The 115343-nt window shown below is 60.1% G+C and carries 112 protein-coding genes and 6 tRNA genes (2 of these 118 only partly in view); 55 read left to right on the top strand and 63 right to left on the bottom strand.

Features of this window, described 5'->3' with window-relative positions; genetic code table 11:
• Both RVY79_RS08500 and mtnN read left to right on the top strand, forming a co-directional pair.
• Positions 1-51: the 3' portion of an S-ribosylhomocysteine lyase gene (locus tag RVY79_RS08500; RefSeq protein WP_317463692.1), read on the top strand. Its footprint begins 417 nt before the window's first position; 51 of the gene's 468 nt are visible here — the last part of the coding sequence; its start codon lies beyond the left edge, outside the window; the stop codon is at positions 49-51.
• A gap of 27 nt (positions 52-78) precedes the next feature.
• Positions 79-786, top strand: a complete 708-nt coding sequence (mtnN, locus tag RVY79_RS08495) for a 5'-methylthioadenosine/S-adenosylhomocysteine nucleosidase (RefSeq protein ID WP_317463691.1) — start codon at positions 79-81, stop codon at positions 784-786.
• Positions 787-888: 102 nt separating this feature from the next.
• Here the strand turns inward: mtnN and cysS are convergent, their stop codons facing one another.
• Positions 889-2274, bottom strand: a complete 1386-nt coding sequence (cysS, locus tag RVY79_RS08490) for a cysteine--tRNA ligase (RefSeq protein ID WP_317463689.1) — start codon at positions 2272-2274, stop codon at positions 889-891.
• Positions 2275-2287: 13 nt separating this feature from the next.
• On the bottom strand, positions 2288-3967 hold the full coding sequence (locus RVY79_RS08485) for a glutamine--tRNA ligase/YqeY domain fusion protein (RefSeq protein WP_317463687.1): 1680 nt from the start codon (positions 3965-3967) through the stop codon (positions 2288-2290).
• 167 nt (positions 3968-4134) lie between these two features.
• Between RVY79_RS08485 and RVY79_RS08480 the strand changes: the two genes are divergently transcribed.
• Both RVY79_RS08480 and RVY79_RS08475 read left to right on the top strand, forming a co-directional pair.
• Positions 4135-4629, top strand: coding sequence for a peptidylprolyl isomerase (locus RVY79_RS08480; protein WP_317463685.1), 495 nt, complete (start codon positions 4135-4137; stop codon positions 4627-4629).
• 84 nt (positions 4630-4713) lie between these two features.
• On the top strand, positions 4714-5442 hold the full coding sequence (locus RVY79_RS08475; protein WP_317463683.1) for a UDP-2,3-diacylglucosamine diphosphatase: 729 nt from the start codon (positions 4714-4716) through the stop codon (positions 5440-5442).
• Positions 5443-5458: 16 nt separating this feature from the next.
• Here RVY79_RS08475 and RVY79_RS08470 read toward each other — a convergent pair whose 3' ends face one another.
• The 3 genes from RVY79_RS08470 to RVY79_RS08460 are packed head-to-tail and all read right to left on the bottom strand — an operon-like array spanning position 5459 to position 10505.
• Positions 5459-9334, bottom strand: coding sequence for an AAA family ATPase (locus RVY79_RS08470; protein ID WP_317463682.1), 3876 nt, complete (start codon positions 9332-9334; stop codon positions 5459-5461).
• Positions 9335-9377: 43 nt separating this feature from the next.
• Positions 9378-10004, bottom strand: coding sequence for a tRNA-(ms[2]io[6]A)-hydroxylase (locus RVY79_RS08465; protein ID WP_246897861.1), 627 nt, complete (start codon positions 10002-10004; stop codon positions 9378-9380).
• Positions 10005-10037: 33 nt separating this feature from the next.
• Positions 10038-10505, bottom strand: a complete 468-nt coding sequence (locus tag RVY79_RS08460; protein WP_317463681.1) for a DUF1289 domain-containing protein — start codon at positions 10503-10505, stop codon at positions 10038-10040.
• Positions 10506-10771: 266 nt separating this feature from the next.
• Between RVY79_RS08460 and acnB the strand changes: the two genes are divergently transcribed.
• The 4 genes from acnB to RVY79_RS08440 all read left to right on the top strand — a co-directional run bounded on the left by acnB (position 10772) and on the right by RVY79_RS08440 (position 16808).
• The gene (gene acnB, locus RVY79_RS08455) at positions 10772-13375 is read left to right on the top strand and encodes a bifunctional aconitate hydratase 2/2-methylisocitrate dehydratase (protein ID WP_317463680.1); all 2604 of its coding nucleotides are present in this window, start codon (positions 10772-10774) and stop codon (positions 13373-13375) included.
• Between the two features lie 297 nt (positions 13376-13672).
• Entirely contained in the window at positions 13673-14269 is a 597-nt protein-coding gene (locus RVY79_RS08450; protein WP_317463679.1) for a porin family protein, read from the top strand.
• Positions 14270-14430: 161 nt separating this feature from the next.
• Positions 14431-14919 (top strand): ribonuclease E activity regulator RraA, encoded by a 489-nt coding sequence (rraA, locus tag RVY79_RS08445; protein WP_317463678.1) that lies wholly within the window; start codon positions 14431-14433, stop codon positions 14917-14919.
• Positions 14920-14993: 74 nt separating this feature from the next.
• Positions 14994-16808, top strand: a complete 1815-nt coding sequence (locus tag RVY79_RS08440; protein WP_317463676.1) for a glycerophosphodiester phosphodiesterase — start codon at positions 14994-14996, stop codon at positions 16806-16808.
• Positions 16809-16886: 78 nt separating this feature from the next.
• Here the strand turns inward: RVY79_RS08440 and ppsA are convergent, their stop codons facing one another.
• Positions 16887-19277: a phosphoenolpyruvate synthase gene (ppsA, locus tag RVY79_RS08435; protein WP_317463675.1), complete on the bottom strand. Its 2391-nt coding sequence runs from the start codon at positions 19275-19277 to the stop codon at positions 16887-16889.
• A 265-nt stretch (positions 19278-19542) separates the two neighbouring features.
• Here ppsA and RVY79_RS08430 point away from each other — a divergent pair, with 265 nt between their 5' ends.
• Entirely contained in the window at positions 19543-20376 is an 834-nt protein-coding gene (locus RVY79_RS08430; protein ID WP_317463674.1) for a pyruvate, water dikinase regulatory protein, read from the top strand.
• A gap of 6 nt (positions 20377-20382) precedes the next feature.
• Here RVY79_RS08430 and RVY79_RS08425 read toward each other — a convergent pair whose 3' ends face one another.
• The 6 genes from RVY79_RS08425 to RVY79_RS08400 form a co-directional block, all read right to left on the bottom strand.
• The gene (locus RVY79_RS08425; RefSeq protein ID WP_317463673.1) at positions 20383-21489 is read right to left on the bottom strand and encodes an enoyl-CoA hydratase/isomerase family protein; all 1107 of its coding nucleotides are present in this window, start codon (positions 21487-21489) and stop codon (positions 20383-20385) included.
• Positions 21490-21565: 76 nt separating this feature from the next.
• Positions 21566-22147, bottom strand: coding sequence for a hypoxanthine-guanine phosphoribosyltransferase (locus RVY79_RS08420; protein WP_317463672.1), 582 nt, complete (start codon positions 22145-22147; stop codon positions 21566-21568).
• A complete protein-coding gene (locus RVY79_RS08415; RefSeq protein WP_317463671.1) occupies positions 22140-23453 on the bottom strand; it encodes a mechanosensitive ion channel family protein in 1314 nt (437 codons plus the stop codon). Before RVY79_RS08415 ends, RVY79_RS08420 begins: the two co-directional genes overlap by 8 nt.
• Positions 23454-23510: 57 nt before the next feature.
• On the bottom strand, positions 23511-24533 hold the full coding sequence (gene nagZ / locus RVY79_RS08410; protein WP_317463670.1) for a beta-N-acetylhexosaminidase: 1023 nt from the start codon (positions 24531-24533) through the stop codon (positions 23511-23513).
• A gap of 83 nt (positions 24534-24616) precedes the next feature.
• Positions 24617-25135: a L,D-transpeptidase gene (locus RVY79_RS08405; protein ID WP_317463909.1), complete on the bottom strand. Its 519-nt coding sequence runs from the start codon at positions 25133-25135 to the stop codon at positions 24617-24619.
• A complete protein-coding gene (locus RVY79_RS08400) occupies positions 25135-25794 on the bottom strand; it encodes a TetR/AcrR family transcriptional regulator (protein ID WP_317463669.1) in 660 nt (219 codons plus the stop codon). The genes RVY79_RS08405 and RVY79_RS08400 overlap by 1 nt, the downstream gene beginning before the upstream one ends.
• A gap of 194 nt (positions 25795-25988) precedes the next feature.
• Here RVY79_RS08400 and lexA point away from each other — a divergent pair, with 194 nt between their 5' ends.
• Together lexA and dinB are read left to right on the top strand one after the other, a co-directional pair.
• Positions 25989-26627, top strand: a complete 639-nt coding sequence (gene lexA, locus RVY79_RS08395; RefSeq protein ID WP_317463668.1) for a transcriptional repressor LexA — start codon at positions 25989-25991, stop codon at positions 26625-26627.
• A 19-nt stretch (positions 26628-26646) separates the two neighbouring features.
• Positions 26647-27693, top strand: coding sequence for a DNA polymerase IV (dinB, locus tag RVY79_RS08390; protein ID WP_317463667.1), 1047 nt, complete (start codon positions 26647-26649; stop codon positions 27691-27693).
• A gap of 6 nt (positions 27694-27699) precedes the next feature.
• Here dinB and purU read toward each other — a convergent pair whose 3' ends face one another.
• A complete protein-coding gene (gene purU, locus RVY79_RS08385) occupies positions 27700-28554 on the bottom strand; it encodes a formyltetrahydrofolate deformylase (RefSeq protein WP_317463666.1) in 855 nt (284 codons plus the stop codon).
• Positions 28555-28725: 171 nt separating this feature from the next.
• Between purU and RVY79_RS08380 the strand changes: the two genes are divergently transcribed.
• Positions 28726-30408 carry a ribonuclease J gene (locus RVY79_RS08380; RefSeq protein ID WP_411161711.1) on the top strand — a complete coding sequence of 561 codons (1683 nt, stop codon included), beginning with the start codon at positions 28726-28728 and terminating at the stop codon, positions 30406-30408.
• Positions 30409-30462: 54 nt separating this feature from the next.
• On the opposite strand, the gene RVY79_RS08375 is transcribed toward RVY79_RS08380, so the two are convergent.
• The 10 genes from RVY79_RS08375 to RVY79_RS08330 form a co-directional block, all read right to left on the bottom strand.
• Positions 30463-30759, bottom strand: a complete 297-nt coding sequence (locus RVY79_RS08375) for a hypothetical protein (protein WP_317463665.1) — start codon at positions 30757-30759, stop codon at positions 30463-30465.
• A gap of 177 nt (positions 30760-30936) precedes the next feature.
• Positions 30937-31926 carry a GTP 3',8-cyclase MoaA gene (moaA, locus tag RVY79_RS08370; RefSeq protein WP_317463664.1) on the bottom strand — a complete coding sequence of 330 codons (990 nt, stop codon included), beginning with the start codon at positions 31924-31926 and terminating at the stop codon, positions 30937-30939.
• Complete coding sequence (gene moaE / locus RVY79_RS08365; protein WP_317463663.1) at positions 31923-32381, bottom strand: molybdopterin synthase catalytic subunit MoaE; 459 nt, start codon at positions 32379-32381, stop codon at positions 31923-31925. Before moaE ends, moaA begins: the two co-directional genes overlap by 4 nt.
• Before the next feature lie 10 nt (positions 32382-32391).
• Complete coding sequence (gene moaC, locus RVY79_RS08360; RefSeq protein ID WP_317463661.1) at positions 32392-33171, bottom strand: cyclic pyranopterin monophosphate synthase MoaC; 780 nt, start codon at positions 33169-33171, stop codon at positions 32392-32394.
• Complete coding sequence (gene glp / locus RVY79_RS08355; protein ID WP_317463660.1) at positions 33168-34439, bottom strand: gephyrin-like molybdotransferase Glp; 1272 nt, start codon at positions 34437-34439, stop codon at positions 33168-33170. The genes moaC and glp overlap by 4 nt, the downstream gene beginning before the upstream one ends.
• Positions 34436-35002, bottom strand: coding sequence for a molybdopterin-guanine dinucleotide biosynthesis protein B (gene mobB, locus RVY79_RS08350; RefSeq protein WP_317463659.1), 567 nt, complete (start codon positions 35000-35002; stop codon positions 34436-34438). The genes glp and mobB overlap by 4 nt, the downstream gene beginning before the upstream one ends.
• Before the next feature lie 145 nt (positions 35003-35147).
• Positions 35148-35747 carry a molybdenum cofactor guanylyltransferase MobA gene (mobA, locus tag RVY79_RS08345; RefSeq protein ID WP_317463658.1) on the bottom strand — a complete coding sequence of 200 codons (600 nt, stop codon included), beginning with the start codon at positions 35745-35747 and terminating at the stop codon, positions 35148-35150.
• 96 nt (positions 35748-35843) lie between these two features.
• A complete protein-coding gene (locus RVY79_RS08340; RefSeq protein WP_317463657.1) occupies positions 35844-36512 on the bottom strand; it encodes an ATP-binding cassette domain-containing protein in 669 nt (222 codons plus the stop codon).
• 28 nt (positions 36513-36540) lie between these two features.
• Complete coding sequence (locus tag RVY79_RS08335; RefSeq protein WP_317463656.1) at positions 36541-37248, bottom strand: ABC transporter permease; 708 nt, start codon at positions 37246-37248, stop codon at positions 36541-36543.
• Between the two features lie 15 nt (positions 37249-37263).
• Positions 37264-38112, bottom strand: a complete 849-nt coding sequence (locus tag RVY79_RS08330; RefSeq protein WP_317463655.1) for a substrate-binding domain-containing protein — start codon at positions 38110-38112, stop codon at positions 37264-37266.
• A gap of 205 nt (positions 38113-38317) precedes the next feature.
• Between RVY79_RS08330 and RVY79_RS08325 the strand changes: the two genes are divergently transcribed.
• The 3 genes from RVY79_RS08325 to RVY79_RS08315 are packed head-to-tail and all read left to right on the top strand — an operon-like array spanning position 38318 to position 42417.
• Complete coding sequence (locus RVY79_RS08325) at positions 38318-39679, top strand: sigma-54 dependent transcriptional regulator (protein WP_317463653.1); 1362 nt, start codon at positions 38318-38320, stop codon at positions 39677-39679.
• Positions 39676-41772, top strand: a complete 2097-nt coding sequence (locus RVY79_RS08320; RefSeq protein ID WP_317463652.1) for a cache domain-containing protein — start codon at positions 39676-39678, stop codon at positions 41770-41772. The genes RVY79_RS08325 and RVY79_RS08320 overlap by 4 nt, the downstream gene beginning before the upstream one ends.
• A 57-nt stretch (positions 41773-41829) precedes the next feature.
• Positions 41830-42417: a cupin domain-containing protein gene (locus RVY79_RS08315; RefSeq protein ID WP_317463651.1), complete on the top strand. Its 588-nt coding sequence runs from the start codon at positions 41830-41832 to the stop codon at positions 42415-42417.
• A 28-nt stretch (positions 42418-42445) separates the two neighbouring features.
• On the opposite strand, the gene RVY79_RS08310 is transcribed toward RVY79_RS08315, so the two are convergent.
• The 12 genes from RVY79_RS08310 to RVY79_RS08255 all read right to left on the bottom strand — a co-directional run bounded on the left by RVY79_RS08310 (position 42446) and on the right by RVY79_RS08255 (position 53558).
• The gene (locus RVY79_RS08310; RefSeq protein WP_317463649.1) at positions 42446-43687 is read right to left on the bottom strand and encodes a uracil-xanthine permease family protein; all 1242 of its coding nucleotides are present in this window, start codon (positions 43685-43687) and stop codon (positions 42446-42448) included.
• A 217-nt stretch (positions 43688-43904) separates the two neighbouring features.
• Positions 43905-45647 carry an ABC transporter substrate-binding protein gene (locus tag RVY79_RS08305; RefSeq protein WP_317463647.1) on the bottom strand — a complete coding sequence of 581 codons (1743 nt, stop codon included), beginning with the start codon at positions 45645-45647 and terminating at the stop codon, positions 43905-43907.
• A 55-nt stretch (positions 45648-45702) separates the two neighbouring features.
• The gene (locus tag RVY79_RS08300; protein ID WP_317463646.1) at positions 45703-45975 is read right to left on the bottom strand and encodes a DUF2160 domain-containing protein; all 273 of its coding nucleotides are present in this window, start codon (positions 45973-45975) and stop codon (positions 45703-45705) included.
• 12 nt (positions 45976-45987) lie between these two features.
• On the bottom strand, positions 45988-46881 hold the full coding sequence (locus RVY79_RS08295; RefSeq protein WP_317463645.1) for a carbohydrate ABC transporter permease: 894 nt from the start codon (positions 46879-46881) through the stop codon (positions 45988-45990).
• Position 46882: 1 nt separating this feature from the next.
• Positions 46883-47764, bottom strand: coding sequence for a sugar ABC transporter permease (locus RVY79_RS08290; RefSeq protein WP_317463644.1), 882 nt, complete (start codon positions 47762-47764; stop codon positions 46883-46885).
• Positions 47757-48857, bottom strand: coding sequence for an ABC transporter ATP-binding protein (locus RVY79_RS08285; protein WP_317463643.1), 1101 nt, complete (start codon positions 48855-48857; stop codon positions 47757-47759). Before RVY79_RS08285 ends, RVY79_RS08290 begins: the two co-directional genes overlap by 8 nt.
• 1 nt (position 48858) lies before the next feature.
• Positions 48859-49947 (bottom strand): ABC transporter ATP-binding protein, encoded by a 1089-nt coding sequence (locus tag RVY79_RS08280; RefSeq protein ID WP_317463642.1) that lies wholly within the window; start codon positions 49945-49947, stop codon positions 48859-48861.
• A gap of 278 nt (positions 49948-50225) precedes the next feature.
• Positions 50226-50855 carry a uracil phosphoribosyltransferase gene (gene upp, locus RVY79_RS08275; protein ID WP_317463641.1) on the bottom strand — a complete coding sequence of 210 codons (630 nt, stop codon included), beginning with the start codon at positions 50853-50855 and terminating at the stop codon, positions 50226-50228.
• Positions 50856-50982: 127 nt separating this feature from the next.
• Entirely contained in the window at positions 50983-51684 is a 702-nt protein-coding gene (ung, locus tag RVY79_RS08270) for a uracil-DNA glycosylase (protein WP_317463640.1), read from the bottom strand.
• Between the two features lie 37 nt (positions 51685-51721).
• Positions 51722-52210 carry a xanthine phosphoribosyltransferase gene (gene gpt / locus RVY79_RS08265; RefSeq protein ID WP_317463639.1) on the bottom strand — a complete coding sequence of 163 codons (489 nt, stop codon included), beginning with the start codon at positions 52208-52210 and terminating at the stop codon, positions 51722-51724.
• Between the two features lie 64 nt (positions 52211-52274).
• Positions 52275-52820 carry an adenine phosphoribosyltransferase gene (locus RVY79_RS08260; RefSeq protein WP_246970583.1) on the bottom strand — a complete coding sequence of 182 codons (546 nt, stop codon included), beginning with the start codon at positions 52818-52820 and terminating at the stop codon, positions 52275-52277.
• Between the two features lie 123 nt (positions 52821-52943).
• Positions 52944-53558, bottom strand: a complete 615-nt coding sequence (locus RVY79_RS08255) for a riboflavin synthase subunit alpha (RefSeq protein WP_317463637.1) — start codon at positions 53556-53558, stop codon at positions 52944-52946.
• 469 nt (positions 53559-54027) lie between these two features.
• Between RVY79_RS08255 and RVY79_RS08250 the strand changes: the two genes are divergently transcribed.
• The 4 genes from RVY79_RS08250 to RVY79_RS08235 all read left to right on the top strand — a co-directional run bounded on the left by RVY79_RS08250 (position 54028) and on the right by RVY79_RS08235 (position 57218).
• Complete coding sequence (locus RVY79_RS08250; RefSeq protein ID WP_317463636.1) at positions 54028-55071, top strand: methionine ABC transporter ATP-binding protein; 1044 nt, start codon at positions 54028-54030, stop codon at positions 55069-55071.
• Entirely contained in the window at positions 55052-55705 is a 654-nt protein-coding gene (locus RVY79_RS08245; RefSeq protein ID WP_317463635.1) for a methionine ABC transporter permease, read from the top strand. The genes RVY79_RS08250 and RVY79_RS08245 overlap by 20 nt, the downstream gene beginning before the upstream one ends.
• Before the next feature lie 123 nt (positions 55706-55828).
• Positions 55829-56656 (top strand): MetQ/NlpA family ABC transporter substrate-binding protein, encoded by an 828-nt coding sequence (locus RVY79_RS08240; RefSeq protein ID WP_317463633.1) that lies wholly within the window; start codon positions 55829-55831, stop codon positions 56654-56656.
• An 88-nt stretch (positions 56657-56744) separates the two neighbouring features.
• Positions 56745-57218, top strand: coding sequence for a GAF domain-containing protein (locus tag RVY79_RS08235; protein WP_317463632.1), 474 nt, complete (start codon positions 56745-56747; stop codon positions 57216-57218).
• A 66-nt stretch (positions 57219-57284) separates the two neighbouring features.
• On the opposite strand, the gene RVY79_RS08230 is transcribed toward RVY79_RS08235, so the two are convergent.
• Positions 57285-57361, bottom strand: a tRNA-Val gene (locus tag RVY79_RS08230).
• Between the two features lie 103 nt (positions 57362-57464).
• Positions 57465-57541, bottom strand: a tRNA-Val gene (locus tag RVY79_RS08225).
• 359 nt (positions 57542-57900) lie between these two features.
• Here RVY79_RS08225 and RVY79_RS08220 point away from each other — a divergent pair.
• The 3 genes from RVY79_RS08220 to RVY79_RS08210 all read left to right on the top strand — a co-directional run bounded on the left by RVY79_RS08220 (position 57901) and on the right by RVY79_RS08210 (position 61531).
• Positions 57901-58665, top strand: coding sequence for a DeoR/GlpR family transcriptional regulator (locus RVY79_RS08220; RefSeq protein WP_317463630.1), 765 nt, complete (start codon positions 57901-57903; stop codon positions 58663-58665).
• A gap of 126 nt (positions 58666-58791) precedes the next feature.
• Positions 58792-60297 carry a glycerol-3-phosphate dehydrogenase gene (gene glpD, locus RVY79_RS08215; RefSeq protein WP_317463629.1) on the top strand — a complete coding sequence of 502 codons (1506 nt, stop codon included), beginning with the start codon at positions 58792-58794 and terminating at the stop codon, positions 60295-60297.
• Between the two features lie 130 nt (positions 60298-60427).
• Positions 60428-61531 (top strand): endonuclease/exonuclease/phosphatase family protein, encoded by a 1104-nt coding sequence (locus RVY79_RS08210; protein ID WP_317463628.1) that lies wholly within the window; start codon positions 60428-60430, stop codon positions 61529-61531.
• An 81-nt stretch (positions 61532-61612) separates the two neighbouring features.
• On the opposite strand, the gene RVY79_RS08205 is transcribed toward RVY79_RS08210, so the two are convergent.
• Complete coding sequence (locus tag RVY79_RS08205) at positions 61613-62992, bottom strand: class II fumarate hydratase (protein ID WP_317463626.1); 1380 nt, start codon at positions 62990-62992, stop codon at positions 61613-61615.
• 180 nt (positions 62993-63172) lie between these two features.
• Between RVY79_RS08205 and RVY79_RS08200 the strand changes: the two genes are divergently transcribed.
• Positions 63173-63598, top strand: a complete 426-nt coding sequence (locus tag RVY79_RS08200) for a secondary thiamine-phosphate synthase enzyme YjbQ (RefSeq protein WP_317463625.1) — start codon at positions 63173-63175, stop codon at positions 63596-63598.
• 9 nt (positions 63599-63607) lie between these two features.
• On the opposite strand, the gene hda is transcribed toward RVY79_RS08200, so the two are convergent.
• Together hda and RVY79_RS08190 are read right to left on the bottom strand one after the other, a co-directional pair.
• The gene (gene hda / locus RVY79_RS08195) at positions 63608-64306 is read right to left on the bottom strand and encodes a DnaA regulatory inactivator Hda (protein WP_317463624.1); all 699 of its coding nucleotides are present in this window, start codon (positions 64304-64306) and stop codon (positions 63608-63610) included.
• Complete coding sequence (locus tag RVY79_RS08190; protein ID WP_317463622.1) at positions 64303-65391, bottom strand: AI-2E family transporter; 1089 nt, start codon at positions 65389-65391, stop codon at positions 64303-64305. The genes hda and RVY79_RS08190 overlap by 4 nt, the downstream gene beginning before the upstream one ends.
• 180 nt (positions 65392-65571) lie before the next feature.
• Here RVY79_RS08190 and purM point away from each other — a divergent pair, with 180 nt between their 5' ends.
• Both purM and purN read left to right on the top strand, forming a co-directional pair.
• Positions 65572-66648: a phosphoribosylformylglycinamidine cyclo-ligase gene (gene purM, locus RVY79_RS08185; protein WP_317463621.1), complete on the top strand. Its 1077-nt coding sequence runs from the start codon at positions 65572-65574 to the stop codon at positions 66646-66648.
• Positions 66648-67391, top strand: coding sequence for a phosphoribosylglycinamide formyltransferase (gene purN / locus RVY79_RS08180; protein WP_317463620.1), 744 nt, complete (start codon positions 66648-66650; stop codon positions 67389-67391). The genes purM and purN overlap by 1 nt, the downstream gene beginning before the upstream one ends.
• 81 nt (positions 67392-67472) lie before the next feature.
• Here the strand turns inward: purN and dcd are convergent, their stop codons facing one another.
• From dcd to RVY79_RS08160, 4 genes are all read right to left on the bottom strand, one after another.
• A complete protein-coding gene (gene dcd, locus RVY79_RS08175) occupies positions 67473-68039 on the bottom strand; it encodes a dCTP deaminase (protein WP_040241625.1) in 567 nt (188 codons plus the stop codon).
• 157 nt (positions 68040-68196) lie between these two features.
• On the bottom strand, positions 68197-68997 hold the full coding sequence (apbC, locus tag RVY79_RS08170; protein ID WP_317463907.1) for an iron-sulfur cluster carrier protein ApbC: 801 nt from the start codon (positions 68995-68997) through the stop codon (positions 68197-68199).
• A gap of 168 nt (positions 68998-69165) precedes the next feature.
• Complete coding sequence (locus RVY79_RS08165; protein WP_317463906.1) at positions 69166-69582, bottom strand: TerB family tellurite resistance protein; 417 nt, start codon at positions 69580-69582, stop codon at positions 69166-69168.
• Between the two features lie 106 nt (positions 69583-69688).
• Complete coding sequence (locus RVY79_RS08160; protein ID WP_317463619.1) at positions 69689-70402, bottom strand: DUF3581 family protein; 714 nt, start codon at positions 70400-70402, stop codon at positions 69689-69691.
• 380 nt (positions 70403-70782) lie between these two features.
• Here RVY79_RS08160 and thiI point away from each other — a divergent pair, with 380 nt between their 5' ends.
• The 6 genes from thiI to nth all read left to right on the top strand — a co-directional run bounded on the left by thiI (position 70783) and on the right by nth (position 78154).
• Entirely contained in the window at positions 70783-72273 is a 1491-nt protein-coding gene (gene thiI, locus RVY79_RS08155) for a tRNA uracil 4-sulfurtransferase ThiI (protein ID WP_317463618.1), read from the top strand.
• Between the two features lie 29 nt (positions 72274-72302).
• Positions 72303-72695, top strand: coding sequence for a gamma-glutamylcyclotransferase family protein (locus tag RVY79_RS08150; protein ID WP_317463617.1), 393 nt, complete (start codon positions 72303-72305; stop codon positions 72693-72695).
• A 149-nt stretch (positions 72696-72844) separates the two neighbouring features.
• Positions 72845-74890 (top strand): methionine--tRNA ligase, encoded by a 2046-nt coding sequence (gene metG / locus RVY79_RS08145; RefSeq protein ID WP_317463615.1) that lies wholly within the window; start codon positions 72845-72847, stop codon positions 74888-74890.
• 487 nt (positions 74891-75377) lie between these two features.
• Complete coding sequence (locus tag RVY79_RS08140) at positions 75378-76319, top strand: siderophore-interacting protein (protein ID WP_317463613.1); 942 nt, start codon at positions 75378-75380, stop codon at positions 76317-76319.
• Between the two features lie 163 nt (positions 76320-76482).
• Complete coding sequence (rsxB, locus tag RVY79_RS08135) at positions 76483-77508, top strand: electron transport complex subunit RsxB (protein ID WP_317463612.1); 1026 nt, start codon at positions 76483-76485, stop codon at positions 77506-77508.
• A 7-nt stretch (positions 77509-77515) separates the two neighbouring features.
• Positions 77516-78154 (top strand): endonuclease III, encoded by a 639-nt coding sequence (gene nth, locus RVY79_RS08130; protein WP_317463611.1) that lies wholly within the window; start codon positions 77516-77518, stop codon positions 78152-78154.
• A 22-nt stretch (positions 78155-78176) separates the two neighbouring features.
• Here the strand turns inward: nth and RVY79_RS08125 are convergent, their stop codons facing one another.
• The 5 genes from RVY79_RS08125 to RVY79_RS08105 form a co-directional block, all read right to left on the bottom strand.
• The gene (locus RVY79_RS08125; RefSeq protein ID WP_317463609.1) at positions 78177-79229 is read right to left on the bottom strand and encodes a DUF3524 domain-containing protein; all 1053 of its coding nucleotides are present in this window, start codon (positions 79227-79229) and stop codon (positions 78177-78179) included.
• 87 nt (positions 79230-79316) lie between these two features.
• Complete coding sequence (locus tag RVY79_RS08120) at positions 79317-79736, bottom strand: DUF1161 domain-containing protein (RefSeq protein ID WP_317463608.1); 420 nt, start codon at positions 79734-79736, stop codon at positions 79317-79319.
• Positions 79737-79747: 11 nt separating this feature from the next.
• The gene (locus tag RVY79_RS08115) at positions 79748-80422 is read right to left on the bottom strand and encodes a glutathione S-transferase (RefSeq protein WP_317463607.1); all 675 of its coding nucleotides are present in this window, start codon (positions 80420-80422) and stop codon (positions 79748-79750) included.
• A gap of 199 nt (positions 80423-80621) precedes the next feature.
• A complete protein-coding gene (locus tag RVY79_RS08110; protein WP_317463606.1) occupies positions 80622-80912 on the bottom strand; it encodes an HlyU family transcriptional regulator in 291 nt (96 codons plus the stop codon).
• Positions 80913-80984: 72 nt separating this feature from the next.
• A complete protein-coding gene (locus tag RVY79_RS08105) occupies positions 80985-82205 on the bottom strand; it encodes an argininosuccinate synthase (RefSeq protein ID WP_246894185.1) in 1221 nt (406 codons plus the stop codon).
• A 210-nt stretch (positions 82206-82415) separates the two neighbouring features.
• Here RVY79_RS08105 and rnt point away from each other — a divergent pair, with 210 nt between their 5' ends.
• Entirely contained in the window at positions 82416-83081 is a 666-nt protein-coding gene (gene rnt, locus RVY79_RS08100) for a ribonuclease T (RefSeq protein ID WP_317463604.1), read from the top strand.
• Between the two features lie 114 nt (positions 83082-83195).
• Here the strand turns inward: rnt and grxD are convergent, their stop codons facing one another.
• Complete coding sequence (gene grxD / locus RVY79_RS08095; RefSeq protein WP_317463602.1) at positions 83196-83534, bottom strand: Grx4 family monothiol glutaredoxin; 339 nt, start codon at positions 83532-83534, stop codon at positions 83196-83198.
• Between the two features lie 336 nt (positions 83535-83870).
• Here grxD and argF point away from each other — a divergent pair, with 336 nt between their 5' ends.
• Together argF and RVY79_RS08085 are read left to right on the top strand one after the other, a co-directional pair.
• Positions 83871-84791 carry an ornithine carbamoyltransferase gene (argF, locus tag RVY79_RS08090; RefSeq protein WP_317463601.1) on the top strand — a complete coding sequence of 307 codons (921 nt, stop codon included), beginning with the start codon at positions 83871-83873 and terminating at the stop codon, positions 84789-84791.
• 370 nt (positions 84792-85161) lie between these two features.
• On the top strand, positions 85162-85335 hold the full coding sequence (locus RVY79_RS08085) for a hypothetical protein (RefSeq protein WP_317463600.1): 174 nt from the start codon (positions 85162-85164) through the stop codon (positions 85333-85335).
• A gap of 90 nt (positions 85336-85425) precedes the next feature.
• On the opposite strand, the gene RVY79_RS08080 is transcribed toward RVY79_RS08085, so the two are convergent.
• Positions 85426-85501: transfer RNA gene (locus RVY79_RS08080), tRNA-Ala, on the bottom strand.
• Positions 85502-85818: 317 nt separating this feature from the next.
• On the opposite strand from RVY79_RS08080, the gene uvrY reads away from it, so the two are divergent.
• From uvrY to RVY79_RS08050, 6 genes are all read left to right on the top strand, one after another.
• Positions 85819-86463, top strand: coding sequence for a UvrY/SirA/GacA family response regulator transcription factor (gene uvrY, locus RVY79_RS08075; protein ID WP_317463599.1), 645 nt, complete (start codon positions 85819-85821; stop codon positions 86461-86463).
• Between the two features lie 98 nt (positions 86464-86561).
• Positions 86562-88376: an excinuclease ABC subunit UvrC gene (gene uvrC / locus RVY79_RS08070; protein ID WP_317463598.1), complete on the top strand. Its 1815-nt coding sequence runs from the start codon at positions 86562-86564 to the stop codon at positions 88374-88376.
• 64 nt (positions 88377-88440) lie between these two features.
• Complete coding sequence (pgsA, locus tag RVY79_RS08065) at positions 88441-88989, top strand: CDP-diacylglycerol--glycerol-3-phosphate 3-phosphatidyltransferase (protein ID WP_317463597.1); 549 nt, start codon at positions 88441-88443, stop codon at positions 88987-88989.
• Positions 88990-89065: 76 nt separating this feature from the next.
• Positions 89066-89140: transfer RNA gene (locus tag RVY79_RS08060), tRNA-Gly, on the top strand.
• A gap of 115 nt (positions 89141-89255) precedes the next feature.
• Positions 89256-89329, top strand: a tRNA-Cys gene (locus RVY79_RS08055).
• Between the two features lie 34 nt (positions 89330-89363).
• Positions 89364-89450: transfer RNA gene (locus tag RVY79_RS08050), tRNA-Leu, on the top strand.
• Between the two features lie 91 nt (positions 89451-89541).
• On the opposite strand, the gene RVY79_RS08045 is transcribed toward RVY79_RS08050, so the two are convergent.
• Positions 89542-90357, bottom strand: coding sequence for a helix-turn-helix domain-containing protein (locus tag RVY79_RS08045; protein WP_317463596.1), 816 nt, complete (start codon positions 90355-90357; stop codon positions 89542-89544).
• 185 nt (positions 90358-90542) lie between these two features.
• Positions 90543-90998, bottom strand: coding sequence for a hypothetical protein (locus tag RVY79_RS08040; protein WP_317463595.1), 456 nt, complete (start codon positions 90996-90998; stop codon positions 90543-90545).
• Positions 90999-91266: 268 nt separating this feature from the next.
• Between RVY79_RS08040 and RVY79_RS08035 the strand changes: the two genes are divergently transcribed.
• On the top strand, positions 91267-92988 hold the full coding sequence (locus tag RVY79_RS08035) for a proline--tRNA ligase (RefSeq protein ID WP_317463594.1): 1722 nt from the start codon (positions 91267-91269) through the stop codon (positions 92986-92988).
• A gap of 101 nt (positions 92989-93089) precedes the next feature.
• Here the strand turns inward: RVY79_RS08035 and RVY79_RS08030 are convergent, their stop codons facing one another.
• Together RVY79_RS08030 and rfaH are read right to left on the bottom strand one after the other, a co-directional pair.
• Positions 93090-93596 carry a peptidylprolyl isomerase gene (locus RVY79_RS08030; RefSeq protein WP_317463593.1) on the bottom strand — a complete coding sequence of 169 codons (507 nt, stop codon included), beginning with the start codon at positions 93594-93596 and terminating at the stop codon, positions 93090-93092.
• Between the two features lie 34 nt (positions 93597-93630).
• On the bottom strand, positions 93631-94179 hold the full coding sequence (rfaH, locus tag RVY79_RS08025; protein WP_317463592.1) for a transcription/translation regulatory transformer protein RfaH: 549 nt from the start codon (positions 94177-94179) through the stop codon (positions 93631-93633).
• A gap of 159 nt (positions 94180-94338) precedes the next feature.
• Between rfaH and RVY79_RS08020 the strand changes: the two genes are divergently transcribed.
• Positions 94339-95676, top strand: coding sequence for an AmpG family muropeptide MFS transporter (locus tag RVY79_RS08020; RefSeq protein ID WP_317463591.1), 1338 nt, complete (start codon positions 94339-94341; stop codon positions 95674-95676).
• 40 nt (positions 95677-95716) lie between these two features.
• On the opposite strand, the gene RVY79_RS08015 is transcribed toward RVY79_RS08020, so the two are convergent.
• Positions 95717-97522, bottom strand: a complete 1806-nt coding sequence (locus RVY79_RS08015; RefSeq protein ID WP_317463590.1) for an SEC-C domain-containing protein — start codon at positions 97520-97522, stop codon at positions 95717-95719.
• Positions 97523-97643: 121 nt separating this feature from the next.
• Between RVY79_RS08015 and RVY79_RS08010 the strand changes: the two genes are divergently transcribed.
• The 5 genes from RVY79_RS08010 to RVY79_RS07990 all read left to right on the top strand — a co-directional run bounded on the left by RVY79_RS08010 (position 97644) and on the right by RVY79_RS07990 (position 103996).
• Positions 97644-99581, top strand: a complete 1938-nt coding sequence (locus RVY79_RS08010; protein ID WP_317463589.1) for a hypothetical protein — start codon at positions 97644-97646, stop codon at positions 99579-99581.
• A gap of 83 nt (positions 99582-99664) precedes the next feature.
• Entirely contained in the window at positions 99665-101629 is a 1965-nt protein-coding gene (locus RVY79_RS08005) for a DNA topoisomerase III (RefSeq protein ID WP_317463588.1), read from the top strand.
• Positions 101629-102528 (top strand): 2-dehydropantoate 2-reductase, encoded by a 900-nt coding sequence (locus RVY79_RS08000; protein WP_317463587.1) that lies wholly within the window; start codon positions 101629-101631, stop codon positions 102526-102528. Before RVY79_RS08005 ends, RVY79_RS08000 begins: the two co-directional genes overlap by 1 nt.
• A 29-nt stretch (positions 102529-102557) precedes the next feature.
• Positions 102558-102824, top strand: a complete 267-nt coding sequence (locus RVY79_RS07995; RefSeq protein WP_317463585.1) for a hypothetical protein — start codon at positions 102558-102560, stop codon at positions 102822-102824.
• Between the two features lie 5 nt (positions 102825-102829).
• Positions 102830-103996 (top strand): FUSC family protein, encoded by a 1167-nt coding sequence (locus tag RVY79_RS07990; protein WP_317463584.1) that lies wholly within the window; start codon positions 102830-102832, stop codon positions 103994-103996.
• 26 nt (positions 103997-104022) lie between these two features.
• Here RVY79_RS07990 and RVY79_RS07985 read toward each other — a convergent pair whose 3' ends face one another.
• Positions 104023-104343 carry a hypothetical protein gene (locus tag RVY79_RS07985; protein WP_317463583.1) on the bottom strand — a complete coding sequence of 107 codons (321 nt, stop codon included), beginning with the start codon at positions 104341-104343 and terminating at the stop codon, positions 104023-104025.
• Positions 104344-104389: 46 nt separating this feature from the next.
• Entirely contained in the window at positions 104390-104668 is a 279-nt protein-coding gene (locus RVY79_RS07980) for a succinate dehydrogenase assembly factor 2 (RefSeq protein WP_317463582.1), read from the bottom strand.
• A 224-nt stretch (positions 104669-104892) separates the two neighbouring features.
• Here RVY79_RS07980 and RVY79_RS07975 point away from each other — a divergent pair, with 224 nt between their 5' ends.
• The 3 genes from RVY79_RS07975 to lapB are packed head-to-tail and all read left to right on the top strand — an operon-like array spanning position 104893 to position 106721.
• The gene (locus RVY79_RS07975) at positions 104893-105189 is read left to right on the top strand and encodes an integration host factor subunit beta (protein WP_040241697.1); all 297 of its coding nucleotides are present in this window, start codon (positions 104893-104895) and stop codon (positions 105187-105189) included.
• A 41-nt stretch (positions 105190-105230) separates the two neighbouring features.
• Positions 105231-105536 (top strand): lipopolysaccharide assembly protein LapA domain-containing protein, encoded by a 306-nt coding sequence (locus RVY79_RS07970; RefSeq protein WP_317463581.1) that lies wholly within the window; start codon positions 105231-105233, stop codon positions 105534-105536.
• Positions 105537-106721, top strand: coding sequence for a lipopolysaccharide assembly protein LapB (lapB, locus tag RVY79_RS07965; protein ID WP_317463580.1), 1185 nt, complete (start codon positions 105537-105539; stop codon positions 106719-106721).
• Between the two features lie 3 nt (positions 106722-106724).
• Here lapB and pyrF read toward each other — a convergent pair whose 3' ends face one another.
• On the bottom strand, positions 106725-107426 hold the full coding sequence (gene pyrF / locus RVY79_RS07960) for an orotidine-5'-phosphate decarboxylase (RefSeq protein ID WP_317463579.1): 702 nt from the start codon (positions 107424-107426) through the stop codon (positions 106725-106727).
• A 218-nt stretch (positions 107427-107644) separates the two neighbouring features.
• Here pyrF and RVY79_RS07955 point away from each other — a divergent pair, with 218 nt between their 5' ends.
• Complete coding sequence (locus RVY79_RS07955) at positions 107645-107917, top strand: ComEA family DNA-binding protein (protein WP_317463578.1); 273 nt, start codon at positions 107645-107647, stop codon at positions 107915-107917.
• Positions 107918-107972: 55 nt separating this feature from the next.
• Here the strand turns inward: RVY79_RS07955 and RVY79_RS07950 are convergent, their stop codons facing one another.
• A complete protein-coding gene (locus tag RVY79_RS07950; RefSeq protein WP_317463577.1) occupies positions 107973-108734 on the bottom strand; it encodes an SDR family oxidoreductase in 762 nt (253 codons plus the stop codon).
• Positions 108735-108928: 194 nt separating this feature from the next.
• On the opposite strand from RVY79_RS07950, the gene RVY79_RS07945 reads away from it, so the two are divergent.
• From RVY79_RS07945 to RVY79_RS07930, 4 genes are all read left to right on the top strand, one after another.
• Positions 108929-109444 carry an FxsA family protein gene (locus RVY79_RS07945; protein ID WP_317463576.1) on the top strand — a complete coding sequence of 172 codons (516 nt, stop codon included), beginning with the start codon at positions 108929-108931 and terminating at the stop codon, positions 109442-109444.
• A gap of 179 nt (positions 109445-109623) precedes the next feature.
• Complete coding sequence (locus RVY79_RS07940; protein ID WP_317463575.1) at positions 109624-109914, top strand: co-chaperone GroES; 291 nt, start codon at positions 109624-109626, stop codon at positions 109912-109914.
• Positions 109915-109990: 76 nt separating this feature from the next.
• Positions 109991-111634, top strand: a complete 1644-nt coding sequence (gene groL / locus RVY79_RS07935) for a chaperonin GroEL (protein ID WP_317463573.1) — start codon at positions 109991-109993, stop codon at positions 111632-111634.
• A 167-nt stretch (positions 111635-111801) separates the two neighbouring features.
• Positions 111802-112539: a TrmJ/YjtD family RNA methyltransferase gene (locus tag RVY79_RS07930; protein ID WP_317463572.1), complete on the top strand. Its 738-nt coding sequence runs from the start codon at positions 111802-111804 to the stop codon at positions 112537-112539.
• Between the two features lie 128 nt (positions 112540-112667).
• Here the strand turns inward: RVY79_RS07930 and rpsA are convergent, their stop codons facing one another.
• The 3 genes from rpsA to RVY79_RS07915 all read right to left on the bottom strand — a co-directional run.
• Positions 112668-114350, bottom strand: a complete 1683-nt coding sequence (rpsA, locus tag RVY79_RS07925) for a 30S ribosomal protein S1 (protein WP_317463570.1) — start codon at positions 114348-114350, stop codon at positions 112668-112670.
• Positions 114351-114544: 194 nt separating this feature from the next.
• Complete coding sequence (gene cmk, locus RVY79_RS07920) at positions 114545-115243, bottom strand: (d)CMP kinase (protein ID WP_317463569.1); 699 nt, start codon at positions 115241-115243, stop codon at positions 114545-114547.
• Positions 115240-115343, bottom strand: partial view of a bifunctional prephenate dehydrogenase/3-phosphoshikimate 1-carboxyvinyltransferase gene (locus tag RVY79_RS07915; RefSeq protein ID WP_317463568.1) — the end only. It continues 2149 nt past the right edge of the window; 104 of the gene's 2253 nt are visible here — the last part of the coding sequence; its start codon lies beyond the right edge, outside the window — the gene reads right to left on this strand; it ends in the stop codon at positions 115240-115242. The genes cmk and RVY79_RS07915 overlap by 4 nt, the downstream gene beginning before the upstream one ends.

The following is a 115343-nucleotide window of genomic DNA, read 5'->3' as shown; positions in this document are numbered from 1 at the left end:
GCTCGCGACCTGCTGGCCAAACGCAACGAATGGAACCAGGTATTCGCCTGATCGATGGATAGAGGGACCCCACCCCACATGCGCAAGATCGCCATCATCGGTGCCATGGCAGAGGAGGTCGAACTCCTCGCCTCGCACCTGGAAAACGGCCAGACCCGCCAGCATGCCGGCTCGACCTTTCACACCGGCTACTTGCACGGTGTCGAGGTCGTTATCCTGCAATCGGGCATCGGCAAGGTGAATGCCGCCGTTGGCACCACCCAGATGCTTGAGCTTCATCAGCCCGACGTGATCATCAATACCGGCTCGGCGGGCGGCTTCGGGGCCGACCTCGAAGTCGGAGACGTGGTCATCTCCAGCGAGGTGCGCCACCACGACGTCGACGCCGTGGTTTTCGGCTACGAGTACGGCCAGGTGCCACAGATGCCAGCCGCCTATCTCCCCGACCCTCGTCTGGTCGAGGCCGCCCGGGAATGCATCGAAGGGCTTGGCGAGCTACGTGTCACGGAAGGCCTCATCTGCACGGGCGATATTTTCATGGCCGATGAGGCCATGGTGGCGCAAGCACGCGAGCGCTTTCCAAGCATGCTGGCCGCCGAGATGGAAGCGGCGGCCATCGCCCAGACGTGCCACCTCTACGACTGCCCGTTCGTCGTCATTCGTGCGCTTTCCGATATCGCCGGCAAGGAGTCCGATCTTTCCTTCAAGGCCTTCATCGATAAAGCCGCCACGCATTCGGCAATGATGGTCGAAGCGATGGTCAAGCGCCTGGGCACACCGGCCTGAATCGACAGTGACACGCATCCGGCCGAACGACAAAGCCCGCGATCGAGTCGCGGGCTTTGTCGTTGATGGGCCTTCTGCGCTTGCCGACGTTTCAGATAGAGCTTAGCGGCCTTCGATCACCCAGGTCGTGCCTTCGCGGCTATCCTTCAGCACAATCCCCAGCGCCGCCAATTCATCGCGTATGCCATCGGCGGTAGCGAAGTCCTTGGCCTTCTTGGCCTGCGCCCTCGCCTCGATGTGTGCCTCGATCTCTTCCTCGGTCATCGGCAACTGCCCCGCCCCCGTCTGCAGAAAATCGGCCGGCGCTTGCCCGAAGAGGCCTAGCACACCGCCCAGCGAGATGAGTTCGTGAGCCAACGCTGGAGTACGTTCCGGGGCCTCCTGCTTGGCCCGGTTGAGATCGCGCGCCAGCTCGAAGAGGACGGCCAACGCTTCCGGCGTATTGAAATCGTCGTCCATCGCGGCAATGAAACGCTCGCGATAACCCGCCACCACCTCGCCTTCGGCCGGCGTCACGCCCTGCAGGGCGTTATAGAAGCGCTCCAGAGAACGGCGCGCCTCGCCCAGCGCGTCGGGGGCGTAATTGATGGGACTGCGGTAATGGCTGGCCAGCAGTAGATAGCGCACGACTTCAGGAGCATGCGCCTCCAGCACTTCGCGAATCGTGAAGAAGTTGCCCAGGGACTTGGACATCTTCTCGTGATCGACACGCACCGCTCCGGCATGCATCCAGGTGTTGACGTAGGCCTGCCCAGTCGACGCCTCGCTCTGCGCGATCTCGTTTTCATGGTGGGGAAACACGAGATCCGGGCCGCCGCCATGAATATCGAAGGTATCACCCAGGCAGCACGTCGACATCGCCGAGCATTCGATATGCCAACCGGGACGCCCCGCGCCCCACGGCGACGGCCAACTCTCCTCGCCCGGCTTGGCGGCCTTCCACAGCACGAAGTCCAGCGGGTCTTCCTTGGCGGCCTCGACTTCGATACGCGCCCCCGAGCGCATGTCATCGAGATCGCGATTGCTGAGCTTGCCGTACCCCTCGAAATGCCGCACGCGATAATAGACGTCACCGTTGGCGGCCGGATACGCATATCCCTTGTCGACCAAGCGCTGGACCATGGCGACGATATCATCGACATGTGCCGTGGCGCGTGGCTCGCGGTCCGGACGCAATACACCAAGTCGCCCTTCATCTTCGTGCATGGCGTCGATCATGCGTTCGGTCAGCGCCGCAATGGGTTCGCCATTCTCCTCGGCCCGCTTGAGGATCTTGTCGTCGATATCAGTGATATTGCGTACGTAATCGACCTCGAACCCACGCCAGCGCAGATAGCGGGTAATCATGTCGAAGGCGACCATGACGCGGGCATGGCCGATATGGCAGTAGTCGTAGACGGTAATTCCGCAGACGTACATGCGTACTCGACCCGCATCGAGTGGCGTGAACGTTTCCTTGCGACGCGTCAGCGTATTGTAGATCTGCACGACGACCCCCTTCTCAGCCTTTTTTCTGTGCCTTGGCCCAACCATCCTTGAGCCCCACCGTGCGATTGAAGACCCGCTTGCCATCGCGACAGGCGTAACGGTCGGCACAGAAATAGCCCACGCGCTCGAACTGATAACGGCTCTCGGGCTCGACGTCGGCCAGGCTCGGTTCCGCGTAGCCCTCGACGACACGCAACGACTCGGGATTCAGGTGCTCGAGAAAATCGCCGTCGCGATCGCGGTCCGGCGCCTCGACCTGGAACAGGTTATCGTACAGGCGCACCTCCACCGGCACGGCGTGCGCGGTGCTCACCCAATGGATGACACCTTTTACCTTGCGCCCTTCGGGGTTCTTGCCCAGGGTGTCGAAATCGACACTGCAGCGTAGCTCCTGGATCTCGCCGTCGGCGTCCTTGATGACCTCGTCGCAACGGATCACATAGGCATTGCGCAGACGCACTTCCTTGCCCGGCGCCAGGCGGAAGAACTTCTTGGGCGGCTCTTCCATGAAATCGTCACGGTCGATCCACACCTCGCGCGTCAACGGCAAGTGACGCACGCCCATGTCATCACGCGCCGGATGGCCGGCCACCTCGAAGGTTTCCTCATGATCCTCGGGGAGGTTGGTCAACACCACCTTGAGCGGCTTGAGCACGCACATCGCGCGTGGCGCGTTGTCTTCCAGGTCAGAGCGAATCGCATGGTAGAGCATCGCGATATCCACCATGCCGCCATCGGCCCGCGTCACGCCGATCATCTCGCAGAACTTACGCACCGAGCCCGGCGTATAACCACGCCGACGCATGCCTGAAATCGTCGGCATGCGCGGGTCGTCCCAGCCATCCACGATGCCCTGATCGACCAGCAGCTTGAGCTTGCGCTTTGAAGTTACCGTATGCGCGAGGTTGAGACGCGCGAATTCGATCTGACGCGGCTTGGCGGGCACTGGAAGGTTCTCCAGGAACCACTCGTAAAGCGGACGATGATCCTCGAACTCAAGCGTGCAGATGGAGTGCGTGACGCCCTCGATCGCATCCGACTGGCCATGAGTGAAATCGTAGGACGGGTAGATCTTCCACTTGTCGCCCGTCTGATGGTGGTGGGCATGTCGCACACGATAAAGAATCGGGTCACGCAGATTGATGTTGGACGCCGCCATGTCAATCTTGGCACGCAACACCTTCTCACCCTCGGCGAACTCGCCCTTGCGCATACGCTCGAGCAGATCGAGGTTTTCCTCTGGCGTACGATCGCGATACGGGCTCGGCTTGCCCGCTTCGGTCAAGGTGCCGCGATATTCACGAATCTCATCGGGGGACAGGTCATCGACATACGCCTTGCCCTCGCGCACCAAATGCTGCGCCCAAGCATACAACTGATCGAAGTAATCCGAAGCATAGCGCACTGCCCCGTCCCACTCGAACCCTAACCAGGTGATATCGGCCTTGATGGCGTCGATATAGGCCTGCTCTTCCTTGGCGGGATTGGTGTCGTCGAAACGCAGATGGCATTGACCGCCAAACTGCTCGGCAAGCCCGAAATTCAGACAGATCGACTTGGCGTGGCCGATGTGCAGGAACCCGTTGGGTTCCGGCGGAAACCGAGTGACGATGGCATCCTGGCGACCGGCCTCGATTTCCTCGCGAACCTGATTGCGGATGAAATTCGGGGCGGAGTGGCTATCTACGCTCATGGGCTGTCTAAAGAACCTCTGTTCGTTCGCGAAGTGACCGGAGGGCACGTCAAAGCACTGGCTGGCGCCTCGACACGGTTTCGCCCGCGGGTGCAAAGCCGCTATTATAGCGCGACGCCAGCGCGCGACGCCAAGTCGCGCTCAGTTCTCTTCGCCAGGATACGCCCATGATCGTTCTGCAAACCAATTACGGCCGCATTCGACTGCGCCTCGACCATGAAAACGCGCCCAAGACCGCGGCCAATTTCGAGCAATACGTGCGCGACGGCCATTACGACGACACTCTGTTCCATCGGGTCATCGATGGCTTCATGGTCCAAGGGGGCGGCTTCGACACTCAGTTCGAACAAAAGCCTACCCGCGCACCGATCGACAACGAAGCGGATAACGGTCTGAAAAACGTCAAGGGCAGCGTGGCCATGGCGCGCACGCAGGACCCGCATTCCGCCAGCGCGCAATTCTTCGTCAACGTCGCTGACAACGACTTCCTCAATCACCGCGACAAGTCCATGCAAGGTTGGGGCTATTGCGTCTTCGCCGAGGTCGTCGAGGGCATGGACGTCGTAGAGAAGATCAAGAACGTCCCCACCGCGCGCCGTGGCATGCATGCCGATGTTCCCGCCGAAGACGTCATCCTCGAACGTGCCTACTTCGAAGACTGACAAGGGCAACGCCGCGCCGATGTCTTGCGCGGCGTTCAGGCACCTGAATACCGCCACACGCACGCCCATGAGGACACCAGCGCGATGACCACCCTGCTGATTTCCGATCTGCACCTCCACGCGGGCCAACCGGACATCGTCCACGGCTTCCTGAATTATCTGGACGCCGAGGCGCGCCACGCTGACACGCTCTATCTGCTCGGCGACATCTTTGAAGCTTGGATCGGCGACGACTATCTTGGTGACTTGGAGCATCAGGTCATTGATGCGCTAAAGCGCCTCAGCGACGCTGGCACCCGGATTTATTTCATGCACGGCAATCGCGACTTCCTCGTCGGTCACACCTTCGCCGACGCTGCCGGCGCCACCCTGCTCGAGGACCCGAGCCTGGTGACCCTGGGTAACCAGCGCGTGCTGCTGATGCACGGCGATAGCCTGTGCACCGGCGATGAGGAGTACATGAAGTTTCGTGCCATGGCACGGGATCCCGAGTGGCAAGCTCAGATTCTCGCCCTTCCCGTCGAGCAGCGCCTGGAGCTCGCCAAGAGCCTGCGTCTGCAATCCTCGGATGCCAACACGCAAAAAACCGACGCGATCATGGACGTCACTCCGGTGGAAGTCGAAACCGCCATGCGCGAATACGGCGTCACCACGCTCATCCATGGCCACACGCATCGTCCGGCGGTACACGACTTCGATCTCGACGGTCAGAATGCTCGACGCATCGTACTCGGCGACTGGCAGCCCGGCAGCGGCTGGGAAATACGTGTCGAGGACGACGCCGAGCCGCAGCTACGCGAATTCACGATCTAACGACGCTGGCTTGCAGTCATGACCGCGCGTGCTGCGGCTCGAAGGCACGATCCAGTTGCAAGCGCCAGCCCACCAGCATCGGAGCGTCGGTCAACGAGACCTGGCCCAGCAATTGGCGGAACCGTTGCCGCATATCGTCATCATCAGGGTCGATCAGCGTCAGCCAGACTTCGCAGGCATTGATCTGATGATGCCGATTCTCCTGCTCACCCGCCACACGATAGGCCTGTTCGGCCAAGCGACGCACGTCTTGGGGCGCATGCCCCAGCGCATGGCGAACGCGCACCATTTGCAAGGTCAGCTCCGGCAAATACAGCGAATCGCGTTCACGCGCGACCATCAAGCATTGATCCAGATAGTCCTCGGCCAGGGCATATTCTCCCAGCGCCAAGCACGCATCGCCGTACCACAGCAAAGGTCGCTGATAACGATCCTGTCCCGTGGCCTCGGTCACCCGCTCCATGCTCTCTTCTAGCAGCTCCAGCCCCTGCGGGTCGCCGCTCAGCGCCTTGTGCCAGCCGAGAATGCCTTGCGCCGCGTAATGCCAGAGATGCAGATCCGGTGTCGACGTCACTTCGTGCGCGCGTTCGGCGCGTGTCGCCGCCATATGCACATGCCCGAGCTGACGATACAACGCCGCCGCGAAAATCAGCGATAGCGCCAACGAGCCGGGGTGCTTGATCGACTCGGCCAGGCGTATCGCTGACTCGATCTGTTGCTCGGCACGCAGATAATCGCCGCGCAAGCATAAGGCCCAGGCATGGTAACAAGCCGCGGCGACCTGCGGATGATCGGAAAACGGCAGCCAATCGAGCACCATCGGCTGATGCAGCGGATCGATTTCCTCGAGATGCTCGAAAGCATGACGCACGCGCCCCGCCCAATATTCGCAATGCGCCCGCGCGTAATCCGCCAAACGCTGGTAACGCGGATCGACGAGTCGCTCGGCGAACGTCGACAAGCGCGCCGCCAATGCAAACGCATCGGCATGTGCATGGCGCTGGCTACAGCCGACCCATAGCCCCCAGGTCACCAGGAACCGCTGCTCGTCATCCGGCTCGTCATCTTCGACGCGCCGAGCCTCAAGCGTCCCCAGCATATCCTTGGCGCGCACGAAGCTGTCATGTGCCGTGGGCGAACCGTGCCCCTCGAGCGCAAAGGCTGCTTGGCCGCGCACCGTCAACAGGCTGATGTAGCGCTCTTCCTGCGACGCGAGATCTTGCAGGCACTCCAGGCCCGAGTCGGCCATCTTTAACGCCGTGCGATTGGCGCTCAACTTGAGGGCGGCCCGCGCGGCAAGCTCGAAGTAGCGCGCCGCACGTGCGTGGTCACCGCTGCGACGCAAGTGCGACGCGAAATACCCTGGATGCTGGCCGATCAAGGCTGGGAAGCGCTCCTCGATGAGCGTGACGACCTGGTGATGTAGCCGCTCCCTGACATCGCGAGGACAGGACAGGTACGCGGCTTCCTGCAACAGTTGATGAACGAACTGGTAGTCGAACGGGCTATCGCCATGACAGGGCTCGATGATCTCCAGGCGCTGCATGTGATCGAGTACCTGCTTGAGGCGTGTCTCGCCTAGACCCGTGCATTCGCGCAGGAAGGCGAACCGGAATTGACGCCCGAGCACCGCCGCGACATGGGCCACATCGCGGTCAGCATCGAGTTGCTCGATGCGGCTGGCAAGCAGCCCCAACAACCCGCGCGGCAACTCATCCACCTGGACGCGACGCCCCTCGCGCCGATCCATGTCGAGCCGCCGGCAAATTTCCTGCAAGTAAAGCGGCACTCCGTCGCAACGCTCGATGAGCTGCTCACGCAGACGCGGACTGATGTGCAGCCGATAATGCTTGGCCAGTTGCACCAGAAAGCGTGACGACTGAGTGCTGTCCAGACGTCCCAACACGATGTGCTGGTCCCAGTTGAGCCGAACCGTCAACGCCTCGCGCCCATGGTGACTGGCAACCAACATGAAAGGGACATTGATCGACAGACGTGCCTGCAATGCCAGCAACACCTTGAGAGAGAGCTCATCGAGCCATTGCAAGTCGTCGATGACCAAGGCCAGCGGGCGGCTCGCGGTGATGCGCTCGATCAACGAATGGAAGAGTTGCGTGACCGGCTCGAGGCTCTCACCGATGTCGCCGTCACCGCTATCGCTCAGCGCGTGGTAGAGCACCTCGCGCTGCGATTCGTCCAGCGCCGGCTCATTGGCCAACCAGGTAGCCAGCGTCGAGGCATCGACATCTCGGTCGAGATACCAGCGCAACAGTGCGCGCACCACGCCGTAAGGCGTCTGACTCGACAACCGCGTCGTCGGCTGCCAACACAGGGCGATCTCCTGGCTTTGCTCCAGTTGCCGAAAGCTCACCAGCAACGCCGACTTGCCCATGCCCAGCGCGCCCTGCACCAGCACGCTCTGGCGCAACCCGATGACCACTCGGGCCAACGCGTCGCGCAACTGTCGCAGTGCCGATTCGCGTCCAATCAAGCTCGGCGGCGTGGCATCGCGTCCGCCTTCATCGACCCCCAGCACCAACGCGCGCAGACGCACCCGTCCATCGGCGGCCAACAGGCGCGTCGTCAGGCGCGGCTGTAGATCCAACGCAGGCGGCATGTGCTGGCTCGCTTCCTGCGAAATCACCAGCTCACTACCCTGAGCGGCGCTCATGAGCTCGAGCGCCGGTTGCGCCACCTGCCCCAGGGGGTCGGCCAGGCGGCGCTCGGGCAGATACAAGCCACGTCCACTGTTGAGCCCCGCGGCCAGTTCGAAACGCGGCACCGGATCGCCCCCCGACCAGTGACGCTGGATCTCTTCGGGTAGCTGGCGACGACAATGCTCGTACAACGCCACCAATTCGGCCAGTTGATGCGCCGGCCCATGAGTGCCAAAGCAGGCCAACCCCAGCCCCCCGGTGGCACCAGGCAGCCAGAACCCACCCAAGAGATGACATTGACGCTCCAGCCAACGCATCAACTCCACCTGCAAGAGCAGGCAGGCATGCCCTTGGGCACGCTCTTGCCAGTCGCCCTGCAAGTGCAGGCGAATCGCCATCACCGATAGCTGTCGGTAGCCAATCTCGTCTTCACGTACCGGAGCGCTATCCAGCGCCACGGCTCGCGAAAAGGCGCCCTGGGGTGACGTGGGCGGTGTCGGCTGCGCGCCATCCGACCAATAGCGCGCTAGCTGCAGAAACTCGGCATCGGGCTGCTGACCGGACAGTGCCAGCAATTCCAGATAGGCATTGAACTGTTCATGCGCGGCGGCGATTTTCCCTTGCTCGGCCAGCTGACGCACCAAACGCTGATGAAAGGGACCATACCCCGAGAAACGGCTCACCAGCTGACGCATCACATCGTCGGAAACCTCTTCAGTGCCGCCCAATGCTCGCTCGATATAGGCGATCATGCGCTGACGCCATTCGCCGCGCGTCTTGACCAACCAGCGTTGAAAATCACCGCACTGTGGCAAGTAGAGTTCTTCAACCAGATCACCACGATACAAGGTGAGCAACTCGTCGATGGCATCGATATCGGGCGGCACTTGCAACAACGTCTCGAGGCGGCGCACATCCAACGCCCAATGCGACCCCGGATGCAGTGCGATACTTTGACGCGAGACCGTCAAGGCCGACTCGGCCTCATCGCCCAGACATTGTCGTAGGCAATGCAAGGCATGGCGTAGGTTAGTGCGCCCCGACGACAACCCCTGGTCGGGCCACAACATTCCCGCCAGCCCAGCACGATTGGTTGCCTGCTCATTGAGCAACAGGTAGACCAATAGTGCCTTGACCTTGTCATAACTGAACTGGGTGAGCGTGGTGCCCCCCACCGTCATCGAAAAATGCCCGAACAGCGTCAATCGAGGCGGTGCCGGGATGTCCTGAGTCATCGTCGTCATACTCTGATTGGGCCGGTACCGCCGGCGAATACGATCACGCTGCCGACGGCACGCCGCTGTGGAAGCGAAAGCAGGTATCCGGTGATTCGATTAGCTCGCGCTCACGCTCGGCGAAAAACGCGATACGCGGCGCGATATCTTGCGTGGCATATTGCCGCGCCAGCGCCAGGTAATCTTCGTAATGGCGTCCTTCCGACTTAACCAGAGCGCGATAGAATTTGGCAAGCTCGTCATCCAGAAAAGGGATCAGAGACGCGAAACGTTCACAGGAGCGTGCCTCGATGAAGGCGCCGACAATCAATGTATCGACCAGTCGTTGCGGATCGTCCTTGCCGACATGTTGCCGCAACCCCGCTGCGTAGCGCGAAGCGCTGAGTTGGCGATAGCGCACGCCACGCTCGCGCATCAAGGTCACCACCTGTTCGAAATGCAGCAGTTCCTCGCGGGCCAACTGCGACATCTTGGTCAGCAACTCGGTATGCTCGACATAGCGATACATCAGATTCATCGCCGTGGAGGCCGCCTTTTTCTCGCATTGAGCGTGATCGATGAGCAATAACGACGGATGCGCCAGCGCTGCCTGAACCCAGGCATCCGGAGTCGCGCAGGGCAAGAAGTTCACTAGTTCCTGGGGTAGCAAGGCGTTTGCGTCAGTGGACATGGTTTCTTCTATCAGATGAAAGGGTCAGAAAAGTTAAACGGAAGGCGCGGTCGGCGCGGTCGTCAGGCGGTGGAGCCCCTCCTGCATCAGCGCTTCCTGCAGCGCCGCGTACAAGGCATCGGGCGCGAGTCGAGCGACGCTTGCGTGGCGTCTCAGTCCATAGCGACTCATGTCCTGCATGCGCGTACGCCCCACGCGAAGCAGTTCCACGGCGCGTGACAATGATGGCTGCTCGCTGCGAAAGCGAATCCGGTGACGGATCAATTGCGCCTCCAAGCATGCCGAGTCGTCGACATGCAGGAAGCGCGAGGCGACCCGCACACGCAGCGCATCCAAGGCCTGCATGCGGGCTTTCCGGGCATCGGCATCGAGCGTGAACCAGTCGCGAATTTCATCCTCTGTACGTTGGCAACCCCGACAAACGCGGTCACCGACAGTCGTCGAGCACAATCCCACGCATGGCGACTGGATACGCTTTGCCTTGCTCTCGTTGGCGGCCATCTCACCTCCCCTTTGCCCGAACACTCATGATATCGCGAGCACGCCGCTACAGCGACCGCCGTGCACCGACATGCCTTTGACCATCCTCTCAGCGCCCGGCACAGAAGGCCTTCTTAACATTGTCGACAGTTTCGAGTAGAATCTCGCTGCCTATTTAGACCGGTGACAACCTGCCCCAGGTCGTGTCCGCCGTGCGCGAGAGTGGAAGTGATCATCGCCACGCGCACCGCCCCGCCCTGGTTTCGATGACTGACGAGGGTCCCAACGTGCTTGAAGCCTACCGCCAACATGCCGAGGAGCGCGCGCGCGACGGCGTGCCGTCCCAGCCGCTCAACGCCGAGCAGACCGCCGAACTGGTCGAGTTGCTCAAGGCACCGCCCACCGGCGAGGAAGAAACGCTTCTCGAACTGCTCACCAACCGCGTCCCACCCGGCGTGGACGAAGCCGCTTACGTCAAGGCCGGCTTCCTTACCGCCATCGCCAAAGGCGAGGCGACGTCTCCGCTGATCGACAAGACGCACGCGGTCAAGCTGTTGGGCACCATGCAAGGCGGCTACAACATCGCCACCCTGGTCGAACTCCTCGACGATGACGCCCTCGCCCAGGAAGCCGGTGAGCAGCTCAAGCACACCCTGTTGATGTTCGATGCCTTCCACGATGTCGCCGAGCGCGCGAAAAATGGCAACGCCACCGCTCAGAGCGTGCTCGAATCCTGGGCCGCGGCCGAGTGGTTCCTGGCCAAGCCGGCCCCCGCGGAAAAGGTCACGCTGAGCGTTTTCAAGGTGCCGGGCGAAACCAACACCGACGATCTCTCGCCGGCACCGGACGCCTGGTCGCGCCCGGATATCCCGCTGCACGCCAATGCCATGCTCAAGAATCCGCGTGAGGGCATTACGCCGGAAGCGCCGGGCAACAAGGGCCCCATCGCGCAGATCGACGAGGTCAAGGCGAAAGGCTTCCCGGTCGCCTATGTCGGCGATGTCGTGGGCACCGGTTCGTCGCGCAAGTCAGCCACCAATTCCGTGTTGTGGTTCTTCGGCGACAACATTCCCAATGTACCCAACAAGCGTGCCGGCGGCTTCGTGTTCGGCGGCAAGATCGCCCCGATCTTCTTCAACACCATGGAAGATGCCGGTGCCCTGCCTATCGAGATGGATGTCTCCAAGCTCGAGATGGGCGACGTCATCGATGTCTATCCTTATGAAGGCAAGGTGACGCGCCACGGTAGCGACGAAGTCGTCTCCACCTTCGAGCTCAAGACCCAGGTCATCCTCGATGAGGTGCGCGCCGGCGGCCGCATTCCATTGATCGTGGGCCGGGGTCTGACCGAGAAAGCGCGCACCGAACTCGGCTTACCCGGCTCAGAGGTCTTCCGCAAGCCCGAACAACCCATCGATACCGGCAAGGGCTTCACCTTGGCGCAGAAGATGGTCGGCAAAGCCTGTGGCATGGACGGCGTACGCCCGGGAATGTACTGCGAACCCAAGATGACCACCGTCGGCTCGCAGGACACCACCGGCCCGATGACCCGCGATGAACTCAAGGACCTGGCCTGCCTCGGCTTCCAGGCCGACCTGGTCATGCAGTCATTTTGCCACACCGCCGCTTACCCGAAGCCGGTGGATGTCGAGACCCATCACACTCTGCCCGATTTCATCATGAACCGTGGCGGCGTCTCGCTGCGTCCGGGTGACGGCATCATCCACTCGTGGCTCAACCGCATGCTGTTGCCGGACACCGTCGGCACCGGTGGCGACTCTCATACTCGCTTCCCGATGGGGATCTCCTTCCCGGCGGGTTCGGGACTGGTCGCCTTCGCCGCCGCCACCGGCGTCATGCCGCTGGATATGCCGGAGTCCGTGCTGGTGCGTTTCAAGGGCGAACGCCAGCCCGGCATCACACTGCGCGATCTGGTACATGCGATTCCCTATTACGCTATCAAAGACGGCCTCTTGACCGTCGAGAAGTCGAACAAGCAAAACTTCTTCTCGGGCCGTATTCTGGAAATCGAAGGCCTCGAGGATCTCACTGCCGAGCAGGCGTTCGAGCTCTCCGATGCCAGCGCCGAACGCAGCGCCGCCGGCTGCACGATCACCCTGGGCGAGGAGCGAGTCGCCGAATATCTGAACTCCAACGTCACCCTCCTCAAGTGGATGATAGACAACGGCTACGGCGATGCCCGCACGCTGGAGCGTCGCATCCAGGCCATGCAGGAATGGCTGGCCGACCCCAGTCTGATGCGTGCCGATAGCGACGCCGAGTATGCCGCAGTGATCGAGATCGACATGAGTGAACTCGACCAGCCCGTACTGTGCGCACCCAATGACCCCGATGACGCACGCCTGCTCTCAGACGTCGCCGGTGAGAAGATCGACGAAGTCTTCATCGGCTCGTGCATGACCAACATCGGCCACTTCCGCGCCGCCGGCAAACTGCTCGAGAAGCAGCCCCCCGGCAGCCTGAAGACCCGTCTGTGGCTTGCACCGCCCACCAAGATGGACCAACATCAGTTGACGGAAGAGGGCTATTACGGCATTTACGGGCGCGCCGGCGCACGCATGGAAATGCCGGGCTGCTCGCTGTGCATGGGCAACCAGGCACGCGTGGCGCCGAAGTCCACCGTGGTCTCGACGTCCACGCGCAACTTCCCCAACCGTCTGGGCGATGGCGCGAACGTCTATCTCGCCTCCGCCGAGCTGGCCGCCATCGCCGCCGTCGAGGGACGCCTGCCGACCGTCGAGGAATACAAGGGCTACATGAGCGAGTTCAATGCCATGGCGGGTGAAATCTACCGCTACATGAACTTCCATGAGATAGAAGAGTTCCAGAATGCGGCCGCAAACGTGATTCCGGTCGCCGAGGAAGCCTGACCACTCGTCTCCAATGCTCGCCTATTGAGAAAGAGTGCAGGTCAACGAAACGCCCCGCCAACGCGGGGCGTTTTTTTTATGGGCGTCGCCATATACCAACGCCCGCGTACGTTTTTTAACACTGTTCGACTTGTCAGTGGACCGCACAGGCGCTTAGATATGAAACGCTCGTTCGCGCACCATGCCCTATGGGTATGGGATAAGACGGCAGGATGCCATGACATTCCGACCGCCCTGGCGCCTCGCTCAGGCCGACACACAAGGGTACGTCGTGATGAGAAAATCAAGGAGAACCTCATGAAACTCAAGATTTTGATCACCGCTTCCATCGCCACCTCGGGGCTACTGGTCCTCGCCCCCAACGCCATGGCCGCTCCCGAGGGCCTGTACTTTGGCGTCGGCACGGGCTTCAGCTCGCTTGAAAACGATGACGATGAAGTAGACGATTTCATCGAGTCCGGCAGCGAGGATTTCGACACCGACGACGACGATAACGTCTTCAAGGGCTTTGTCGGCTACGACTTCAACCGCTACTTCGCTACCGAGGCGTTCTATGCGGATCTTGGACGTGTCAAACTCAAAGGTAACGACTCCGTCAATACCGACCTCGAGTCAGAAGCCTACGGTGTCAGCCTGGTCGGCAAGCTGCCCATCACGAATTGGTTCGAGCTATTCGCCAAGGCGGGCATGGCGAAATGGGAGACCGATGTCGACGGCAATCTCGGCGGCACCAGCACCGATCTGAAGGACAACGACGGTGTGGACCCGGTCTACGGCGCCGGGGCGCAATTCAACTTCAGCCCCTTCCTGGTACGCGCCGAATACGAGCGCTACGACTTCGATAGCGACTACCAGGTGGATTCCTTCACCGCGTCCGTGGGCTGGCAGTTCTAAAGAACGCCTCGGCATTCATCGCTGTACAAGACGCCGGGGCTCACCCGGCGTCTTCCTGTCATTTTGCTAGCTCTTCTCCCCCCAAGGCGCAATGGCGTGACGCTCAAGGCATGGCATGATGGCCCCTGTTTCAGCGAACGCCGCACAGGCGAGGAGACAGCATGACCACTATCATCACCCCCGATATCTGTGACGCCTATCCCGACGTCAAGGTGATCGAGCCATCCTTGGTCAATGTCGGCGGACATGACACCTTTTACGGGCCGGTGCGCACCGTCAAGTGCTTCGAGGACAACTCGCGTGTCAAGGAAGCGGTCAACGAGCCCGGCGATGGCACCGTCCTGGTCGTCGACGGCGGCGGTTCCTGGCGCTGCGCACTACTGGGCGACATGCTCGCGGCCAAGGCCGTCGACAATGGCTGGGCCGGCATCATCGTTTATGGCTGCGTGCGCGATGTCGATATCCTCAACGAGACTCCAATCGGCATCCAGGCACTCGGCACGCATCCCCGCAAGAGCGAGAAACGTGGCGAAGGCCAGCGCGATATTCCCGTCACCTTCGGCGGCGTGACGATCGCACCGGGGCAGTGGCTTTACGCCGATAACAACGGAATCGTGATTGCCCATGAGCCGTTAACGCTAGACGACTGATAGCGCTGCTATTTGCTAGCGGAGAATGACGATGCGAGGCTTGCAATGTCCTGATAGGAAACGAAGGAGTTGTCATGCTCGCCACCCGCACGTTGCTGGGTGACATTGCGACCCAATTGCGCGCTCAAGGACGAGCGCTACTGGTTTTTCATCTTTTCTTTACCGTTCTCGCCACAGCTGTACTGGTGCCGTTGACGACCTGGACCCTGTCCAGCCTGCTGCATGCCTTCCATCGTCCGGCGCTCAGCAACGCCCAGATCGCCGACATGGCACTTTCTCCCTTGGGCCTTGCCTGGGGGGTCGTGGCACTGGGCTTGAGTTTTCTGCTGATCTTCCTGCAGCAAAGCGGCATGATGCGGCTGGTTGCCACGCCCGGCCCGGGACGCTACCGGGCAACGATGAACACACTGTGGCAAATCGGCCGCCGCTTCCCGGGGATCGCCGGGCTCACATTCCTCCAGGTCGGCGTCCATTTACTGCTTGCAGTGCCGTTCGTTCTGCTGATCGCCTATTGCTACGACGCTCTGCTCGGCGATGCCGAAATCTACGTCGTGATGCGCATGAAACCGCCCGACTTGTGGTATTTCGCCACACTCGGCAGTGGCCTCGCGCTCATCGCATTGTGGTGTCAAGCATGGCTCTATGCGCGCTGGTTTTTGGCACTACCCGCCCTCGTGTTGGACCGCCTCTCCCCGCTCCAGTCGCTGGCACGCAGTCGTGAACTCACTCGCGGGCGACATGCGCGCATCACGGCACTGGCACTGACATTCGCCCTGGGCGTCGCCGCGCTGCCGGTGCTGTTCAGCATCTTGTTCAATAGTCTGGCATCGCCACTGATCAGCCACCTACCGGATCGCATGTCGCTGCTGATTCCGGTCATGCTGGTCTACGTAGCGGCCTATACGCTTTCGATCATCGCCGTGACGTTCCTGGGGGTCGCGGCCAATAGCCTGCTGGTGGCCAGCCTCTATCGACGGCTGGGGGGCGGCATACTCGGAGTCGCGGACTCGCCGGCGCCCAAGCAGTCGGGATGGTGGGCCTGGACCGCCGAGGCCGTCTTGCTGGTCTTCGCGTTGCTCCAAGCGGGATGGGTGCTGAGCGATTTCCAACTGCGCGACGATGTCACCGTCACCGCCCATCGCGGTAGCTCGATGGCGGCACCGGAAAACACCCTAGCGGCAATGCGCCAAGCCATTCAGGAAGGCGCCGACTACCTGGAGCTGGACGTCAGGCTGTTGCGCGACGGCAATGTCATCCTCTCTCACGACCGCACGCTGGAACGCCTAACTGGCCAGGCACTGAATATCAACGACCTGACGCTGGCGGCAACACGTGATATCGATATCGGCAGTTGGTTCAGCGATGACTTTTCCGATGAGCGCTTGGCAACGCTCGATCAGGTGATTGGCCTGGCGCAAGGCAAAGCCCGCCTGTACGTGGAACTCAAGCCAAGCCCAGGCAACGAGCGGGCACTCATCGAAGCGGTCGTCGAACGTCTGAAGCGTTACGGCATCGCCGACAGCGCCGTAATTGCGTCGTTATCGCCTAGCATGATTCGCATCGTCGAGGAATACGCCCCCAACATCGATACCACGCTATTCGTCCAATTCCTGCTGCCCGGCGCCTTGGCAACGACGCCTGCCGACAACATAGGCTTGCGGCATACCCAGGCCAGTACCGATGTCGTGCGTATAGTGCATGACAGCGGTCGTGAGTTACATGTCTGGACCGTCAACAGCACCCGTGACATGTCGCGCTACATCGACATGGGCGTCGACAATATCATTACCGACCGCCCTGCGGCGCTGATCGATTTGCTTACCGAACGCGCAAGCCTCAGCGATGGCGAACTATTGCTGATCAAATTGCGTAACTGGCTGCGTTACTGACAAACCGCCGGAAAGCCCTCTTGACGAAAAAGGCGTGCCCGAATGACGGGCACGCCTAGTATCGTGCGAGAGATCGCGTCAGCCGAGCTTTTCGCCAGCCAACATGAACCAAGTTTCAAGCACCGCGTCGGGGTTCAATGACACTGAATCGATGCCCTGCTCCATCAGCCATTTAGCCAACTCGGGATGATCCGACGGGCCCTGGCCGCAAATGCCGACATACTTGCCCTGCGCCCGGCACGCCTGGATGGCCATGGACAACAGCTTCTTGACCGCCGGATTACGCTCGTCGAAGAGATGGGCCACGATGCCCGAGTCGCGATCCAGCCCCAGCGTCAACTGAGTCAGGTCATTGGAGCCGATGGAGAAGCCATCGAAATGCTCTAGAAACTCATCCGCCAAGAGCGCATTGGCCGGCAATTCGCACATCATGATGATTTTGAGGCCCTGGCCCTGAGGAGATGAAGAGGCTCCCCGCTTGAGCCCGTTGGCTTCCATCAGGGAGACGACTTCACGCCCTTCTTCCGGCGTTCTCACGAAAGGCACCATGATCTCGACATTATCGAGGCCCATGACATCACGAACCCGCTTCAAGGCGCGGCACTCCAACTCGAAGCACGGGCGGAACGTCTCGGAGATGTAGCGAGAGGCGCCGCGGAACCCGAGCATCGGATTCTCTTCACCGGGCTCGTAGAGTTTGCCGCCAATGAGGTTCTCGTATTCGTTGGACTTGAAATCGGAAAGCCGCACGATGACGCGCTTGGGATAGAATGCCGCCGCCAGAGTGGAAATACCCTCCACCAACCGGTCGACGTAAAAGCTGACCGGATCATCGTACCCGGCGGTACGCAGATCGATGGTCTGCTGCAGATCGGCAGGTAGCGTGGCGTAATCGATCAATGCCTTGGGATGCACACCGATCATGCGATTGATGATGAACTCCAGGCGTGCCAATCCGACGCCCGCATTGGGCAAGCTTGAAAAGCCAAAGGCACGGTCGGGATTGCCGACGTTCATCATGATATCGAAAGGCAGCGCCGGCATATTGTCGACCGTCGTCGTCCGACAGTCGTAATCGAGCAGGCCATCGTAGACATGGCCGGTGTCACCCTCAGCGCAGGACACGGTCACCTCGCGGCCATCGGCAAGCGCCTGGGTCGCATCGCCACAGCCCACGACAGCGGGAATACCCAATTCGCGCGCGATGATCGCCGCATGGCAAGTGCGTCCGCCCCGGTTGGTGACGATCGCCGAGGCGCGCTTCATGATCGGCTCCCAATCGGGATCGGTCATGTCGGTCACCAGCACATCGCCATCATGCACCTTGTCCATCTGCTCGGGACGGGCCACGATCTTGACCGCGCCCTGGCCGATGCGCTGCCCGATGGCCCGGCCATCCACCAGCACGCGGCTCTTTTCCTTGAGCTGGAAGCGTTCGAGCTTACCGCCTTCCACGTTGGAGACCACGGTTTCAGGGCGTGCCTGAACGATGTATAGCTTGCCATCGTCGCCATCGCGCGCCCATTCGATGTCCATCGGGCGGCCGTAGTGCTTCTCGATGGTCACCGCTTGCCGGGCCAGCGCCATGACTTCGTCATCGCCGAGACAAAAACGTTGACGGTCGGCGTGCGGCACATCCACGGTCTTCACCGAGCGACCGGCGGCACTTTCCTCGCTGTAGACCATCTTGACCAGCTTGGAACCCAGTGTCCGCCGCAGAACGGCCGGACGTCCCGCCGCCAAGGTGGGCTTGTGCACATAGAATTCATCGGGGTTGACCGCACCCTGAACGACCGTCTCGCCCAACCCCCAGGAGCCCGTCACGAACACCGCATCGCGATACCCGGATTCGGTGTCGAGCGTGAACATCACGCCGCTGGCGGCCGTTTCTGAGCGCACCATCTTCTGCACGCCGGCTGAAAGTGCCACGTTCTCGTGCGGATAGCCACGATGCACGCGGTAGGCGATGGCACGATCATTGAACAGTGACGCGAAGACCTCGTGAACGGCGCGTTTGACGTTGTCGAAGCCTTCGATATTGAGGAAGGTTTCCTGCTGACCCGCGAACGATGCGTCGGGTAGATCCTCAGCCGTCGCGGAGGAGCGTACCGCTGCCTTGAGATACGGATGCTTGTCCTGCAATTGGCCATAGGCCTCGGCCAGGACCCGCTCGAAAGCCGGCGGCAGTGGTGTATCGATGACCCACTGACGGATCTGCGCACCGGTCTCGGCCAGCGCCGTGACATCGTCGACATCCAGACGCGCCAATGCCTCGTTGATGCGCTCGTTGAGCCCCTCGTGCGCAAGGAATTCGCGATAGGCCACGGCCGTGGTAGCAAATCCGCCGGGCACCGTGACACCGGCGTCCGCCAGGTTGGAGATCATTTCCCCCAGCGACGCATTCTTGCCGCCCACCCTCTCGACATCATCCATGCCAAGCTGATCGAACCAAACGATATACTCTTCCAAGAGAACCCCCTCGAGTCAGGACGGTCGCGATGACGACGTCGTCACAGCCAGTACCGCGCGAGGCGCGGCGGATGCTCATACCCTATCAAGGGGTCTTGCTATTCGCCATTGGTCTAATAGCGAAGGGGTTGGAGTATTTTTACAACAACACGGTATTTTCGAGGATTCTTGTAGTCGCCATTCCGGACACGACGAACACCTATTTGCACTTGTCGGAAAGGCGCCAGAAAATAAGGGCATCCTTTTCCCACGTTCGGACACGCTCATGCCCCGCACCGCATTTTTCATATCCGATGGCACCGGTATCACCGCGGAAACACTGGGCCGTAGCCTGCTCGCCCAATTCGAGGGCGTCGAGCTCACACTGGTGGTCAAGCCTTATATCGACACTTTGGAAAAAGCCCACACTCTGGCGGCCATCATCGCCCAGACTGCCGATCGCGACGGCGTCCGACCCATCGTGATCGACACCATCGTCGATCAGTCGATCCGCACGATCATCGCCGACGCGCCGGGTTTCAAGGTGGATATCTTCTCGACCTTCCTGGCCCCTCTCGAGGAAGAGCTGTCGACCCATTCCACGTACACCGTGGGGCGCACCCATGCCATTGGCCGTGATGACGTCTACATGCATCGCATCGATGCCGTGCACTTCGCGCTCGACAACGACGATGGCGCACGCACGCATCAATACGACCAGGCCGATGTCATCCTGGTGGGCGTCTCGCGTTGCGGCAAGACGCCCACCTCGCTCTATCTGGCCCTGCAATTCGGCATTCAAGCCGCCAACTATCCCCTGACCGAGGATGATTTGGATGAAGATGGCATGCTGAGCATGCCCAAGGCGTTAGCGCCTTATCGTCACAAGCTGTTCGCCTTGACCATCGACCCACGCCGACTCGCGGCCATTCGCAGCGAACGGCGTCCCAATAGTCGCTACTGCTCGATGGATCAATGCATGCAGGAGTTGCAGCAGGCCGAAGCGCTGTTTCGCCGCTACCACATTCCCTATATCGACACTACGCGCTTTTCCATCGAGGAGATTTCCACGCGCATGATCGCCGAAACCAGCCTGACGCGTCGTTTCAGCCCGCGTTGAACGGGCTCACAGATCCGCCAGTGGATGCGTCTCGGCATCCCACAGCGGCATGAAAAAACCATCGATATAGCTCTCGGGGACACTGGCGACATCCGTATACGCCCATTGCGGCGCCCGATCCTTGTCGATCAGCAGCGCGCGAATGCCCTCGGCCAGTTCCGTATGTCGGCAGCATTGCACCGACAGCATCAATTCATCGCGAAACGTCTCCGCCAAGCTGCCATGCCGGTGCCGACACAGCATGCGCCACACCAAATGTGCCGTGGCAGGACAACCCACCGCCAGACGCGCACGATTGGCGGCCAGCCAGGCGTCTTCACGAGGATCATCAAGGATGCGACGTACCACCTGGGCGATATCCGCCGCATCACTCAAGGCCTGCAGATGATCCAGACGCGGCATGACCTCGGCCTGCGGTGCCAGCGATCGGTCCTCGAAGCCGCGCAGGACCTCCCTTACCGCTTGATGAGGATGGCGATAATCGGCATTCGCCAGGGCTTTCAGCACGTCTTGCCGTGCCTCGCGGGCGATGACGCGATCCGCCAGCCCCAGTTCAATGGCATCGCGTGCATTGAGCTGGGCGCCGGTCACGCCCAGGTAGAGTCCCACTCCTGTCGGCATACGCTGGAAAAACCAGCTGGCGCCGACATCGGGGTATAGGCCGAGACTGATTTCCGGCATCGCCAGACGACTGGTCTCGGTCACGATACGCTGATCGGCGGCGACCAATAGCCCCAGACCGCCTCCCATGGCGACGCCGTCGCCCCAGACGATAAGAGGCTTGGGATAATGGTGCAGGAAATGATCGAGACGATACTCGGCCCCGAAATACGCCTGGGCGGCCTCTCCCTCGTGCCCGGGCGACTGCGTCATGGTGCGGTACAAGGCCACCACATCGCCACCCGCGCAGAACGCCTTACCGCCCGCGCCTTGCAGCCACACCGCGTGCACCGACACATCGTCTGCCCAGGTTTCGAGCTTGGCATGCAGCGATGCAATCATCGCGATTGACAAGGCATTGAGACTAGCGGGCGCATTCAGCGTGACGATGCCGATGTATCCACCGTCACGCGTGGGCTGCTGTTCGAAGATCACCTCGGATTCCGTCATCATTACCTCTCACACTCTACTGTGAAGACGATGCGGACTGTCAGCTCATTTCTCGGTTCTGTTCCGACGGACCGCAGATTTACATGCCGCGTGGTGCGAAGATTCCCGGCGCATTGCGCCAATAGCCCTTGTAGTCCATCCCGAAGCCGAACACATAGCGGTCGACGACCTCGAGGCTGCAATAATCTGCCTGCAGATCCGGTACGGCCTTGCGGTCATGGCGCTTGTCGACCAGTACCGCCGTCGAGATACTCGCCGCACCCGCCTGACGACAATAATCCAGAATAGCCGCCAGCGTCGTGCCTTCATCGAGGATGTCGTCGACGATCACCACATGGCGACCGGCCATGGGAATCTCGGGCGAGACACGCCAGAACAGCTCGCCCCCGCGCACACCACCGCGATAGCGCGTCGCATGCAGATAGTCGACTTCCAGCGGGAAACCGAGCCGCGTCAGCAGGTGCCCGGTGGTGATCAAGCCGCCGTTCATCACGCAGTAGAAAACCGGCAGCTTATCGCCAAGATCATGGGTTATCTCGTCTGCCATGCGGTCGAGAGCGCGCTCGACCTCCTGCTGCGAAATGAGGCAATCGGCATGCGCCATGACATCGCGCATGGTCGCCAGGGATTCCTGGCAAACGGAGGTAGATTGGTTAGGCATCGGATTCCTGATCCTGGGAAGCATCATTCACTTCGCCTCGACGGGCATCGCGCGAACGATTTCGAGACGATGTATCGGGAGCCTCGCGGACGGGCGCCGCCCGCGAGTGGGTAGCGCCGGATGTCTCGTTCTGATCGTCACCGGCGTTTTCGTTGTTATCGTCATTCTCGTCGTCTCTCGGCGCGCTATTAGCGCTCGTCTCGTCGTTGACCGCCACCGGGCCGACAATATGTAGCTCTGAAGCCGGCAATGCCAGGCGCGCATCATGCTCACGCACGATATCGTAGATACGTAGCAGGATGTCTTGCTTCATCGACTGAAACTCGGCCCAATCGGTGGTCTTGGCAAAGGCATACACGATCAGTTCCAGCGCATGTTCGCCATATGCCTGGAAGTACACCAGGATTTGTTCGTCGGCATCCACTTCATCATGAGAATCGAGCATCGAGCGAATCGATTTGACGATGCCTGACACACGTTCGATATCGGTATAACGCACCCGAATGGTTTCGAAAAGGCGCCGGTTCCACATGCGCGAGGGATTGTCGAGCACCAAGTTGCTGAAAGCGGAATTGGGGACATAGCGTGGACGTGAAGCAAACGTGCGGATGCGCGTCAGGCGCCAGCCAATATCTTCCACAACCCCCTCGATCTCACGATCCGGCGATTTCACCCAATCGCCGACACGAAACGGCTTGTCCAGGTGAATCATCAATCCGCCAAAGAAATTGGCCAGCATATCCTTGGCGGCAAAGCCGATCACCAACCCCCCGACCCCACCGAAGGCGGCCACGCCCGAGGGCGAGACGCCCAGGCTCGAGAGAATCAGCATGCCGACGATGACCACCACGACCGCGCCCATTATCTTGGCCACGGCCGACGCTGTATCGGCATCCATGGACTTGGCACGATGCCCCGCTGGCGGGAACACCAGGCGTTTTTCGAGAAGCTTTACAGCCCTGAGCCCCGCCCAGGCGAGAAGTAGCAGCGAAATGACGGCCTGCGCCTGGGCCAGATATTCGGCGAGCCAGTCAATGTTCCAGTGATAGCGGATCACGGTCAGGCACAGCAGCGCCCCCATCAGCCAGATCCAGATGCGAAGTGGCCGTCGCAGCGCCTGAAATAGGATGTCATCCCAACGGTTGCTGGTTTTCTCCAGTAGCGGCCCGAGACGCCAGAAAACGACCCAGCTCACCAGATCGACCACCAACGTCAAGACGACGACCAATCCTATTGCCGCTACCCACAGCGGAATGCCCAAGGTCGCTTGAACCCAATCCATAACGGGAGAGAAAAAATCGAACACGAGGGGCTTTCCTTCTAGTACGAATGCAGGTGTCGGCGTCGATAACCAAAGACGAGGTCAGTCGGCAGGTGCTTCCGAGAGCGACTCGAGACGCGCATGTGCACGCCGCCAACGCGCCAGCGCTGGCAGCGTTTCCAGCTCGGGGCGGGCCCGACCGTAACGCAACTTGCCCAGACGCTTGGAAGAGTGTCCTTCCGCCACGTCGAGCACCTCGAGTGCGGCCGAGCGATCATTACACACCAGTACCATGTCGCACCCCGCCGTCCAAGCGGCCTCGGCACGCGTCGAGGGAGGCCCGGCCACATGCGCGCCGGCCATGCTCAGGTCATCGGAAAACACCACGCCCTTGAACATCAATTCCTCGCGCAACATGCCGAGCCAGGAAGGGGAAAATCCCGCCGGCCGCGCATCGAAGGCGGTATAGACGACATGCGCCGGCATCACGGCATCCAGCTTGCCAGCCAGTGTCTTGAAGGGAATCAGATCGTGCTCGCGCAGCGCTGCCAACGAGCGCGTGTCTTCGGGCAAGGCATGATGCGAATCGAGATTGACGCCACCATGACCGGGAAAGTGCTTGCCCACGGCGATCATACCGGCCTCGTGCAGCCCGTCGATGAAGGCACCGCCAAGCGTCGCGACGATGTCGGGGTCAGCGGAAAAGCTGCGATCGCCGATCGCCGGTGAACGCTGGTCGTCGACATCGAGCACCGGGGCAAAGGTGATATCGAAGCCGCAGGCCGCCATCTCCATGCCTAATAGCCAACCGGCTTCATGGACCAAAGCTCGAACCGTCTCGGGCGTCTCGGTATACCCGGCGGCCAGTGTCGCCATGGACGGCAACCGCGTCACGCCGTCACGCAAACGCTGGACACGCCCGCCTTCCTGATCGATCGCCAACAACACATCAGGACGTACATCGCGAATCGCGCGGGTCAAGGCCCGAACTTGCTTGGCATCCTGCGTATTACGCTTGAACAGAATCACCCCGCCGACCTCGGGACGTGCCAGAAGCTGACGTTCGTCGTCGCTGAGTTGGGTACCTTCGATGTCCAGCATGACCGGGCCGAGAGGTTGGGTCATCGTCGCGCTCCTGGCAAATGGAGGAAGGATTCTAGGTGGTGAGCAGCACTACGTCGAGCGCAGCACTTTTGTAAACACCCTCTTCAGTCATGCAGCCAAACCGGGGTACCGGCCGGCGCGGCCTCGAAAACGGCCAGCAGCGCCTCATCGCGCAATCGTATGCAGCCATGCGAGGCGGGTGTCCCCATCGGCTGGTCGAATGGCGTGCCGTGCAAGTAGATATAGCGACGCTGGCTATCCACATCGCCCCCTCGATTGACCCCATGTTCCAGACCACACAACCACAAGATGCGCGTCAATATCCAATCCCGCGCGGGGTGGGCACGGGCCAGCTCAGGCGAAAACACCTCGCCGGTGGGGCGCCGCCCGCGAAAGACGCTACCGGCCGGCAACCCATTGCCGATGGCCGCGCGCACATAATGCCACCCCATAGGCGTCTGTCCGCTTCCTTCGTGCTGCCCGATACCATTCGCGCCCGAGGAAATGGCAAACGTTTCACGGCAGGTGTCACCCTCGCGGATCGTCAGCGCCTGTGCACCAAGATCGATTTCCAGCCACACGCCTCGTTCGGGGGGCAGATCGGCGAGCTTCGGCGTAGACATCATCCCGCCACCTTGAGGGCATCATCCGGCAATGGTGCCTGCATGCCGGCCACGACCACCGGGCGCAGACGCCGAATCAGATCGCGCACGCTGACATGCTCGTGATAATCCTTGTCGGCGATATCGCGCAAGGCATCGAGACCCGACAACGTGAAGATCACCGTCCCCAGCATGAAGTGTAACCGCCAGAAACGTTCCGCCTCGGGCAATTCCGGCGTGGCACGACGCACCAAGTCGCTGAAGCGCGAAAACACATTGCCATAGTGCTCCTGGATGTAACGGCGCAAGTGGCCCTGTGCCTGAGTATAAGCCAGCCCCAGCAAGCGCATGAACACCTTGAGGCTATTGCGCTCGGCAGGTACTTCCAACACGGTACGCGCCAGCGTCTCCAACAACACCTCGAGGGGAATGGGTTCGCCTCGGTAGTGCAGCTCAAGGTCGTCCAGCGCTTGGTGAAAGCGCTCGGAAAAGGGATCGAGATAGCGCGCGAAGACCGCTTGGATGAGCGCCTTCTTGGACCCGAAATGGTAATTGACCGCCGCCAGGTTGACCTTGGCCTTGCTGGTAATGGTACGCAGCGAGGTCTCGGCGAACCCCCGCTCGGCGAACAGAACCTCGGCGGTATCGAGAATGCGCGTCACTGTATCTGTTTGAGCCATGGGGGCGCCCCGCGTGGAATAAACGAATGTTTTAAACAATTCGATTCTAAGTCTTGGCGTCGATAACGACAAATCTCCACGTTTGAAACGCCATCCCACTGGGCGAATGACTACGCTAATGGTTGCACCGCGCCAAAGACTGGATACAATCACATACTGTATGCTTGAACACGTCAGCGCCTGCCGGAGGCCCCATGTCTCGCTCGTTAACTTCGCGTCAGCAACACGTCTTTGATTTTATCGTCAAGACCATGAATGAGCTTGGCTATCCACCGACGCGCGCCGAAATTGCCCGAGCCCTGGGCTTTCGTTCACCGAACGCCGCCGAGGAACATCTCCGAGCACTCGACCGCAAGGGGGTCATCCGCATGATCCCCGGCACCTCACGCGGCATCCGCCTCACCGCGGAAGACGACACCGCCTTGACCAACGGCGACGGCCTGCCGGTCGTCGGTGAGGTCGCTGCCGGTAGCCCGATCCTTGCCGCAGCGCACATCGACCGACACTGCCCTCTCGCGCCGGACTACTTCACACCCCGCGCCGATTATCTACTACGTGTTCGCGGGCTCTCGATGAAAAATGCCGGCATTCTCGATGGCGACCTGCTCGCCGTGCATCGCACTCAGCAGATCCGCGACGGCCAGATCGTCGTCGCCCGCCTGGAAGACGATGTCACCGTCAAGCGCTTCAAGCGTCAAGGTCACCATGTCTGGCTGCTCGCCGAAAACGAAGATTTTGCCCCCATCGAGGTCGACCTACGCCATCAGGATCTCGAGATCGAAGGCCTCGGCGTCGGCGTGATTCGTGGCGGTGGCGGTAACGGCCTGCACTGAGCCGGCAACCCCGCTTACCATGCGCAAGATCCTCCACGCCGATTGCGACTGCTTCTATGCCGCCGTGGAAATGCGCGACGATCCGGCGTTACGCGACGTGCCTCTGGCAATCGGCGGCAGCCCCGAGACGCGCGGCGTTGTCGCCACCTGCAATTATCCCGCGCGCACCTACGGCATCCATTCGGCGATGCCCATGGCGCGTGCCATGCGCCTGTGTCCGCACTTGACGCGACTTTCACCGGACTTCGACAAATACCGTGCCGTGTCGGCGCGCATCCAGGCACTGTTCCACGAGCTGACATCACTGGTGGAGCCCTTGTCCCTCGACGAGGCGTATCTGGATGTCAGCGAGGTCACATGCTTCCAGGGAAGCGCGACCTGGATGGCCAGATGGCTCAAGCAGGAAGCGCTGGCGCGGACGGGTATCGTCATCTCGGTGGGGGCGGCGCCCAGCAAGTTTCTCGCCAAGCTGGCCAGCGACTGGGATAAACCGGATGGACTCCGGGTGATCGCACCCGATGAAGTCGAATCCTTTCTCCTCGCCTTGCCCGTCAAGCGGCTGCACGGTGTTGGTCCGGCGACGGCGGCCAAGCTCGAGGCATTGGACATCGTCACCTGCCGCGACCTGCGCGAATGGTCGCTCGAGTCGCTGGTGGAACGCTTCGGAAAGTTCGGGCATCGACTGTTTGAACTGGCGCGTGGCATCGATGAGCGTCCGATACAGATCGAGCGTGAACGTAAGTCCGTGAGCGTGGAGACGACCTATCACCGCGACCTGCCCGACCTGGCCAGCTGCCATGACGCACTCGCGCCGCTCGTTGAGCGCTTGATGGCGCGTCTAACGCGGCACGGCACGCCGGCCATTCAAAAACTGTTCGTCAAGGTTCGCTTCGATGATTTCAGCAGCACGACCCTGGAGGCTGCGGGTCGCGAGGCGCTGGCAGTGCGCTTTCAGGCCTTACTCGACGGGGCGTGGGCCCGCGGCGAGCGCCCCGTGCGCCTGCTGGGGGTCGGCGTGCGACTGACCCCCGAGGCGCAGCGGCGGCAGTTGACACTCTTCGACTGATACCGCTCAAGCGAAGACGACCGTCTTGTTGCCATGGATCAGGACACGGTCCTGCAGATGCCAACGTAATCCCCGCGCCAGCACGGCCTTTTCGACGTCACGCCCCAGACGCACCAAGTCCTCGGCGGTATGGCAGTGCGTCACACGCTGGATGTCCTGCTCGATGATGGGTCCCGCGTCGAGTTCTTCGGTGACATAGTGGCACGTCGCCCCGATCAACTTGACGCCCCGCGCATAGGCCTGATGATAAGGCTTGGCGCCGGCGAACGAGGGCAGGAAGCTATGGTGGATATTGATGATACGCCCCGCGTATCGCTGGCACAGGTTGGGCGGCAGAATCTGCATGTAGCGCGCCAGCACTACCGTATCCGCCCGCGCCTCTTCGACCAGCGCCTCGACCTGGGCGAATGCCGCCGCCTTGTCGTCCGCAGCGACCGGCACATGATGAAACGGAATGCCATGCCATTCGACCAGCGCACGCAGCGCTTCATGATTGGAGATCACGCAGGGAATCTCGCAATCGAGCTCACCCGCGGTCCAGCGATATAGCAGATCGACCAGGCAATGCGACGCACGCGAGGCCATCAGGACGACACGCTTGGGCTTTGAGGTATCGCTCAGCGCCCAGTCCATCGAGAACTCACCGGCAATGGTGGAAAAATCGTCGCGCATCGCAGCGATACTCAGCGGCAACGACTCAGCCTTGATTTCGTAGCGCATGAAAAAGCGCCCGGTGGCCAAATCCGAATGCTGATTGGCCTCGGTGATCCAGCCGCCATGACCGGCGATGTAACTGGATACGCGAGAAACGATGCCCACACGATCGGGGCACGAGACGATAAGACGATACGAATGGGACATGCGCGCTACCATCAATCCTGAAATGAGGCGATGATCGGCGCTCTTTTGAAGGAGCCGCCTCTCACCAAAGGGCATCTATTGTAGCGAATTCGATCATGACAAGAAGCCTCGATTGTGGCCGCGCCGGGGCATCCCGTATAGTAATGGACATCTTCACGTTAAGGGATAACGATGTCCCAACCACGCATCCAGGTACGCGCCCGCCGCAAACCTCCCCTTCAGATACTGCCCCTTGGCGGCTGCGGTGAAATCGGCATGAACTTCACCCTTTACGGGCACCTTGATCACTGGATCGTGGTCGACTGCGGCATGATGATTCGCCAGGATCTACCGCAGGCGCCCTTGCAAGTCCCCAATGTCGACCTTTTGCCTGCTCAGGGTATCGTTCCTCAGGCGATCCTCGTCACGCACGGACATGAAGATCACATCGGCGCGATTGCCTGGCTATGGCCACGTTGGCAATGTCCCATCCATGCCACGCCACTGGCGGCCGGCTTGCTGCGCCTGCGCTTTGCCGAGCAGCAACTGCCCACCGATGCGATTCACGTCATCACGCCCGACGAGGCCATGCACAGCGGCCCTTTCGATGTACGCTTCTTGCCGCTACCGCACTCGATCCCCGAAAGCTGTGCCCTGCTATTGGCAACGCCCGATCACCGTATCTTGCATACCGGCGACTGGAAACTCGATCCCGAGCCCTTGATCGGTGATCCCGTATGCCCGCAGCGTTTCCAGGCACTGGCGCCTATCGATCTCATCGTCGGCGATTCCACCAATGCCTCTGTCCCCGGACACTCACGCAGCGAAGGCGACGTCGCGCGCGCGCTCGAGACAACGATCGGCGCTTGCCCCGGCCGTGTGATCGTCAGCTGCTTTGCCAGCAACCTGGCGCGCATCCTGGCACTGGGCCGTGCCGCCAAGGCATGTGGACGACGCGTCAGTCTCATGGGGCGTTCGATGGAGCGCATGGTGAATGTCGCTCGAGGGCTTGGCTATCTCGAGGACTTCCCCTCCCTGGTCCCCGTTCGCGATCTTGGCTATTTGCCGCCCGACGAGGTGCTGGTCATCGCCACCGGCAGCCAGGGAGAACCACGCTCCGCGCTGTCTCGCCTGGCCCAGGGGCAGCACCCCGGCTTCGAGCTCCAGCCCGGCGACAGCGTGATTTTCTCGGCCAAGGCAATCCCGGGTAACGAATTACTGATCGAGCGGTTACAGGCCGGACTCAAGCGCGCCCACGTCACCCTCTACGATGAACGCAATCATCCCGAGCTGCATGCCTCGGGGCATCCTGCCCAAGACGAATTGCAGCGTCTTTACGGCTGGCTTGCACCCAAGTATTTGCTGCCCGTGCACGGTGAATCCCAGCACCAACAGGCGCATCGTCTGCTGGCGGAATCGCTGGGTATCGAGGTGCCCTGGATCCCGCGCAACGGCGATATGCTGCGCTTCGATAACGACGGCTTCGCCTGCCTCGAGCGCCATTCCCTGGCGCCGCATATCGTTACCCAGAATCGTATCCACCCCCTGGAAGGGTTGCGCGCACCCACCATGTCGAGCATGCATCGCCGTAGCGGCATCTTGAGCCTGACGCTTCCGGTCATTCGCCGGACATCGGGATGGGCACGCGTGGGACGCTTATTGTGGGATACGAGTCATGACCTGGCGCTGGACGATACCGCCCTCGCCGATTGGCTCGACGATCAACTAGCCATTCATGAGGCGGACACCATCGCCACGTTACGCCAACAATTACACGCTCCCTTGATGCATTGGCTCGACGATCACCTTCGGCACCTTCCCGACGTCCACCTGCATATCATGGCTGCGGAAGAGACCTCGCCGATCGATTTCTGACCCGGTATGAAAAAACGGACCCTGAGGTCCGTTTTGATCGTTTACGCGTGTCGCTTACTGCTTGCGTTCCTTGTCTTTCTTCGGTGGACGGCCCCGACGCTTGCGTGGCTGTTCGGAGATCAGATCGTCCATGGAAAGACCAGCGTCGCTCATTGCCTCACGAATTTCCGCCAACTTCCGCTCTTTTGCAGCTTCTTCGGCTTGGCGCTTGTGATCTTCCTGCTGCTTCTGTTCGATCACTTCACCGATGACTTCTGACAGCTTATGGAGCTGTTCCATGCTGAGCTGTCGCGCGGCAGCGCGAGCTACGTTTTTATTTCGCGCGATGCGCTCCAAGGTATCAGTGGACATTCGCCTCCTCCATTTAAAATAACAGACCTGCAGCATAACGCCTTGGCGTTTCTGAAAAGTATATGACTCGAACTTGGTTTAGCAAGAAAATAATGTACTCAAGCCAAGTCGAAACCTCACGCCTTTATGGTTAGGAGATGCATCACGCTATCGCGAATGAAGCACACGCGCAAAACATTATCCGCCCGTCATATTCATAAAACGCACGATATCGACATCACCATCCGTGCGAAAATGGTGGCGCTCGGGTTTCAATGGCATGGCCTCGACGATGCGTTGCTTGAGGCGCTCCATATCACCGGGATAACGCCGCAGTACCTCGCGCAGATCGACCGAATGCTCATTGCCGAGACACAGTAACAAACGCCCTTCTACCGTGACCCTGACGCGGTTACAGGTATCGCAGAAATTATGGCTGTGCGGTGAAATGAAACCGATACGCGAATCACTATCCGGCATCCGGAAATAACGCGACGGCCCCAGGGTATTTTCGGTCGTCGGCAACAGCGCATAACGCGAGGCGATCGCCGCGTGGACATCATCGCTCGAATAAAAAGTTTCTTCTCGCGAATGATCGGATACGTCACCCAGCGGCATTTCCTCGATAAAGCTGATATCCACGCCTTCTCGACGCGCGAAGTCGACCAAATCGAGCACTTCATCGTCGTTACGCCCCTTGAGCACCACGGCATTGAGCTTGATACGCTCGAACCCGGCATCCCGCGCGGCACGAATACCGGCGATGACGTTCTCGAGATTGCCGGTGCGCGTCAAGCTGCGAAAGCGCTCGGGGTCGAGGGAATCAATGCTGATATTGAGACGCTGCATACCGCCTTCGCGCAATGCCTTGGCATGCTTGACCAACCCCGCGCCGTTGGTGGTCATGGCGAAGTCCTTGAGGCCCGGTAACGCGCCGACACGCGACACCAGATCGTCGATGCCACGCCGCACCAGCGGCTCACCGCCGGTCAAACGGATCTTTTCCACGCCCAGTTCGACGAACGCACGTGCTACCTGCTCGATTTCCTCAAGCGTCAATATCTGTGCGCGCGGCAGAAACGTCATGTCCTCGCTCATGCAGTAGACGCAGCGAAAGTCACAGCGATCCGTCACCGAGATACGCACATAGCGAATCCGGCGCTGAAAGTTGTCGATCAGCTCGGTCATGCTTCCTCCCAACGGGCCGCGTCCCGCGCGTCGCTGTCACGCGCCGAGACCCAATACGCCCCGCTTGCAGTGTGTTCTTTCTTCCAGAATGGCGCACGTGTCTTGAGATAGTCCATGAGAAAATCGCACGCATCGAATGCCGCACGGCGATGGGCACTCGCGACCATGACCAGGACGATAGGGTCGCTCGGCGACAAGCGACCGACACGATGCACGATGCGTATCCCATCGAGCGGCCAGCGCGTCGTCGCCTGCGCGGCAATGTCGTGCAGCGCGGCTTCGGTCATGCCGGGATAATGCTCCAGCGACAGGGCCTGCACGTCCGGGCGCTCATTGAAATCGCGCACCAGGCCGGTGAAGGTCACCACGGCGCCGATATCGTGACGTCCCGCCAGCAATTGGCGTTGCTCCTCGCCCACATCGAAGACCGGAGACTGCACACGCACATCAATCATGATCGCCTCCTCATCCACCGGTGACCGGCGGGAAAAACGCCACTTCATCCCCAACGGAGAGCGACGTGTCCTCATGTGCCATGGCATGGTTGACGGCACATAGAATGCGCGCAGTAGACAAGGCCGCGAAGCGGGGATCCTGTGCCTCGAGCGCGGCCTTGAGACTCGCGACATCAGGGCTTTTCAGCGATGCGACCGGCACTTTCACCTCTTCAATATCCAGTCGTTCGCGCAGTTCGGCGAGAAACTTGACGCGTATGGCGGCGCTATCGACGGACGGGGGTTCAGACGCGTCGCGCGTCGTGGATACGTCCTCGGTGGCGCGATGCCACTCACCGGACTTGCCGCCCGTCTTGTGCTCCAGGCGCACGCCTTCGATCATCATGCCTTTGTCGACCGCCTTGCACATATCGTAGAGCGTCAGGCACGCGACCGAGACCGCAGTCAGCGCCTCCATTTCCACCCCTGTACGTCCCGCCAGACGGCATCGGGACTCCACATGCACGCAGGAAGCCGCTTCATCGAGGCGAAAATCGACACTCACCTTGGACAGCAACAACGCATGACACAAGGGAATCAATTCATGCGTGCGCTTGGCGGCTTGAATGCCAGCGATGCGCGCCGTGGCCAGCACATCGCCTTTGGGCAAGCCGCCTTCGGCCAGCAATGCCAGTGTTTCCGGGCGCATGACGATGCGTCCGCTTGCCACGGCCTCGCGCTGCGTTTCGGCTTTGTCGCCGACATCCACCATGTGGGCTTCGCCACGCGCGTTAAGATGGGTCAAACTCATGTCAGGTCACCGAACGGTTGTATCGTCACCGGCGCACCCGCCTCGACGGCGGCACATCCGTCACCGATTTCGATAAGGCAATTGGCCGTCACCATCGAGCTGAGAATCCCCGACCCTTGACGGCCCGTGGTACGCACCCAAAGTTGGCCGGCCTCATCACTGGTATAGACGCCGCGATGATAATCGACACGTGCCTCGCGGCTTTTCAAGAGCTCGGCGGCCAACGCCGTGAAACGGGACGGTTGCCAGTCATGTTCACCCTGCATGCGCCGCAACATCGGCTGTACGAATTGCAGGAAGGTCACCATGACTGCCACGGGATTGCCGGGCAGTCCGAAGAAAGGCACCGTCACGCCCCCCGTTTGATGGATACGACCGAACGCCAAGGGTCTGCCCGGACGCATGGCGATCCGCCATAACCCCAGCTCGCCGATGGCCGTAAGCGCGGGCTTGACCCAGTCAGCCTGGCCGACCGAGACGCCCCCGCTGGTCACTACCATATCCGCCTCACGGGCCGCCGCCGCAAGGGAAGCACGCATGCTGTCGAGATCGTCCTGCAGAATGCCAAGGTCGATGACCTCGCAGCCCAAGCAGCTCAGCAGGCCCTGCAACGAAAAACGATTGGTATCGTAGATGCCAGCGGGCGGCAGCGATTCGCCTGGTGCCGTGACTTCATCACCAGTGGAAAACACGGCCACGCGTAACAGGCGAAACACCTCGACCTCCGCGTACCCCAGCGAGGCCAGCAACCCCAGGTGCTGCGGCCGCAAGCGTGTCCCTGCACCCAACGCACGCTGACCGCGCGCGATATCTTCGCCGGCCTGACGCACGTTCTGCCCACGCCGCACCCGCTCGGGTCGTTCGACACGCACGCGACCGGGAGTTCCCACATCAGCGAGCTGTTCGCTCATGACGACGGTATCCGCACCGGCCGGCAGTGGCGCGCCGGTAGTGATCCTCACGGCCTCGCCTGGCGCCAGCGATGTCGCCAACCGCGCACCCGCCAGGACATCACCGACCACGTCCACGAGCATATCGCCTGCCGGTGCATCGTCGGGCCATGCCAGCGCGATACCGTCCATGGCGGCATTGGTGTTCTGCGGCACGTCGATCGGCGACACAGCATCCACCGCCAATATCCGCCCCCCGGCCGCCGCCAGACTGACCCGATGCGTGGCGACCGATGGCGGCGTCATCGCCGCCAGGGCCTCGAGCGTCTCGTCAACGCTGAGCATGCGCTCGCCCAATTCAAAACATGATAACGTCATGACGTCTCCCGGGGACCACGGCGCAGCTCGGGCCAGCGCTGCGGCCAGGCCAGCAGCCAGTCAATCAAGGCGTCATGATCGTCCATCGACAAGCGCTCGACACCGTCCGGCAGCGCGATATTATCGGGAGTCGCCACTGCCCGCACCCAGGGGTCATCGGCCGCCATCAGCGGCTTTTCCAAGGCCTGGCGATGCAGCTCCAGCTTGGGCAGGGGCCAGGCCTTGAAGCCTTCGACCAGAATCAAATCCGGCGCCAAGGGCAGGACATGGGGAATCAGCGACGCGAGATCGGCTTCCTCGCGTTCGGGCGTTTCCATCATCAAGGCAAAACGCTTGCCCGAGGCCACCAGCATCGGCGTCGCGCCAGCTTGACGCAGACGGTAGCTATCCTTGCCGGGGCGGTCGATATCGAAGGCGTGATGGGCATGCTTGATCACGGCCACTTGCATGTCCGCATCGGCTAGCCTGGGCAAAAGTGCCTCGAGCAGCGTCGTCTTGCCGGTCCCGCTCCAGGCGGCGATACCCAGCAGTGGCGTGTCTAGCGCGTCAAGCGATAGCGTCATCGCGTTTCATCGTCCTCATGCCAAATCATCGAGGGGGAACCATCAATGGGTAACGCAAGGCAACAAACATGCCGAAAGACCGCCAGTAGCGCGATGGCGAATCGCCTTGGCTCTCCGAAAATCGCATGGAAAGGCAGCCACAGGGTCAAAACGACCCATCAGAGCGCCAGCGTCGCTCCATAACGTCACGGTCATCGGGGGAATTGAGGTTGGCGAACGCCTCGGGCTGATCGGAAAAATCGACATGACACCAAGGGTGGCGTGCATACCAGCGATCTATCTTGCGCTCGCCATCGCGCAGGGCCGCACCGAGATCGTCACGCAATGTGGTATCGATCAAAGCCACCACGGGATGCGCCCGTTGGCCGTCATGTGCGACCGCGATACGCTGCTCGCCGAGCCCGGCCTGCAGACGCTTCACCAGGTCGGTCGGCAGCGCAGGAGAATCGCAGGGGACGAACAGCGCCCATGGGGTGTCCACGGCACATAGCGCGCTCCACATGCCCATGAGCGGCCCATGGTAGCCGGTCTCGCGGTCGCTGATGAGCGGGTAGCCCAGTGCACGGTAGCGCTCGAGGCTGCGATTGGCATTGATCGCGATGCGCCCGACCTGAGGCGCCAAACGGTTCACCACGTGCGTAATCAAGGGCTCACCCGCCAACGACTCCCAGCCTTTATCGCGGCCGCCCATGCGACGCCCTTCTCCTCCCGCCAATACCACGGCGGTCACTTCATCCTCGTACATGCCTATCGCTCCCGCACTGGCTATCACTTCAATCATCATACGCGGCTTCGATGCACACGCCGAGCCACTTACCAAGTGCGTACGGAAATGACAATGTCACACTGCCACTCCCTGCTTGAAGACACTTACCTGTAGGCATCGTTGATCGAGGTTCCAGTATTCATCGCAGCGCTCGGTCAACACGCTAGGTTGATGGGCACTGAGCACGATGGCACAGCCCGTCTCATGCAGCGACGAGATCAACGTACTGACATCGGCAATCGCCTGACGGTCGAGGCTGGCGGTAGGCTCGTCGAGTAGCAATACGCGTGGCGACAATAGCCAGGCCCGCGCCAACGCCAGTCGCATGCGCTCACCGCCGGACAGCGAGCGGGCCCGCTGCTGGGCATGTGCGGCCAGGCCGCAGCGTTCCAGCATTGCCGCCACGCGATCGCGTGCCTTGTTTCCACGCCAGCCATGCCAGCGGGCGACATAGCGCAGATTGCCGGCGACACTGGTATCGAAAAGATAGGGCTGTTGATGCAGATAGAGCACACGCCCTGGGCAAGGCGGTGAGACGGAAGGCATCGCACCTGTTAACGTCCAGCGTATGCTGCCTTGGCGGGGCGCCTCCAACCCCGCCAGTAGACGCAGCAATGTCGTCTTGCCACTGCCATTATCACCGCGCAAGTGCACCAGCGAGCGGCCCTGCCATTGCAAATGAGATATCTCCCATAGCGCCGGCTGGCGGTCGAAGCCATGGGCAAGCTGGCTCACCTCGAGCATGAACACTCCCTCGATGGATACGGCGCGATCAGACGCTCACGGTTTGATGACCGCGCCCACGCATCACGCCCAGTAATACATTGAGCACCAGCGCCAACAGCAACAGGACGAACCCCAGAGCTAGCCCCTGAGCAAACTTACCCTTGAGCGTTTCCAGGGCGATCGCCGTGGTAATGGTGCGCGTAAAATGCTCGATATTGCCTCCGATCATGATCGCGCTACCGACCTCGGCAATGATACGCCCGAACGCGGCCAGCACGGCGGCAATGACTCCGAAACGCGCTTCGCGAATCAACAGCCACAGAGACGACCACCACCCGGCGCCTAGTTGCCGTGCCGTTTCCCAGGCCCGCTGATCGATGCTTTGTAGCGTGCTATGCAGCATCGCGGTCAAGACCGGCATCGCCAGCAGGAACTGCCCCATGATCATGGCCCGCTGGGTGAACAGCAGTTGCCATTCTCCCAACGGGCCACTGCGCGACAGCAGCATGAATAGCACCAGTCCCACCACCACTGTCGGCACGGCCATGAACGTATTGACCAACGATATCGCGAACCAGCGCCCCGGGAAGGCAACACGCGCCAAGAGCAAAGCGATCAACAACGAAGGAGGCAAGGCCGCGAATATCGCCGTCAACGAGACACGAAACGAAACGCCGATGATTTCCCACAAGGCCGGGTCGAAGGAGATCAGCAGATAAAGCGCCTCCCTCACCGTGATCATGAGCTCATGCATCGGCGCCTCCGCGTGTCAGTCGCTTTCATGGACGGCACTCGCGGGGTCGATCTCCTCGCCGGCGCTGGCATGAAACAATACCTTGCCATTGAGTCGGAACGCATTGATCAGGCCCTGTCCCTCATCTGAAATCAACCACTCGGCCAAGGCGCGCGCGCCCTGTGTATTGAGGCCCTCATGGCGCGCGGGGTTGACCAGAATGACCTGATAGGGATTGAACAATGCCTTGTCGCCCTCGACCATGATTTCCAGATCCAGCTTATCCTTCATCGCCAACCAGGTGCCACGATCCGTCAAGGTATAGCCCTGCAGTTCACTGGCCATGTTCAGCACAGGCCCCATGCCTTGACCGGCGGAGCGGTATCCCTTGAAATCGGGCGTAACGCCTGCTTCTTGCCACAGATGGTTTTCCTTTTTCTCGGTACCGGAATCATCGCCGCGCGAAATGAACGTGGCGCCCTCATCGGCAAGCGCGGCAAACGCACTGGTGGCATCATTACCGCCATCAATGCCAGCCGGGTCGCCGGATGGTCCCACGATCACGAAATCGTTGTACATTACGCCATGCGGTTCGACACCGTAACCGGCATCGACGAAGGCTGCTTCCGCACCGGGAGCATGCGTCAACACGAGATCGACATCGCCATCACGCCCCAGCCTTAGCGCCTTGCCGGTGCCCACGGGGATGACCTGAACCTGATAGGGATGATCCGTCTCGAACTTGGGTAACAGATAATCGAGTAACCCTGAATTATAGGTACTGGTGGTGGTCGCCAGTCGAACGATATCGGCCGCCTGGACCCCGGTGGCCAACAGCAACGATAGCGCCAGAGTGGCGAGCATTGAGAAACGGCGTTTCAGCATGGAAACCTCTCAGTATTGTCGAGTCATGGGCGTACCAGACTCTCCCTGCAATTGGCGTGCCTAACGTGACCGCGCGACCAAAAACGGGGACAATTGCCGGATTGCATCGCGCCTTTTACCATGAAAATAATCTAGGTGCGCCACGAATGTAACAAATTGACCCAATGGCGAGACATAGTGTCCCGCCACGCAGGGAACGCCACTAATGACTGCTTCCACCGAACTGCCAACCGCCTCCGTGCTGATCGTCGATGACGAGCCCGGCATGCGCAGCTATCTGGCCAAGGCTCTGGCATCGCGCTTCGCGTTGGTCGAGGTCGCCGACTCACTCAGCGCTGCAGAGGCACTGCGTCAGCGGCTGCACTTCGACCTACTGCTAGTCGACATCCGCCTTCCCGATCGTTCCGGCATCGAGTGGCACGAAGCACTCGGCCCCGAACGGCGTAGCGACATCATCTTCATGACCGCCTACGCTGATCTCGACATGGCGGTCAAGGCACTGCGCGCCGGTGCCAACGACTTCATCATCAAGCCGTTTCGACTCGAGCAGTTGCAAAGCGCCGTCGACCGCTGCCTGGCCCAGCGCCGCCTGGCACGCGAGAACTTCGTCCTCAAGCGCGAGACGCAACGTCTGCATCACCCCGACGAAAGCATGATCGGAGACAGTCGGGCCATGGCCCAGGTCAGAGCGATCATCGAACGCGTCGCACCAGCTCCCTCGGCTGTCTTGATCCATGGCGAATCGGGCACGGGCAAGGAACTCGTGGCACGCGACCTGCACCGCCTTTCGGGGCGATTCGGCGCTTTCGTACCTCTCAATTGTGGCGCCATCGCCGGCGATCTTCTGGAGTCGGAGCTCTTCGGCCATATCAAGGGAGCGTTCACCGGAGCGGTAAAAACCCGCGAAGGACTATTCACCTATGCCGACGGAGGGACGCTGTTTCTCGATGAGATCGCCGAGATGCCATTGGCGATGCAAGCCAAACTGTTGCGCGTGATCGAAAGCAAGTGCATCCGCCCGGTGGGCAGCGAGCAGGAGCAATCCGTGGACGTGCGGATTATCGCCGCCACCCACCGCAACCTGCAGCACGAAGTCAGCGAGGGACGCTTCCGGGAAGATCTCTATTTTCGCCTCAACGTTCTTACCATGACGCTCCCGGCATTACGCGAGCGCCCCGAGGACATCCCCGTCCTGGCCCATCATTTCTCCCGGCAGTTGGCGCGCGATCTGGGCCTCGCCGCCCTACCGTGGCAACATGCCGATCTTGAGCGTCTGACGCACTACCCTTGGCCCGGCAACATCCGCGAGCTCAAGAATTTCATCGAGCGTTGCATCCTGCTCGGCCAGCTTCCCAGTGACATGCTCGACGAGGCAGCCGACACGCCCTCCACCGAGAGTGCCGACGGCTACCCCTGCGACTGGTCGCTGGAAGCCGTCGAACGGGCACATATTCTGGACGTTCTCGGGGTGCATGGTTACAACAAGTCCAGCGCCGCCCGCGCCCTGGGCGTGTCGCGCAAGACCCTCGACCGCAAGCTCAACGCCTGGCAAGACCTCGGTGCATGAGACGTCTACGCCGCTGGCTTCGCGCCTCGATTCGACGTCGGCTCTTGTGGCTTACCTTCACGCCCATGGCGTTGCTGATACTTGCCCTGATGGCACTCACCGCGTACTGGACCTCGACGTACAATGACCGTCAGCTATACATGAAGGTGCGTGCTGACCTGGCCGTCGCCTCGCGTGTGCTGGATGGCTTGAGCCAGCAACAGCAAGCGCGCCTCGAGGAATTGGCGCATAGCCACGCGCTCACCTCAGCACTGCAGGGCGAGGGGTCGCAATCCCTCGAGGCACTGCTCGACGAAACCCAAAATGCGATGCAACTGGACTGGTTGCGCGTGGTACCGCTTGCGGCGCTCGAGGAGCGCCCCGGACTGCAACGCCGACTGCAAACGCCAGGCAATACACAGGGCATGTCCGGCCTGGATGTACTCCCAGCATCGCGTCTCGAGATGCTGGCCCCCGGACTTGCCCAACGTGCGAGTCTTGTACTGCGCGACACACCAAAGGCGGCGCCCAGTGATCGTCAACGCGAGACGCGCGGCATGGTCTTGCGCACGCTCTACCCCATTCATGACGGTGCGGGGAACCTGCGCCTTCTGCTGGATGGCGGGCGCTTGCTCAACGGCGATGCCGCGCCCGTGGACGATATTCGTGACCTGGTCTATGGGCCCGGCACGCTGCCCAAAGGCAGTACCGGCAGCGTCACTTTATTTCTCGATGACGTACGCATCGCCACCAACGTGCGCTTGGCCAACGGCGAGCGCGCGCTCGGTACACGCGTTTCCGACCCCGTCAGTCGCCAGGTGCTCGAGCATGGTGAGCGCTTCATTGACAACGCCTTCGTGGTCAGCGGCTGGTACGTCGCCGCCTATGCACCGCTCGAATCGCTGACCGGACAGCGCATCGGCATGATCTACGCCGGTTTCCCCCTAGCGCCTTATGAAGCCCTTTATCGGGAAACGCTACTACAGATCGGTGCCATTCTGGCCATAATCGTGCTGATATCCGGGCTGATGGTGATTCGCGGTGTCGACGCGCTCGCCAGCCCGGTACGCCGTATGCACCGCGTGATCCATGGGATTCGCGAGGGTCGCCATTTACGCATTGGGCACCTCGACAGCCAGGACGAGCTGGCCGAACTGGCACATGAATTCGATGCCATGCTCGACCGTTTGGACGCCCATCAGAACGCCCTGCAACGTGCCGCCCAGACTCTCGAACGACGCGTCGAAACACGTACCCAGTCACTGACCGAGAAAACGCATGCACTCGAGGAACACGTGGCCTTGCTCAAGCAAGCGCGCGCCAGCCTGATGACCCAGGAAAAGCTCGCCGCCCTGGGCGAGATGACCGCCGGTATCGCACATGAAATCAACAATCCCGCCGCCGTGATCCTCGGCCACGTGGAATTGCTAGACGACAGTCTCGGCCCCGATGCAGACCCTGTGCGCAACGAAATCGACACCATCATCGCCCAGGTAGAGCGTATTCGTGCACTGATCGACAACCTGCTGCAGTATTCCCGGGCTGGTGGTCATGAGCCCGCGTTCGTTGCCGAAGACATCAACGCCATCGCCGCCGGTACCGAACTCCTGGTCCGCCACGCCCTCGACAAGCATGACCACCGACTGATCAGTTCACTGCATGCCACTAGGCGCGCCGAGTGCCATCGCGGACAATTGCAGCAGGTGCTGATCAACGTATTGCTCAATGCCACCCAGGCCAGCACCTCGCCGATGAGCATTCATCTGGCGACACGCGATGCCGTACGCGAAATCCCCGGTCATGGTCCCCTCGACGGCGTGGAAATTCGCGTCGCCGATCGAGGGCCAGGCATACCGCGCGAGCTACGCGACAGGATTTTCGACCCGTTCTTCACCACGCGCGAAGCAGGCTCCGGACTCGGCCTGGCCATCAGCGCGGGCATCGTACGCCGCAGTGGCGGCGAGATGTGGGTCGTCTCGGCATGCGGTCGCGGCACGGTATTTCATGTCTGGCTTCCCTGCCAGGCGTTCCCCAGCGGCGCCGAGGAAGTCACCACGCGTAAACTGATCGCATCCCTAAGCGACATGACCTCGCCTTCCTCACGCGGCGGTTAAGATCGCCTCGCCGAGGCGCTATCATGGTCCGATAACGTCTCTCACAAAGGATCATCCATGAGCGGATTCGACGTCGGCGCACGTCTCAAGCAATTGCGCATGTTGCGCGACTTATCGCAACGCGAGCTGGCGAAACGTGCCGGCGTGACCAACAGCACGATTTCACTGATCGAGCAGAATAGCGTGAGTCCTTCGGTGAGCTCGCTGAAGAAGATCCTCGATGCCATGCCGGTCTCGATCAGCGAGTTCTTCGCTGGCGAGGAAACCAGCCCCCAGGAAAAAGTCTTCTACCGGGCCGAAGAGTTGACAGAAATCGGCGACGGCAACCTATCCTGGCGCCTGGTCGCCGCGCGGCATCCCAGCCGTGGCATGTCGATCATCCATGAGCATTACCCGTCGGGCGCCGATACCGGCGAAGACATGCTCGAACACGAAGGCGAGGAAGGCGGTGTCGTCATTACCGGCACCATCGAGCTCACTGTCAACGGTGACAAGCAATGCCTTCACGCGGGCGACGCCTACTATTTCGACTCGCGCCTGCCCCACCGCTTTCGCAACCCCGGCGACGCGGACTGCGTTATCGTCAGCGCCAACACTCCTCCGGGCTTCTCGGAGGGCGGAGCGAGCACACATCATCGCCGCTAGAAAGCGCCTGACGTGTCCCCGACCCTGCTCACTCCTGCTCGGTGGCCGGCGGCAAGACCCAGTTGAGCACGATACCCACCAGAGCCGCGAGGCTCACGCCCTGGAGGGCGTATTCGCCGCTACCAAGTTGCATGCCGCCGATACCGAAGACCAGGATCAACGACACCACCACGAGATTACGCGGCGCGGTCAAGGACTGGCCGCCGCGCACCAGGGAGTTCATCCCCACTACCGCGATAGAGCCGAACAACAGCGTCATGATTCCGCCCATCACTGGTGTGGGAATGGTCTGCAACAACATCCCCAGCTTGGAGACGAACGCCAGGACGATGGCGGTACAGGCCGCGACGACCATGATCGCCGGATTGAAATTGCGCGTCAGCGTCACCGCCCCGGTGACTTCCGAATAGGTCGTGTTGGGTGGCCCCCCTAAAAGCGCTGCCACGGAGGTTGCCAGCCCATCTCCAAGCAGAGTGCGCTTGAGCCCCGGTTTTTCCAGGTAATTGCGACGCGTTACCGAACCGATCGCCACCATGTCGCCGATGTGCTCGATCACCGGCGCAATGGCCACCGGAATCATGAACAGGATCGCCGCCAGATTGAAGGTCGGGGTCACGAAATTGGGCCACGCCAGCCAGGCGGCATCATGCACCGGCGTCAGATCGACCACGCCCATTGCCAGGCCTAGCGCATACCCGACGACGATCCCGCCCATGATCGGGATCAGACGAATCAGGCCACGCCCGAAGACTGCCAATACCAGTGTTACCAGCAAGCTGACCATCGACAACGAAATGGCCTGAACATAGTCCATATCGCTGTTTTTACCCGTGGCCATATCTACCGCGACGGGCGCCAGCGCCAGACCGATGACCATGATCACCGGCCCCACCACTACTGACGGCAGCAAACGATGCAGCCAGGCAGTGCCCTTCAAGCGCACGATCTGCGAGATCCCCACATAGACCAGCCCCGCGACGAATAGTCCACCCAGCGTGGCAGGAATACCATAGCTGGCCACCGACCCTTGAATGGGCGCGATGAAGGCAAACGAGGACGCCAGGAAGACTGGAATGCTACGTTGCGTGATGAACTGGAAGATCAAGGTGCCAATACCCGCCGTGAATAGCGCCACACTCGGGTCCAGTCCCGTCAGCAACGGCACCAGTACCAAGGCTCCGAACGCCACGAACAGCATTTGAGTGCCGGTGATCAGCGTACGTATCGGGTGACTGGTCGACGTCGCCGAGGCCGCCGTGTCGTCGGTCATGGGAGTAACTCCTGATATTGGCGGAAGGAAGAAAGAAAACGCGCGGTATTCTAGCAATCTCGAGCGTTAAATCGCAGCCACCAGAGGCAAAGTGCTGTCGACAAACCACGAGGCTCGTTTTTTAAACTGCATGTCTGACACTTTTTTAGAAGCAAAAGGCCCCGCTCGATATGCATCAAGCGGGGCCCAGGTCCCGTTCAGACAACCGGTCAAACGATCATTCGCTGGAACCGGCCGCCATCCACTCTTTCATCAACTTATCATAAGGAACGGTGGTGCCCTGTGGCATCTCGTTTTCAAGCTCGGGTTTGGGCGCGCCCGGTTGTGACAACCAGTATTCTGGATCTCGTTTCTCATTGAGCTTAGGTGCATACGTATCGAAAACATCCGCTCGGGCAAGACGCGACATGATGCTGTCCAGATCAGCGGCCAGATTATCAAGTGCCGCTTTGGGGGCGACATCACCGCTTACGGCCGGCGACAAGTTTTCCCACCACAAAGGGGCCATTCGCGGATAGTCCGGAACGTTGGTGCTCGATGGTGTCCATTTGGAAGCATTGGGGCTGCGATAGAATTCCACCAGCCCGCCGAGCTTAGGTGCCATTTCCGTCATCTTTTCGGAGAAGATATCAGACTTGCGAATCGGCGTTAGGCCTGCCAGCAATTTTTCCAGTGAGACCGTCTTGGACACGGTAAACTGAGCAAAGAGCCAGGCGGCCGTGCGTCGATCCTCAGGCGTGGACTTAAAGAACGTCCAGGCGCCCACGTCCTGATACCCAACCTTCATGCCTTCTTCCCAGTAAGGGCCCGTCGGTGATGGTGCCATGCGCCACTTCGGGTTGCCTTCTTTATCGGTGACCGGTAGATCAGGCCCTGTCATATCCGCCGTAAAGGCGGAATACCAGAAAATCTGCTGCGCAATATTACCCTGTGCAGGTACCGGACCAGCCTCACTGAAGGTCATCCCGCTGGCTTCAGGCGGCGCATATTTTTTCAGCCAGTCGACCATCTTGGTCACGGCAAACACCGAGGCCGGTGAGTTGGTGGCCCCACCACGAGAGACACTTGCCCCGACCGGTTGACTCTGCTCGTTGACTCGAATTCCCCAGTCGTCCACCGGGTGTCCGAACGGAACCCCCGGGCTCCCCATGCCTGCCATGGAAAGCCAGGAATCGTGGAAACGCCACCCCAGCGAGGGGTCACGACGACCATAATCCATATGGCCATAAACCTTGTGGCCATCGATCTCGCCAACGTGTTCGGTAAAGAATTCGGCGATATCCTCGTAGGCCGTCCAGTTGGTGGGAACGCCTAGGTCATACCCATAGATATCACGAAACTTCTTCTGCAGATCTTCACGTTGAAACCAGTCGTAGCGGAACCAATAGAGATTGGCGAACTGCTGAGTGGGCAGCTGATAGAGGCTACCATTCGGGCCGGTGCCATACTGCAAACCCATGAAATCATCTAGATCCAGCGTAGGCAGCGTGTAATCGGCCCACTCGTTTTTCATGGCCTCTGAAATATTGACGGTATCACCATAACGAATATGCGTTCCGATGGAGTCCGTATCATTGACGTAGCCATCATATATGTTACGTCCGGTCTGCATCTGCGTCTGCATATTGGTAACAACATCACCCTCGCCGATGATATTGTGCGTGAGGTTTATCCCCGTCAGCTTACTAAAAGCCTTGGCTAGGACATCGCGCTCATAGACGTGCGTCGTCAGGCCCTCCGCGACCGTATTGATATCCATTCCACGAAAAGGCTCGGCAGCCTTGGCAAACCACATGAGCTCTTCTATCTGTTGTTCACGTGTCAGTGTCGATTCTTGAAAGTGCTTATCCACCAATTGCTCTGCAATGGCCCGGGTATCTCTCTCATCGGCGTGCACTGACCCGCTTGCAAGCATTACGCCAGCGGCAAGCAGAGAGAATCGTGTTGTTATAGATTTCATAGTCACCTCTTCGATTGTGGTTTTTCGTCCGTGAATCTATAGCTCCATCTAATGGTCAACCCCAGCGTATCAACGCCAATATCCAGAGAATGGAAACGCTCAAGGCGATCCAAATGTTCAGTGATGTAAACCCAACCACCAACAAATGAATATAAGCTGCAGAAAGTAATCCAATGAAGAGCCGATCACCTCGTGTGGTGGTAATCGGTAAAAACCCCTTACGCTCTACCGTAGGCGATATAACCTCCCAAACCGTCATACCCGAGAGCATAATGGCAATAGCCATGAAAAATATCGCAGTAGGCGTCGTCCAGACCATCCATTGCATATCAAGCACTCCTCAGGTACGGCCCAGAGCAAAGCCCTTGGCGATATGATTACGAACAAAATAAACCACCACGATGCCCGGCAGGATAGTCAAGACTCCGGCGGCAGATAGCGCACCCCAGTCAATACCCGAAGCTCCCTTAGTTTGGGTCATCACGGAAGCGATAGGCTGCGCATTGGTCGCAGTCAACGTACTAGCGAGCAGTAGCTCTACCCAAGAGAACATGAACAGGAAGAACAAAGTGACGCCTATACCCGAACTGATCATGGGAATAAAAATCTTCACAAAAAATTTAGGAAAACTGTAACCATCGATAAATGCCATTTCATCGACTTCTTTGGGCACACCACTCATGAACCCCTCCAGGATCCAGACCGCCAACGGGATATTGAATAGGCAATGCGCCAATGCCACCGAAAAATGAGTATCGAAAAGACCAACCGTATAATAGAGCTGAAAATAAGGTAGCAAGAAAACTGCTGGTGGCGCCATGAGGTTGGTCAATAGCCAGAAAAAAAGATGCTTATCACCTATAAATTTATAACGACTAAACGCATAGGCTGCCGGCAGTGCCACCACAATGCTTATCAGCATGTTCATCAATACATAAGAAATGGAATTAACATAACCCATATACCAGTTAGAGTTTGTAAAAATCTTGGCGTAGTGCTCAATGGTAAAATTTTCTGGCCACAGGGTTAAAGTGCTCAATATTTCGTTATTAGACTGAAATGACATATTAAGCAGCCAATATATGGGTAACATCAAAAAGATGACATAAATCCCAACCAGGCCTCGGCGACGCCATTGGATAGAAGCCGAGCGAGCCTTGCGTCGACGGCGGTTACTGGAAGCTTCAGCGCGCTCGCGCACGGCTTCTGGTGTGGTAGGCAATATATTTCTCATCTCACCCTTCCTTGTGTTTTTCGTCTTTCTGAGTATTCATTATCGCAGTATAAAAAACCCAGCAGACAAGCAGAATAATCAGGAAATAAATGAGAGAGAATGCAGCCGATGGCCCCAAATCCTGCTGACCAATCGCCATGGTCGTAAGTGACTGGCTAAGAAAGGTAGTGGAACTACCAGGACCACCACCGGTTAACACAAAAGGCTCGGCATATATTTTGAAAGAGTACATGAAGCGTAACAAGACGCCAATGACCAGCACGTTTGTTAATTTGGGAAGCTGGATATAGCGAAAGACAGCCCACCTGGAAGCACGATCGATGCGTGCTGCCTGATAATAGGCATCCGGGATTGAACGCAGACCACTGAAACAAAGCAAGGCGATCAGCGGGGTCCAGTGCCAAACATCCATCAGAATGATCGTCGCCCAGGCATCTACCGGGTTTGCCGTAATATTGTAGCCATAACCCAACTCGCGCAGGCCCCATCCCATGAGCCCAATGTCACCACGCGTGAAGATTTGCCAGATGCTGCCCACCACATTCCAAGGAATCAATAGCGGCATGGTAACGAGTATAAGCATGGCCGAAGCCTGCCAACCCTTCTTGGGCATAATCAGTGCAATGCCGATACCCAAAGGCACTTCGATGGCCAGCACGGTCAGCGAAAAGGCAAACTGACGCAGCAAGGCCGCCTGTAGTGCTGGGTCATTGAGCATCTGCTTGAACCACTCGGTCCCCGTAAAAAACCGAGTATGAGCATCGAAAACATCCTGGACCGAGTAGTTCACCACGGTCATTAACGGAATGATAGCGGTAAACGCTACCAGCAAAAGCATGGGTAGAATCAACCACCATGCCCGATTGTTGTAGACTTTATTCATGGCCGATCTCCACGCGATATTCATCGATGTAAAGGCCGAGTCGGTCATCGGGAAAACGCAGCCATGCCTTAATACTCGGCGTCACTTGATCCTCCCCGATACGCGCCTTTAGGGCGACATTTCCCAACATGAGATAGACGATAGAGTAGGTACCCAGATCCTGAGCGTAATCTACTTGTGCCTCCATCCCTCCCTCGACCGGCTCTGGATACACTTCGATAAACTCCGGACGGATACCCAACTTGATATTGGCCGAGTGGACGTGAGCCAAGGCATCACGAATATGCTGCCCTACGGCTAGCTCTGTATTGCCACTCATGACACGACCTTCACTAATCATTACATCCAGAAAATTCATCCCCGGACTACCAATAAAATAGCCGACAAAGGTGTGTCTTGGCTCTTCGAAGAGTTCACGTGGTGTCCCGAACTGGACGATCTGACCTTCGTACATCACAGCGACCTTGTCTGCAAAAGTAGACGCCTCAAGCTGATCATGGGTCACATATATCATAGTGATACCGAAACGTTGATGGATCTCTTTCAACTTGCGACGAAGCTTCCACTTTAGCTGAGGATCAATCACGGTGAGCGGCTCATCGAATAAAATAGCGGCCACATCGTCACGCACTAACCCACGCCCCATGGAAACCTTCTGCTTTTCATCGGCGGTAAGATTCTTGGCTTTTCGCTTGAGCTGGGCAGTAAGTTCAAGCACATCGGCAACTTCCATGACGCGCTCTTGGACTCGCGCCTCGGGCGCCTTCATGTTGCGTAGCGGAAAAGCCAGATTGTCATAGACCGTCATAGTGTCGTAGACGACGGGGAACTGAAAAACCTGGGCGATATTGCGCGCCTCAGGCGGCATACCGTTGACCACCTCATCATTAAAGAGGACTTCACCGCTCGAAGGTTCCAGCAAGCCGGAAATGATGTTCAGCAGAGTTGATTTACCACAGCCAGAGGGTCCGAGCAGTGCATAGGCTCCCCCCTGATGCCAGACATGCTCCATCTCACGGATGGCATAATCCTCTGATGACTGTGGGTCGGCAAGATATGTATGGGCAAGGGATTTAAGGGTAATTTCTGCCATGTCAGTTCCCCCCCAGATGCCTGGGTATGTGCATGACCACGCCCTGCCGATCGAAGGCATAAATCTTGTGAGCCGGAAAATAGAGCGTCACCGGCGCATCCACCGGAAATTCATGAATACCTTCAAGGTATACGGTCATATGAAAAAGTTCGTTATGCACGTGAAGAAAAGTTTCGGAACCACTGATCTCTGCTAGATCAACGATCATATTGACCGTGATGTCATCACTAGTTTGAGGCGTCAATGAAATGTGCGAGGCACGCACGCCAAAGCGATAATTTCCGGAAGGCAGCCGCTTCAAATCATAATCCAGTGCGAAGTGCTCTTTACGATCAAAGGTCAGCTCCCCCTCAGAAACGATACCGTCCAGAATATTGATGGAGGGTTCGGAGAACATCTCCGCAGTCAGGATATCCTGAGGGCGGTGATAAACATCTTCGGTACGACCGTACTGCAACATGCGCCCCTCGTGCAGTACCGCTGTGTTACCACCTAGCGCCAGCGCCTCGGCGGGCTCAGTGGTAGCATAGACAGCAATGCAATTGCGCTCGCTAAAGACAGTACGTAATTCTTCTCGAAATTCCTCACGAAGCTTGTAATCCAGGTTGACCAATGGCTCGTCAAAGAGGACAACGTCCGCATCTTTCACCAAGGCGCGTCCCATGGCGGTACGTTGCTGTTGTCCACCGGAAAGCTCAAGCGGTAGACGGCCAAGCAAGTGTTCGATATGCAGCATCTCGGCGATATTCCGTACCCGCCGATCGATCTCCGAACGCGACACTTTGGCAAGCTTCAGCGGCGAAGCGATGTTGTCGTAGACGCTCAGGCTGGGATAATTGATGAACTGCTGATAGACCATCGACACATTGCGATGGCGCACCGAGACACCGGTGACATCTTGGCCATTCATTATCACACGCCCGCGAGTAGGAGTATCGAGTCCGGCCATCAAGCGCATCAAAGTTGTTTTGCCAGCGAGGGTACGTCCTAGCAGGACGTTGAAGGAGCCGGGCTGTAGCTCCAGGTTCACGTCCGTTATATGGGACTCGCCACCGACCTGCTGATCGATGTTTTCCAAGATCAATGACATGGCGCATCTCAAATAGTCGTTGTTAGTGCATGACGATTGACGTCGATGCCCTACAACCCTAGGTGAGGCGCATTTTTTTAACAATGCCGCTCATTATCGAAAATTTGATACGCGTTCTTGAAAACAGAGAATCTTTTTTCATCTCGTTGTTTTTACTTATTTTTTATTGGAGTTATACTTTATATTAAGAAACGAAAGCGCTAAATGGAAACGAAAAAAAGCGGCCCTGTGTTCATATATGAACGCAAGGCCGCGAGCGATACAGCAGCGCCTATGGCTCAGCGCGTACCGAATATCTTGTCGCCGGCATCGCCAAGGCCAGGAATGATGTAGCCATTCTCGTCGAGACGCTCATCGACGGAGGCGGTATAGATCTCCACCTCGGGATAAGCCTCCTGAACCCGGGCGATGCCCTCCGGCGCCGCAACCAGGACGATGACTTTAACCAGTGGACAGCCACGCGCCTTGAGCATATCCAGTGTCGCCACCATAGAGCCCCCCGTGGCCAACATCGGGTCGATGACGATCGCCAGACGCTCGTCGAGATCGCCGACGAACTTCTCGAAATACGGCACCGGTTCCAGCGTTTCTTCGTTGCGATAAAGCCCCACCACACTGACGCGAGCGCTAGGGATGAGATCGGTGACACCATCGAGCATCCCCAGACCAGCCCGCAGGATGGGAACCACGGTGACTTTTTTACCCTTGAGCAGTTCGACCTCGAGCAAGCCGCCGCTCCATCCCGGAATCTCGGTCTTCTGAGTCTCGAGATCCTGCGTCGCTTCATAGGTCAATAACTTGGCGACTTCGCTGGCCAGCTCACGGAAGCTCTTGGTACTGATACCGGCTTCGCGCATCAGGCCCAGCTTATGCTTGACCAGGGGATGTTGGATGGCATGAACGCTCATGTCGGGGGATATCCTTTCGGCGATGACGAGCCGAACCGCACTCCACGCCGGCCATGCGGGTACGTCACGGATGCGGCCGGGAAGCGGTTCGGATTTGCACGTATTCTAGCGTGCCAGGGAGCGCGGGTTAAGGGGACTCGATGAACTCAGGCTGTGCCGGCAATTGCCAGTCGATGCCCTCTCGACCCCGTGCAGCCAGAAAGGCATTGGATTGAGAGAAGTGACGCTGACCGAAGAAGCCACGGTGCGCCGACAAAGGCGAGGGATGCGGGGCATGCAACACCAGGTGTTTCTGACGGTCGACGAACGCTGCCTTCTTCTGGGCGTAACTACCCCACAGCAAGAAAACCACCCCATCGCATTGTTCGTTGACCACCTGAATGGCACGGTCGGTGAAGGCTTCCCAGCCCTGCCCCCGATGCGCGCCGGCATTGCCCTGCTCGACGGTCAATACACTATTGAGCAACAACACACCCTGACGCGCCCAAGACTCGAGAAAACCATGCGAAACCGGCGTCGTGCCCACGTCTTGCGACAGTTCCTTGTAAATGTTCTGCAACGAAGGCGGCGCCGGGATGCCGGGGCGCACCGAGAAGCACAAGCCATGCGCCTGGTGTGGCCCGTGGTACGGGTCCTGACCCAGGACCACGACGCGGACCTGGTCCAACGGCGTCAACTCAAAAGCACGAAACCAATGATCCGAATGCGGATAGATCACCTTGCGAGCGGCTTTTTCGCGGGCCAGAAACGCGCGCAGCGCCTGCATGTAGGGCGCCTCGAATTCCGGGCCCAGATGACGCTGCCAGCTATCCGGCAAGACTTGAGACATCACGCACCTTCCTTACGCTTGCATTGGGCGACGGGGCTCATGAATCGCGCGAACGCACCTGGTCGACCAACGGCTCGACATAGGCAATGCCCATGTCCCAGGGAAACTGAATCCAACAATCCTGCGCGACCTCGGTCAAGCACTGATCGACCAGCGGACGACCTTCCGGCTTGGCATAGATGGTCACGAAATGCGCCTTGGGCAGCATATCGCGCACCGCCCGTGCCGTATTGCCAGTATCGACCAGGTCATCGACCAGCAACCAGCCATCGCCATCATGATCGACGCCCTTCATGACGTTCAGGCCGCCCTGCTCCTTGTGCTCGTAGCTCTTGATACATACCGTATCGATCAGACGCACGTTGAGTTCACGCGCAATCAATGCAGCGGGAATCAAGCCGCCACGGGTAATCGCGACGATGCCTTTAAAGTCTCGCTCGACAAGCTGGTGACACAGGACACGCACATCGCGATGCAACTGGTCCCAGGAAACGGTGAACTGCTGGTGATAGCGATCGGTACTCATGGGAAGACCACCCAGGGAGATATAAGGGGCTACAGGGCGCGTGGCGGCCACGCGCCCACACTCGTCATTCGTGTTCGGTAAAGGTGCAAACGGCGAACACGCCATGGCCGGCATCACGAATCTTCTGTGCGCCGCCGAGTTCGGGAAGGTCGATGATCGCGGCGGTTTCGACTACCTGTCCGCCGCTGCGCTGGATCAGCGAGGCCGCCGCCAACATGGTGCCGCCGGTGGCGATCAGGTCATCCATCACCAGGATTCGGTCGCCTTCGCGAAAAGCATCGGAATGCAGCTCGACGGTCGACTCACCGTACTCCAGCGTATAGGTTTCGCTGATGGTCTTGAACGGTAACTTCCCCTTCTTGCGCACCGGCACGAAACTGCAACCGAGCTCGTAGGCGACCGGCGCCCCGATAATGAAACCGCGTGCATCGATCGCGGCAATCGCATCCAGGTTGAGCTCCTGATAACGGTGCACGAAGCTATCGATGAGCTTGCGGAAAGCGGCACTGTTCTGCAGCACCGGCGTGATATCACGGAAATTGACACCCGGCTGGGGCCAATCGGGGACGGTGCGAATGACCGACTTTATATAATCGCCATAAATGCTCATCTGAGGCTCCATCAGCAATGCACGCGGTTTAGCCGCGACGGGCAGCGGACAAAGCCGCAAATGGTACCCAATGCAACGCCAGGAATCGAGGGTGCACGTCAGAACCTCGATCTCTGTGTCATTTTATGCCCTGCCCCGCGCTACCATGACCCGCTCGACCGTCTCGACGATGGCCTGGGTCTGCGGGTCGATCTCGATATTGACCCGGTCACCCAGCATCCGCTCACCTAAGGTTGTTCGCGCCAATGTCTCGGGTATCAGGTCGACACAGAAACGCCCACCTTCGAGCGCACCGATCGTCAGACTGATGCCATCGACGCCAATATAGCCTTTTTCGAACAAGAACCGCGCATGCTCGTCGGGCAACGCAAACCACAGGCGACGATTGTTCGGCGCCTCCTCGAGTTCTTCCAGGGCCGCTTGACAAATGATGTGGCCGGACATCGCATGGCCGCCGATCTCATCACCGATGCGCGCGGCACGCTCCAAATTGACGTGATCGCCGACGCCCAGCGTGCCCAAGTTGGTGAGACGCAATGTTTCACGCATCAGATCGAAGGACACTCGATCCCCCTCGATGCGGGTCACCGACAGACAGCACCCGTTGTGCGACACAGAGGCACCGGTTTCGAGCCCGTCCGCCATGCCCTCGGGAAACGTCACGACATGGCGCCGGAACTGCGTTTCCTCTTCCACGGCCACCACCGTCCCCACGCCTTGCACGATACCGGTAAACATCTCGGCTCCTTGAACAACCCTGTCACGCTAGAAAGCCATCATTCTACCATGCCCCATCTGCGCACATCGTCAGGTGCCTATACCGTTAAAGCCCCCCAAAATAGACGATTTTTCTGAATCAGAGGCTTTGATGCAAGAACTTGGCCTAGAAATATTGACAGGGTGCGGGGTGCTACCTAAAATTCGCGACTTCTTGAGCGCCGATTTGTACCCAGATTGCGGGCGCGCCCGGGCATGTCCCGGGGAAATACCGCTAAAAGGGTGTGTCCAGCGTTGATGGCCACCCGCCTGGGTGGCCTTTTTTTATGGCCACAGCCTACAAATCCCGCCACATAGGCAGTCCAGCCCCGTTATAATGCTGGGTTTTGCCACATGCGACGCCACTCCAGGCATGATGAACTTCGATCAGCAACGATCGTCGGCGTGCCACTGGCCATGACGTCCCAACGCATCGACCCAAACGAAGACGATGATCAAACTCGAAGGTGTCTCCAAAACCTATGGGGCTGGCCCCACGGCGGTCCATGCCCTCAAAAATATCGACTTGGAAGTCCCGCAGGGCGCTATCCATGGCGTAATCGGCTTGTCCGGTGCGGGCAAATCGACGTTGATTCGCTGCGTCAACCTCCTCGAGCGCCCGACTGAGGGACGCGTCATCGTCGACGGCCAGGACTTGACCCAGCAGGACAGCGAGGCCTTGCGGCAATCGCGCCACCAGCTCGGCATGATCTTCCAGCATTTCAATCTGCTCGCCTCACGCACGGTTTTCGATAACGTGGCACTGCCGCTGGAGTTGATGGGCGTCTCGAAAGGCGAGGTTCGCGAGCGCGTCGAGCCGCTGCTCGATTTAACAGGCCTCACCGACAAAGCCTCGCAATATCCGGCGCAACTCTCGGGGGGCCAGAAGCAACGTGTGGCCATCGCACGGGCCCTCGCCAGCCGCCCCAAGGTACTGCTCTGCGACGAAGCGACGTCCGCCCTCGACCCACAGACGACGGCCTCGATCCTCGAATTACTGCAAGACATCAACCGTAAGCTGGGGCTGACCATTCTGCTCATTACTCACGAGATGGAAGTGGTCAAGAGCATCTGCCACCGTGTCGGTCTGATCTCCGATGGCGAGTTGGTGGAAGAAGCCGACGTCGGCGACTTCTTCACCGCCCCCGGCACCCGTCTAGGGCGTGAGTTTCTCAATGCATTCCTCGAACTCGAGCCTCCGCAGGCACTGGTCGAGCGTCTCGAGGAAACCCCCGGTGAGCATACGCACCCCGTGGTACGTCTGGCGTTTTCAGGCGCCAATGTCGCTACCCCGCTCATCTCACGCCTGGCGCGCGACAGCGGCGTCGATGTCAGCATCCTGCAAGCCAAGGTGGAATCGATCCAGGGCCGCACGCTGGGCCTCATGATTGCCGAACTCATCGGCACACCCGAGACGACGTCACAAGCACTCACACAACTCGAAGCCCACGACATCAATGTAGAGGTACTCGGCCATGTCCAGCGCGATGCTTGAACTGATCCTCAAGGCCACTCTCGATACACTCTATATGGTCGCTCTGTCAGGGGCGGTTTCGGCCTTGATCGGTATCCCCCTCGGGGTTCTGCTGTATGTCACGCGGCCGGGGCAGATCCTCGCGCAGCCAGTCGCCCAGCGCGTACTGGGAATCGTCACCAATATCGGCCGCTCGATTCCCTTCATCATTCTCATGGTGGCGATCATCCCCTTCACCCGCCTCGTCGTTGGCAGCTCTATCGGCACTAACGCCGCCATAGTGCCGCTCATCATCGCCGCTATTCCTTTCGTTGCACGCCTGGTAGAAGGAGCGCTCAACGAGATTCCACCCGGACTGATCGAAGCCGCTCAGGCGATGGGCGCCACCCCGCTGCAGATCATCACCAAGGTGCTTCTGCCGGAAGCCAAAGGCGGCATCATCAACGGCCTCACCATTACCGTGGTCACACTGGTCAGCTACTCGGCGATGGCCGGCGCTGTCGGCGGTGGCGGCCTGGGCGACTTGGGCATCCGTTACGGCTACAACCGCTTCGAACCGCTGATCATGCTCATCACGGTGGCGATACTGGTGGTCATGGTGCAGGGCTTTCAAAGCCTCGGCGACCGTCTCGTACGCAAGGCGGACCATAAATGAGCACATGACCAGAAAACAGACGAGACGCTATAATAAGCAGCACTTTTATACAAAAATTAGAATAAATGAATTTTAAAACCCGCATACATTGAACGGCAATGTTTCATTCAAGGAGCTCACACAATGAAAGACACTTTGGCCCAGGCCCTACATCCTGTTCGCCTCCTCGGCGCCGCCGCACTACTCGGTGCCGGCTTGCTCGCCGGCTGCGGAAGTGATGACGCCGAGACACAATCGATCAAGGTCGGCACCGTGGCGGGACCGGAAACAGACGTCATGCAAGTCGCCAAGAAAATCGCCAAGGAAGAATACGACCTCAATGTCGAAATCGTAGAATTCACCGACTACGTTTCCCCCAATGCAGCGCTTGCCGATGGTAGCCTGGATGCCAATGCTTTCCAGCATGAGCCATACCTGAACAGCATGATTCAAGACCGAGGATACGACTTCGCCATCGCCGGCAAGACCTTCGTCTACCCCATCGGGGCGTATTCCTCCAAATACGACAGTATCGAAAACTTGCCGGACGGGGCCATCATCGCCCTGCCCAATGACCCGTCCAATGAAGCGCGTTCGCTGATCCTGATGCACAACAAGGGGCTGATCGAACTCAAGGATCCCACCAACCTTGAAGCAACCCCCATCGATATCAGCAAGAACCCCCACAACTACGAGTTCCGTGAAATCGCCGCCGCGCAACTCCCCCGCGTGCTGCCCGATGTCGACCTGGCGTTCATCAATAACACTTTCGCCCAGCCGGCGGGCCTGAGCTTGGATGATGCGCTGATCAAGGAAGGCCCCGAATCGCCCTATGTCAACCTAATCGTGACGCGTGAAGGCATGCAGGACAACAAAGCGATCCAACAACTGGTCGACGCCTATCAATCGCCAGCGGTCATCGACAAGGCCGCCGAACTGTTCAAGGGCGCCGCGGTACCTGGCTGGAAGTAAGCGTCCTCTCCACCTTGCCCGACAGGCCGGCCCCACGGGGTCGGCCTGTTTTCGTTACCCCCATCACTCTCATCCATCCGGAGACATCATGAGTGACTACGCCTTGCTTGCCCGTCAGTTGGAAACCCTGCTGGATACCCGCGACTGGCTGACCAACACGGCACAGACTTGCGCCTTTATAAAGCACGAGATCGGCGACCTGAACTGGGCCGGCTTCTATCTGCAGCGCCAGCCGCGCACCCTGATCCTGGGGCCGTTTCAAGGCCTGCCCGCGTGCAATCCCATCGCCTTCGACAAAGGCGTTTGCGGTGCCGCCGCCACGACACGACGCACACAACGTGTCGCCGATGTCCATGCCTTTCCCGGTCACATCGCCTGCGATGCCGCATCACGCTCGGAACTCGTGGTGCCCATCGTGCACGACGACGAACTCTGGGGCGTACTGGACCTCGACAGCCCGCGCCCCGAGCGCTTCAGTGAAGACGACCAGCGCGGAATCGAGCGCCTGGTGGAGATATTCGTTGCCGCCAGCGACCTCTCCACACCCAGCGCGACTAGCTAAGGCTCAGCAGCTAGAAGCCCTAACGCAAACGCCCCCGCTGCAAAGCAGCGGGGGCGTTCAATATTCTGGTAGGACCGAGCGGATTTGAACCGCTGACCTCCACGATGTCAACGTGGCGCTCTAACCAACTGAGCTACGGTCCTGCAAATCGGGGTCTGCAAAATTGATTATTGGCAGCGTTTCAGCCGCTAAGCACGTTTTATATTAAGTGGTACTTAATATTCAGTACTGCTGGCATTAAGTACTTGGTAGGACCGAGCGGATTTGAACCGCTGACCTCCACGATGTCAACGTGGCGCTCTAACCAACTGAGCTACGGTCCTATTTTGCACTAACTTTAGCCATGCCATTGCTGCCGTTGCCGACTCTTGCCTTGGCAACGGATGCGCATTTTACGCAGGCCGTGAAAAATTGCAAGCCTCAAGCCCAAAATTCGCCAAGGTTCAAACGCTTGACGCGATCACCTAACGCATCTTTCATTCCTGCTTATACAAGTTCGTTTTATCGAAAAAATCGATGCCCGTTTTCACTTTACAACAATCCATGATGCTTTTTCCTACACTGGATCATGGTTTAAGATAACCCGCCAGCCCGTATTGCAGCGCCTTTGCAACGTTCGCGTCTACCCACATGACATGGTTCACTCATCGGCCATTTGACTCGCCAGGTAACGGAACCTCCCATGACACAACAAGATCGCCACGACGCCATCATCACCCTGGTTAAACGCCAGGGCTATGCCTCCATCGAACAGCTCACGCAACATTTTTCCGTCACGCCACAGACGATTCGCCGCGACCTCAACCAATTGGCCGACGAAGGCGCGATCAAGCGCGTGCACGGCGGCGCCGGCCTCGAGTCGAGCACCGTCAACACCGCTTACCATACGCGCAAGACGCTCAATGCCGATGCCAAGCAACACATCGCCGAATGCGTCGCCGCGCAGGTCCCCGACTCCGCCTCCCTGTTCATCAACATCGGCACCAGCAACGAAATGGTCGCCGAGGCGCTACGCGATCATCAGGGCCTCGAGGTCATCACCAACAACCTCAACGTGGCGGCGATTCTCCAGCACAAGGAAGACTTCAACGTCATCATCGCCGGTGGCCAGGTCCGCTCACGCGATGGCGGTATCATCGGTGAAGCCACTATCGACTTCATCAATCAGTTCAAGGTCGACTACGGCATCATCGGCATCAGCGGCATCGACGATGACGGATCATTGCTCGAATTCGACTATCAGGAAGTCCGTGTCGCCCAGGCCATCATCCGCAACTCGCGCCAGGTCTTCCTGACCGCCGACCACTCCAAGTTCCATCGCAATGCCGTGGTGCGCCAGGGCAACATCTCGCAGATCGACGCGTTGTTCACGGACCGCCAACCACCTGACGGCATTCTGCGCCTGCTCCGCGAGCATGATGTAACACTGCATATCGCCGACGCTTGACCCTCCCATGCTCACGGCGTCGTCAGGTGGAGCCGTGTTCGTTTCGTCGACGTGATGTTCGTTTTCGATTACACTGTTTTCATATACGAACACCCGATTTGCGAAACCAACCTTGCGGAGCTCGCCATGAACGCCTCCCCCCGACAGGACATACTCGATCTTTTCGTCATCGGCGGTGGCATCAACGGCACCGGTATCGCCAATGATGCTGCCGGCCGTGGCTTGCGCGTCGCCCTCAGCGAGCAGAACGACCTCGCCAGCGCGACCTCATCGGCGAGCAGCAAATTGATTCATGGTGGCTTGCGCTACCTCGAACACCGCGAATTTCGCCTGGTGCGCGAAGCCTTGCATGAACGAGAAGTGCTATTGCGCAAGGCGCCGCATATCGTCTGGCCGTTGCGCTTCATTCTTCCGCACCAGCCGCATTTACGTCCGGCCTGGATGATCCGCACGGGCCTGTTCCTCTACGACCACCTCAGCCGGCGTGCCAGCCTTCCCCCTTCCAAGGGGTTGCGTTTCGGTATCGATAGCCCCTTGAAGGCTGACATCAAACGCGGTTTCGAATATTCCGACTGCTGGGTCGATGATGCCCGGCTAGTCGTGCTCAACGCCATTCAGGCGCGCGGGCACGGTGCCGACATCCAGGTAGGTAGCCGCTGTGTCGGGGCGCAGGAAGAAGATGGCGTCTGGCACATCACACTGGAAAATGTCGTTACCGGCAAGCGTCATACACGCTTCGCACGCGCCCTCGTCAACGCTGCCGGCCCCTGGGTGGAGCAGGTAATACGTGAAAACGCCCAGCGCGAGTCGCGTTATGGTGTGCGCATGATCCAAGGCAGTCATATCGTGGTACCGCGCCTCAACACCGACGAGCGCGCCTATATTTTGCAAAATCAGGATCGACGCATCGTTTTCGTACTGCCCTATCAGCAAGACTATAGCCTGATCGGTACCACCGACGTGCGCTATCAGGGCGATCCTGCCAAAGTCAGCGCCAGCCGTCAGGAAACCGACTACTTGATCGAGGTGGTCAATCAGCACTTCACCCGGGCGCTCTCCTACCAGGACATCGTCGCCACATTCTCCGGCGTTCGACCATTATGCGATGACGAGTCCGCCGACCCTTCGGCGATGACACGCGACTACACGCTCGATCTCGACGTACGCGGTGCACCGCTGCTATCGATCTTCGGCGGCAAGATCACTACGTATCGCAAATTGGCCGAAGCCGCCCTCGAGCAACTGGAGCCCTACTTCACCGAAATGGGATCGCCCTGGACCGCCGAGACATCGCTCCCCGGCGGGGACATCGACTCGCGCGAGGCATTTGCCATGCAACTCGTCCGCGATTATCCGTTTTTAGGAGAAGCCCGTGCGCGGCGCTTCGCCTCGAGTTATGGCGCGCTATGCCTACGCTTCCTGCACGGCGTCAGCCACGAAGATCAACTTGGCGAAGCGTTCGGTGCTGGCCTTACCCGGGCCGAAGTCGACTACCTGGTGGAGGAGGAGTGGGCCCGTTCGCCGGACGACATTCTGTGGCGACGCACCAAGCTGGGACTACGCTTCACGCCGGAACAACATCAGCGCCTGACCTCCTATCTCGGCCGCCAACACCAGGGGTATGCAGCCTGACGAGACTATTGACGGACATGTTTTAGCTTGGCATCACTACCCGTTAGGCTGCTACCCTCGATCTCCACGCTGACCATGGACGGTAACGCCCCGGCATGGAGCCAGGGGCCGGCGCCGCCGGAAAGAGGCCATGATGATTGAGTATGTCGTCGAGATAGTGCTTGCCCTGCTCGCGCTTTTAGCGTTTATTGCCACCGCCATCCCATGGCTGGATTTACGCTACTGGTGGGTGCGCGGTTTCGACTTCCCTCGCATGCAACTGGCGGCATCCGCCGTGGTGATTTTCATTGCCTTGCTGTTCCTGCTGCCATGGTCGCCACTGGGCTGGATTGGCGCTATCGCGAGTTTGGTCGTGCTCGGCGTGCAAGGTAAACGCATTTTTCCTTGGACACCGCTGGCGGCACGCCAGGTCGTCGATGCCGAAGGCGAAGACGCCTCACGTCAATTTTCGCTGCTCGTCGCCAACGTTCTCACGCCCAATCGCCAGGCAGCGTCACTCACGCGCCAGATTCATGAGGTCGATCCCGACATCGTGCTGACCCTGGAGTCGGACGCTTGGTGGGAAGAGCGCCTCGACGAGGCGCTGAGCGAGAGCCACACGCATACCGTCAAGATCCCCCTCGACAATCTCTACGGCATGCACCTGTATTCGCGTCTCGCGCTTCATGAGCCGCACGTAGAATGGCTGATCCAGAACGACATCCCATCGATACATGGCTGGTTCGAGCTGCCTAGTGGTGAACATGTGCGCTTCCATGCCGTACACCCACGGCCCCCCGCACCCGGCGAAAGCGATGAATCGCTATGGCGCGATGCCGAGCTGTTGCTGGTCGGCCAGACGGTTCGCGACTCGGGCCTCCCCACGCTGGTCGCCGGCGATCTCAACGACGTGGCATGGTCGAAGACGACACGTCTGTTCTGCCACATCAGCGGCATGCTCGACCCTCGTCGTGGCCGGGGCCTCTACAGTACCTTCCACGCCGAACATCTTTGGCTGCGCTGGCCGCTGGATCACGTCTTCGTCAGCGAGCACTTCACCCTGGTTGCGCTGAATCGCCTCGCGGCGTTCGGTTCCGACCACTTCCCGATTCTCGCAACCTTACGTTATCGACCGGCACGCGCCGATGAAAACGACAGTCCCGACGCCGACCGCGAAGAGCGCCAGGACGCCGAGGAAACCATCGAGGAAGCTCAGGACCGGCGTGGCGAGGAGCCCGTCAAGAACGCCGTATAAGGCCATCGTGGTAAAGGCGAGCAAATAAATTGGGCGCCCGTGAGGGCGCCCAGGGCAGGCAACACCTGTCGTTTTACCGAGTCATTCGGGGATGCCGCCTTGTGTCAGTTGCGTGGGATCGAGCAGTCGCTCGAGTTCCTCGCGGGACAACTCGGTTTCCTCTTCGGCCACATCGATGATCGGCCGGCCTGCTTGATAGGCCTTCTTGGCAACCTGCGCTGCCGCGTTGTAACCGATAACCGAGTTGAGCGCAGTCACCAGGATGGGATTGCGCGACAACGGCGCCTCGATATTGTCGCGACGCACGTTGAAGGTGGCGATGGCACGATCGGCCAGTAGCGTACTGGCGTTGGACATCAGGCGAATCGAGGTCAACAGATTCGAGGCAATCAGCGGCAACATGACATTGAGCTGGAAGTTGCCGCTCTGCCCCGCCACCGTGATCGCGCTATCCAGCCCGATGACCTGCGCTGCGGTCTGCGCCGCCGCCTCGGGAATCACCGGATTGACCTTGCCCGGCATGATCGAGCTGCCTGGCTGCAAGGCTTCGAGCTCGATCTCGCCCAGCCCGGCCAAGGGCCCTGAGTTCATCCAGCGCAGATCATTGCTGATTTTCATCACCGCGCAGGCATAGGTACGTAGCTGCCCGGACAGCTCGACGGCGGCATCCTGCGAGCCAAGGCTGGCGAAGAAGCTATCGTTGGGGCGCAGGTTGAGTCCCGTCTGCTCGCCGAGCGCCTTGGCGACCCGCTCGGCGAACTCGGGATGGGCGTTGATCCCCGTACCCACCGCCGTGCCGCCAAGCGCCAGGCGTGTCAGCCGCTGCTGGGTGCTTTCCAGGCGTTCTATGGCCTGAGCGACCTGGCTGGACCAACCACCAAGCTCCTGACTCATGCGCACCGGCATGGCATCCATCAGGTGGGTACGCCCGGTCTTGACGACATCGTCCACCTCGTGCGCCTTGGCGTCGATAACCGACTGCAGATGACGCAAGGCGGGAAGCAGCGTTTTCTCGACCTCCAGCGCCGCCGACAGATGCAAAGCGGTGGGGATCACGTCATTGCTCGACTGCCCCATGTTGACATGGTCATTGGGGCCGACATCGGCGCCGCTCTCGCCGGCGAGATGAGCGATCACCTCGTTGACGTTCATGTTGGTCGATGTGCCCGACCCCGTCTGGAAGACATCGATCGGAAACTGATCACCATGCTCGCCATCGACGAGACGCTGGGCCGCATTGATGATCGCCTTTGCGCGCTGGGCGTCGAGCAAACCAAGGTCACGATTGACGTGCGCCGCCGCCAGCTTGACCCGTGCCACGGCCTGAATGAATGCAGGAGGCATGGGCTGCCCACTGACGGGAAAGTTGTTGATGGCACGCTGGGTCTGGGCACCATAAAGAGCATCGGCGGGAACCTCGAGCTCCCCCATGCTGTCGCGTTCAATGCGTGTCTCGCTCATCACACTCTCCTGATCGGTTGAGACCACCGTGCACGCGCCCCATCATGGCGATGTCCGTCGCTATCGACGATCATGACGGTCGCCCATCCGGCGCACACGAGCCCGGCGACTATCAATTTGAAATTGTGCTGCCGTTGGCGCCTTTCAAGGCATCGTCACTATCTCTCGGGAGAATCCATCATGTGGCATCGCTCCACGCTCACCCTGCCTCCACGCCGCCAAGGCTTTCATCTCATCACCGACGACATCATCGACCAGCTTCCGATGCTCGCCTCCGTACGTCTCGGACTCTTGCACCTACAATTACTGCATACATCCGCGTCGCTCACTCTCAATGAAAACGCCGATCCTGACGTGCGCCACGACATGGCCCTGTATGCCGAACGGCTCGCCCCTCAAGGCATCGACGGCATGCGCCACACGCTGGAAGGGCCCGACGACATGCCGGCACACGTCCTGGCCAGCCTCTTCGGTACGCAACTGACGCTGGCCGTCGAGTCGGGACGACTCGCCACCGGCACCTGGCAAGGCATATGGCTAGGAGAACATCGCCAACACGGGGGACCGCGCCGCATTCTCGCCACCCTCAACGGCGACGACGCATGACGCGACTTTTTACCAGCCCAGCGCCTGCTTGACGAAAGGAATGGTCAGCTTGCGCTGAGCGGAAAGCGAGGCGTGATCGAGACGTGCCAGGGCATCGAATAGCGCGGAAAGCTGTCTCGGACCTCGATGCAGAATATAGCGCGCGACTTCATCGGGGAGCTGCATGCCGCGCACCCGTGCACGCAACTGCAAGGCCTCGAAGCGTCCGCTGTCGTCCAGCGACTGAACATGGAAGGTCACGCCCCAGCTCAAGCGCGAGGCGAGATCCGGCAGAACGGTAGGCAACTGGCGCGGCGCGGCCTCAGCGGCGATCACCAGGCGCTTGTTGGCATCGCGCATGCGATTGAAGAAATGAAACAGGCCTTCTTCCCAGCGCTTGCGACCCAGTACCGCAGAAAGATCATCGATCGCCACCAGGTCGAGACGCTCGAGATCCTCGAGCATATGCGGCGGGAAATGGCCTAGATCACGCAAAGGAAGATACAAGGCGCGATCGCCCCGATCGCCGGCCTCGTGGCACGCCGCCTGGAGTAGATGGCTGCGACCGCTGCCTGGGGCGCCCCACAGAAACAGAAACGGCTCGCCATTCACGTCGAGCTGACCACGCAAGCGCTCGAGCAACGGCGCATTGCCTGACGCATGGAAGTTGGCGAACGTTGCATCGTCACTCAGCCCCACCCCCAATGGCAGCTGCGCGGACCCAGTCATGACCTTTCCTCATCGCCTTCGTGCGAGGCGCCAGCGTGGCGGGTATCGTATAAGCGACTGCTTTTATAGCGCTCATGAAGGTAGCGTAATACTACCATGATGACCGCTGCGACCGGCAACGCCAGCAGAATACCGATGAAGCCGAACAATTGGCCACCGGCCAAGACTGCGAAAATGACCGCGATGGGATGCAGACCGATCTTGTCGCCGAGCAATACCGGTTGCAGCACGGTGCTTTCGACCAATTGCCCGATACCGAAGACCACAGCCACGCCGAGTAACGGCAGCCATTCACCGAACTGAAAGAACGCCACCAACGCCGCTACGCTGATGCCGACGATCACGCCCAGGTAGGGCACGATACTGGCCAGCCCCGCCACCAAACCGATCAAAAGGCCAAACCGCAAGCCCAGCAGACTCAGCCCCGTCGCGTAGATCACCGCCAGGCTGAGCATCACCAGCAACTGCCCGCGCAGAAAGGCCGACAGTACCTCGTCACACTCAATGCTCAAGCGTGTGATCGTTGGCTCGATATGACGTGGCAAAAGATCGCGCACTCGCCCTTTCAATCGATCCCAATCGAGCAAAAAATAGAATGTCGTGACGGGAATCAGTGCCAAGTTGCCTATCCATATCACGATCGCCATGCCCGACTTGGACGCTTGTGCCAGGACGGCCGCCGCCACGGTGCCAGTTTCCCGCCAATTGTCCATCAAGGTACTACGCAACTGATCGAAGTCGGCACTGAGATCGACGCCGGTCAAGGCCTGAAACTCCGGCAGCACCGTGGTCTGTACCCAATTGAAGATGGCCGGGAAGGATTCGACCAACTGCGCTAACTGTCGCCCGAGCAAAGGAATCAAGATCAGAAACGCCAGCACCATACTCAATGCCAGAACGAGAAACACGACGCTCACCGAGAGCCGACGCGACAAACCGCGCGCCTCCAGCCAGTCGGTCACCGGGTCGCCTAGATAGGCCAATATCATGCCGACGAAAAACGGCATCAAGATGGGCTCCAGCAAGACGAGCAACCAGATCAGTCCCGCCGCGCCCAGAAGGCTCCACCCTTGTATACGTGTCATTGCGATGCGTATCTCCCGGCTCTTTAGGTTTCGATTCTACACGTCTGCGCGGGCGATGCGCCTCCCGCAGGGCAATGCTACAATGCGGCTTCCCTTATTCCGCCCTGGCCTCGGGCGCCAGGCGGCGCCATCGGCTTCGCCCGATCCCCCGCGATCGGCTCACTGTTGACAGGAATGCCCATGACTCGCAGTTCGGACACGCCCTCTTCTTCCCACGCATCACTGAGCTACAAGGATGCTGGCGTGGACATCGACGCCGGCAACGCGCTCGTCGAACGCATCAAGGGAGTCGCCAAGCGTACCTCCCGTCCCGAAGTGATGGGCGGCCTGGGCGGCTTTGGCGCATTGTGCCAATTACCCAGCGGTTACCACGAGCCAGTTCTAGTGTCCGGCACCGACGGCGTAGGCACCAAGCTTCGTCTGGCCATGGACCTTGAACGTCATGACACCATCGGCATCGACCTGGTCGCCATGTGCGTCAACGACCTGGTCGTCGCCGGCGCCGAACCGTTGTTCTTCCTCGACTACTACGCCACTGGCAAACTGGATATCGACATCGCCGCCGATGTCGTTACCGGCATCGGTGAAGGCTGCACCCAGGCCGGGTGCGCGCTGATCGGCGGCGAGACCGCCGAAATGCCCGGCATGTATTCGGGCAGCGATTACGACTTGGCAGGCTTCTGTGTCGGCGTGGTCGAGAAATCCGAGATCCTCGATGGCAGCCACGTCGCCGAGGGAGATGTGCTGCTCGGGCTAGCATCGTCCGGCCCCCATTCCAATGGCTACTCGCTGATCCGCAAGATTCTAGAGAGGGGGCAGGCCGATCTCAAACAAGACATCGATGGCGTTCCCCTGCGCGACGCCTTGCTGGCGCCGACACGTATTTACGTCAAACCGCTGCTGACGTTGATCAAGGACAGCGACGTGGCCGTGCACGCCCTCTCGCACATCACCGGCGGCGGTCTACTCGAGAACGTGCCACGCGTACTGCCCGACACACTCACCGCGCGTATCGACGCCGCAAGCTGGAGGCGCCCCGCAGTCTTCGACTGGCTGCAACGTGAAGGCAACGTCGACGAGCACGAGATGCATCGCGTACTCAATTGCGGCATTGGCATGGTCGTGGTCGTGCCTGCGGAGCAGGCCGCACAGGCCCAGGCCACGCTCGAGGCCGCCGGCGAAACGGTGCATCGCCTCGGCGACATCGTCGCCCGCCAGAATGAGGAAGAACAAGTTCGTCTGGAGAACGTCCGCTAATGAATGCTACGACTCAAGCCGACACCCCCGACGGCAACGACTTCGAAGCGGAACCCGCCGAGAAGCGTCGTGTGGTGGTGCTGATCTCCGGCAACGGCAGCAACCTGCAGGCGCTACTCGACGCACAGCAGCACGACGAGTTGGGCGGCGAGATCGTTGCCGTGATATCCAACCAGGGCGATGCCTACGGCCTGATCCGTGCCAAGGAGGCCGGTGTCGACTCCGTCGTGCTACCGCATCGCGAGTACGACGATCGCGAAGCTTACGACCGCGCATTGATCAAGGTCATCGACCGCCACACGCCGGACCTGATCGTGCTCGCGGGGTTCATGCGCATTCTTACCCCAACATTCGTGCATCGCTATGCCGGCCGCATGCTTAATATCCATCCTTCGCTGCTGCCGGATTATCCAGGGCTGGACACGCATACCCGCGCCCTGGCCGACGGCGTGTCGGAGCATGGCGCCAGCGTGCACTTCGTCACCGAGGAACTCGATGGCGGGCCGGTGGCCTTGCAGGCCGCGCTCAGAGTCGACCCAGATTCCACCGCCGAGCAGATAATCGCGAAAGTCCACGCCCGCGAGCATCTGATCTACCCCATCGCCGTGCGCTGGTTTCTCGAAGGCCGCTTGAGTCTGGGCGCGGAAGGCGCTCTGTTCGACGGCATGCCGCTACCACCCACCGGGTTGCGGATGTCGCATGAAGACGCCGCGGAAGAACTCGACGAAGATCTGGACGACTGATCGCCGACAGGCGAATGCACGTAAACGGGGCGCCTCGCGGCGCCCCGTTTTCTATGCGCGGCTAATAACAACTGACGTCAGCTAGGTTCGCGGTAGCGTAACGCCCCGCTGCCCCATGTACTTGCCGCCCCGGTCTTTGTAGGAAACGTCACAGACCTCGTCGGATTCCAGGAACAGCATCTGCGCCACGCCTTCATTGGCGTAGATCCGCGCGGGCAGGTTGGTGGTGTTGGAAAACTCGAGCGTGACGTGGCCTTCCCACTCGGGCTCCAACGGCGTGACATTGACGATGATGCCGCAACGCGCGTACGTCGACTTACCCAGGCAGATAGTCAACACGCTACGCGGAATCCGGAAATATTCCACCGTGCGCGCCAAGGCAAAGGAGTTGGGCGGAATCACGCAGACATCACCCTTGACGTCGACGAAGCTCTTCTCATCGAATCCCTTGGGGTCGACAACGGCCGAGTGAATATTGGTGAACACCTTGAATTCATCGGCACAGCGCACGTCATAGCCGTAGCTGGAGGTTCCATAAGAAATAACCCGCTGCTCGTTCACGTAACGAACCTGGTCCGCTTCGAACGGCTCGATCATGCCCTGGCCCTCGGCCATGCGCCGAATCCATTTGTCGGATTTGATGCTCATTGAAGTTTCCTGCTCAGTGCGCTGTCGCGATGAAATCGGGTCGTCTCCGCGAACACTCGGTCCGTGAAAACCCGGTCCGTGAAAATTTGGTCTATGAAACAAAGGGGCCGTTATGATAACGGCCCCATCGCGTCACGCAAACGTTATGTGGTGAACGTCACTCGCCGAAACTGATGGTCGGCGATTCGTCGGATTGCGCGTCGATCCCCTCGGCCACGGCACGCGCCACCTGGCGGAATGTCTGCGCGACGTTGCCTTCCGGGTCAGCGATTACACTGGGCTTGCCGCCGTCGGCCTGCTCGCGAATCATGCCGTCGAGGGGCAGTTGACCCAATAGCCGCGTCTGGTACTGCTCCGCGATGCGCTCACCACCACCACTACCGAAGATCGGTTCCTGGTGGCCACACTGCGAACAGACATGCTGGCTCATGTTCTCGACGACTCCCAGAACCGGCACGTTGACCTTGCGAAACATCTCGATACCTTTCTTGGCATCGAGCAGCGCGATGTCCTGAGGCGTTGTCACGATCACCGCACCGCTCACCGGCACTTTCTGCGCCAGCGTCAACTGCACGTCGCCAGTGCCCGGTGGCATGTCGACGAACAGGTAATCGAGATCCTTCCAGGCGGTCTGGTTGAGAAGCTGCTGGAAGGCCCCGGCCACCATCGGGCCACGCCAGACCATGGGCTCATTGGCATCCACCATGAACGCCATGGACATGGCCTGCAGACCATGAGCCTCCAGCGGTTTGAAGGCATTTTCGCCCGCCGGCTGCGGCCGCACGCCCGGGGCGATTCCCAGCATCTGCGCCTGACTTGGGCCGTAGATATCGGCATCGAGAAGTCCCACTCTATACCCCTCGGCGGCCATCGCCAGGGCCAGATTGACGGTCACGGTGGACTTGCCCACGCCCCCCTTGCCCGACGCCACGGCGACGATATGCTTCACGCCTTCGATCACAACAACTCTCCTTTCCACGATATGCTCATCTGCGGTGCGCCAGCCAGGCTGACAGCTCGATGCACCCAGTATAACGTCCCGCGATGGCACTTACCCAAGCGTTTCAGTCAACTTTTCGCCAAGCGCCTTCCGGGTACTCGACATACGCAGACTGACAATGCCCTCTCAGCTCTCAGGCATGGCCTTGAGCTTGGTGCGAATGAAATCGCTGTGACTGACATAAAGGAGATCGGCGAGACGCCGTATGCGATGCTCTTCCAGAATATCGAGTTCGCCGTCGGCAAAGGCCAGTTGCCACATCTGAGCCACCAGCGCCACGCGATCCTCGTAGTCGTACCGCTCGCGAATCAGGCTGACGAATTCATAGTGATCGACTGCCTGCTCGACCTCAGCCTCGGCGAGTGACATCAACTCATCGACGTCGTCCGGAGCGAGCGTAAGACGCGTGGTCAACAATTGCCGCAGCATGGCCCTTTCGCGTGAGTCATGTGCGTAATCGGCACGCATGATCTCGCACAACAGGGCTGCCACCGCCAATTCCAGCGTCACCTGTCGGCGCTCCGGTTGCGCGGGCTCCAGCATACGCTGAAAGAATTGCTGAATACCTTCGATACTCAAGGGATGCTCCTATGACAAAAGATGACATGCTCTGTGACACCTTCTGCATACAAGGGTTGCATCTGGAGACTCACTCGGCCGTGGCGTAATGCGCCTTGCGATTCATGAATCGCTCGACAAAAGCATCCATCACCGGCGGATCGTATTCGCGAAGCCCGCTAACCACCAGTTTCTTGGAACCATGGCCGATAGCCGCGTTGCCGTCGGTCATCTTGAATTGCAGCAAGGCATCGCCCCGCTTGCCGCAGACATCCAGCGTCGCCCCGGCAAAGGCCACGCCGGCCTCGGCGACATCCAGCCGCGACAACGAGAAGCCCATGCTGTCGTAGATCACCAGCGGCCGCTGGGGGTTGAACATGACCCCCTGCTCTTCCATCAGGGGTTTGAGATAATGTGGGAAGTTGCGCCCTGAAAAGGCCACGTAACGACGCGTGAAGGCCTCGATGACGCCAGCGTCGTGGGTGATATCGCCGCCACGCTCGACCTCGAGATACACCTTGCCGTTGTCGTCGGTCACCTGGACAGTGTCGTCGTCGTGTTGCACGAAGCACAGCGGTACGCTGTCACCGACCATGCCCTTGAAGTGGAATGTCATGCGTTGCGCCAGGCCAAAACGCGCCATCACCAGGGCGAACAGCAGATCACCCGGCACGCAGAAGCGGCGTGCATCCGTATCGTGAATGGGATTGTAATCGCCGGCGATACACTTGGCGAAACGGCTTGCCTGCTCGGCCGTAATGCATAGCCGATCATCGGTCACGGTATAAAAGTCGTCGAGAAACATGCGCTTATCCCTGCCCATCAAGAAGCGCCCACCACGGCGCGGATCACGAACGCCTAGATGGTATCAAATTCATTGGCGCTCAGGCGCGGCCCCCGTACACATTTCTCAACATAGCGCCACCAGACGATAACATCGAGTGCTCAATCGGCATCCAGGTCAAGGTAATGTCGAAAAATGCCGTCTTCGTGGAACGCTTGGCGTCGGGCAGATCCCCGATCAATGGCATTACACGGCCAGCCGGATTGCACGCCAGAAGGTTCTAGAAATAGCCCAGAAACCTACCCAGTCGTTCCTGTGTCTTGAGAATCGGCGGCGCGACTGGCCGCACAAGTGCCGGGTTGCTACCATGCGCGCCTTCCTAAGCACCTGACACCAGACATATGCGTTATCGCGTCAAGCTTTTCCCCGAGATCATCATCAAGTCCCGCCCCGTGCGCAAGCAGATGGTTCGTTGCCTGCGCACCAACCTGCGCAACATCCTGACGCCGCTGGTCCCCGATGTGCGGGTCGCCGACTGCTGGGATGCGCTGGAGGTGCGGGTCCGCCATGCTATCGACGACGCTACTCGCGAGCGCCTGGAAGCGACGCTATCGCGCGTGCCCGGCATCCACGAAGTGCTGGTAATCGACGTGCATACCTTCGCCTCCTTCGCCGATACCGCCGAGCGCCTGGTGGCGCTGTGGCGAGCGCCGCTGGCCGGCCGCCGGTTTCGCGTCAGTGCCAAGCGTCGCGGACAGCACGACTTCACCTCGGCGGACCTCGAACGTTACCTGGGCGGCGCGCTACTCGACGCCAGCCCGGACGCCAAGGTGGACCTCTCCCACCCCGAGGTGAACGTCACGCTCGAGTTGCAGGACCAGCATCTGCGCCTGGTGACCCGCCGTTTTCCCGGTCTGGGCGGTTATCCGCTCGGTACCCAGGGCCAGGCACTGGCACTCATTTCGGGCGGCTACGACTCGCCGGTGGCGGCTTGGCGCTTGATCCGGCGAGGGCTCAAGACGCATTACCTGTTCTTCAATCTCGGCGGACCGGAACACGAGCAGGCCGTGCGCGAGGTCGTGCATCGAGTGTGGCAGGGCTACAGCGCCTCACACCATGCCCACTTCATCAGTGTGCCCTTCGACGGCGTGCTCGATGAAATCCAGCGCCGCGTACCCGCCGGTCTGGCGGGCGTCGTGCTCAAGCGCATGATGCTGCGGGCTGCCAATCGCGTCGCGGCACGCGCGCGCATCTCGGCACTGGTCACCGGCGATGCCCTGGCGCAGGTATCCAGTCAGAGCCTGGTCAACCTGGGGCTGATCGACGCGGTCAGCGAGCGGCCCGTCCTGCGACCACTCATCGCCGACGACAAGCAAACCATCATCGAGGATGCGCGCCGCATCGGCACCGCTGCCCATGCCGAGCGCTTGCCGGAATACTGCGGCACGATCTCGCAGCGCCCCAATACACGCCCCAGACCAGAGCAGATCGACGCCGCCGAGGCCGACTTCGACATGGGCGTGCTCGAGGCAGCCCTCGAGGCCACCCGCCAAACGCGAGTGGACCGCCTTCTCGACACGCCCGCACCACGCACGCTCGAGGTGCCCGTGATCGAGAGTGCCGAGGCGCTGCGCAAGGCCGATGACGTCACGGTAATCGACATTCGCCACCCCGATGAACGCGATGCAGCGCCGTTGAGACTGCCACAGGGCGAGGCGCTGGCGATTCCGTTCTTCGAGCTCGGCGAACGCGCCGCGCAATTGCCGTCGCATCGGCGCTACGCGCTCTATTGCGATCAGGGCATCATGAGCAAGATGCAGGCGCTGCGGCTCGCCGACCAAGGGCTCAAGAACTTCATCGTCTATCGCGGCAACCGCCACGCCGAGCGCTAAACCATCATTCGCCATCAAGCAAGGTCGCCATGCACTCACCCGTTCTCGCCATTCGTCGCACGCCGCTGGTCGCCGTGTACGGCACGCTCAAGCGGGGCCTGCGCAATCACCATTGGCTCGCAGGCGCCGAGTACATCGGCGCGGATACGCTCGATGATGTCACTCTCTACGACTTGGGGCATTGCCCCGGCGCCAAGGCGGAACCCTCCCACGGCATCGACGTGGAGCTCTACCGGGTCGATGCGCGGGGCCTACGCGATCTCGACCGGCTCGAGGATTACCGCGTGCGCGCACCTCGAAGCGGCACCTACGACCGCATCATTCATCGCACTGCCTTCGGTCCGGCCTGGCTTTATCTCTACAATCTCGATATCACGGGGTGTCCGGCCATTCGCGCCGGCGGCTGGTCAGGTACGCCCTGAGCGTTACTCTTACCGATGCGTCACCAGCGCGTCGGCCGCGTCTTCCGCATCACGGATGCAGCCAAGCGCCAAGCGGGCTACAATCGCCTTTTCGTCGATGTCGTTCGCGACGCCTTATTTCGTTTCCGATTTCAGTCACTAGAGCCGCCATGCCGACTATCGCCAACGCCCAGCGCAAGATCCTGGTCACCAGTGCCCTGCCCTATGCCAACGGCTCGATTCATCTGGGCCATCTGCTCGAATACATCCAGACCGATATCTGGGTGCGCTTCCAGAAGAGCCGTGGCCACGAATGCCATTACGTGTGTGCCGACGACGCCCATGGCACCGCCATCATGTTGCGTGCAGAGCAGGAAGGCATTACATCGGAGCAGTTGATCAGCAACGTCAGCGCCGAGCATCAGGCCGATTTCGCCCGCTTCGGCGTGGCGTTCGACAACTATCATTCGACGCACTCGGAAGAGAATCGCCAGCACAGCGAGCGTATCTATACGGCGCTGCGCGACGCCGGGCATATCTCGACACGCGACATCGAGCAGATGTTTGATCCGGTCAAGGGGTTGTTCCTCGCCGACCGTTTCATCAAGGGCACCTGCCCCAAGTGCCATAGCGACGACCAATACGGCGACAACTGCGAAGCGTGCGGTGCAACCTACACGCCAGCCGAACTGATCGATCCGGTCTCGGCGATCAGCGGCGCCACGCCGGAAGTTCGCACCTCCACTCACTATTTCTTCAAGCTGCCCGACTTCGCCGACTTCATGCAGGGCTGGATCGATGGCGGCCATGTCCAACCGCAGATCCGCAACAAGCTCTTGGAATGGTTCGAGTCAGGCTTCAACGAGTGGGATATCTCCCGCGACGCGCCCTACTTCGGCTTCGAGATTCCTGATGCGCCGGGCAAGTACTTCTATGTCTGGCTGGATGCGCCGATCGGTTATCTGGCCAGCTTCCAGAACCTCTGCGAGCGCGAAGGCATCGACTTCGACAGCTACTGGAAGAAGGATTCCGAGGCCGAGGTCTATCATTTCATCGGCAAGGACATCGTCTACTTTCACGCCCTGTTCTGGCCGGCAATGCTGGAAGGCGCAGGGCTGCGCACGCCGACCGGCGTCAATTGCCACGGCTTCGTCACCGTCAACGGCGCCAAGATGTCCAAGTCGCGAGGGACCTTCATCAAGGCGCAGACCTATGCCGAGTATCTCAACCCGGAATATCTGCGTTACTACTTCGCCGCCAAGCTCACCGCCGGGGTCGACGATCTCGATCTCAACCTCGAGGACTTCGCCTCGCGCGTGAACTCGGACCTGGTCGGCAAGGTGGTCAACATCGCCAGCCGCTGCGCGGGCTTCGTGAAGAAGCTCAATGGCAATCAGCTCGCAGCACGCTGTACCGAGCCCGCACTGGTGGCCCGCTTCGTCGAGGCCGGCGAGGCCATCGCCGCCGATTACGAAGCGCGCGAATTCGGCCGCGCCATGCGCAAGATCATGGAGCTCGCCGACGAGGCCAACGCCTATATCGCCGACAAAGCGCCCTGGGTGCTGTCCAAGGAAGAGGGCCGCGAGCAGGAAGTACTCGATATCTGCTCGGTGGGCATCAATCTATTCCGTGTATTGATGGTCTACCTGCAGCCCGTGGTACCGGCCATGGCCGAGCAGGCGCGCGTCTTTCTGCAGGTCGATTCTCTCGCCTGGGAAAGCCGCCACGACGTGCTCGAAGACCACGCCATCACCAAGTTCAAGCCGCTGATGACGCGCGTCGACACCGACAAGATCGCGCAGATGACCGAGGCCTCCAAGGAAGTCCTCGCCGAGGAGCAAAAGCTCAAGGAACGCGCCACGGGTCCGCTGGCCGATAATCCCATCGCCGACGAAATCGGCTTCGACGACTTCGCCAAGCTTGATATGCGCATCGTGCGTATCGCCAAGGCCGAGTACGTCGAAGGGGCCAAGAAACTGCTCAAATTGACGCTCGACCTAGGCGGCGAAACGCGGACGGTCTTCTCGGGTATTCGCGCCGTCTACGCCCCCGAAGCACTGGAGGGTCGTCTGACCGTCATGGTCGCCAACCTGGCGCCGCGCAAGATGCGTTTCGGCGTCTCGGAAGGCATGGTGCTGGCCGCCGGCGACAAGGAAGGCGGTATCTACCTGCTATCGCCGGATAACGGCGCGGAACCCGGACAACGCGTCACCTGAGGAGGCAAGACGTTTGTCGACGCCTCAAGCCCAAGCTCCCGCGCAGATGATACGCATCTCCGTCGGGGCCTTATTCGGGCACGGTGGCGACAGGTGCTGACAGTAACCGGCGTTAGGAGATGCGCCGGAATTGCGAATCCTGGTCAGCCACCCATACGTCGAGCAGCAACAAGTCGCACTGCTCGGCGATGGTGCTGGGCACCTGGCAACGGTCAAGTAATGTCCGTAGGGCCTCCGCAAGAGATGATGACCAACGCCACCCTGAAACCCATCTATGACCTGCCCATGCAGGTGATGCCGTATCCCAATAGTGGGCATCGCATCGCCGTGGCGCACTAAGCCTTATTGGACTTGGCAGCCCCAGCGCCCCATGCCTCAGCAAGGCATGCAAGCGGGCGCTGGTCGGCCAATAGAAATACTGCAAAACCATCCTAAGTGATAACGATTGACGTTACACTTGATGCCCTTCCACAAGGAGGTCATTGCCATGGCTCAGCAGCGCTACCGACTTTTTGATATCACCCTCGCTCGGCGTACCCAAGTCAGCGCGTCGCTCGTTAGGTTTACCTTTACCGGCCCCGACGTCGGCCACATGGAAACCTATGCCCCGGACCAGCGCATCAAGCTGTTTTTCCCTAAAGACAGTGCCACGCTCGCCCCCCTATTCGAGATCGCCAAATTGGCAGAGCATGACTGGTATGGTGCCTATTCTTCGCTGCCGGACGCCCAGCGTCCCTATGCGCGCACCTATACCATCCGCGCTCTTCGCCCTGAGCACTCAGAAGTGGATATAGAATTCGTGCTTCACGGCGACAATGGCCCCGCCTCGCGCTGGGCAATGCGTGCCCGCCCCGGGGACCGGCTAGCCATGACGGCCCCGGCTGCCAATACGGAAGGCCCCCAAGTGGGTTATGAGTGGAAACCGCCCCAGGGTGTAAGACGCATACTCATCCTTGCCGACGAAACCGCCCTCCCCGCAGCGGCAGGCATTTTGGAAACTCTCGACGCCCTGCCTCTTAAACCCAAGGTCGAGGCGTTGCTCGAGGTTCCGCGCAGCGATGACAAGCAAGCATTGCCCCCCGCCGCCAAGCAGCACTGGCTGGCGCGTGATGTAGAGCCCAGTTGCCAACACGGAGAACTGCTGCAGAGGGCGCTGCGCGATATCGATTTGCAGCAGGAGATTATCGCGCTCGGCGGCAATCCCCGGGCCGCTACCCACCAGGACAGCAAGGACGAACGCAGCGAGGATGAAGAGGCGCCGCTATGGGAGCCCGCCACCCTGGACGACAGCGCACCCTTCTACGCCTGGATCGCCGCTGAAACCAAGGTCGCCATGCAACTGCGTCGTTATTTGGTCAACGAGTGCGGGCTACCCAAACAGTACGTTACCAGCATGGGCTACTGGCGCCTGGGTAAGATTAATGGCTAGTGTCACAGCAAACGACGGGGAATTTAAAACATCCTTTCCTCACTCACCTCGGCAGCCAGGCATGGTTGACACCATGTACGTTCGGGCGGCGATCACGCATTCGCGTTGGGGTAGCGATCATGAAGGTTTATAATGGCGGATTCTTCGACCCCGGAGTCATCGTTTGTCCCGTTCATTCGGAAATCATCGGGTAGCCGAGATCAGCATCGAACGTATCGACGCCGAATTGCCGCAGACGCAATGCGGCAAGTGCGGGCATCCCGGTTGCCGCCCCTATGCCGAAGGCATCGCGGCGGGTGAAGCGATCAACAAATGCCCGCCCGGCGGCGAGGCGACCATGGCGCGGCTGGCCGAGTTGACAGGCCAAGCGCGCCAGCCCCTCGCGGAACCGGCGCAATCGCCGAAAGTGGCGTACATTCGCGAGGCAGAGTGCATCGGCTGTACCAAGTGCATCCAGGCTTGCCCGGTAGACGCCATCCTGGGTGCCGCCAAGCAGATGCATACGGTGATCGAATCCGAATGTACCGGCTGCGAACTGTGTGTCGCGCCCTGCCCCGTGGACTGTATCGACATTCTGCCGCACCCCGAATGGCTTGCGGCCAGTACCCAGGCCCAGCAAGACGCCTACCTGACCAAGCGTGCCACACTGGGACGCCAACGCTACGAGGCACGTCAGCAGCGTCTCGCTCGCCAAGCCGAGGAGAAACGCCGCAAGCGCGAACGTCGCCAGGCCGCCGTAGCGTCAATGTCCAAGCGCGAGGCAGCCCCCGCTCAGGCGACGCAACAGGACGACACCGCCAGCGTGGATACCACGGCCCTCAAGGCGACGCGGGCAACCTTGGTCGCCGGACTCAAGCGCGTGGAACGTCAACGCCAGCGCGGCGACCTGGACGCCGAGGCAAGCCGAGCGCTCGATGAACGCGCCGAGACACTCACCGCGCGCCTGACGGATATCGACCGGCAACTCGGCGACACACAGGCACCGCGCGCCGAGACCACTGCCACGCACCATCGACGCATGGCGGTCAAGGCCGCCGAGCAGGCATTGCGCAAGGCTCGCCAACAAGTCACGCATGCCCAGCGCCATGGCGATGCCACCAGCCTCGAGGCCGCGCATGGCCAGGTCGACGAAGCCCAGCGCATGCTCGACGCCGCACGCGCCGCGTTCGATTCTCCCTCATCGACTTGATTCGCCCATGAATGCTCAAAAACGCTACGAGATCTTTTCGCGCCTACGCGATAACAACCCGACGCCGACGACAGAGCTGCACTGGCAAACGCCTTTCGAGCTGCTGACGGCGGTGCTGCTCTCGGCCCAGGCTACGGATGTCGGCGTTAACAAGGCCACCGCGCGCCTGTTCCCCATCGCCAACACGCCGCAGGGCATCCTCGATCTGGGCCTTGATGGGCTCAAGGACAAGATCAAGACCATCGGGCTGTACAACAGCAAGGCCGACAACCTGATGAAAACCTGCCACCTGCTGCTCGAGCGTCACGGTGGCGAGGTCCCCGATACGCGAGAGGCGCTGGAAGCGCTGCCCGGTGTCGGCCGCAAGACTGCCAACGTGATCCTCAACACCGCCTTCGGCCAGCCGACCATGGCGGTGGACACGCATATCTTCCGCGTCGCCAATCGCACGCGGATCGCGCCGGGCAAGAACGTTCTGGAGGTGGAACAGAAGTTGATGCGCCACGTGCCCAAGGACTTTCTGCACGACGCGCATCATTGGCTGATTCTGCACGGGCGCTACACCTGCGTGGCCCGCAAGCCGCGCTGCGGAAGCTGCGTGATCGAGGACCTGTGCGAGTACAAGGAAAAGACCGAGATCGAATGAACGTAGCGTGATGCGTGCCTCATCACGTCCCCATAAGCGCTTCGTGATACGCCTCGCGCCACGCAGGCCATTGCCAGGCTCGCGCGTCCGGCAGCGCCGGGCGCGATGCCGGATCGGTCAGCCATTGCGCCAGCGTGGCCTCGAGCGTCGCCTGATCGCCCGCGTAGCGATACGCCGAGGCGTAATACTCGGGAAAGCACAGGCGATCCGGCACCAGCGGCACACATCCCTGCATCACCGCCTCCATGACCGCCAACCCCTGAAATTCATGGTCGGTCGTGGATACCACGATATCGGCGCTGTCGAGCATCTGTCGGTAGACATCGCCGGGTTGCTCGCCCCAGCACACGACACGCTCGCCCAGCCACGCACGCGACGCCTCGAAGACCGGCGGCTGATCGCGGAACTGCTGGCCCAACACTGCCACCTCGAAGTCGATACCGCGCGTGGCCAACGTTTCCAGTGCCGTGAAGAACGTCTCGGGCTTCTTGTCATATTCCCAACGATGATTCCACAGGATTCGCCGCCCCGAGCCAGCCAGCTTTGGCGTCTCCTCGGGCAAGGGCACGGGGAGCACCACGGCCTTATCGGCTATGCGTGACAGCACGGAGTCGAGCGGCAGACGCTCAGGCATGCGCTTGAGGAAGTCGCGCGCCCCGCCCAATAGGCTGTCGCGGTTGTAGGCACTGTTGAAGACCACGACATCCGCCGCCAAGGCCGCGTAGAGATTGACCATTAGCGGCTCGGCGCGAATGCGCTGGCCCTTGGGAAGCGGATAAGCGAATTGGTTTTCATGGAAATACACGACCTTGCGCGCACGCGCCAACGAGGGGCACAGCCCCACCAAGGTCGCCAGATCGACCATCGAGGTGGCGACGACCAGGTCATAGTCTTCGTGGAGACAGTCACTCTCCTGGCCCAACCACGTCAGCGGGTTGCCGCGGATACGCCAGGGAAAATGCCGTGGTGGCAGTTCCAGACACCGCCAGTCGATCTCGGGGAACTGCTGCTGCAGACCATCCGCCCAGTGGCGATGACTCACGGCCGCGTAGGCGGAAAGCAATAAAGCCTTCACGCGCGCCTCCTGAACAAAAAGGCGCCATCGTAACCAAGCCCGGCGGCCGACGAAAGCGAGCCGCCAGAAGTCGAGAGTAGCAACCGCCTAAGGCTCGACAACTCCGCGCTTGGCTTCGCCGTCACCCGTTTCTGTACTCATCTCATGTGATGGCAGCGAGGCATCCGAGGATGACATGGCCCCGCTGCCCTGGGTGCCGCGTCGATAGATGACCTTGCGCGTACCGCCATCGCAGCTTCCCACGACTTCGCCTCCGGCGAGGGGATCGTCCGCGCGAACACCATCCGGGCCGACACGCTCACTGGCAATAATGTCGAGTTCGAAGTCCTCGACACCATTGGCACGAATCTTGGCTTCGATCTCATCCTGCAAGATGTCGCAGGCCATCACGCCGGAGACACCATCGTCTCCACCGTCGCGCGAATCTCCTTGGCCTTGGGCGCTAGCGGTGATCGGCAACGCGATCAATCCCAGTGCCAGCCCTCTTCCCCACCAATGATTCATCATGATCGCCTCCTCTAGCGTGTTGCACTCAGGTTCAACTCGCCGGTCTGCGACACGGCGCGCTGGTAGTCCGGCCGCGCGCGTGCCCGCGTCAACCAGTCGACAATGGCAGGAAAATCCTTGATGCCACGCCGTGACTCGACCGCCAATACGGGGAAACTCATCTGAATATCTGCCGCCGTGAAGTCTGGGCCGGCAAACCATGCATGCTCGGTGAGCGTCGATTCCCAGAACGCTAGATGACGCTCGATCTCGGGATCGAGAAACTTGGCTTGCACCCCCTGACCGAGCTTACCCGCCACGGGGCGCAATAGCGCCGGTACCGGCGGTTTGCCCAAACGCGAAAAGATCAGATGCATCACCAGCGGCGGCATCGCGGAGCCTTCAGCATAATGCAGCCAATAACGATAATCGCGATGCTCGGGCGTTCCCACCGGCGGCGCCAAGCGGCCATCATCGTAACGCTCGATCAGGTAGTCGATGATCGCCCCGGACTCGGCCACGGTCAGCCCCTCGTCGACGATCAGCGGCGCCTTGCCCAGCGGATGGAGTCGCTTGAGACTCTCCGGCGCCAGCAATGTCTGGGGATCGCGGTGATGCGTCACGAGTTTATACTCTTGCTGCAAAGCTTCTAACAGCCAGACGATGCGTAGCGAGCGGGAGTTGTCGAGGTGATGCACGGTGATCATGCGCGGCTCCATCGGGTTGGTGAAAAGTTAGGCCCGCTTGATGCGGCAAGAGTTCAAGACCCACTTTGCACCAGGCGTCGTGGAAATAAAAAACGCCACTACTCCAGAGGCCGTCGCTCCAAAGATAGTGGCGTTGGCATTCACGTGCATGATAACGACAGATGGGGGCGCCTAGCTGGGCGCATCTATCCAAGGGCGCTCAGCGCTCCTCGAACATTTCTTCGCCAGTATCATCGATAAAGCGCTGGGCCTTGCGCAACGTCAGCTCGATACAATCCTCACGGCTAGACACGATATCCGAGCGCTCGAAGCGGTGTTCGAGTGTTTCACCGCCTGCGACGGGCTTGCGAATCCAGCCACTGACCCGATACTGACCACCAGCATCCTGCGGATCCGGCGTAATCAGGTAGCCTTCGTAATCGGTGGCCGGTATTTCCTCGTCATTGACATTGCCGCTGCGAAACAAGCCATCGATGAGTCGTTTCAGCATGAAGCCTCCTGCGCGCTGGCTATGCGTGTCACGCCGCCCGACCAGGAGGCGTTCGACGCGAGTGAATGCGGATCAATTCGCGTTGCGGCCTTTTGCCGCCGCGATGCGTAAACGCAAGGCATTGAGCTTGATGAAGCCTTCGGCGTCTTTCTGATCGTAGGCGCCTGCATCGTCCTCGAAGGTCGCGATGGAAGCATCGAACAACGACTCCTCAGACTTGCGTCCGACCACGGTGGCGCTCCCCTTGTAGAGCTTCATGCGTACCACGCCGTTGACGTTGCCTTGGGTCTCGTCGATGGCCGCCTGCAGCATCTTGCGCTCCGGGCTCCACCAGTAGCCGTTGTAGATGACCTCGGCGTACTTGGGCATCATCTCATCCTTGAGGTGAGCCGCTTCGCGGTCGAGCGTCAGTGACTCAATGGCGCGATGGGCGCGCAGCATGATGGTACCGCCCGGGGTTTCGTAACACCCACGCGACTTCATGCCCACGTAGCGGTTTTCGACGATATCCAGACGCCCGATGCCGTTGTCGCCTCCAAGCTTGTTGAGCTTGGAAAGCACTTCATGGGGCTTGAGCGGCTCACCGTCGATGGCGACGACATCGCCTTTTTCGAAGGTCAGCTCGATATAGGTCGGCGTCTCCGGCGCGGCCTCCGGCGACACGCTCCAGCGCCACATGTCCTCTTCGGCTTCCGCCCAGGGATCCTCGAGAATGCCGCCCTCGTAAGAAATGTGCAGCAGGTTCGCGTCCATGGAATACGGCGATTTCTTCTTGCTCTTGGAGAAGTCGACCGGAATGTCGTGCTTCTCGCAATAATCCATCAACTTCTCGCGTGAGTTGAGATCCCACTCACGCCACGGGGCAATCACCTGGACGCCGGGCTTCAATGCATAGGCGCCGAGCTCGAAGCGTACCTGATCGTTGCCCTTGCCGGTGGCGCCGTGGGAAATGGCATCGGCGCCGGTCTCGTTGGCGATCTCAATCAGACGCTTGGCGATCAACGGCCGCGCAATGGAGGTCCCCAGCAGATATTCGCCTTCGTAGATCGTGTTGGCGCGGAACATCGGATAAACATAGTCGCGCACGAACTCTTCGCGCAGATCTTCGATGTAGATTTCCTTGACGCCCAGCGCCTGTGCCTTGGTGCGCGCCGGTTCGACCTCTTCGCCCTGACCGATGTCGGCGGTGAAAGTCACCACCTCGCAATCGTAGGTTTCCTGCAACCACTTGACGATGACGGACGTATCCAGGCCGCCGGAATAGGCGAGGACGACCTTGTTCACATCGGACATGCGGGACTCCTGAAAAGATGGATATTGATCGAATGATTTGGCTGCGTGAACACAGCAAGAAAACGTCCCCCGAGTATAGCGCCGAGTGAGGCTGACGAACACCGAGCGGCGGGACGTAGAGGGGCGAAAATGCTACACTCGACGCCACTTTGTCGCCCCCAACCGGGTATGGCGACGCTATCGAGACTGCATCAGGATGGGAGCAAAAGCATGAGCGACGGCCAGGCACGCGATTTGATGGCTCAACGTTTTCGAGGCTTTCTCCCTGTCGTTGTGGATCTAGAGACCGGTGGCTTCAATGCCCAACGAGACGCCCTGCTCGAAGTCGCTGCCGTGACCCTGACCATGGACGAGCTGGGCAACCTGATGCCCGATGCCACGCACGCCTTCCACATCAAACCCTTCGAAGGGGCCAATATCGAGCAGGCCGCGCTGGATTTCACCGGCATCGATCTCGACAGTCCGCTGCGCCAGCAGGTGGCGTTGAACGAGCACGACGCCCTGGGCGAAATCTTCAAGCCGGTGCGCAAAGCCATCAAGGCCAACCAATGCACCCGTGCGGTTTTGGTCGGCCATAACGCCGCTTTCGATCAAGGCTTCCTGAACGCTGCCGTCGAGCGCAATGGCATCAAGCGCAACCCTTTTCATCCGTTTTCGTGTTTCGATACCGCCACGCTCGGCGGCTTGATCTACGGCCAGACCGTGCTGGCACGCGCCTGCCGTGCGGCGGGCATCGAGTTTGACAACGCCTCGGCACATTCGGCCCGTTATGATACCGAACGCACCGCCGAGCTATTCTGTGCCATGGTCAACCGCTACAAGGATCTCGGCGGCTGGGAGCTGGCCCAGAAGGAACAAGGCATGGACGAAGACTGACGCAACACGTCGTCACGTGATTGCCCTTCAAACGAAAGCCCCGCCGATGTTCATCGACGGGGCTTTGCGATGCGCCCGGCGCGCTCTCGAAGAAAGCGCGCCGGGCTCAACGCCTCACTCCTGTTCGGTTTCGGCGTTGGCGGCAGCTTCCTTCACCAACTTCTCCAACTCACCGCTTTCGTGCATCTCTACGATGATGTCGCAGCCGCCGACCAGCTCGCCATTGACCCACAGCTGCGGGAAAGTCGGCCAGTTGGCGTACTTGGGCAATTCGGTGCGGATGTCCGGATTGTCGAGAATGTTGACGAAGGCGAAACGCTCACCGCACGCCATGACCGCCTGCACGGCCTGAGCGGAAAAGCCGCACTGCGGCAGCTGGGGTGTGCCTTTCATGTAAAGCAGTATCGTGTTTTCGCCGATTTGCTGCTGGATGTTTTCGAGAGTCGTACTCATCTCAGTGTCCTCACGCGGGCGGTTTGCCATTTGCTGGCGCCGCCGCAATACGTCGGGTGAATGTACGTCCATTCTACTGATGGCGAGCGCCGAAAACAGCCCTCGCAACGCCAACACTCTTGATATCGACAATTGCGCCTTCTCGGCAGCCTGGCTAGGATGGTCGACTTTCCGCACGGCCCGCATGTCGCCCTTGCAAGGCCGAGCGTCGCAGAAAGCCGGGCCTCGGGGCGCGTCTTGGCTGTTACGCTCACACGCTTTCGTCGGTGGGCGTCGTCGCCCTGATATGCCGTGGATCACATACGAAAGTGGATCACATATGAAAGGAGCGTCGCCATGGCCACACGCCATTTCTTGACCTTGCTCGACCTGTCACCCGAGGAACTCAACCACCTCATTCAGCGCGCGATCACGATCAAGAACCGTCTCAAAGCGCAAGGGCCGACCTATACCCCCTTCACCAATCGCACCCTGGCGATGTTCTTCGAGAAGTCCTCGACGCGCACGCGGGTTTCCTTCGAAACCGCCATGGCGCATTTCGGCGGCCATGCGCTCTTCCTCTCGCCGCGCGATACGCAACTCGGGCGCGGCGAGCCGATCGGCGATACCGCGCGCGTGCTCGCCGAAATGGTGGACATCGTCATGATCCGCACCTTCTCGCATGCCGGACTCGAGGAATATGCCGCCGCCAGCCAGGTCCCGGTCATCAACGCACTGACCGACGACTATCATCCTTGCCAGTTGCTGGCCGATGTCATGACCTGGACCGAATGCCGTGGGTCGGTGAAGGGCAAGACCGCGGTCTGGATCGGTGACGGCAACAACATGTGCCATTCGTGGATCAATGCCGCACGGCAGTTCGATTTTCAACTGCGCGTCTGCTGCCCACCGGGTTACGAGCCGGATGCCGATCTCGTGGCGGCCGCCGACGATCGCGTGGAGATATTGCACGACCCTCAGCAGGCAGTACAAGGCGCGGAGCTGATCACCACGGATGTCTGGGCCTCGATGGGTCAGGAAGAGGAACAAGCCAAGCGCGAGCGAGACTTCACTGGCTTCCAGGTCACCGAGGCATTGCTCGACCGCGCCGCCAATAGTGCGCTGTTTCTACATTGTCTACCTGCGCATCGCGGCGAGGAAATCAGTACTACTCTGCTCGACGATCCGCGTGCGGTGGTATGGCAGGAAGCCGGCAATCGCTTGCACGCTCAGAAGGCCTTGATCGAATTCCTCCTGCTCGGCAAGGTCGACGAATAACCCACCGACATGCCAGCACCGTCGCAAGAAGCGATGCCGCCTGAGCGGCATCGCTTCTTTTCTTTTCCCGACATCCTGTCTTGCCTCGCGCCATGACCGCTAGACTGCCCTTCCTGTAACTTCACTACCATGGCTGCACTCCACCCGATACCCCGCTTCACGACAAAACCGCTCGCTGGAGCGCTTCTAACGCCCCGCAATCGTTGATTTTTTACTACCCGGGCGTCGCCAATGTCTACGTTGACGCAACCCCGCCAAACGCCGACTTTTCTCTTTACGAGCTCCGTGCTCACAGGCTTCGTGCCTTGCCGTCACCGCACGGCAGATATGCCTTTCTTTCATCGAGTCGAGACTACGGCAGGAGAACAGCATGTTCCTTATCGAACAACGCGACAACGAACGTACCATCGAATGCCCGGCGTGCAGCGTCAGCGAGACAACCACTGACGACGAGCGCCTGCAAGCCTTCGAAGAACGCCATGCCGAGGGCGGCATGCAATACCGGTGTCTGGAATGCGGCGCCAGCGGCCCCGCCAGCCCTTGAAGAAAGACATTGCCAACGACCGCTTGACGTTGAGCAACATACGAAAAAGCCGCCGACGCAATGCGTCGGCGGCTTGATATCAGGCGGATCTGGTGGAGCCTAGCGGGTTCGAACCGCTGACCTCAACACTGCCAGTGTTGCGCTCTCCCAACTGAGCTAAGGCCCCATATCGATATCGCATCGTACGATGCGTTTTTCTACTTACCAAGGGATATATCCGCAACAGCGCCCTTGGAACGCTGCGTATACTACGACTGCCATCCATCCATGTCAATGCGTGCGGGCCATGTGCCAAGGCCGTTCGGCGCTGCTGCCGAGCATCGCGCGAAAGTGCAAAACCCACGGCAGCATAAAGCCAACATTGCTGTTAAGTTGATTGAGGATGTCACATAGCGCATGAAGCTGAAGCGTTACATAATGGCCGCAACATAAGGCCACCATGACCACTATGTCGTTAACCGGCGATTGATTGCAGGAGTTCCCTTGATCAAGGTTCTTGTCGCTGATGATCACCATCTGGTGCGTACCAGCATTGCCCGAATGCTGGATTCCGAAGACGGTTTGCAGGTTATCGCCGAAGCCGTCGATGGCGAAGAAGCCGTCAACATGGCACGTGAATTGCGCCCCGATATCGTTCTGATGGATATACGCATGCCCGGTATCGGTGGGCTCGAGGCCACGCGCAAGATCATGCGCGGCATGTCGGATATCAAGGTCGTGATCGTGACAGCATTTCTCGAAGAAGCGTTTGCCCAGCGTCTCATGGACGCCGGCGCCGCCGGGTTCATCAGCAAAGGCACGGAGCTCGATGAAATGGTTCGCGCCATCCGCGCCATCTTCGGAGGGCAGCGCTACATCAGCCCGGATATCGCCCAGAAAGTGGTACTTTCTAAAATGGGTGCGCAGGACAACCCTTTCGATCAGCTCTCGCATCGTGAGCTGCAGGTGGCGATGATGATCGTCAACTGCCAGAAGGTCAGCGATATCTCCGATCGACTCTTCCTGAGCCCCAAGACCGTCAATACATACCGCTACCGCATTTTCGAGAAGCTCAATGTGCAATCCGATGTCGAGCTTACCCATCTGGGATTGCGTTTCGGCTTGATAGACGGTTACGAGGCCTCCTGATAGAGGGGATCGCTGGCGCGCCTCAACGCAGGTCTCCGGCGCCCCCTTCCCTTTGATACACTAGCGGACATGACCGATTCAACGAATGCCCCGCGCCCATGAGCTTCGATGCCAAGCACTTCCTCAAGACGGTTTCCGAGTCGCCCGGCGTGTACCGCATGCTGGATACCGATGGCCAGATCTTGTATGTAGGCAAGGCCAAACGGCTCAAGGCACGTCTCGCCAGCTATTTCCGCGGTGCGCTCAATACCAAGACGCAAGCCCTGGTCGGACGTATCGCAGATATTCAGGTCACCATCACGCGCACCGAGACCGAGGCGCTGCTGCTCGAGCAGACGCTCATCAAGGAGCAACGACCGCCGTACAACATCCTCCTGCGCGATGATAAGTCCTATCCGTTCATCTTCGTCTCGGATCGCCATCCCTATCCCGCACTCGAATTCAAACGCGCGCGCGGGAAACGCGGCGACGGTCGCTACCTGGGCCCTTTCCCCAGCACGACCGCCGTCCGCGAAAGTCTATCGTTGGTGCAGAAGATATTTCGCATCCGCAATTGTGAGGATAGCGTCTTCGCGCATCGTACCCGGCCTTGTCTTCAGTACCAGATACAGCGCTGCAGTGCGCCCTGTGTCGACTATATCGGCCACGAGGAATACCAGCGCGACATCGATCACGCCATCATGGCCCTGGAGGGGCGCAGCGAGCAGGTGACCGCGCAGCTCACCCAGGACATGGAAGCCGCCAGTCAGGCGCTGGACTTCGAGGAAGCAGGGCGCCTTCGCGATCAGATTCAGCAACTGCGCCGCCTGCAGGAGCGCCAGATCGTCGATACCGGCGACGGCGATGCCGATATCTTCGCTCTTGCCGAACGCCCGGGGGGCGTATGCATCAGCGCGCTGAGCGTACGCGGCGGACGCATGCTCGGGGCACGCCACCACATGCCGCAAAATGGCCTGGACCTCGCGGCAGAAGAACTGCTCGGCGCATTCATCAGCCATTATTATCTGGGCCATGACCGTGACATTCCCGACGAGGTCATCACGGCCCTGCCGCTGACCGATGCCGAGGTCATCCAGGCCGCACTCTCAGAACGCGCCGGCAAACGCATCCGCGTGGCGCATCAGGTACGCGGCCACCGCGCCCAATGGCTGCGCCTGGCCGGCACCAACGCCGAGCAACACCTCACCAGCCAGTTGGCCAACCGCTCACAGTTGGCCAAACGCTTCGACGCTTTGCGCGAAGCGCTCGATATGCAGGAAACCCCGACACGCCTGGAGTGCTTCGACATCAGTCATAGCCATGGTGAGGCGACAGTCGCCTCGTGCGTGGTGTTCGATCAGGACGGACCGGTCAAGTCCGATTATCGACGTTTCAATATCGAAGGCGTTGCGGCGGGCGACGACTACGCAGCGATGCAGCAAGCGCTGACACGCCGCTATAAACGTCTCATCCAGGACGAAAGCAAACTGCCCGACGTGCTTATCGTCGATGGCGGCAAGGGGCAGCTCAACATGGCACGTGCGGTGCTTGAGGATGTCGGCATCATGAGCACTCGCCTGCTCGGCGTCGCCAAAGGCACGACACGCAAACCCGGCCTCGAGACATTGTTTCTGGAGACCGTCGACAATGCCCTATCGCTCGACAGCGCCTCTCCCGGGCTACACCTGATTCAGCATATCCGCGACGAGGCACATCGCTTCGCAATTACCGGACATCGCCAGCAACGCGACAAGCAGCGCCGTACCTCGACCTTGCAGGACATCCCCGGTGTCGGCCCCAAACGCCGCCGGGAACTGTTACGCTTCTTCGGTGGGCTTCAGGGCGTCCGTCAAGCCAGCCGCGATGAATTGGCTCGCGTGCCCGGCATCAGCGCCCAAATGGCCACGACCATTCATCAGGCCTTGCATGGATGAGTCATGGGCGGAAAGATAGAATGGCAAGACGATCTCATTCACCAGTCAGGACTTACATCGCTCGATGAACATCCCCAATCTATTGACGCTTGCTCGCATCGTGTTCATTCCCTTGCTGGTGATTGCCTTCTACCTCCCCTACGCGTGGAGTCTTCTCCTATGTGCGGGGTTGTTCGGGTTCGCCGCCATAACCGACTGGCTCGACGGCTACTTGGCACGCCGCTGGGATCAAAGCACGCCGTTCGGCGCCTTCCTCGACCCGGTGGCGGACAAACTCATGGTCGTTGTCGCACTCGCTCTGCTGATCGAGCGTTTCGACGCCGTGTGGCTGACGCTACCGGCATTGGTCATCATCGGCCGGGAAATCGTCATCTCGGCGCTACGCGAGTGGATGGCCGAACTCGGCAAGCGTGGCAGTGTTGCCGTCTCCTGGATCGGAAAGCTCAAGACCACCCTGCAGATGGTCTCACTGTTACTGTTGCTCGGCTTCGCACCTGGCACGATGATCGCCAACCTCGGCGTTGTCCTGCTTTATGTTGCCGCCGCGCTGACGCTGTGGTCGATGTTCCAGTACCTGCGCGCAGCGTGGCCGGAATTGACGCGCTCCATGTGAGCATTATTTTACTTCGAAGAGGCACATAAACGTTTGACATTCACAGGCTTATCTCTATAATACGTCCTCGAGTTCAGCGGGAATAGCTCAGTGGTAGAGCATCGCCTTGCCAAGGCGAGGGTCGCGAGTTCGAATCTCGTTTCCCGCTCCAGAACTTAGTAGTATTGGAACGGTCAATGAAGGTCGCGAGCTGGAACGCCAGTCCGATCGAATCTCGTTTCCCGCTCCAAACTCGAACGTTGATCGTTCTTAAACGAGCTCAACAAGGCTGGATGGCAGAGTGGTGATGCAGCGGACTGCAACTCCGTGTACGCCGGTTCGATTCCGACTCCAGCCTCCATTTCTTCTGCGGTGTTCCCCTTCCGTATCCGTTAGCCCGGATGGCGAAATTGGTAGACGCAAGAGACTTAAAATCTCTCGGTGGTAACACCGTGCCGGTTCAAGTCCGGCTCCGGGCACCAGTAGAATAAAGCGCTTGGCGCCCTCTCCTACTGTGTATTTCTATCGGTAACTCTCTAAAGCATCTACATAGTGGACACCCTGCACTTGGTCTCAGTGCGCCGGCATACCCGCGAGATGGCTGGAGCTCGGTGAGGCGACCGTGGTATGCCAGATGGACTGACGCCCACGCCCATCCGCCAACGCCATGAGCCCATCCAGATCGTCGATTCTGACCTCTCGCCCCTTTGCCGTGAGCAACTCCAAGTCTTGGAAACGCCCCAACAGCCGACTCACCGTTTCGACCGCCAATCCCAGATAATTTCCTATATCGCTACGCGACATGGAAAGGCGAAAGCAGAACGGCGAGTAACCTTGTTGTCGAAAACGCGTCGACAAGGCAAGAAGAAAGCTTGCCAAGCGCACATCCGATGTCCGATTGAGAAACAAGCGTATCATCATGCGCTCCTGATGCAGCGCGCGACTCATCACCCGCAGAAAGCAACCGTTCATGCCCAGCTCACTCGGTCTCCTTTGAGCAAGTTCTTCGAGCGCTTCAGGCAATATTTCGCAGACGGATGTCGTTTCCAATGCCTGCGTCACCCCCGGATGAAAACCACTACTGATGGCATCAAGCCCCACCACTTCGCCCGGCAAATAAAATTGGGTAATGTGCTCTTCATTGGTGATATCACGATAGACTTGCTTCAAGCTTCCGCAGCGAACGATATACAGGCTCTTGAATTCTTCGCCTTGTGCGAATAGCGTTTGCCGCTTCCGCAAAGGCGACACCTGCCGGCTGATGGTACTGAACGTCTCCAGCTCACCCACCGACAAAGGCGCTGGTAAGCACATGCTGCTCAGGCGATAAGTTGGCGTCGGGTGCTCGGACTGCGCCGCAAAACGAGAAGCTTTATATTGTGATGTCATCGTAGACTCCCTGCGTCTGAATCGAGCTTTCAGTATGCGTTAGAGTCTTTTTGAGAACAGTTTGATATTCGCGTTTACATGTCTGGTTTTTCTCATGCCAAATGCGAATTACCTCGTAGCATGACACTCATCAAAGTAATGTGAGGTAACTCGCACTAGACTGTTTTACCCTCGCCAAAAAACCCTTACATCGAGGCGAGACGCTCTTTATCGTAAGCGCCGGACATCCGTACCAACGCCAACGCTTGCTCTCGGGAAGCGACCCGTTCGACGCGCACGAGTTCGTCGTCCAAGCGCACCGACTCCCCAGTGCGTTCGGCCAGCATCGACTCGAGCGTTTTCGTATCCAGCTCATCCTCGAAATGCAGTGTATCCACCTGCGCGGTATCGCGACTCGGCAAGTAGATCGTGCCATTGGAAAAGTCGATGGCGTAGGCGATGACGCCGGGGATGATATAAAACAGCAGTCCCACGCCATCGGCGATCGCCACGGCGGGATCGATACGTCCACTGGGCTGACCCTTGCGCTCGGGATAGAACACGGTCCCGCAACCTGACAGCATCGTAATCGTGGCAACGATGGTCAGTCCTGCAATCCAGCGACGAGACTGGAGAACTCTAAGGTCGTGCATGGTACTCATCACTTTATCCTCTTACCCTAGTCATCGACGTTTGAAAGCCAAGGCGACGTTGCTCATCATTCGGGGCATTACGCGCGTAAGCATATCGCAAACTTCGCGGCAACGTGAGACCGCCCTCGCGAGGCTCACCATCCGCCCCGTCGCTCCAGAAAGACCCAACGCGCATCGCTTTTGCCGCGCTCACGCCTTGACCGTACAATAGCTTCATTTGCCGCGCCGCTTCAGGGCGACGCGATGTTAAGCCTCGAATCCAAGGAACCGCTTGTCCATGCGCGCCAGTCAATTGTTGCTCTCCACCCTCAAGGAAACCCCTGCCGATGCCGACATCGTCAGTCATCAACTAATGCTACGTGCGGGCATGATCCGCCGCCTGAGCTCGGGGCTCTATACCTGGCTGCCCTTGGGACTGCGCACGCTTCGCAAAGTCGAAAACATCGTACGCGAGGAAATGAACCGCGCTGGCGCTCAGGAAGTCCTGATGCCAGCGATCCAGCCGGCGGAGCTGTGGCAGGAGTCAGGCCGCTGGGACCAATACGGCAACTTGCTGCTGCGCATTCGTGACCGCCATGATCGCGACTTCTGCTATGGACCGACGCACGAGGAAGTGATCACCGACCTGGTGCGCAACGAGATTCGCTCCTACAAGCAGGTCCCCTCCAACTTCTATCAGATCCAGACCAAGTTCCGCGACGAGACACGCCCGCGCTTCGGCGTCATGCGCGCCCGCGAGTTCATCATGAAGGACGCTTACTCCTTCGATATCGACCAGGCCGGTCTACAGCGCTCCTACGACACGATGTATGACGCCTACATGCGCATCTTCACGCGCCTGGGGCTGGATTTCCGCGCCGTGGAAGCCGACAACGGCGACATCGGCGGTACCGGCTCTCACGAGTTTCAGGTGCTGGCCGATTCCGGTGAGGACGCGGTGATTTTTTCCACGTCGTCCGACTACGCGGCCAACATGGAAAAAGCCGAGGCACTCCCCGCCCCGCTGGGGGAGACACCCGAGCGCGCCGCCCCCCAGGAGGAACTGCGCCTAGTCGACACGCCCAATGCACGCACCATCGCCACCCTGGTCGAACAGCATGGTCTGCCCATCGAGAAGACCATCAAGACGCTAATGGTGCACGCCGCCGAAGGTGGGCTTGTCGCCCTGTTGGTGCGTGGTGATCACGAACTCAACGAGGTCAAGGCCGAGAACCTGCCCGAGGTCGCCGCCCCCCTGACCATGGCCAGTGAAGCGGAAATTCGCCAGACGGTGGGCGCCGGCCCCGGCTCGCTGGGACCGGTCAATCTGGACATGCCGCTGATCATCGATCGCAGCGTGGCACTGATGAGCGACTTCGGTGCCGGTGCCAACATCGATGGCCAACACTATTTCGGCATCAACTGGGAGCGCGACGTTGCCCTGCCCAAAGTGGCCGATCTGCGCAACGTGGTCGAGGGTGATCCCTCGCCGGACGGCCAGGGCACGCTGTCCATCGCACGCGGTATCGAAGTCGGTCATGTCTTTCAATTGGGAACCAAATATTCCACAGCGATGAATGCCACCGTGCTCGACGACAATGGTCAGGCAGTTCCATTGCTGATGGGCTGCTATGGCATTGGCGTTACGCGCGTGGTGGCCGCCGCCATCGAGCAGAATCACGATGCCGGAGGCATCATCTGGCCAAATGCCATCGCCCCATTCGAAGTCACGCTGGTGCCTATGAACGCCCATAAGTCGGAACGCGTTCGCGAATATGCCGAAACGCTCTATCAGCAGTTGAACGATGCCGGCATCGACGTTCTCATCGATGATCGCGACTTGCGTCCGGGCGTCAAATTCGCCGATCAAGAGCTCACCGGGATTCCTCATCGCGTCGTGATCGGCGAGCGTGGGCTGGATAACGGTGAACTGGAATACAAAGGACGCCGCGATAGCGAGGTCACCATGGTGCCCGCCGACACGATGCTCGATTTCCTGCGCCAACGCCTGACCTGCTGAACACCACTCGGGCGTGCCCAACGTGGCACGCCCGGAGCCCGTGCATACATTTCTTAGTGATTGTAAAACACGCCATTGGAGTAACAGCGCCGAGATCACGGCTATTGCTTGCGATCCTCGACCTCGGAAGCTGTCACGTCTGCCGCCAGTGGATGACCCTTAGCAAGTTCGGCGCGTCTCGCCGGGCGAACATCGAGAATGTCGACATGAAACACGAGGGCCTGCCCCGCCAGCGGATGATTGGCATCCACCGTCACCTGCGTATCGTCCGCCTCGATCAGGGTCACCGTACGCGGCCCATCAGGGCCCTGCGCCTGAAAACGCATGCCCGGTAATAACTCTTCAACGCCGGGAAAGGCCGTGCGCGCCACCGTCTGCACGAGATCGGGCGCATGCTCCCCATAGGCTTCTTCGGGCGTTAGGTTGATCTCGTGGGTACCGTCATCGGAAAGCCCCTCCAACGCCGCTTCCAAACCGGGGAGGATATTGGCATGGCCATGCAGATATTCGAGCGGTTCCTCGCGACGACGCGAATCGTCGAGCACATGTCCGGCCGAGTCGCACAACACATAATGCAGGCGAACGACATGTTGCGGCGAGATGGTCATGAAAACTCCTGGTGTTACAGCATTGAGCGACGTGTCATGTCATGCGGCGTAGATTGCCCACTGGCAACTCGAGGCGCTGCTGATGATGCAGCATATTGAGCAGGACGATAGCGCGCTCTTCGCCCTTCTGAGTCTCGAACACCGCCTTGAGCGCCTGAAAGGGACCTTCGGTGATTTCGACGATTTCACCCGGGCGAAAGTAGACGTTGCCCGCTTCACGCAACGCCTCGTCTCGCTGGGCGTGGGCGACCAGCATCTCGACCAAGGCGTCCGGCACGGGCAACGGCTCGTCACCGAAAGCGACCAGCTTCAATACGCCCCGAGTAGAACGGATGGGGCGCCAATTGCTGGCCAGCCGATCGAGGCGAATGAACAAATAATGAGGAAACAAGGGCTCGGCAAGCCAGACCAACTTGTTACGACGTTTCTTCTGTACCTCGAGTACCGGATGGAAGACACGATAGCCTTGATTGGTCAGGTGCTCGCTGGCACGGAAGGATTCCCCACCCTTGCACTGCACCACATACCAACGCGGGCAGGCGGCCGCGTCGTCGAACGCGTTTGGATCGAGCTGATCGGTCATGTCCTCTAGCCTTCATCGTCGGGGTATGCCACGGTACGCAACCTGCATTTCTGCCCCTTGCCTGACGGTGCGGGGCATTGCCGTGCAAACGCTACAGTCTAGCATTGTGCCGGATTCATGTCCGAGCCGCACCGGGCGGCTCGCTCACGGGAGGAACCGATGACTCACGATGTCGCACACCGCCGCTGGCGCGATGCCTTGGCGGTTTATCTGCAGGCACCGGTCATCACCATGCTGTTTCTCGGCTTCGCCGCCGGCCTTCCCTTCCTGCTGGTGTTCTCGACGCTCACGGCCTGGCTACGCGATGCCGGGGTAGAGGTCGCCGCCATCGGGTTCTTTTCCTGGATCGGTATTCTCTATTCGATCAAGATCGTCTGGGCACCGGTCGTCGACCGTATCGCCCTGCCCGGCTTGGGACGCTGGCTCGGTCAACGCCGCAGTTGGATGCTCTGCGCCCAGTTGACGATCGCCGCAGGGTTGCTGGGCCTCGCCGCTCTCTCGCCGCCTGGGCATCTCATCCCCATCGCCGGCCTGGCCTTGTTGATTGCTTTTGGGTCAGCGACACAGGATATCGTCATCGATGCCTATCGCATCGAGTCCGCCGAGGAGAGCGTGCAGGCCGCCATGGCCTCGACCTACATCATCGGCTATCGCGGTGGGCTGCTCGCCGCTGGTGCTGGGGCGCTTTACATCGCCGACGCGGTCTCCTGGCATGCCGCCTACGCGTGCATGGCCGCGCTTGTCGGGGTCGGCATAATCACCACGCTGGTGAGGCCGGAGCCGCAGCGTTCGACGCTTGGCATCCAGCTCGCCAGCGAACCACGCGTTCGCGCATTCCTGCACCAGCATCGGCACACGCCTCGGCGGCGGCGACGCTTCGGCGCCTGGGTCATCGGGGCCATCGTCTGCCCCTTCACCGATTTCTTCGCCCGTCACGGACGCACGGCTTTATGGTTCTTGCTGTTCATCGGCCTCTACCGCATCAGCGACCTGGCGATGGCCGCGATGGCCAACCCGCTCTATATCGACCTGGGCTTCAGCCTCTCCGAAATTGCCAATGTGACCAAGGTGTTCGGCATCGCCATGAGCATCCTCGGCGGCGTGGCCGGCGGGCTACTGGTAGTGCGCTTTGGACTGGGGCGGATGCTGGTGGTGGGCGCCCTGGCGACCGCCGTCACCAACTTGATGTTCGTGGCCCTGGCCAACGCGGGGCACAACTTCCCCATGCTGGTCATGACCATCATGAGCGACAACCTCGCCAATGGTCTGGCGAGTACGGTGTTCATCGCCTTTCTATCGAGCCTGACCTCACGTGCCTACACGGCAACGCAATATGCCTTGTTCTCATCGCTGATGACGCTGCCCGGCAAGTTTCTCGGTGGCTTCTCGGGACTGGTGGTGGAGGGCGTCGGCTACACGGGCTTCTTTACCGTCAGCGCGGCCTTGGGCGTGCCCGCCGTGCTACTCGCACTCTGGCTCGCTCGCACTCAGCGCTGAGCGTGACACCCAACGCTGTCACGCTCGCGATGGCGACTTCTCAACGATGGGCGTCCAGCCATGCCATGGCGCCCGGCGTCGCCATCCACTGATCGCGCATCAACTGGCGATATTGCCACGCCTCGGCGCGCGTACCCGGCGCTGGCGCATCGACGGCCAGCGCTACCGGTTTCGGCTTCTCGTCGCACAGCATCGGTACCAGGTAAGGATTGGCCTGCTGAGCGACGCTTAGCACTTCGTCAGCCTCGTCACGCCGTGCCAGGCGATACAAGGCGAGCACACGCGCCATGGTCACGCCAATCATCTCCTCCTCATCGGTGCTACCGCTGAGTTCGACTGCTTCCTCGTCACGCCCTTCACGCAGCAACTGATCGAGCACCAGCTCACGCAACCCCAGGTCGTCCTCTTCATCGAGCCTGAGCACCCGCTCGGCGAGATGCCGCGAACGCGTACGCGCACCACGCTCCATCCCCACGATCAACGCCAGGGCACAGCGCAGTAAGATGGCGTTGTCAGCGTCATCCCAGACGAAGGGGCCTTGCTGCGCCTCGAGTTGCGAAAGCCATGCCTCGAACCGATCCGCCAGTGGTGCAAAGAAGCTTTCCGCCATCCACGGTAAGCTACCGAAACGACTGGTCAACGCCAGACACAGCGACTGCATCACCGCCGGCGCGCCCAGCCATTCGGGATGCGCGCACAAGGCAGGCAACCATTCCCCGGCGTTTTCCCATGGATCAGTCTCGAAACTTAGCGCCGCATCGTCGTCGATGGCCACTTTGAAATACTCGAACCACGCCGCGAAGGCGGTAGCCTCGCGAGCAGTGGCATGATATTCCACACGTCCTTCAGAGGAACGCGATAACTGCAGCCGAGGGGGCGCTTCCAGGGTGTCGAGCAAGGTGGCAAGCGCCGCCAATGGCTCGGCCAGATCTTCCTCGGAGTGGATCATCTGTTCGGCTAGGGTCGCCTCGGGATTGGCGGCCAAATCGGCCAGAAACTGTAGTTGATCGGCCTCGAGGTCGGAGCGCTTGGAGAGGCGGCGCCACCAGAAATGCGCCCGGGCACGGGCTTCTTCAGCATGTCCCTCGTGCAACAGCAACATGGCCTCGATATAAGCCAACGTCGGGGAGTCGGGCAGCGTTTGCTGAGCACGCACGAAGGCTTCACGAGCACTGGCCAGATCGTCACTGTCGAGGTGCATCAGGCACAGACGCTCGAGCGCCACACCCCGCAGGAAGGTCGGACCACGCTCCAGCACCTCGTCGAGCAACGTCGCCCGCTTGCGATGGAAGCCGCGCGACTGATAAAGGTCGACGAGGATTTCAAATGCCGGCTCGGCCTGCTCGGGAAGGCGCGACCAATCACGCTCGCTGGAAAAAAGGCTTTCGAGAATCTGCTGGGCGCGCCCACGCTGGCCGCTTTCGGCGGCGATCAAGCCGGCCTCGAGCAGCGCCTGGTCCGGCGCCTTGCCACTTCGCAGGGCGCCTTTGAGCGTCTCCCCCGTCCACTCCTTGAGCGACAGCATCCACATCAGGTGCGGCGGGATCGCCCCCGGCAACGTCACCGCGCCACAGCATTGCTTGGTCTTACGCCCCGAGTCGCACCAGCAGGGCTCGTTGCGCTCCGGCCACGCCAGGGGCTCCGGCTCAAAATCGAGTCGCACCAGCGGCGTCTGATTCCACAACTGGGGCGCCAAGGCCTGTGCCATGCTTAGATCGCCGCCGACACACGCCACGCCTTCATCACGCGCCCAGGTCATCAGCGCCGGATAATGCTCATTGTCGCGTATGGCCTTCAACGCGCCGCTGGCGTATCCCAGCAATTGTTCCACCCATGCGGCCAGCATCGCGACCCTCCTGAAAAAATCGCCTTATTCTAGCATGCCCGATGAGCGCCCCTCATCCGTTGCACCGCTTGATGCACCAACGTCACTTTTCGGGTATTGTCGCCGCCTGTCCGAACCCGCCATGTCAAGGGATGTCATCGTGCTCCTGCCGTTGCCGTTTCAACGTAAATCATCGCCTTCTCAAGAAACCTCGCAGGTTCGCCTCGAACGCGAAGGGCGCAATGAAATTCGGCGCATTACCGCAGCCGTCGAGAAAGTACCCTGGTCGGTGAGTCTGATGCAGATCCTGTGGACGGCCGGACCGGTGACCCTGCTCGGCGCCTGGGGCGGCTACCTACTGGGATACGGTAAGGCACCGACGACGGAAAACTACGTTTTCTTCATTTCCTACACGGTCATTACCGGCGCTGCGGGCATTCTAGCCAACCTCGGCTATCATCTCACGCAAGGACGCAAAGCCGAGAAGACCTCCGGGCAGATCGAGCAGGTGATCAAGACATTGCCCGAGTTGCTGTTGGTCACCCGCGACCTGATCGTCGAAAGCCTGGAGGGGGATGCCCGACGTCGAGAGGCCGCCGCCATGTTGCTGCGCAAGCACGATCTCTCGCCGGCAGGCGTCGAGCTGGCGGCCATCGAACTGCTCAATGATCGCGATAGCGCACGCCTCATTGGTCAGATCGACGTCTATCGCCGGGTCGGCTTGCACGCCCGCATCCGCGATCTCGTCACCCAGTACCGCGACACTCTGGAGCCTCAGTTCAACGCCCTCTACGACACCGCGCCCATCGCCACGCACCTGCTGCGTGAGCGCTTCGAGGGCCGTGCTCCCGACCTTCACCAGGGCGTGCCGCGCGACGAGAACTTCATCGAACGGATCATGGCGGCCATCGAGCAGGACAACGACCTGCTGATGACCCTCCAGGACGTCGAGGAAATGGTGATTCTGGCCTTCGAGTTGATCAGCGGGCGCAAGATTCCGGTGCTCTCGTTCGAATATCGTGGACGCTGGCGCCTTGCCCAGGCGTTCGATAACCTGGAAGAGGCACGCGCACGCCAGCGCATCGCTCAGGCGACCGGCCTGTCGCGCCTCAAGGCGCTCAACGTCTATCTTGCCGAGCAGTCCGGCACCCTGGTCGAAGACAGCGCCTCTGGGCTGCGCGCCGAACTGTTGCTGGAGCGCTCAGTGCAGGCGATGGACGCGCTGGCCGAGCAGATCGTGCACCTTGCCCAGGCTGTGGAAGCGGGCCAGGAAGATCGCAAGCGCGCACTACGCACCAAGTCGGACATCCTGGCCAACGCTATTCAGCTCTACAAAAGTGTTTCTAGCGCCTACGAACAGGTGGGTCGCAGCCACGCTCAGTTACTCAAGTCAGTGGAACGCTGGGAGCGCATCACCGCCAGCCTGTCCGACGAGACGACACGCTTGCAACTGGGGCCGGGGCGACGCGGGTTGCGCATCCGTGAACGCTCCATCGCCCTGGATGACGAAGCCAAGGCGCGGGTCTGCAAGCATCTCGCCCGCTACTTGAGCCAGACGGGCATCACCTCACGCCATCACGAAATGTGGCGTGGTGCGCATCGCGAGACACAACTCGGCGTTGGCGTGGATGCCGCCAAGCGCCTGGCCATCGAGATATTCCTCGCTCTCGAACCTCACGTAGGGCTCTCGCAACCCGCCACACAGCGCGCCATCAACAGCTCCAATGCCGCCGACTTCGGCCAGATCGAGCCCAATCTGTCGGCCGCCGCCAAGGCCGCGCTGGGCGCCTCGATGGTCCGCGAGGTAGATACCGAGCTGTCACGTGCGGCGGAATCGTTGGCGTTGGCACTGGTGCGCCACTATCGCGTAGAGCTCGAGCCTGCTGCCATCGAGTTTCTCAAGCGCCAGTACGGCGCACGCGACAGTACCTTGCAGATGCTCTCCAACCTCAATCTGGCAGGACGCAGCGACGCGCGTAATGTCAGTTTTCTTAGCCATCGTCCACCCGCGGTGGGCAAGCCTCATCGCACTTGGTACCGCGCCTTGGTGCGTGCGCGACGTCTCTTCGGACGCCGCTAGTCCACGCTCAGCGCCAATTCGGCCCACGCGCCGGGTCGAACGTGGCAGAATAAACGCCATGTTCATGTTGGATCGCCTACGTCATGCGTCTGATCGTCGCCGAAAAGCCCAGTCTGGCACGCGCCATCGCCGAGGCCTTGCCTGCCAAGACGCAACGCCAGGACGGGTATCTCGAATGCGGGGAGACCTGTATCAGTTGGTGCGTCGGACACCTCCTGGAGCAAGCACCACCCGACGCCTACGACGCGCGCTATCAACAATGGCGCCTCGACGATTTGCCCATCGTGCCAACGCAATGGCAACTCATACCGCGCGCCAAGGCTCGCGCGCAGTTGGCCGTGATTCGTAAGCTCCTCAAGCGCGCCGACAGTGTCGTGCATGCCGGCGATCCGGACCGCGAGGGCCAACTGCTGGTGCAGCAGGTCATCGAACGCCTCGGCTGGCGTAGCCCGATGTCGCGATTGTTGATCAGCGATCTCAACCGTCCCGCCGTGCAACAGGCACTGCAACGCCTGGAGGACAATGCACGCTATCGATCGCTCTTCGAGGCCGCCGAGGCACGCTCACGCGCCGACTGGCTGTATGGCATCAACCTGTCACGCGCCTGGACCTTGACCGGTCGCCAAGCCGGTTACTCGGGCGTGCTCTCGGTGGGGCGTGTGCAGACCCCCGTATTAGGACTCATCGTGCGCCGTGATCTGGAAATCGAGCGCTTCGTTCCGCGCCCCTTCTATACCCTGTGGGCGGATCTCGGCGTCGAGCACGGCTCGCTACGCGCCTGGTGGCAACCGCAACCGCCGCATCCGCTCGATGACCAGGGACGGCTGTTGACGCGCGAACCGGCCGAGGCATTGGCGGCGCGCCTGCCCGGCGCCGAGGGGCACCTGAGCGCCCTGCAAGCCAAGAAGAAATCCCAGACGGCACCGCTGCCGTATTCGCTGTCGGCGTTACAGGTCGATGCCGCACGCCGTTACAAGCTACCGGCCAAGCGTGTACTGGATATCTGCCAGACGCTCTACGAGCGCCATCAGCTCATCACCTACCCGCGCTCCGACTGTCGCTACCTGCCCGAAGGGCATTTCGCCACGGCGAAGCAGACACTCTCTACAGCCTGCGGCTCTGACGAAACACTCGCCGGCTGGCTACGTGGCGCGGACTTCAACCGCCGCTCACGCGCCTGGAACGACAAGCAAGTCGGCGCCCACCACGCGCTGGCACCCACCGGCCGCCCTTTCGATGCGTCTCGCCTGTCCAATGATGAAGCCAACGTCTTCCGGCTGATCGCCCGCAATGTGCTGGCGCAATTCTACCCGCCGCTGGAAACGCGCGACGTCAAGGCCGAGTTCCTGATCCTCGGTGAGCGCTTTCGCGCTCAAGGCAGCGAGATACTCGTACCCGGGTGGAAACCGCTATTCACCACGCGCGAAGAAGCACCGCCGCTGCCCTCACTGCGCGAAGGCGAAACCGCTCGGGTCCAGGCATGCGCCGTGGAGGATCGTCAGACCCGCCCGCCAGAGCCGTTCTCCGACGCCAGTCTGATCAAGGCAATGATGAACATCGCCCGCTATGTCGACGATGACGCGGTGCGCCGTACGCTGCGTGATACCGACGGTTTGGGAACCGAGGCGACGCGCGCCGGCATTCTGGAGACGCTCATCACACGCGGCTACGTGATTCGTCAGCAAGGCGCACTGCGCGCCACGCGGACCGGACGCGCGCTTATCCATGCCTTGCCGGATACCGCTACGCGCCCCGAACGCACTGCCCTCTGGGAGCAGCGCCTGGCCGAAATCGCCGAGGGCAACGCCGACGCCACCGCGTTCCTCGACACGCTGGTGGGTGATGTCCACCAACTACTGAGTCAGGCAAACGCCGAGCGCATGCGCCAGGCCCTGTCCATGCCAGGCGGCGCCGAGCCCACTGCACCATCGCGCGGTAAGCGCCGCAGCTCCAAGCGCAGCGCCAGCGACAAACCGTCGACCACGCAGCGGCGCACCCGAAAACGCACCACACCTCGGAAACCCACCACTAAAAAAGGTGGGACTTGATGGACTCATCGCCCACATGGTGGATCCTCGGTGCCGGCGCGCTGGGGCGACTCTTCGCCGCCCGCTTGACGACCACACTGTCGCTGCACCTGATCGGCCGCCACCCCGCCGGGGCGCCACTTCATTACCACGCTCTCTCGAGCGAATGCTCCAGCGTCGATGTGGCACGCACCACCCTGTCCGCCTTGGCATCGAAGGCACACGTCCGGCCCTCGCTGGTCATGCTCGCCACCAAAAGCTATGCCACCCTGACGGCCGTCGAAGAACTCGCGGCCCATGTCGCCCCCCAAACGCCTCTGCTGTCGCTACAGAACGGCTTCAGCATACAGCCGAGGTTAGCGGAGCTCTGGGCCGGCCCGGTACTCTGCGCGAGCACCACCGAAGCCGCCTACGTCGAGGGCGACACCGGGGTCGTGCATGCCGGCAAGGGAACTACCTGGGTCGGCGATCTCGACAATGCCTGGCCCACACTGGCGCGTGACTGCGTGTATTGGCTCGAGAAGGCAGGATTCAGCGCCTATCACGATACCGCGATCGTCCAGCGCCTATGGCACAAGCTTGCCATCAATGCCGCGATCAACCCTCTCGTAGCCCGCTACCGGATTCGTAACGGCCAGTTGCGCGATCGACCTTTTCGTCGCATGGTCGACGCCGTCATCGACGAGATCGGCTCCTTGCTCGAAGAGGAAGGCGTCGTTCCGCCACAAGCGGGCTGGCATACGCTCGTCTGGGAGGTCATCGTGGCCACGGCCAATAACCGCGCCTCGATGCTGCAAGATGTACTCGCCGGCCGCTCGACCGAGCGAGACGCCATACTCGGACCGCTGCTGGCCGCCGCCAAGCGCCAACGACGTTACGCGCCGACACTCGAGACGCTGTATCATGACACGCCATCATGAATGCCCGGACCACGACGAACGGAGACTCCATGCGCCATCGCCTCTTCATCACGCTGTTGCTGGCTTTCCTGCTGCCGGGCCTGGGTCATCTGTTCCTGCGTCGCTGGGGGTGGGCCGCGCTATGGCTGGGCGGTTTCATCGCTTTGCTGGCACTGATGATGATCCCTATTCGCTGGCTGGGCTTCATCTGGTTGCTGCTACTGTTGGCCTTATGGACGGCAAGCATGGTGCATGCGGCCACATTGGCGCGCGCTAAATCTAAAGCGTACGCCGGACGCCAACACGGAGCGTCATGATAGCAATGGCGCCCACTCGTCTGCGTGACCCGTACTTCATCTACCGTTACCGCCATCGATTGCACGTCCTGCGCACCTCGCTGGCGCTGGCGATCACCTTCATCGTCATCCTGACCCTGCAGATTCCTCATGGTAGCTGGGCCCTGGTCAGCACGATGATGGTGATGGGCAATCTGCCACATATCGGCGGTGTCATCGACAAGGGAGGCCAACGTCTTCTGGGCACGGTGCTCGGGGCAATCTGGGGTATCTTGCTGATGCTGATTCCCGCGCCGGCACCGTGGGTAGTGCCGGCTTGGACCTTGATTGGTATCGCGGTCGCCACGCACACCACATTCGCCACGCGCTATGGCTACAGCGCACTGATGTTTGGCGTGACATTACTGATGGTGGTGGGTGACGGCCACCAGGACTTGGGGATCGCCCTGTGGCGCGCCTTCGACGTGCTGATCGGGACGAGCATCGGCATCCTCGCCACCTTGTTCATTCTGCCCCAGAAAGCCACGGATTTATTGCGCTTCCTGCTCGCCGACAACCTCGACAAGTTGGCACGCCTGTACCACGCGCATACCAACGCGACGCAGCATGATGACGTCGACACACGCCGCTTACTGAAGAGCACGACGGACCAACTGGTCAAGCAACGCGGCCTGGTGGATGCCATTCATAGCGAGCGCCGCCTGCATCGCGACGACCTGGAACGCATTCTGTCACTGGAGCGACGCATGCTGTCGACGACCGAGCTGCTCCTGGAAACGCACTGGGCCACGCGAGCTGGTCACGACATCATCGCCGAGCTCGATGGCTTGCGCGACGAACAACACCGCCTAGCGCGCGCGCTTGGCAGCCTGGCGTTCCAGGTGCGCACAGGGCAGACCATCGACATCACCGTGGTCGCCTTCGACTTGCAACGTCATGCACAGTCCGCTCTGGAGGCACGGGGCGAAAACGACCGCGTGCTGTTCAGCCCAAGCGGCTACCTGTGGCTCAACCGCGAGTTGGCACGTCTCACGCAGGCGCTCATCGATACCTTACAGACGCTCGACCGACTGCCCAGCGCCCGCTTGCGTCGCCGCGCCTCACGTCACACCCTGATTCGCGACCGTCTGGCCACGCCGCTGGATACATCGCGGGGTTCAGAACGTGCCGAGGATGACGAGCACTCACGTTGACCAGCGCGGCACTCAGACGGAGCGCTTCAATGTCGTCCCGGCGGCATCGTCTCCAGCAATCGCACTCGCAGCAGACGACACGAGACGGGATCTGCGCTATCCGGCCATAGCCACATAACGCGGCGCCCGAGTCGCACCCCGATCAACCACGCACCAATACGCAGTGGTCTCGGGGCAGCGTTCTGCCACTGCCCCGAGACCTCACGCCATTGCCATGTCGCTTGCTCACCATCGGGGCGCTCCCGCAACTCCCAACGCCGCTGACCACGCCACCAGCAGCTCACCAGCAATGCACCGCTGAGCGACACCGTCAATATCAACCACCCGGGACCCAGCGCGAGCTCCACGCCGCTCACCACTCCCCAAAGGAGTACATGAATGGTCAGGGCGAGCCTAGAGGGTACGAAACTGATCGTTGGAAGTGGTTTCGGCATAATCGACGATCATTTGAACGATACGCCGTAACTCGGCGTCGGCGGGCCACTCTCGGCGCATCAACCAGACGAAGAGGTCCTGGTCCTCCTGGTCGATCAGCGTCTGATAGCGGGTCTTGTCCGCCTCATCGAGCTGCGGGTAGCAATGCTCCAGGAACGGGATCAGTAGTAAATCCAGCTCCCACATGCCACGCCGCGAGTGCCAATAAAGTCGTTTGATGGTTACATCGTCCTGCATGGAGGCTCCCAAGCGATGTCCTGACATGAATAGGCAACGAGTATACCCGAGGGTTTGGCAAGACACATCGTTTACCCACGCTCCTCAAAACCGGCTATTATTGACTTGCAATGTGCTAGTGCGTTGTTTTATCAAGGTTTGAACAGTATGCTGAATTCACAACAATACCGTGGCCGCTTTTTTGCCATGTGCAGCGGAGCGGCAAAGTCGCTTGGAGACATTCGATGACCAAATCCGAGTTGATTGAACAGATTGCCATTCGGCAGCCCGAGCTATCGGCCAAAGAGGTCGAGGCAGCGGTCAAGATCATTCTCGAAGACATCACCCACTCGCTTTCCAGCGGCGGGCGTGTCGAAATTCGCGGGTTCGGTAGCTTCTCCCTACACTTTCGAGAACCCCGGACCGGACGCAATCCCAAAACCGGCGATCCCGTCGACCTGCAGGGCAAGTTCGTCCCGCATTTCAAGCCCGGCAAGGAATTGCGCGAACAGGTCAATGCCAGTCGCGCACTCGGCTACTGAAGCCCGGTGGCGTCATATTTCCATGCAAAAGGAACCTGCCCATGCGTTGGTTTAAAGGTGTCGTGCTGGCCATCATCTTGCTGGTCGTTTTATTGCTCGGCATCCTGTTTGCCGTCAATAATCAACAATCCATACCGCTCGACTTGATATGGATCAAGCTGCCGCCCGCCTCGCTGTCCCTGTGGCTGTTGTTATCGTTGGCTTGCGGCATGATTCTCGGCATGCTGGCCATGACCGGTATTTATCTGCGGCTGCGCACGCTCCTGACGCGTGCCCAACGCCACAACCAACAGCAACGCAAGGAACTGGATCGGCTACGTACCCAGGAGTTCAAGGAAGCGCCCTGAATGCTTGATCCGCTGCTGCTTGGCCTATTGGTCGCGGCGATTGCCATCGGTTGGTGGCTCGGGCGTCGTGAGCGCCGTCGCGCTCGTGAACACCTCTCCCCTGAAGTATCGCTGCCCAGGGATTACTTCATCGGGCTCAATCATCTGCTTAACGAGCAGCCGGATCAGGCCATCGAAACCTTCGTACAAGCGCTCGAGGTCAACAGCGACACCATCGAAACGCACATTGCCCTGGGCAATCTGTTCCGTTCACGTGGCGAAGCCGACCGTGCCGTCAAGATCCATCAGAACCTCCTGGCGCGCCCAGCCCTGACCCCTTACCAAGGTGGCCTCGTGCAACTGGAGTTGTCTCGGGACTTCCTTAATCTGGGGTTGCTCGATCGCGCCGAACGCCTGCTGCAAGCCTTGATGAAGGAAGCTCCCGACGAAGCGCTGCGCAACGCCGCCAAGCGTCTGCTAGTCGATCTACTGCAGCGGGAGAAGGAATGGCAACAGGCACTGGATGTCGCCACGCCACAGCTCATCCGCCAAGATGCCGACATCAAGCGCGCCGCCGCCCACTGGCTTTGCGAACTTGCCTCGCGGGATCGACACAACGCGAGCCCGAGCGTGGCTCGCAAGCATTTGCGCCAGGCACTGTCTATCGATGAGCGCTGTGTACGAGCCACCTGGCTTCTTGCCGAACTCGAACGCGACACGGGGCATTACAAGGCGGTCATTCGCCACCTCACCCGCATTCCCGAGCAAGACCCAGGCTTTCTACCCATCATTCTCGAGCCTCTGTACGAGGCGTACCGGCGGCTTCAGGACGAAGCGGGTTGGTGTGCGTTCCTGGAAGCGAAGCTACAGGAAACGCACTACACCAGCGTGGTAATCATGTTGGCGGCGTCGCGACTGCGCACAGACAGCCAGGAAACCGCCATCGAGCTCATCAGTGAGCAGCTGCAAGCGCACCCCAGCTTGCGAGGCGTCGATTACCTCATGGACCTCTATCTGATCGGTGAGGACCATGGCGACCGCGAGCGTCTTCTGTTGCTCAAGCAGCACACCCAGAAGCTACTCGCGACACGCCCCCGTCACCGCTGCCATCGCTGCGGTTTCGGTAGCACCCAATTGCATTGGCAGTGTCCACGCTGTCACTGCTGGGGCACCACCAAACCCATCATCGGGCTGGAAGGCGAATAGCCGCTAGAGACAGATTTCCTGCTCGATAGCGGCCAATGCCATCATCGGATCCGAGGCTTGCGTCACCGGCCGGCCGATGACCAAATGCGTGCTCCCCGCCTCCCGTGCGTGTGCCGGAGTCAACGTGCGGCGCTGGTCATCGCCATGCGAGGCATTGGGACGTATCCCCGGGGTGACCTTCAAGAATACATCGCCACAAACCGTGCGCAGCGCCGCCGCCTCCTGCGCTGAACACACCACTCCGTCCATGCCGCTGAGCTGCGAGAGCACCGCCAGACGCTCGACCTGAGACAACGGTTCGTCATCGACACCGACCTCGGCGAGATCTTCACGCGCCATACTGGTGAGCACCGTTACCGCTATCAGATGCGTGGCGAGTCGGCGCTTCTCGAGTCGCTCTCTGGCCGCCTCCATCATGCGCCGCCCCCCACCGGCATGCACATTGACCATCCACACGCCATGATCCGCCGCCGCTTCGACGGCGCCCGCCACCGTATTGGGAATATCGTGAAACTTGAGATCCAGAAATACCTCGAAGCCACGTGCATGCAATGCTTCTAGCACTTGCGGACCACTGCGCGTAAATAGCTCCTTGCCGACCTTTACCCGGCAACGGGTGGGATCCAACCGATCAGCCATGGCAAGCGCCTGGTCAAGATTCGAGTAGTCGAGAGCGATGATCAACGGCGTGTCGAGGCGCGACATGGTAACTCCTGCAAACAATATGATGGCAGCGGCATTATACCGCTCCCCTTCTTCGCCACCTAACTGACAGCCTCTGACTGCGCGACCATTCTTTATAAGTCACATCTAATTTTGTAGTGATTATCTTACAAAAAATGTCACCAATAGATGACATTGCGGCCATGCAAATCTGAGTATGGTGAAATCGTTAGATAAGACATTACTAAAGGAGTGGTTGCATGAAAAAACTACTGAGCTGTGCCCTACTGATCATGGTACTGAGCGTCACCACCCTCGCGGTCGCCCAGGAAGACACCAAGGCGCCTGTCGACATCAATCAAGCCTCGGTTGAGACACTGGCAACGCTACCGGGAATCGGCGACGTCAAAGCACAGGCGATCATCGAGGACCGCAACGCGAATGGACCTTTCACCTCGCTCAACGACTTGACTCGTGTCACGGGAATCGGCGAAGGAACGGTGCAAAATCTGAACGATCAAGTCACGTTCTGATGCCACGAAACGACGCTCGCTGGGCGGTACCCGGCGAGCGCCTTTCCGCCAAGGGTTAAATCCTCAACCCGCCATCGCATTCCAGCACCCGCCCCGTGAAATAATCGTTTTCAACGATATAACGTACACTCTCAGCGATATCGGACGGCTGTCCCAAATGCCCCAAGGGAATCCCCTTGCTGATTTTCTCAAGCACTTCCGCGCGCATGGACGCCGTCATCTCGGTTTCGATGAACCCCGGTGCCACCGCCGCCACGCGTATACCTTGGCGTGCCAGCTCCTTCGCCCAGGTAACCGTCAGCGCCGCTACTCCCGCCTTGGAGGCACTGTAATTGCCCTGCCCCATGTTGCCGGCTCGCGAGATGCTCGAGACATTGACGATGACACCTCCCTGACCCGCCTCGACCATCTGCGTCGCGCCTTCACGACCGCACAGGAAGACACCTGTAAGATTGACGTCGATCACCTGGCGCCACTGTTTTAGCGTCATGCGTTTCTCGATATGCCCCACACTGCCTTTCACCAACAACCCATCGTCAGTGACGCCGGCATTATTGACCAACACATCGAGCGGACCCAGCGACGCAAGTTGCTGCGCGAATGCGCGAGTCACGGCATCTTCATCGGTCACGTCGATCAGGAAAGCGTCCGCGGGGATGTGACGCTCCGCCAGTGAGGCAACCGCAGTGCTCAATACCTCTTCTTGGCGGTCGAATAATGCAATACGCGCGCCCCGTGCCCCGAGTTCGGCCGCCATCGCCAACCCCAACCCTCGAGCGCCTCCCGTTATACCTACCACCGTCCCATCAAGCTGCATGGCGAACCTCCCACGTTCAAAAAACGATCCAGAAGCCTCAATAGCAATTTTGTGCACCGCAACATAAAGAGCTTAGCATGCGCTGCATGACGGCTCCATTCGGCACTCTCGACGCGCTTGCATCTCGGCATCGTTTCCCTTGCAATTCACTCTCATGCCACCATTTATGGGGTAGTCGAACATACGGAGCCGTCATGCCACTGTTACTCTTCATTACGCTTTTCGGACTACTCGATTTCGTGGTGCTGTTCGCGATCGGCGGACAGATAGGCCTGCTCCCGACACTGGCACTGGTCCTGCTGTCCGGAGCACTGGGTCTCCACCTGATTCGGCGCGAAGGAGTACAGACTCTGCAGCGCGCCCAGGCCCGATTCGCCCAGGGGGAAATCCCCTCGGACGAGCTGATTACCGGAGCCGCACTGATCTTCGGTGGGGCCTTGCTGATCGCTCCTGGCTTTTTGTCGGACGGTTTGGGGCTACTTTGTCTGATTCCGAGTAGCCGACGCCTGCTGGGCCGAGGCCTAAAGCACGGCGGATGGCGCGGTCGCATTTTCACAATGGGGTCCAACGGCCCAGCCCGGGAAAACACTACGGACAGCGACTGGCATGAGCATGCATCCCGCAATGACACGGCTTCTCAGAGCGGTCCGGCAAGTAACGAGCAACCGCTTGAAGGCGACTACATAGGGAAAGACGACTCCCGGCATTGAAAAATTTCATTAAGAGCCCTTGAAAGTGGATACGTCGACCCAATCAAGCTCTTAACAGACGATTCGGCCGTAACGCCTTGATGCGTCGGCCTTATAAACAGAAGGCTCGGCCTTCACCCTTGAGCTTCGCTCAACGGGGTTATCCTACGATCCATGTAACCATCAGGAGAACGTGAGCAATGAAAATCCGTCCTTTGCACGATCGCGTCGTCGTCCGTCGCGTGGAAGAAGAGCAAAAGACCGCTGGCGGCATCGTGCTTCCGGGTAACGCTCAAGAGAAACCGACCCGTGGTGAGGTCCTTGCTATCGGCAACGGTCGTATTCTCGAGAACGGCGAAGTACGCCCGCTGGACGTCAAGGTGGGGGACACCGTGATTTTCAAGGATGGCTTTGGCGTCGAGAAAGAGAAAATCGACGGCGAAGAAGTCCTGATCATGAGCGAAAGCGATATTCTCGCCGTTGCCGAGTAATTCACAACGCTCACCAGTCACATTTTCGTTTCACGTTTGCGCGACTTGATCGCGCCATTAATGGGAAGAGCTAGAAATGGCAGCTAAACAGATCAAATTCTCCGATGATGCCCGCAAGCGCATGGCACGCGGCGTTAATACCCTGGCCGACGCCGTCAAGGTCACCCTCGGGCCCAAAGGACGTAACGTCGTACTGGAAAAATCCTTTGGCTCACCGACCGTGACCAAGGATGGGGTTTCCGTCGCCAAGGAAATCGAGCTCAAGGACAAGTTCGAAAACATGGGCGCACAGATGGTCAAGGAAGTTGCTTCCAAGACCTCTGACGTGGCCGGTGACGGCACCACTACCGCAACCGTTCTCGCCCAGTCCATCGTCACTGAAGGCATGAAAGGCGTGACGGCGGGCATGAATCCGATGGATCTCAAACGTGGTATCGACCAGGCCGTCGACGCCGCCGTGAAGGAAATCCATCAGCTTTCCGTGCCGTGCACCGATGCCAAGGCCATCGCACAGGTTGGTACCATTTCCGCGAATGGCGACAAGCGTATTGGTGAGATCATCGCCGACGCCATGCAGAAAGTCGGCAAGGAAGGCGTCATCACCGTCGACGAAGGCCGCGGCTTCGAAGATGAACTGGAAGTCGTCGAAGGCATGCAGTTCGATCGTGGCTACCTGTCGCCCTACTTCGTGACCAACCAGGACACCATGATGGTGGAACTGGAAGATCCCTACCTACTGATGGTCGACAAGAAGATCTCCAACATCCGCGAATTGCTGCCGGTGTTGGAAGCGGTTGCCAAGTCCGGCAAGCCGCTGGGCATCATCGCTGAGGACATCGAAGGCGAAGCGCTGGCGACACTCGTGGTCAACACCATGCGCGGCATCGTCAAGGTCGCGGCGACCAAGGCGCCAGGCTTCGGCGACCGTCGCAAGGCCATGCTCCAGGACATCGCCATCCTCACCGGCGGCACCGTGATTTCCGAAGAAGTCGGCCTGACGCTCGAACAAGCCAACTTGGACCATCTGGGTAGCGCCAAGCGCGTCACTATGTCCAAGGAAAACACCACCATCATCGATGGTTCCGGTGTCGAGTCCGACATCGAAGCGCGCGTCAGCCAGATCCGCACCCAGATCGAAGACACCAGCTCCGATTACGACCGCGAAAAACTTCAGGAACGTGTCGCCAAGCTGGCCGGCGGTGTCGCCGTCATCCGTGTGGGTGCCGCGACCGAGTTCGAGATGAAGGAGAAGAAGGCCCGCGTCGAAGATGCGCTGCACTCCACACGTGCTGCCGTCGAAGAAGGCGTCGTGCCTGGCGGTGGTACAGCGCTGGTACGCATCCTTGGCAATCTCGCCAACCTCAAGGGCGAGAACGAAGACCAGACCCACGGCATTGCCATTGCCCTGCGTGCCATGGAATCGCCGCTGCGTCAGATCGTGACTAACGCAGGCCAGGAAGCGTCCATCATCGTCAACCAGGTCAAAGCCGGTGAAGGTAACTACGGTTACAACGCACAAACCGGTGAATATGGCGACCTGTTCGAAATGGGCGTTCTTGATCCGGCCAAGGTCACGCGTAGCGCGCTGCAATCCGCAGGCTCCGTGGCTGGCTTGATGATCACCACCGAAGCCATGATCGCCGACGATCCGGACGAGAAGGAAGCCGGCGGTGGCGCACCGGACATGGGCGGTATGGGAGGCATGGGCGGCATGATGTAATCGCTGCCTAGCGACTCCCGGGCCTTGTCCCGTGACTCGAACCCCTGCCGGGCAACCGGTGGGGGTTTTTCATGCCCGGGGGATAGATCAGTCTGGCGTAGCCCGTAGCCCGTAGCCCGTAGCCCAAGTACACTATCGCCCTGCCTTCGACTGTATCGCGACGCTCTATGCTCTCCAATATTCGTATCGTACTCGTTCAAACATTCCATCCCGGCAACATCGGCCAGGCAGCGCGCGCCATGAAAACCATGGGCCTCAGCGACCTGGTGCTGGTCAATCCCCGCTGCTTCCCCGATGAAGAGGCCTCCCGGCTCGCAGCAGGTGCGACCGACGTGCTCGACAACGCACGCGTCGTCGAGCACATTTCACAAGCCGTCGGGGATTGCGTCCAAGTCGTCGGCGCCAGTGCCCGACTACGCAGCCTCCCCCTACCTCATTTCGACGACCCTGAGCCGATGGCCGTGCAAATGGTCGATTATGCTCATGAAGCCCCAGTATCACTAGTATTCGGCCGCGAACGCTTTGGCCTGACGAACGATGAAATTCGACATTGCACGCATCAGGTCAGCATTCCCGCCAACCCCGATTACGGTGTCCTCAATCTCGCACAAGCCGTGCAAATACTTGCCTACGAGGTACGCCGTGCATGGCGCCACCAAACACCAAGCGACGCTCAGCCCAAGTCCAAGCAGCCCGCCTTGCCGACACGCGAACAGATGGCTCACTTCGAGACTCACCTGCACCAAGCCTTGTCGTCCTCAGGGTTCCTAACCCAGCCCCATGCGCGTACTGAAGATCATCTACGCGCACTTTTTTCACGCGCACAACCCACTCGCAAGGAGCTTTCCATCCTGCGCGGAGTCTTGACGACATTGGAAAAAGCCGGCACTCGACACGAGGACTAACCCCTCCAAACCCCTTGATATTAAAAGGCTTACAACGGACAACAAAAAACCGCGCCTCTTCCGAGACGCGGTTTTTGTACGGCTAGCAAAGCATTCGCCACCGCGTCTTCGACGCGGTAGTGACGAGCTTATTCGTCGCCGCCCATCTGCTGCTTGATCAAATCACCGATGGTGGTCGGGCCTTTCTGCGGCTCAGCTTCCTGATCCCGCAATTTGCCCATCGCCCGGCGTGTATCGACCTGATCCTTCGCCTTGACGGACAGATTGATCGCACGATTTTTGCGATCGACACCGACGATCTTGGCTTCGACGCTATCGCCTTCGTTGAGCACGTTGCGTGCATCTTCGACGCGGTCAGGGCTGATTTCGGAGGCCTTGAGTACAGCCACGACATCCGTCGCCAACTCGACGTGCGCTTCCTTGGCATCGACTTCGACAACGCGACCAGTGACGATGGCCCCCTTGTCGTTGACGGCCAGGTACTCGGAGACCGGATCGGTTTCGAGCTGCTTGATGCCGAGCGAGATACGCTCACGCTCTGGATCGATCGAGAGAATGACCGCTTCGGCTTCATCGCCCTTCTTGAATTTGCGCACGGCTTCTTCGCCGGGCTCGCTCCAAGAGATGTCGGACAGGTGAACCAGGCCGTCGATACCGCCTTCCAGACCGATGAAGATACCGAAATCGGTGATCGACTTGATCGTGCCGGAGACACGGTCGCCCTTGTTGTAGCGCGCGCTGAAGTCTTCCCACGGGTTGGTGGTGCACTGCTTGATACCCAAGGAGATACGACGACGCTCCTCGTCGATATCCAACACCATGACTTCCACGTCATCGCCGACCTGAACAACTTTGGACGGATGGATGTTCTTGTTGGTCCAGTCCATTTCCGAGACGTGAACCAAGCCTTCGACACCTTCCTCGAGCTCGGCAAAGCAGCCATAGTCGGTCAGATTGGTGACGCGGGCATTGACGCGGGTGTTTTCCGGATAACGATCCTTAATGTTGACCCACGGATCTTCGCCCAACTGCTTCAAGCCGAGAGACACACGGTTGCGCTCACGATCGAACTTGAGCACTTTGACGTTGACTTCATCACCGACAGCCACGATCTCGCTGGGATGCTTAATGCGCTTCCACGCCATGTCGGTGATGTGCAGCAGGCCATCGACGCCACCCAGATCGACGAACGCACCGTAGTCGGTGAGGTTCTTGACGATACCGTCGATCTGCTGACCTTCCTGAAGCGTCGACAGCAGCGCTTCACGCTCGGCGCTGTTCTCAGCTTCGAGAACGGCACGGCGCGAGACCACGACGTTATTACGCTTGGGATCGAGCTTGATGACCTTGAAGTCCAGCTCTTTGTGCTCGAGATGCGCAGTATCGCGTACCGGACGTACGTCGACGAGAGAGCCGGGCAGGAAAGCACGGATGGAAGAAACATCGACCGTGAAGCCGCCCTTGACCTTGCCGTTGATCACGCCCTTGACGATTTCGTCCTTCTCGAAGGCCGCTTCCAGCTCTTTCCAGGCCTCGGCACGCTTGGCCTTTTCGCGAGACAGGCGCGTCTCGCCGAAGCCGTCTTCGACGGCCTCAAGGGCAACCTTGACTTCATCGCCCACGGCGATAGTCAATTCGCCATTGTCATCACGGAACTGCGCCACGGGGATTTGCCCCTCGGACTTCAGACCCGCGTTGACGGTAATCCAGTCACCTTCGATGTCGACCACGGTTGCCATGACGATGGCACCGGGTTCCATATTGATGTCCTGGAGAGACTGTTCGAACAGTTCAGCAAAGCTTTCGCTCATGTTGTTCCTACGTGATCAACGTTAATAGCGGCCAGGCCGCTCATTCTCCGCACCACCAGCAAGCGCGGGCCTTTCCTACATATCCCTGGGGACGTTGGCGCTGGTTCGACCTGCGAGGGCTCTCGATTATCGCCCGCGCACGTCATGACGTCTGGCCAGGGTCTCCGGATGGGTGCCCGTTTCACCCCAGCTACTCAGTTCGGGAGGCCGAGCCCACGTGCACTGAGCAGCCTTTCGATACACTCCACCACGTCCGGTATCGCAAGACTCGTACTATCCAACACAACGGCATCGTCTGCCGGCTTGAGTGGCGCCACGGCGCGCTGCATGTCACGCGCGTCACGAGCCTTAATTTCCTCTAGAAGACTCGTTAGATTAGCATCCTGGCCGGCATTCAGCAACTGTTCATGGCGTCGTCGCGCTCGCTCTTCCGCCGATGCCGTCAGGTAGACTTTCAGGGGCGCATGGGGGAACACCACCGTCCCCATGTCGCGCCCATCCGCCACCAGGCCCGGCATGTCACTAAAGTCACGCTGGCGCGTCAACAACGCGTCCCGCACCCGAGGCAGCGACGCCACTTGAGAGGCCACATCGCCAACTTGTTCGGTGCGGATTTCGCCACTCACGTCGCGGCCTTCCAGTTCGATACGCGTTTCGCCGTCGCATGCCACGAAGCGCACATCCAGGGTTTCGGCGCAGGTCGCAAGGGCAGCCTCATCGTCCAATGCCAGACCATGCTTGAGCGCCGCCAGTGCCGTGAGGCGGTATAGCGCTCCGGAGTCCAACAGGTGCCAGCCTAGACGTTCGGCGATCAAGCGACTAACCGTGCCCTTGCCCGCGCCACCCGGACCGTCCACGGTCAATACAGGCACTTCGCCAGGCGACCTACTCATGACGCCTCCTGCTCTTCGAGCGACAGCCCCACACGACGCGCCAGATCGATGAACCCCGGGAACGACGTGGCTACGTTGGCGCAGTCATCGATCACGATCT

The organism is Chromohalobacter sp. HP20-39, from assembly GCF_033052815.1.
GTDB lineage: Bacteria > Pseudomonadota > Gammaproteobacteria > Pseudomonadales > Halomonadaceae > Chromohalobacter.
Note: the sequence above shows the minus strand (reverse complement) of the source record. Positions and strands in the feature narration are given on the sequence as shown.

Coding starts and splice junctions, on each gene's coding strand:
- mtnN (WP_317463691.1), top strand. CDS start 79: ATGCGCAAGATCGCCATCATCGGTGCCATGGCAGAGGAGGTCGAACTC.
- RVY79_RS08485 (WP_317463687.1), bottom strand. CDS start 3,967: ATGAGCGTAGATAGCCACTCCGCCCCGAATTTCATCCGCAATCAGGTT.
- RVY79_RS08480 (WP_317463685.1), top strand. CDS start 4,135: ATGATCGTTCTGCAAACCAATTACGGCCGCATTCGACTGCGCCTCGAC.
- RVY79_RS08475 (WP_317463683.1), top strand. CDS start 4,714: ATGACCACCCTGCTGATTTCCGATCTGCACCTCCACGCGGGCCAACCG.
- RVY79_RS08470 (WP_317463682.1), bottom strand. CDS start 9,334: ATGACTCAGGACATCCCGGCACCGCCTCGATTGACGCTGTTCGGGCAT.
- RVY79_RS08465 (WP_246897861.1), bottom strand. CDS start 10,004: ATGTCCACTGACGCAAACGCCTTGCTACCCCAGGAACTAGTGAACTTC.
- RVY79_RS08460 (WP_317463681.1), bottom strand. CDS start 10,505: ATGGCCGCCAACGAGAGCAAGGCAAAGCGTATCCAGTCGCCATGCGTG.
- RVY79_RS08450 (WP_317463679.1), top strand. CDS start 13,673: ATGAAACTCAAGATTTTGATCACCGCTTCCATCGCCACCTCGGGGCTA.
- rraA (WP_317463678.1), top strand. CDS start 14,431: ATGACCACTATCATCACCCCCGATATCTGTGACGCCTATCCCGACGTC.
- RVY79_RS08440 (WP_317463676.1), top strand. CDS start 14,994: ATGCTCGCCACCCGCACGTTGCTGGGTGACATTGCGACCCAATTGCGC.
- RVY79_RS08430 (WP_317463674.1), top strand. CDS start 19,543: ATGCCCCGCACCGCATTTTTCATATCCGATGGCACCGGTATCACCGCG.
- RVY79_RS08425 (WP_317463673.1), bottom strand. CDS start 21,489: ATGATGACGGAATCCGAGGTGATCTTCGAACAGCAGCCCACGCGTGAC.
- RVY79_RS08420 (WP_317463672.1), bottom strand. CDS start 22,147: ATGCCTAACCAATCTACCTCCGTTTGCCAGGAATCCCTGGCGACCATG.
- nagZ (WP_317463670.1), bottom strand. CDS start 24,533: ATGACCCAACCTCTCGGCCCGGTCATGCTGGACATCGAAGGTACCCAA.
- RVY79_RS08405 (WP_317463909.1), bottom strand. CDS start 25,135: ATGTCTACGCCGAAGCTCGCCGATCTGCCCCCCGAACGAGGCGTGTGG.
- RVY79_RS08400 (WP_317463669.1), bottom strand. CDS start 25,794: ATGGCTCAAACAGATACAGTGACGCGCATTCTCGATACCGCCGAGGTT.
- lexA (WP_317463668.1), top strand. CDS start 25,989: ATGTCTCGCTCGTTAACTTCGCGTCAGCAACACGTCTTTGATTTTATC.
- dinB (WP_317463667.1), top strand. CDS start 26,647: ATGCGCAAGATCCTCCACGCCGATTGCGACTGCTTCTATGCCGCCGTG.
- purU (WP_317463666.1), bottom strand. CDS start 28,554: ATGTCCCATTCGTATCGTCTTATCGTCTCGTGCCCCGATCGTGTGGGC.
- RVY79_RS08380 (WP_411161711.1), top strand. CDS start 28,726: ATGTCCCAACCACGCATCCAGGTACGCGCCCGCCGCAAACCTCCCCTT.
- RVY79_RS08375 (WP_317463665.1), bottom strand. CDS start 30,759: ATGTCCACTGATACCTTGGAGCGCATCGCGCGAAATAAAAACGTAGCT.
- moaA (WP_317463664.1), bottom strand. CDS start 31,926: ATGACCGAGCTGATCGACAACTTTCAGCGCCGGATTCGCTATGTGCGT.
- moaE (WP_317463663.1), bottom strand. CDS start 32,381: ATGATTGATGTGCGTGTGCAGTCTCCGGTCTTCGATGTGGGCGAGGAG.
- moaC (WP_317463661.1), bottom strand. CDS start 33,171: ATGAGTTTGACCCATCTTAACGCGCGTGGCGAAGCCCACATGGTGGAT.
- glp (WP_317463660.1), bottom strand. CDS start 34,439: ATGACGTTATCATGTTTTGAATTGGGCGAGCGCATGCTCAGCGTTGAC.
- mobB (WP_317463659.1), bottom strand. CDS start 35,002: ATGACGCTATCGCTTGACGCGCTAGACACGCCACTGCTGGGTATCGCC.
- mobA (WP_317463658.1), bottom strand. CDS start 35,747: ATGTACGAGGATGAAGTGACCGCCGTGGTATTGGCGGGAGGAGAAGGG.
- RVY79_RS08340 (WP_317463657.1), bottom strand. CDS start 36,512: ATGCTCGAGGTGAGCCAGCTTGCCCATGGCTTCGACCGCCAGCCGGCG.
- RVY79_RS08335 (WP_317463656.1), bottom strand. CDS start 37,248: ATGCATGAGCTCATGATCACGGTGAGGGAGGCGCTTTATCTGCTGATC.
- RVY79_RS08330 (WP_317463655.1), bottom strand. CDS start 38,112: ATGCTGAAACGCCGTTTCTCAATGCTCGCCACTCTGGCGCTATCGTTG.
- RVY79_RS08325 (WP_317463653.1), top strand. CDS start 38,318: ATGACTGCTTCCACCGAACTGCCAACCGCCTCCGTGCTGATCGTCGAT.
- RVY79_RS08320 (WP_317463652.1), top strand. CDS start 39,676: ATGAGACGTCTACGCCGCTGGCTTCGCGCCTCGATTCGACGTCGGCTC.
- RVY79_RS08315 (WP_317463651.1), top strand. CDS start 41,830: ATGAGCGGATTCGACGTCGGCGCACGTCTCAAGCAATTGCGCATGTTG.
- RVY79_RS08310 (WP_317463649.1), bottom strand. CDS start 43,687: ATGACCGACGACACGGCGGCCTCGGCGACGTCGACCAGTCACCCGATA.
- RVY79_RS08305 (WP_317463647.1), bottom strand. CDS start 45,647: ATGAAATCTATAACAACACGATTCTCTCTGCTTGCCGCTGGCGTAATG.
- RVY79_RS08300 (WP_317463646.1), bottom strand. CDS start 45,975: ATGCAATGGATGGTCTGGACGACGCCTACTGCGATATTTTTCATGGCT.
- RVY79_RS08295 (WP_317463645.1), bottom strand. CDS start 46,881: ATGAGAAATATATTGCCTACCACACCAGAAGCCGTGCGCGAGCGCGCT.
- RVY79_RS08290 (WP_317463644.1), bottom strand. CDS start 47,764: ATGAATAAAGTCTACAACAATCGGGCATGGTGGTTGATTCTACCCATG.
- RVY79_RS08285 (WP_317463643.1), bottom strand. CDS start 48,857: ATGGCAGAAATTACCCTTAAATCCCTTGCCCATACATATCTTGCCGAC.
- RVY79_RS08280 (WP_317463642.1), bottom strand. CDS start 49,947: ATGTCATTGATCTTGGAAAACATCGATCAGCAGGTCGGTGGCGAGTCC.
- upp (WP_317463641.1), bottom strand. CDS start 50,855: ATGAGCGTTCATGCCATCCAACATCCCCTGGTCAAGCATAAGCTGGGC.
- ung (WP_317463640.1), bottom strand. CDS start 51,684: ATGTCTCAAGTCTTGCCGGATAGCTGGCAGCGTCATCTGGGCCCGGAA.
- gpt (WP_317463639.1), bottom strand. CDS start 52,210: ATGAGTACCGATCGCTATCACCAGCAGTTCACCGTTTCCTGGGACCAG.
- RVY79_RS08260 (WP_246970583.1), bottom strand. CDS start 52,820: ATGAGCATTTATGGCGATTATATAAAGTCGGTCATTCGCACCGTCCCC.
- RVY79_RS08255 (WP_317463637.1), bottom strand. CDS start 53,558: ATGTTTACCGGTATCGTGCAAGGCGTGGGGACGGTGGTGGCCGTGGAA.
- RVY79_RS08250 (WP_317463636.1), top strand. CDS start 54,028: ATGATCAAACTCGAAGGTGTCTCCAAAACCTATGGGGCTGGCCCCACG.
- RVY79_RS08245 (WP_317463635.1), top strand. CDS start 55,052: ATGTCCAGCGCGATGCTTGAACTGATCCTCAAGGCCACTCTCGATACA.
- RVY79_RS08240 (WP_317463633.1), top strand. CDS start 55,829: ATGAAAGACACTTTGGCCCAGGCCCTACATCCTGTTCGCCTCCTCGGC.
- RVY79_RS08235 (WP_317463632.1), top strand. CDS start 56,745: ATGAGTGACTACGCCTTGCTTGCCCGTCAGTTGGAAACCCTGCTGGAT.
- RVY79_RS08220 (WP_317463630.1), top strand. CDS start 57,901: ATGACACAACAAGATCGCCACGACGCCATCATCACCCTGGTTAAACGC.
- glpD (WP_317463629.1), top strand. CDS start 58,792: ATGAACGCCTCCCCCCGACAGGACATACTCGATCTTTTCGTCATCGGC.
- RVY79_RS08210 (WP_317463628.1), top strand. CDS start 60,428: ATGATGATTGAGTATGTCGTCGAGATAGTGCTTGCCCTGCTCGCGCTT.
- RVY79_RS08205 (WP_317463626.1), bottom strand. CDS start 62,992: ATGAGCGAGACACGCATTGAACGCGACAGCATGGGGGAGCTCGAGGTT.
- RVY79_RS08200 (WP_317463625.1), top strand. CDS start 63,173: ATGTGGCATCGCTCCACGCTCACCCTGCCTCCACGCCGCCAAGGCTTT.
- hda (WP_317463624.1), bottom strand. CDS start 64,306: ATGACTGGGTCCGCGCAGCTGCCATTGGGGGTGGGGCTGAGTGACGAT.
- RVY79_RS08190 (WP_317463622.1), bottom strand. CDS start 65,391: ATGACACGTATACAAGGGTGGAGCCTTCTGGGCGCGGCGGGACTGATC.
- purM (WP_317463621.1), top strand. CDS start 65,572: ATGACTCGCAGTTCGGACACGCCCTCTTCTTCCCACGCATCACTGAGC.
- purN (WP_317463620.1), top strand. CDS start 66,648: ATGAATGCTACGACTCAAGCCGACACCCCCGACGGCAACGACTTCGAA.
- dcd (WP_040241625.1), bottom strand. CDS start 68,039: ATGAGCATCAAATCCGACAAATGGATTCGGCGCATGGCCGAGGGCCAG.
- RVY79_RS08165 (WP_317463906.1), bottom strand. CDS start 69,582: ATGCTGGAGCCCGCGCAACCGGAGCGCCGACAGGTGACGCTGGAATTG.
- RVY79_RS08160 (WP_317463619.1), bottom strand. CDS start 70,402: ATGTTTCTCGACGACTTTTATACCGTGACCGATGATCGGCTATGCATT.
- thiI (WP_317463618.1), top strand. CDS start 70,783: ATGCGTTATCGCGTCAAGCTTTTCCCCGAGATCATCATCAAGTCCCGC.
- RVY79_RS08150 (WP_317463617.1), top strand. CDS start 72,303: ATGCACTCACCCGTTCTCGCCATTCGTCGCACGCCGCTGGTCGCCGTG.
- metG (WP_317463615.1), top strand. CDS start 72,845: ATGCCGACTATCGCCAACGCCCAGCGCAAGATCCTGGTCACCAGTGCC.
- RVY79_RS08140 (WP_317463613.1), top strand. CDS start 75,378: ATGGCTCAGCAGCGCTACCGACTTTTTGATATCACCCTCGCTCGGCGT.
- nth (WP_317463611.1), top strand. CDS start 77,516: ATGAATGCTCAAAAACGCTACGAGATCTTTTCGCGCCTACGCGATAAC.
- RVY79_RS08120 (WP_317463608.1), bottom strand. CDS start 79,736: ATGATGAATCATTGGTGGGGAAGAGGGCTGGCACTGGGATTGATCGCG.
- RVY79_RS08115 (WP_317463607.1), bottom strand. CDS start 80,422: ATGATCACCGTGCATCACCTCGACAACTCCCGCTCGCTACGCATCGTC.
- RVY79_RS08110 (WP_317463606.1), bottom strand. CDS start 80,912: ATGCTGAAACGACTCATCGATGGCTTGTTTCGCAGCGGCAATGTCAAT.
- RVY79_RS08105 (WP_246894185.1), bottom strand. CDS start 82,205: ATGTCCGATGTGAACAAGGTCGTCCTCGCCTATTCCGGCGGCCTGGAT.
- rnt (WP_317463604.1), top strand. CDS start 82,416: ATGAGCGACGGCCAGGCACGCGATTTGATGGCTCAACGTTTTCGAGGC.
- grxD (WP_317463602.1), bottom strand. CDS start 83,534: ATGAGTACGACTCTCGAAAACATCCAGCAGCAAATCGGCGAAAACACG.
- argF (WP_317463601.1), top strand. CDS start 83,871: ATGGCCACACGCCATTTCTTGACCTTGCTCGACCTGTCACCCGAGGAA.
- RVY79_RS08085 (WP_317463600.1), top strand. CDS start 85,162: ATGTTCCTTATCGAACAACGCGACAACGAACGTACCATCGAATGCCCG.
- uvrC (WP_317463598.1), top strand. CDS start 86,562: ATGAGCTTCGATGCCAAGCACTTCCTCAAGACGGTTTCCGAGTCGCCC.
- pgsA (WP_317463597.1), top strand. CDS start 88,441: ATGAACATCCCCAATCTATTGACGCTTGCTCGCATCGTGTTCATTCCC.
- RVY79_RS08045 (WP_317463596.1), bottom strand. CDS start 90,357: ATGACATCACAATATAAAGCTTCTCGTTTTGCGGCGCAGTCCGAGCAC.
- RVY79_RS08040 (WP_317463595.1), bottom strand. CDS start 90,998: ATGAGTACCATGCACGACCTTAGAGTTCTCCAGTCTCGTCGCTGGATT.
- RVY79_RS08035 (WP_317463594.1), top strand. CDS start 91,267: ATGCGCGCCAGTCAATTGTTGCTCTCCACCCTCAAGGAAACCCCTGCC.
- RVY79_RS08030 (WP_317463593.1), bottom strand. CDS start 93,596: ATGACCATCTCGCCGCAACATGTCGTTCGCCTGCATTATGTGTTGTGC.
- rfaH (WP_317463592.1), bottom strand. CDS start 94,179: ATGACCGATCAGCTCGATCCAAACGCGTTCGACGACGCGGCCGCCTGC.
- RVY79_RS08020 (WP_317463591.1), top strand. CDS start 94,339: ATGACTCACGATGTCGCACACCGCCGCTGGCGCGATGCCTTGGCGGTT.
- RVY79_RS08015 (WP_317463590.1), bottom strand. CDS start 97,522: ATGCTGGCCGCATGGGTGGAACAATTGCTGGGATACGCCAGCGGCGCG.
- RVY79_RS08010 (WP_317463589.1), top strand. CDS start 97,644: ATGTCAAGGGATGTCATCGTGCTCCTGCCGTTGCCGTTTCAACGTAAA.
- RVY79_RS08005 (WP_317463588.1), top strand. CDS start 99,665: ATGCGTCTGATCGTCGCCGAAAAGCCCAGTCTGGCACGCGCCATCGCC.
- RVY79_RS08000 (WP_317463587.1), top strand. CDS start 101,629: ATGGACTCATCGCCCACATGGTGGATCCTCGGTGCCGGCGCGCTGGGG.
- RVY79_RS07995 (WP_317463585.1), top strand. CDS start 102,558: ATGCGCCATCGCCTCTTCATCACGCTGTTGCTGGCTTTCCTGCTGCCG.
- RVY79_RS07990 (WP_317463584.1), top strand. CDS start 102,830: ATGGCGCCCACTCGTCTGCGTGACCCGTACTTCATCTACCGTTACCGC.
- RVY79_RS07980 (WP_317463582.1), bottom strand. CDS start 104,668: ATGCAGGACGATGTAACCATCAAACGACTTTATTGGCACTCGCGGCGT.
- RVY79_RS07975 (WP_040241697.1), top strand. CDS start 104,893: ATGACCAAATCCGAGTTGATTGAACAGATTGCCATTCGGCAGCCCGAG.
- RVY79_RS07970 (WP_317463581.1), top strand. CDS start 105,231: ATGCGTTGGTTTAAAGGTGTCGTGCTGGCCATCATCTTGCTGGTCGTT.
- lapB (WP_317463580.1), top strand. CDS start 105,537: ATGCTTGATCCGCTGCTGCTTGGCCTATTGGTCGCGGCGATTGCCATC.
- pyrF (WP_317463579.1), bottom strand. CDS start 107,426: ATGTCGCGCCTCGACACGCCGTTGATCATCGCTCTCGACTACTCGAAT.
- RVY79_RS07955 (WP_317463578.1), top strand. CDS start 107,645: ATGAAAAAACTACTGAGCTGTGCCCTACTGATCATGGTACTGAGCGTC.
- RVY79_RS07950 (WP_317463577.1), bottom strand. CDS start 108,734: ATGCAGCTTGATGGGACGGTGGTAGGTATAACGGGAGGCGCTCGAGGG.
- RVY79_RS07945 (WP_317463576.1), top strand. CDS start 108,929: ATGCCACTGTTACTCTTCATTACGCTTTTCGGACTACTCGATTTCGTG.
- RVY79_RS07940 (WP_317463575.1), top strand. CDS start 109,624: ATGAAAATCCGTCCTTTGCACGATCGCGTCGTCGTCCGTCGCGTGGAA.
- groL (WP_317463573.1), top strand. CDS start 109,991: ATGGCAGCTAAACAGATCAAATTCTCCGATGATGCCCGCAAGCGCATG.
- RVY79_RS07930 (WP_317463572.1), top strand. CDS start 111,802: ATGCTCTCCAATATTCGTATCGTACTCGTTCAAACATTCCATCCCGGC.
- rpsA (WP_317463570.1), bottom strand. CDS start 114,350: ATGAGCGAAAGCTTTGCTGAACTGTTCGAACAGTCTCTCCAGGACATC.
- cmk (WP_317463569.1), bottom strand. CDS start 115,243: ATGAGTAGGTCGCCTGGCGAAGTGCCTGTATTGACCGTGGACGGTCCG.